Origin of the sequence: Metabacillus idriensis, from assembly GCF_009674765.1 — a bacterium.
GTDB classification, from domain to species: domain Bacteria; phylum Bacillota; class Bacilli; order Bacillales; family Bacillaceae; genus Bacillus_P; species Bacillus_P idriensis.
Genome location: NZ_WKKF01000001.1, coordinates 461,371 through 576,157, shown reverse-complemented (window position 1 = coordinate 576,157; position 114,787 = coordinate 461,371). Strand labels below are relative to the sequence as shown.

120 protein-coding genes, 1 pseudogene and 1 riboswitch (1 of these 122 cut by a window edge) are annotated in these 114,787 nt (G+C 40.6%); of the genes and pseudogenes, 45 read left to right on the top strand and 76 right to left on the bottom strand.

Features of this window, described 5'->3' with window-relative positions; all coding sequences use genetic code 11:
• The first annotated feature begins 76 nt into the window (after positions 1–76).
• On the top strand, positions 77–469 hold the full coding sequence (locus tag GJU41_RS02815) for a DUF948 domain-containing protein (RefSeq protein ID WP_070875058.1): 393 nt from the start codon (positions 77–79) through the stop codon (positions 467–469).
• 188 nt (positions 470–657) lie between these two features.
• Positions 658–921 carry a YiaA/YiaB family inner membrane protein gene (locus GJU41_RS02810; protein ID WP_070875057.1) on the top strand — a complete coding sequence of 88 codons (264 nt, stop codon included), beginning with the start codon at positions 658–660 and terminating at the stop codon, positions 919–921.
• A gap of 127 nt (positions 922–1,048) precedes the next feature.
• Here the strand turns inward: GJU41_RS02810 and GJU41_RS02805 are convergent, their stop codons facing one another.
• Complete coding sequence (locus tag GJU41_RS02805) at positions 1,049–2,236, bottom strand: CaiB/BaiF CoA transferase family protein (protein WP_070875056.1); 1,188 nt, start codon at positions 2,234–2,236, stop codon at positions 1,049–1,051.
• Positions 2,237–2,548: 312 nt separating this feature from the next.
• Complete coding sequence (locus GJU41_RS02800) at positions 2,549–3,898, bottom strand: polysaccharide deacetylase family protein (RefSeq protein ID WP_170292697.1); 1,350 nt, start codon at positions 3,896–3,898, stop codon at positions 2,549–2,551.
• A gap of 222 nt (positions 3,899–4,120) precedes the next feature.
• Here GJU41_RS02800 and GJU41_RS02795 point away from each other — a divergent pair, with 222 nt between their 5' ends.
• Positions 4,121–4,720 (top strand): short chain dehydrogenase, encoded by a 600-nt coding sequence (locus GJU41_RS02795; RefSeq protein WP_070875054.1) that lies wholly within the window; start codon positions 4,121–4,123, stop codon positions 4,718–4,720.
• Between the two features lie 34 nt (positions 4,721–4,754).
• Here GJU41_RS02795 and GJU41_RS02790 read toward each other — a convergent pair whose 3' ends face one another.
• From GJU41_RS02790 to GJU41_RS02775, 4 genes are all read right to left on the bottom strand, one after another.
• The gene (locus GJU41_RS02790; RefSeq protein ID WP_070875053.1) at positions 4,755–6,224 is read right to left on the bottom strand and encodes a phospholipase D family protein; all 1,470 of its coding nucleotides are present in this window, start codon (positions 6,222–6,224) and stop codon (positions 4,755–4,757) included.
• A gap of 80 nt (positions 6,225–6,304) precedes the next feature.
• Positions 6,305–6,634, bottom strand: a complete 330-nt coding sequence (locus GJU41_RS02785; protein WP_070875052.1) for a DUF6054 family protein — start codon at positions 6,632–6,634, stop codon at positions 6,305–6,307.
• Between the two features lie 167 nt (positions 6,635–6,801).
• Positions 6,802–7,782 (bottom strand): class F sortase, encoded by a 981-nt coding sequence (locus GJU41_RS02780; RefSeq protein WP_070875051.1) that lies wholly within the window; start codon positions 7,780–7,782, stop codon positions 6,802–6,804.
• A gap of 63 nt (positions 7,783–7,845) precedes the next feature.
• On the bottom strand, positions 7,846–9,189 hold the full coding sequence (locus GJU41_RS02775; protein ID WP_154317948.1) for a copper amine oxidase: 1,344 nt from the start codon (positions 9,187–9,189) through the stop codon (positions 7,846–7,848).
• Between the two features lie 162 nt (positions 9,190–9,351).
• On the opposite strand from GJU41_RS02775, the gene GJU41_RS02770 reads away from it, so the two are divergent.
• On the top strand, positions 9,352–10,032 hold the full coding sequence (locus GJU41_RS02770) for a response regulator transcription factor (protein ID WP_070875049.1): 681 nt from the start codon (positions 9,352–9,354) through the stop codon (positions 10,030–10,032).
• Positions 10,033–10,085: 53 nt separating this feature from the next.
• Here the strand turns inward: GJU41_RS02770 and GJU41_RS02765 are convergent.
• The 3 genes and pseudogenes from GJU41_RS02765 to GJU41_RS02755 form a co-directional block, all read right to left on the bottom strand.
• Positions 10,086–10,307, bottom strand: a pseudogene (locus GJU41_RS02765) (NAD(P)-dependent oxidoreductase); the annotation flags it as partial.
• A 450-nt stretch (positions 10,308–10,757) separates the two neighbouring features.
• A complete protein-coding gene (locus GJU41_RS02760) occupies positions 10,758–11,675 on the bottom strand; it encodes a response regulator (RefSeq protein WP_154317946.1) in 918 nt (305 codons plus the stop codon).
• Positions 11,672–12,985 (bottom strand): sensor histidine kinase, encoded by a 1,314-nt coding sequence (locus tag GJU41_RS02755; protein WP_083328084.1) that lies wholly within the window; start codon positions 12,983–12,985, stop codon positions 11,672–11,674. The genes GJU41_RS02760 and GJU41_RS02755 overlap by 4 nt, the downstream gene beginning before the upstream one ends.
• Positions 12,986–13,133: 148 nt before the next feature.
• Between GJU41_RS02755 and GJU41_RS02750 the strand changes: the two genes are divergently transcribed.
• The 3 genes from GJU41_RS02750 (at position 13,134) to ystJ (ending at position 17,397) form a co-directional block, all read left to right on the top strand.
• Positions 13,134–14,420, top strand: coding sequence for a cation:dicarboxylate symporter family transporter (locus tag GJU41_RS02750; RefSeq protein WP_070875046.1), 1,287 nt, complete (start codon positions 13,134–13,136; stop codon positions 14,418–14,420).
• 48 nt (positions 14,421–14,468) lie between these two features.
• On the top strand, positions 14,469–15,893 hold the full coding sequence (aspA, locus tag GJU41_RS02745; RefSeq protein WP_396653158.1) for an aspartate ammonia-lyase: 1,425 nt from the start codon (positions 14,469–14,471) through the stop codon (positions 15,891–15,893).
• A gap of 277 nt (positions 15,894–16,170) precedes the next feature.
• Positions 16,171–17,397, top strand: a complete 1,227-nt coding sequence (ystJ, locus tag GJU41_RS02740) for an NADP-dependent malic enzyme (protein WP_154317945.1) — start codon at positions 16,171–16,173, stop codon at positions 17,395–17,397.
• Positions 17,398–17,767: 370 nt separating this feature from the next.
• On the opposite strand, the gene GJU41_RS02735 is transcribed toward ystJ, so the two are convergent.
• Positions 17,768–18,484, bottom strand: a complete 717-nt coding sequence (locus GJU41_RS02735) for a YebC/PmpR family DNA-binding transcriptional regulator (RefSeq protein ID WP_070875043.1) — start codon at positions 18,482–18,484, stop codon at positions 17,768–17,770.
• A 238-nt stretch (positions 18,485–18,722) separates the two neighbouring features.
• On the opposite strand from GJU41_RS02735, the gene GJU41_RS02730 reads away from it, so the two are divergent.
• Positions 18,723–19,064, top strand: coding sequence for a YflT domain-containing protein (locus GJU41_RS02730; RefSeq protein ID WP_070875042.1), 342 nt, complete (start codon positions 18,723–18,725; stop codon positions 19,062–19,064).
• A gap of 209 nt (positions 19,065–19,273) precedes the next feature.
• Positions 19,274–20,869, top strand: coding sequence for a phosphodiester glycosidase family protein (locus GJU41_RS02725; RefSeq protein ID WP_154317944.1), 1,596 nt, complete (start codon positions 19,274–19,276; stop codon positions 20,867–20,869).
• A 194-nt stretch (positions 20,870–21,063) separates the two neighbouring features.
• Here the strand turns inward: GJU41_RS02725 and GJU41_RS02720 are convergent, their stop codons facing one another.
• The gene (locus GJU41_RS02720; RefSeq protein ID WP_070875040.1) at positions 21,064–21,885 is read right to left on the bottom strand and encodes a squalene/phytoene synthase family protein; all 822 of its coding nucleotides are present in this window, start codon (positions 21,883–21,885) and stop codon (positions 21,064–21,066) included.
• A 527-nt stretch (positions 21,886–22,412) separates the two neighbouring features.
• Between GJU41_RS02720 and GJU41_RS02715 the strand changes: the two genes are divergently transcribed.
• Together GJU41_RS02715 and GJU41_RS02710 are read left to right on the top strand one after the other, a co-directional pair.
• Positions 22,413–22,931 carry a GNAT family N-acetyltransferase gene (locus GJU41_RS02715; RefSeq protein WP_170292745.1) on the top strand — a complete coding sequence of 173 codons (519 nt, stop codon included), beginning with the start codon at positions 22,413–22,415 and terminating at the stop codon, positions 22,929–22,931.
• Positions 22,932–23,137: 206 nt separating this feature from the next.
• A complete protein-coding gene (locus GJU41_RS02710) occupies positions 23,138–23,632 on the top strand; it encodes a DinB family protein (RefSeq protein WP_070875039.1) in 495 nt (164 codons plus the stop codon).
• A gap of 8 nt (positions 23,633–23,640) precedes the next feature.
• Here GJU41_RS02710 and GJU41_RS25150 read toward each other — a convergent pair whose 3' ends face one another.
• From GJU41_RS25150 to GJU41_RS02700, 3 genes are all read right to left on the bottom strand, one after another.
• Entirely contained in the window at positions 23,641–23,772 is a 132-nt protein-coding gene (locus GJU41_RS25150) for a hypothetical protein (protein ID WP_263596907.1), read from the bottom strand.
• 452 nt (positions 23,773–24,224) lie between these two features.
• The gene (blaI, locus tag GJU41_RS02705; RefSeq protein ID WP_154317942.1) at positions 24,225–24,608 is read right to left on the bottom strand and encodes a penicillinase repressor BlaI; all 384 of its coding nucleotides are present in this window, start codon (positions 24,606–24,608) and stop codon (positions 24,225–24,227) included.
• Positions 24,589–26,400 carry a BlaR1 family beta-lactam sensor/signal transducer gene (locus GJU41_RS02700; protein WP_154318306.1) on the bottom strand — a complete coding sequence of 604 codons (1,812 nt, stop codon included), beginning with the start codon at positions 26,398–26,400 and terminating at the stop codon, positions 24,589–24,591. The genes blaI and GJU41_RS02700 overlap by 20 nt, the downstream gene beginning before the upstream one ends.
• Before the next feature lie 321 nt (positions 26,401–26,721).
• Between GJU41_RS02700 and bla the strand changes: the two genes are divergently transcribed.
• Positions 26,722–27,663, top strand: a complete 942-nt coding sequence (gene bla / locus GJU41_RS02695; RefSeq protein WP_154317941.1) for a class A beta-lactamase — start codon at positions 26,722–26,724, stop codon at positions 27,661–27,663.
• A 402-nt stretch (positions 27,664–28,065) separates the two neighbouring features.
• On the opposite strand, the gene GJU41_RS02690 is transcribed toward bla, so the two are convergent.
• Both GJU41_RS02690 and GJU41_RS02685 read right to left on the bottom strand, forming a co-directional pair.
• On the bottom strand, positions 28,066–28,365 hold the full coding sequence (locus tag GJU41_RS02690) for a spore coat protein (protein WP_070875036.1): 300 nt from the start codon (positions 28,363–28,365) through the stop codon (positions 28,066–28,068).
• Positions 28,358–28,570 (bottom strand): hypothetical protein, encoded by a 213-nt coding sequence (locus GJU41_RS02685; RefSeq protein WP_154317940.1) that lies wholly within the window; start codon positions 28,568–28,570, stop codon positions 28,358–28,360. The genes GJU41_RS02690 and GJU41_RS02685 overlap by 8 nt, the downstream gene beginning before the upstream one ends.
• Before the next feature lie 144 nt (positions 28,571–28,714).
• Between GJU41_RS02685 and GJU41_RS02680 the strand changes: the two genes are divergently transcribed.
• From GJU41_RS02680 to GJU41_RS02670, 3 genes are read left to right on the top strand one after another with little or no spacing between them, the layout of a single operon-like run.
• Positions 28,715–28,930: a spore coat protein gene (locus GJU41_RS02680; protein ID WP_154317939.1), complete on the top strand. Its 216-nt coding sequence runs from the start codon at positions 28,715–28,717 to the stop codon at positions 28,928–28,930.
• Between the two features lie 10 nt (positions 28,931–28,940).
• A complete protein-coding gene (locus GJU41_RS02675) occupies positions 28,941–29,303 on the top strand; it encodes a spore coat protein (protein WP_101568505.1) in 363 nt (120 codons plus the stop codon).
• A gap of 16 nt (positions 29,304–29,319) precedes the next feature.
• Positions 29,320–30,456, top strand: coding sequence for a zinc-dependent alcohol dehydrogenase (locus tag GJU41_RS02670; protein ID WP_070875032.1), 1,137 nt, complete (start codon positions 29,320–29,322; stop codon positions 30,454–30,456).
• A 980-nt stretch (positions 30,457–31,436) separates the two neighbouring features.
• Here the strand turns inward: GJU41_RS02670 and GJU41_RS02665 are convergent.
• The 4 genes from GJU41_RS02665 to GJU41_RS02650 form a co-directional block, all read right to left on the bottom strand.
• On the bottom strand, positions 31,437–31,898 hold the full coding sequence (locus GJU41_RS02665; RefSeq protein ID WP_070875031.1) for a universal stress protein: 462 nt from the start codon (positions 31,896–31,898) through the stop codon (positions 31,437–31,439).
• A gap of 175 nt (positions 31,899–32,073) precedes the next feature.
• Positions 32,074–33,300: an MFS transporter gene (locus tag GJU41_RS02660; RefSeq protein WP_154318305.1), complete on the bottom strand. Its 1,227-nt coding sequence runs from the start codon at positions 33,298–33,300 to the stop codon at positions 32,074–32,076.
• A 223-nt stretch (positions 33,301–33,523) separates the two neighbouring features.
• Positions 33,524–36,652, bottom strand: coding sequence for an MMPL family transporter (locus tag GJU41_RS02655; RefSeq protein ID WP_070875029.1), 3,129 nt, complete (start codon positions 36,650–36,652; stop codon positions 33,524–33,526).
• Positions 36,653–36,665: 13 nt separating this feature from the next.
• Entirely contained in the window at positions 36,666–37,115 is a 450-nt protein-coding gene (locus GJU41_RS02650; RefSeq protein WP_070875028.1) for a MarR family winged helix-turn-helix transcriptional regulator, read from the bottom strand.
• Between the two features lie 184 nt (positions 37,116–37,299).
• Here GJU41_RS02650 and GJU41_RS02645 point away from each other — a divergent pair, with 184 nt between their 5' ends.
• The gene (locus GJU41_RS02645) at positions 37,300–37,947 is read left to right on the top strand and encodes a glycosyltransferase (protein WP_224771351.1); all 648 of its coding nucleotides are present in this window, start codon (positions 37,300–37,302) and stop codon (positions 37,945–37,947) included.
• A gap of 134 nt (positions 37,948–38,081) precedes the next feature.
• Here the strand turns inward: GJU41_RS02645 and GJU41_RS02640 are convergent, their stop codons facing one another.
• Both GJU41_RS02640 and GJU41_RS02635 read right to left on the bottom strand, forming a co-directional pair.
• Positions 38,082–38,594 carry an acyl-CoA thioesterase gene (locus tag GJU41_RS02640; RefSeq protein WP_070875026.1) on the bottom strand — a complete coding sequence of 171 codons (513 nt, stop codon included), beginning with the start codon at positions 38,592–38,594 and terminating at the stop codon, positions 38,082–38,084.
• A gap of 13 nt (positions 38,595–38,607) precedes the next feature.
• Positions 38,608–40,083: an amidase family protein gene (locus GJU41_RS02635; RefSeq protein WP_154317938.1), complete on the bottom strand. Its 1,476-nt coding sequence runs from the start codon at positions 40,081–40,083 to the stop codon at positions 38,608–38,610.
• A gap of 211 nt (positions 40,084–40,294) precedes the next feature.
• Here GJU41_RS02635 and GJU41_RS02630 point away from each other — a divergent pair, with 211 nt between their 5' ends.
• Positions 40,295–41,062 (top strand): SurA N-terminal domain-containing protein, encoded by a 768-nt coding sequence (locus tag GJU41_RS02630; RefSeq protein ID WP_070875024.1) that lies wholly within the window; start codon positions 40,295–40,297, stop codon positions 41,060–41,062.
• 605 nt (positions 41,063–41,667) lie between these two features.
• Here the strand turns inward: GJU41_RS02630 and GJU41_RS02625 are convergent.
• Genes GJU41_RS02625 through GJU41_RS02610 form a run of 4 tightly spaced genes read right to left on the bottom strand, consistent with a single transcriptional unit; the run spans position 41,668 to position 44,731 of the window.
• Positions 41,668–42,495, bottom strand: a complete 828-nt coding sequence (locus GJU41_RS02625; RefSeq protein WP_070875022.1) for an ABC transporter permease — start codon at positions 42,493–42,495, stop codon at positions 41,668–41,670.
• A complete protein-coding gene (locus tag GJU41_RS02620; protein ID WP_154317937.1) occupies positions 42,488–43,387 on the bottom strand; it encodes an ABC transporter ATP-binding protein in 900 nt (299 codons plus the stop codon). Before GJU41_RS02620 ends, GJU41_RS02625 begins: the two co-directional genes overlap by 8 nt.
• Before the next feature lie 19 nt (positions 43,388–43,406).
• Complete coding sequence (locus GJU41_RS02615; protein ID WP_154317936.1) at positions 43,407–44,186, bottom strand: CPBP family glutamic-type intramembrane protease; 780 nt, start codon at positions 44,184–44,186, stop codon at positions 43,407–43,409.
• A gap of 11 nt (positions 44,187–44,197) precedes the next feature.
• Entirely contained in the window at positions 44,198–44,731 is a 534-nt protein-coding gene (locus tag GJU41_RS02610) for a helix-turn-helix domain-containing protein (protein ID WP_154317935.1), read from the bottom strand.
• Positions 44,732–44,881: 150 nt separating this feature from the next.
• On the opposite strand from GJU41_RS02610, the gene GJU41_RS02605 reads away from it, so the two are divergent.
• Positions 44,882–45,616, top strand: coding sequence for a YwaF family protein (locus GJU41_RS02605; protein ID WP_070875017.1), 735 nt, complete (start codon positions 44,882–44,884; stop codon positions 45,614–45,616).
• 271 nt (positions 45,617–45,887) lie between these two features.
• Here GJU41_RS02605 and GJU41_RS02600 read toward each other — a convergent pair whose 3' ends face one another.
• Entirely contained in the window at positions 45,888–47,120 is a 1,233-nt protein-coding gene (locus GJU41_RS02600) for an MDR family MFS transporter (protein WP_070875015.1), read from the bottom strand.
• Between the two features lie 164 nt (positions 47,121–47,284).
• On the opposite strand from GJU41_RS02600, the gene GJU41_RS02595 reads away from it, so the two are divergent.
• Positions 47,285–48,040 (top strand): alpha/beta hydrolase, encoded by a 756-nt coding sequence (locus GJU41_RS02595; RefSeq protein WP_070875012.1) that lies wholly within the window; start codon positions 47,285–47,287, stop codon positions 48,038–48,040.
• Between the two features lie 154 nt (positions 48,041–48,194).
• Positions 48,195–48,458, top strand: a complete 264-nt coding sequence (locus tag GJU41_RS02590; RefSeq protein ID WP_070875010.1) for a hypothetical protein — start codon at positions 48,195–48,197, stop codon at positions 48,456–48,458.
• A 39-nt stretch (positions 48,459–48,497) separates the two neighbouring features.
• Here GJU41_RS02590 and GJU41_RS02585 read toward each other — a convergent pair whose 3' ends face one another.
• Positions 48,498–48,944, bottom strand: a complete 447-nt coding sequence (locus tag GJU41_RS02585) for a GNAT family N-acetyltransferase (protein WP_224771162.1) — start codon at positions 48,942–48,944, stop codon at positions 48,498–48,500.
• A gap of 38 nt (positions 48,945–48,982) precedes the next feature.
• Positions 48,983–49,138: a hypothetical protein gene (locus GJU41_RS02580; protein WP_154317934.1), complete on the bottom strand. Its 156-nt coding sequence runs from the start codon at positions 49,136–49,138 to the stop codon at positions 48,983–48,985.
• Positions 49,139–49,270: 132 nt separating this feature from the next.
• Between GJU41_RS02580 and GJU41_RS02575 the strand changes: the two genes are divergently transcribed.
• Positions 49,271–50,014 carry an SDR family oxidoreductase gene (locus GJU41_RS02575; protein ID WP_070875006.1) on the top strand — a complete coding sequence of 248 codons (744 nt, stop codon included), beginning with the start codon at positions 49,271–49,273 and terminating at the stop codon, positions 50,012–50,014.
• Positions 50,015–50,087: 73 nt separating this feature from the next.
• On the opposite strand, the gene GJU41_RS02570 is transcribed toward GJU41_RS02575, so the two are convergent.
• The 4 genes from GJU41_RS02570 to GJU41_RS02555 form a co-directional block, all read right to left on the bottom strand.
• Positions 50,088–51,362 (bottom strand): MFS transporter, encoded by a 1,275-nt coding sequence (locus tag GJU41_RS02570; RefSeq protein ID WP_070875003.1) that lies wholly within the window; start codon positions 51,360–51,362, stop codon positions 50,088–50,090.
• Positions 51,363–51,426: 64 nt separating this feature from the next.
• Positions 51,427–51,963, bottom strand: a complete 537-nt coding sequence (locus GJU41_RS02565) for a DinB family protein (RefSeq protein ID WP_070875001.1) — start codon at positions 51,961–51,963, stop codon at positions 51,427–51,429.
• 40 nt (positions 51,964–52,003) lie between these two features.
• Positions 52,004–52,378, bottom strand: a complete 375-nt coding sequence (locus GJU41_RS02560; protein WP_224771350.1) for an NUDIX domain-containing protein — start codon at positions 52,376–52,378, stop codon at positions 52,004–52,006.
• Positions 52,379–52,652: 274 nt separating this feature from the next.
• On the bottom strand, positions 52,653–53,480 hold the full coding sequence (locus tag GJU41_RS02555; RefSeq protein WP_070874994.1) for a GNAT family N-acetyltransferase: 828 nt from the start codon (positions 53,478–53,480) through the stop codon (positions 52,653–52,655).
• 142 nt (positions 53,481–53,622) lie between these two features.
• Here GJU41_RS02555 and GJU41_RS02550 point away from each other — a divergent pair, with 142 nt between their 5' ends.
• Positions 53,623–54,093: a DinB family protein gene (locus GJU41_RS02550; RefSeq protein WP_070874992.1), complete on the top strand. Its 471-nt coding sequence runs from the start codon at positions 53,623–53,625 to the stop codon at positions 54,091–54,093.
• A gap of 278 nt (positions 54,094–54,371) precedes the next feature.
• Here the strand turns inward: GJU41_RS02550 and GJU41_RS02545 are convergent, their stop codons facing one another.
• The 3 genes from GJU41_RS02545 to desA all read right to left on the bottom strand — a co-directional run bounded on the left by GJU41_RS02545 (position 54,372) and on the right by desA (position 57,196).
• On the bottom strand, positions 54,372–54,971 hold the full coding sequence (locus GJU41_RS02545) for a response regulator transcription factor (protein ID WP_070874987.1): 600 nt from the start codon (positions 54,969–54,971) through the stop codon (positions 54,372–54,374).
• Positions 54,968–56,092 (bottom strand): sensor histidine kinase, encoded by a 1,125-nt coding sequence (locus GJU41_RS02540; protein ID WP_070874985.1) that lies wholly within the window; start codon positions 56,090–56,092, stop codon positions 54,968–54,970. The genes GJU41_RS02545 and GJU41_RS02540 overlap by 4 nt, the downstream gene beginning before the upstream one ends.
• Before the next feature lie 84 nt (positions 56,093–56,176).
• Positions 56,177–57,196 carry a Delta(5) desaturase DesA gene (gene desA, locus GJU41_RS02535; protein WP_070874982.1) on the bottom strand — a complete coding sequence of 340 codons (1,020 nt, stop codon included), beginning with the start codon at positions 57,194–57,196 and terminating at the stop codon, positions 56,177–56,179.
• Positions 57,197–57,474: 278 nt separating this feature from the next.
• On the opposite strand from desA, the gene GJU41_RS02530 reads away from it, so the two are divergent.
• On the top strand, positions 57,475–57,963 hold the full coding sequence (locus GJU41_RS02530; RefSeq protein ID WP_070874980.1) for a DinB family protein: 489 nt from the start codon (positions 57,475–57,477) through the stop codon (positions 57,961–57,963).
• 339 nt (positions 57,964–58,302) lie between these two features.
• On the opposite strand, the gene GJU41_RS02525 is transcribed toward GJU41_RS02530, so the two are convergent.
• From GJU41_RS02525 to sigH, 4 genes are all read right to left on the bottom strand, one after another.
• Positions 58,303–58,815, bottom strand: coding sequence for a DoxX family protein (locus GJU41_RS02525; protein ID WP_070874978.1), 513 nt, complete (start codon positions 58,813–58,815; stop codon positions 58,303–58,305).
• A 477-nt stretch (positions 58,816–59,292) separates the two neighbouring features.
• Positions 59,293–60,141, bottom strand: a complete 849-nt coding sequence (locus GJU41_RS02520; protein ID WP_070874976.1) for a VOC family protein — start codon at positions 60,139–60,141, stop codon at positions 59,293–59,295.
• A gap of 360 nt (positions 60,142–60,501) precedes the next feature.
• A complete protein-coding gene (locus GJU41_RS02515) occupies positions 60,502–61,290 on the bottom strand; it encodes a DUF4240 domain-containing protein (protein ID WP_154317933.1) in 789 nt (262 codons plus the stop codon).
• A 138-nt stretch (positions 61,291–61,428) separates the two neighbouring features.
• On the bottom strand, positions 61,429–62,079 hold the full coding sequence (sigH, locus tag GJU41_RS02510) for an RNA polymerase sporulation sigma factor SigH (protein WP_070874972.1): 651 nt from the start codon (positions 62,077–62,079) through the stop codon (positions 61,429–61,431).
• A gap of 294 nt (positions 62,080–62,373) precedes the next feature.
• On the opposite strand from sigH, the gene GJU41_RS02505 reads away from it, so the two are divergent.
• Entirely contained in the window at positions 62,374–63,021 is a 648-nt protein-coding gene (locus tag GJU41_RS02505) for a CPBP family intramembrane glutamic endopeptidase (RefSeq protein WP_083328081.1), read from the top strand.
• Between the two features lie 378 nt (positions 63,022–63,399).
• Here GJU41_RS02505 and GJU41_RS02500 read toward each other — a convergent pair whose 3' ends face one another.
• The 9 genes from GJU41_RS02500 to GJU41_RS02460 form a co-directional block, all read right to left on the bottom strand.
• Positions 63,400–64,329, bottom strand: coding sequence for a DMT family transporter (locus GJU41_RS02500; RefSeq protein ID WP_224771349.1), 930 nt, complete (start codon positions 64,327–64,329; stop codon positions 63,400–63,402).
• A 162-nt stretch (positions 64,330–64,491) separates the two neighbouring features.
• Entirely contained in the window at positions 64,492–65,649 is a 1,158-nt protein-coding gene (locus GJU41_RS02495; RefSeq protein ID WP_070874966.1) for an FtsW/RodA/SpoVE family cell cycle protein, read from the bottom strand.
• 83 nt (positions 65,650–65,732) lie between these two features.
• Positions 65,733–65,933, bottom strand: a complete 201-nt coding sequence (locus GJU41_RS02490; protein WP_070874964.1) for a hypothetical protein — start codon at positions 65,931–65,933, stop codon at positions 65,733–65,735.
• A 76-nt stretch (positions 65,934–66,009) separates the two neighbouring features.
• Positions 66,010–66,639, bottom strand: coding sequence for an NUDIX hydrolase (locus GJU41_RS02485; RefSeq protein ID WP_070874962.1), 630 nt, complete (start codon positions 66,637–66,639; stop codon positions 66,010–66,012).
• 39 nt (positions 66,640–66,678) lie between these two features.
• Positions 66,679–67,419: a hypothetical protein gene (locus GJU41_RS02480; RefSeq protein ID WP_070874957.1), complete on the bottom strand. Its 741-nt coding sequence runs from the start codon at positions 67,417–67,419 to the stop codon at positions 66,679–66,681.
• A gap of 15 nt (positions 67,420–67,434) precedes the next feature.
• Complete coding sequence (locus GJU41_RS02475) at positions 67,435–68,073, bottom strand: lysoplasmalogenase (RefSeq protein WP_070874955.1); 639 nt, start codon at positions 68,071–68,073, stop codon at positions 67,435–67,437.
• A gap of 65 nt (positions 68,074–68,138) precedes the next feature.
• Positions 68,139–69,728 (bottom strand): long-chain-fatty-acid--CoA ligase, encoded by a 1,590-nt coding sequence (locus GJU41_RS02470; RefSeq protein ID WP_070874953.1) that lies wholly within the window; start codon positions 69,726–69,728, stop codon positions 68,139–68,141.
• Between the two features lie 132 nt (positions 69,729–69,860).
• Entirely contained in the window at positions 69,861–70,097 is a 237-nt protein-coding gene (locus tag GJU41_RS02465; RefSeq protein WP_154317932.1) for a hypothetical protein, read from the bottom strand.
• 11 nt (positions 70,098–70,108) lie between these two features.
• A complete protein-coding gene (locus GJU41_RS02460; RefSeq protein WP_154317931.1) occupies positions 70,109–71,080 on the bottom strand; it encodes an MFS transporter in 972 nt (323 codons plus the stop codon).
• Between the two features lie 277 nt (positions 71,081–71,357).
• On the opposite strand from GJU41_RS02460, the gene GJU41_RS02455 reads away from it, so the two are divergent.
• Positions 71,358–72,527, top strand: coding sequence for an FtsW/RodA/SpoVE family cell cycle protein (locus GJU41_RS02455; RefSeq protein ID WP_070874949.1), 1,170 nt, complete (start codon positions 71,358–71,360; stop codon positions 72,525–72,527).
• Positions 72,528–72,664: 137 nt separating this feature from the next.
• Here GJU41_RS02455 and GJU41_RS02450 read toward each other — a convergent pair whose 3' ends face one another.
• The 6 genes from GJU41_RS02450 to GJU41_RS02425 form a co-directional block, all read right to left on the bottom strand.
• Complete coding sequence (locus GJU41_RS02450; RefSeq protein ID WP_070874943.1) at positions 72,665–73,282, bottom strand: DedA family protein; 618 nt, start codon at positions 73,280–73,282, stop codon at positions 72,665–72,667.
• 275 nt (positions 73,283–73,557) lie between these two features.
• A complete protein-coding gene (locus GJU41_RS02445; RefSeq protein ID WP_070874934.1) occupies positions 73,558–74,412 on the bottom strand; it encodes an STAS domain-containing protein in 855 nt (284 codons plus the stop codon).
• A gap of 133 nt (positions 74,413–74,545) precedes the next feature.
• Positions 74,546–75,412: an AraC family transcriptional regulator gene (locus tag GJU41_RS02440; RefSeq protein WP_154317930.1), complete on the bottom strand. Its 867-nt coding sequence runs from the start codon at positions 75,410–75,412 to the stop codon at positions 74,546–74,548.
• 180 nt (positions 75,413–75,592) lie between these two features.
• Complete coding sequence (locus tag GJU41_RS02435; protein WP_070874932.1) at positions 75,593–76,312, bottom strand: DUF2161 domain-containing phosphodiesterase; 720 nt, start codon at positions 76,310–76,312, stop codon at positions 75,593–75,595.
• A 358-nt stretch (positions 76,313–76,670) separates the two neighbouring features.
• Positions 76,671–77,525, bottom strand: a complete 855-nt coding sequence (locus GJU41_RS02430; RefSeq protein ID WP_154317929.1) for an AraC family transcriptional regulator — start codon at positions 77,523–77,525, stop codon at positions 76,671–76,673.
• Positions 77,526–77,602: 77 nt separating this feature from the next.
• Positions 77,603–78,175 (bottom strand): histidine phosphatase family protein, encoded by a 573-nt coding sequence (locus tag GJU41_RS02425; RefSeq protein WP_070874927.1) that lies wholly within the window; start codon positions 78,173–78,175, stop codon positions 77,603–77,605.
• Positions 78,176–78,262: 87 nt separating this feature from the next.
• Here GJU41_RS02425 and GJU41_RS02420 point away from each other — a divergent pair, with 87 nt between their 5' ends.
• The 3 genes from GJU41_RS02420 to GJU41_RS02410 are packed head-to-tail and all read left to right on the top strand — an operon-like array spanning position 78,263 to position 81,366.
• Entirely contained in the window at positions 78,263–79,165 is a 903-nt protein-coding gene (locus GJU41_RS02420; protein ID WP_070874925.1) for a DoxX-like family protein, read from the top strand.
• A 10-nt stretch (positions 79,166–79,175) separates the two neighbouring features.
• Positions 79,176–79,775 (top strand): DUF4166 domain-containing protein, encoded by a 600-nt coding sequence (locus tag GJU41_RS02415; RefSeq protein WP_070874921.1) that lies wholly within the window; start codon positions 79,176–79,178, stop codon positions 79,773–79,775.
• Entirely contained in the window at positions 79,765–81,366 is a 1,602-nt protein-coding gene (locus GJU41_RS02410) for a YndJ family protein (RefSeq protein WP_170292696.1), read from the top strand. The genes GJU41_RS02415 and GJU41_RS02410 overlap by 11 nt, the downstream gene beginning before the upstream one ends.
• Before the next feature lie 80 nt (positions 81,367–81,446).
• Here GJU41_RS02410 and GJU41_RS02405 read toward each other — a convergent pair whose 3' ends face one another.
• A complete protein-coding gene (locus GJU41_RS02405) occupies positions 81,447–83,015 on the bottom strand; it encodes a sodium/solute symporter (protein WP_070874917.1) in 1,569 nt (522 codons plus the stop codon).
• Positions 83,012–83,377, bottom strand: coding sequence for a DUF485 domain-containing protein (locus GJU41_RS02400; protein ID WP_070874915.1), 366 nt, complete (start codon positions 83,375–83,377; stop codon positions 83,012–83,014). Before GJU41_RS02400 ends, GJU41_RS02405 begins: the two co-directional genes overlap by 4 nt.
• Positions 83,378–83,547: 170 nt before the next feature.
• On the opposite strand from GJU41_RS02400, the gene GJU41_RS02395 reads away from it, so the two are divergent.
• Together GJU41_RS02395 and GJU41_RS02390 are read left to right on the top strand one after the other, a co-directional pair.
• Positions 83,548–84,789: a helix-turn-helix domain-containing protein gene (locus GJU41_RS02395; protein WP_070874913.1), complete on the top strand. Its 1,242-nt coding sequence runs from the start codon at positions 83,548–83,550 to the stop codon at positions 84,787–84,789.
• A gap of 356 nt (positions 84,790–85,145) precedes the next feature.
• On the top strand, positions 85,146–85,352 hold the full coding sequence (locus GJU41_RS02390; RefSeq protein ID WP_070878362.1) for a hypothetical protein: 207 nt from the start codon (positions 85,146–85,148) through the stop codon (positions 85,350–85,352).
• Between the two features lie 23 nt (positions 85,353–85,375).
• On the opposite strand, the gene GJU41_RS02385 is transcribed toward GJU41_RS02390, so the two are convergent.
• Complete coding sequence (locus GJU41_RS02385) at positions 85,376–85,900, bottom strand: dihydrofolate reductase family protein (RefSeq protein WP_070878360.1); 525 nt, start codon at positions 85,898–85,900, stop codon at positions 85,376–85,378.
• A 92-nt stretch (positions 85,901–85,992) separates the two neighbouring features.
• Here GJU41_RS02385 and GJU41_RS02380 point away from each other — a divergent pair, with 92 nt between their 5' ends.
• Positions 85,993–86,928 carry a helix-turn-helix transcriptional regulator gene (locus tag GJU41_RS02380; RefSeq protein WP_070878357.1) on the top strand — a complete coding sequence of 312 codons (936 nt, stop codon included), beginning with the start codon at positions 85,993–85,995 and terminating at the stop codon, positions 86,926–86,928.
• Between the two features lie 25 nt (positions 86,929–86,953).
• Here the strand turns inward: GJU41_RS02380 and GJU41_RS02375 are convergent, their stop codons facing one another.
• The 6 genes from GJU41_RS02375 to GJU41_RS02350 all read right to left on the bottom strand — a co-directional run bounded on the left by GJU41_RS02375 (position 86,954) and on the right by GJU41_RS02350 (position 92,943).
• On the bottom strand, positions 86,954–87,328 hold the full coding sequence (locus tag GJU41_RS02375; protein ID WP_070878355.1) for a DUF948 domain-containing protein: 375 nt from the start codon (positions 87,326–87,328) through the stop codon (positions 86,954–86,956).
• A gap of 80 nt (positions 87,329–87,408) precedes the next feature.
• Positions 87,409–88,623 carry a threonine synthase gene (locus GJU41_RS02370; RefSeq protein ID WP_154317928.1) on the bottom strand — a complete coding sequence of 405 codons (1,215 nt, stop codon included), beginning with the start codon at positions 88,621–88,623 and terminating at the stop codon, positions 87,409–87,411.
• Between the two features lie 113 nt (positions 88,624–88,736).
• Entirely contained in the window at positions 88,737–89,198 is a 462-nt protein-coding gene (locus GJU41_RS02365) for a YfmQ family protein (protein ID WP_070878351.1), read from the bottom strand.
• A gap of 189 nt (positions 89,199–89,387) precedes the next feature.
• Positions 89,388–90,572, bottom strand: coding sequence for a cystathionine beta-lyase (metC, locus tag GJU41_RS02360; RefSeq protein WP_154317927.1), 1,185 nt, complete (start codon positions 90,570–90,572; stop codon positions 89,388–89,390).
• Positions 90,559–91,683, bottom strand: coding sequence for a methionine biosynthesis PLP-dependent protein (locus tag GJU41_RS02355; RefSeq protein ID WP_070878347.1), 1,125 nt, complete (start codon positions 91,681–91,683; stop codon positions 90,559–90,561). The genes metC and GJU41_RS02355 overlap by 14 nt, the downstream gene beginning before the upstream one ends.
• Before the next feature lie 169 nt (positions 91,684–91,852).
• Positions 91,853–91,982: riboswitch (SAM riboswitch) on the bottom strand.
• A 73-nt stretch (positions 91,983–92,055) separates the two neighbouring features.
• Positions 92,056–92,943, bottom strand: a complete 888-nt coding sequence (locus GJU41_RS02350) for a DMT family transporter (protein ID WP_070878346.1) — start codon at positions 92,941–92,943, stop codon at positions 92,056–92,058.
• 170 nt (positions 92,944–93,113) lie between these two features.
• On the opposite strand from GJU41_RS02350, the gene GJU41_RS02345 reads away from it, so the two are divergent.
• From GJU41_RS02345 to GJU41_RS02325, 5 genes are all read left to right on the top strand, one after another.
• Positions 93,114–94,172, top strand: a complete 1,059-nt coding sequence (locus tag GJU41_RS02345; RefSeq protein ID WP_070878344.1) for a hypothetical protein — start codon at positions 93,114–93,116, stop codon at positions 94,170–94,172.
• Between the two features lie 90 nt (positions 94,173–94,262).
• A complete protein-coding gene (locus GJU41_RS02340; protein WP_070878342.1) occupies positions 94,263–94,985 on the top strand; it encodes an alpha/beta hydrolase in 723 nt (240 codons plus the stop codon).
• A 72-nt stretch (positions 94,986–95,057) separates the two neighbouring features.
• Positions 95,058–95,579, top strand: coding sequence for a YjcG family protein (locus GJU41_RS02335; RefSeq protein WP_070878340.1), 522 nt, complete (start codon positions 95,058–95,060; stop codon positions 95,577–95,579).
• Positions 95,580–96,011 carry a GNAT family N-acetyltransferase gene (locus tag GJU41_RS02330; protein ID WP_070878339.1) on the top strand — a complete coding sequence of 144 codons (432 nt, stop codon included), beginning with the start codon at positions 95,580–95,582 and terminating at the stop codon, positions 96,009–96,011.
• A 106-nt stretch (positions 96,012–96,117) separates the two neighbouring features.
• A complete protein-coding gene (locus GJU41_RS02325) occupies positions 96,118–96,795 on the top strand; it encodes a DUF421 domain-containing protein (protein WP_070878337.1) in 678 nt (225 codons plus the stop codon).
• Here GJU41_RS02325 and GJU41_RS02320 read toward each other — a convergent pair.
• Entirely contained in the window at positions 96,792–97,679 is an 888-nt protein-coding gene (locus tag GJU41_RS02320) for an MBL fold metallo-hydrolase (protein WP_070878336.1), read from the bottom strand. The genes GJU41_RS02325 and GJU41_RS02320 overlap by 4 nt on opposite strands.
• Positions 97,680–97,931: 252 nt before the next feature.
• The gene (locus GJU41_RS02315) at positions 97,932–98,174 is read right to left on the bottom strand and encodes a hypothetical protein (RefSeq protein ID WP_070878332.1); all 243 of its coding nucleotides are present in this window, start codon (positions 98,172–98,174) and stop codon (positions 97,932–97,934) included.
• Positions 98,175–98,329: 155 nt separating this feature from the next.
• On the opposite strand from GJU41_RS02315, the gene GJU41_RS02310 reads away from it, so the two are divergent.
• Complete coding sequence (locus tag GJU41_RS02310; RefSeq protein ID WP_224771348.1) at positions 98,330–100,591, top strand: ATP-dependent helicase; 2,262 nt, start codon at positions 98,330–98,332, stop codon at positions 100,589–100,591.
• Positions 100,592–100,654: 63 nt separating this feature from the next.
• Here GJU41_RS02310 and spoVIF read toward each other — a convergent pair whose 3' ends face one another.
• The 5 genes from spoVIF to GJU41_RS02285 all read right to left on the bottom strand — a co-directional run bounded on the left by spoVIF (position 100,655) and on the right by GJU41_RS02285 (position 102,662).
• Positions 100,655–100,909 (bottom strand): sporulation-specific transcription regulator SpoVIF, encoded by a 255-nt coding sequence (gene spoVIF / locus GJU41_RS02305; RefSeq protein WP_070878328.1) that lies wholly within the window; start codon positions 100,907–100,909, stop codon positions 100,655–100,657.
• Between the two features lie 149 nt (positions 100,910–101,058).
• Positions 101,059–101,184, bottom strand: coding sequence for a YjcZ family sporulation protein (locus GJU41_RS02300; protein ID WP_070878326.1), 126 nt, complete (start codon positions 101,182–101,184; stop codon positions 101,059–101,061).
• A 92-nt stretch (positions 101,185–101,276) separates the two neighbouring features.
• Complete coding sequence (locus GJU41_RS02295; protein ID WP_070878324.1) at positions 101,277–101,492, bottom strand: hypothetical protein; 216 nt, start codon at positions 101,490–101,492, stop codon at positions 101,277–101,279.
• 118 nt (positions 101,493–101,610) lie between these two features.
• A complete protein-coding gene (locus GJU41_RS02290) occupies positions 101,611–101,751 on the bottom strand; it encodes a hypothetical protein (RefSeq protein WP_154317925.1) in 141 nt (46 codons plus the stop codon).
• A 590-nt stretch (positions 101,752–102,341) separates the two neighbouring features.
• Positions 102,342–102,662 (bottom strand): hypothetical protein, encoded by a 321-nt coding sequence (locus tag GJU41_RS02285; protein ID WP_070878322.1) that lies wholly within the window; start codon positions 102,660–102,662, stop codon positions 102,342–102,344.
• Between the two features lie 213 nt (positions 102,663–102,875).
• Here GJU41_RS02285 and GJU41_RS02280 point away from each other — a divergent pair, with 213 nt between their 5' ends.
• Both GJU41_RS02280 and GJU41_RS02275 read left to right on the top strand, forming a co-directional pair.
• The gene (locus GJU41_RS02280; protein ID WP_070878320.1) at positions 102,876–103,592 is read left to right on the top strand and encodes a BMQ_0737 family morphogenetic spore coat protein; all 717 of its coding nucleotides are present in this window, start codon (positions 102,876–102,878) and stop codon (positions 103,590–103,592) included.
• Between the two features lie 127 nt (positions 103,593–103,719).
• On the top strand, positions 103,720–104,517 hold the full coding sequence (locus tag GJU41_RS02275) for a hypothetical protein (protein ID WP_070878318.1): 798 nt from the start codon (positions 103,720–103,722) through the stop codon (positions 104,515–104,517).
• 359 nt (positions 104,518–104,876) lie between these two features.
• Here GJU41_RS02275 and GJU41_RS02270 read toward each other — a convergent pair whose 3' ends face one another.
• Positions 104,877–105,227 carry a DUF1360 domain-containing protein gene (locus GJU41_RS02270; protein ID WP_070878317.1) on the bottom strand — a complete coding sequence of 117 codons (351 nt, stop codon included), beginning with the start codon at positions 105,225–105,227 and terminating at the stop codon, positions 104,877–104,879.
• Between the two features lie 150 nt (positions 105,228–105,377).
• Here GJU41_RS02270 and GJU41_RS02265 point away from each other — a divergent pair, with 150 nt between their 5' ends.
• Together GJU41_RS02265 and GJU41_RS02260 are read left to right on the top strand one after the other, a co-directional pair.
• Complete coding sequence (locus GJU41_RS02265; RefSeq protein ID WP_070878315.1) at positions 105,378–105,656, top strand: hypothetical protein; 279 nt, start codon at positions 105,378–105,380, stop codon at positions 105,654–105,656.
• Between the two features lie 47 nt (positions 105,657–105,703).
• Positions 105,704–106,495 carry a HipA family kinase gene (locus tag GJU41_RS02260; protein WP_070878313.1) on the top strand — a complete coding sequence of 264 codons (792 nt, stop codon included), beginning with the start codon at positions 105,704–105,706 and terminating at the stop codon, positions 106,493–106,495.
• An 80-nt stretch (positions 106,496–106,575) separates the two neighbouring features.
• Here the strand turns inward: GJU41_RS02260 and GJU41_RS02255 are convergent, their stop codons facing one another.
• Positions 106,576–107,682: a glycosyltransferase gene (locus GJU41_RS02255; RefSeq protein WP_070878311.1), complete on the bottom strand. Its 1,107-nt coding sequence runs from the start codon at positions 107,680–107,682 to the stop codon at positions 106,576–106,578.
• Between the two features lie 217 nt (positions 107,683–107,899).
• Between GJU41_RS02255 and GJU41_RS02250 the strand changes: the two genes are divergently transcribed.
• Genes GJU41_RS02250 through GJU41_RS02240 form a run of 3 tightly spaced genes read left to right on the top strand, consistent with a single transcriptional unit; the run spans position 107,900 to position 111,269 of the window.
• The gene (locus tag GJU41_RS02250) at positions 107,900–109,186 is read left to right on the top strand and encodes a UDP-glucose dehydrogenase family protein (protein ID WP_070878310.1); all 1,287 of its coding nucleotides are present in this window, start codon (positions 107,900–107,902) and stop codon (positions 109,184–109,186) included.
• On the top strand, positions 109,183–110,139 hold the full coding sequence (locus GJU41_RS02245) for an NAD-dependent epimerase/dehydratase family protein (RefSeq protein WP_070878308.1): 957 nt from the start codon (positions 109,183–109,185) through the stop codon (positions 110,137–110,139). Before GJU41_RS02250 ends, GJU41_RS02245 begins: the two co-directional genes overlap by 4 nt.
• On the top strand, positions 110,136–111,269 hold the full coding sequence (locus GJU41_RS02240; RefSeq protein ID WP_070878306.1) for a glycosyltransferase family 4 protein: 1,134 nt from the start codon (positions 110,136–110,138) through the stop codon (positions 111,267–111,269). Before GJU41_RS02245 ends, GJU41_RS02240 begins: the two co-directional genes overlap by 4 nt.
• Positions 111,270–111,363: 94 nt before the next feature.
• Here GJU41_RS02240 and GJU41_RS02235 read toward each other — a convergent pair whose 3' ends face one another.
• From GJU41_RS02235 to GJU41_RS02225, 3 genes are read right to left on the bottom strand one after another with little or no spacing between them, the layout of a single operon-like run.
• Complete coding sequence (locus GJU41_RS02235) at positions 111,364–111,888, bottom strand: hypothetical protein (protein ID WP_070878304.1); 525 nt, start codon at positions 111,886–111,888, stop codon at positions 111,364–111,366.
• A 15-nt stretch (positions 111,889–111,903) separates the two neighbouring features.
• Positions 111,904–112,971 carry a protein kinase family protein gene (locus tag GJU41_RS02230; RefSeq protein WP_070878367.1) on the bottom strand — a complete coding sequence of 356 codons (1,068 nt, stop codon included), beginning with the start codon at positions 112,969–112,971 and terminating at the stop codon, positions 111,904–111,906.
• Between the two features lie 48 nt (positions 112,972–113,019).
• Positions 113,020–114,153 (bottom strand): glycosyltransferase family 4 protein, encoded by a 1,134-nt coding sequence (locus GJU41_RS02225; RefSeq protein WP_070878303.1) that lies wholly within the window; start codon positions 114,151–114,153, stop codon positions 113,020–113,022.
• 243 nt (positions 114,154–114,396) lie between these two features.
• On the opposite strand from GJU41_RS02225, the gene cotI reads away from it, so the two are divergent.
• Positions 114,397–114,787, top strand: the 5' portion of a protein-coding gene (gene cotI / locus GJU41_RS02220) for a spore coat kinase CotI (RefSeq protein WP_224771347.1). It continues 818 nt past the right edge of the window; 391 of the gene's 1,209 nt are visible here — the first part of the coding sequence; the start codon lies at positions 114,397–114,399; its stop codon lies beyond the right edge, outside the window.

Below are 114,787 nucleotides of genomic sequence, written 5' to 3'. Positions count from 1 at the left end.
TAAAATTTCTATCAATTAAATATAGGAATGTACGGTCCCGGAAAAACATAAAGTGAAAGTAAAAAGGAGTGAAGAAATGCTTATTAAATTGAGTGTAGCAGGAGCATCAGGCGCTTTTATTTTTCTTGCTGTCAATCTGGTCGGGACATTAAAAAAAGGGATGGTCACACTTGATGAAACAAACAAGACACTTGCTGAGGTCAGAAACGCGGTTAACAGCCTGACAGAAGAAGCAGAGCAGCTGATACATACAGCTAATCAGATTACCGTTGACGTAAAAGGAAAAATCAAAACGGTCGATCCCCTGCTTGAATCTGCACAGGATGTGGGAGAAATGATACACAATGTCACAAGCTCGATTAAACAGGTAGGTGCCGTCTTCGGGGGAAAACGGCCGCCGCGCACCGAAATTTCAGTAAACGAACCTCCAGTCCGGATCAAAGGGCCTGTTCATATTAATGTGAAGTAAAAAAAGAGCGATTTGCTGCGGGCAAATCGTTCTTTTTGCATTTACTTTCCATTAGGATGGAATTACTATCCCTTTGCGGCTTGAAAATCAACAAAAATTTTACAATCCTCAGGTTTCACTTTAGGTAAATTATGGTATGATATCTAAGTCATTACCTACATAACTTTACTATCAGGGAGGTCATAAATATGCAAAAGTACAGAAGAAGAAACACGCCGGCATTCACCTTTTTAGCCTATTTCACTTTTTTTGCAGGTGTCGCATTATTTTGTATCGGTCTTTACAACGCAGACAATCTTCAGCTGAATGAAAAAGGATACTACATTGCCGTTATGATGCTCGTTGCAGTCGGAGCCATTCTTACTCAGAAAGTAACAAGAGATAACGCCGAAGATGACGAATTGATCGCTGAGCAGGAACGGAAGCAGAATATCGGAAAATCGCTGGATTAATAGACTGGCAATTTGGAAGGTGCAGGAGTGTGCCTTCTTTTTTATGCTAAAGTAAGCATCAGAATTTCCCAATTAATTTGACTGTCTAATTTTAAAAATGCTGATGCCATTTCGCTATGTATTCCTCTTAAATAATGTTATTTTGTTTAAAATGAAAAATTTGTTCTATACTATACCCTAATTGCTGCAGGAGTTCGTCCGTATGTTCTCCATATAATGGAGGGTATTTATTCATAGTTACCGGAGTTTTAGATAGTTTTAAAGGAGATCCTGTTAATTTAAGATCTTCAATGAGAGGATGTTTCATCTTCACCACCATCTCCCTCGCTTTCATTTGAGGATCCTCAAACATTTCTTTTACTGAATTGATTGGACCGTTTGGTATTCCGCTGCTATTAAACAGTTCCTTCCATTCTTTTCTGGTTTTTCTCTTTAAAATATCCTCACAAATCGTAATTAAACGATCCTTATTTTGAATTCTTGCTTCATTCGTACAAAACTCTTTCATGTCTGCTAAATCAGGCACTCCCAACTGACTTGTAAACCTTCGAAATTGATCATCGTTTCCAACTGCAACGACGAAATCCCCATCCAGCGCTGAGAATACTTGATAAGGTGCAATGTTTGGATGCTGATTTCCCAGCCTGACAGGTTCAATTCCGCTGCATAAAAAATTACTGGCCACATTGATTAATGAAGCAACTTGACAGTCCATTAATGAAATATCAATTTCCTGACCCTCTCCTGTTCTTTCTCGGTGATACAAAGCTGTCATAATTCCAATGCATGTGTATAAACCTGTTAAAACATCTGCAATTGCAACCCCGACTTTCACCGGCTTTCCTTCTGATTCACCTGTGATGCTCATTAATCCGCTCATTGCCTGAATGATATAATCGTAGCCAGGCAAATCTTTATAAGGTCCATTTAATCCAAACCCTGTAATCGAAGCCATGATGAGTGATGGATTACTCCTTTTTAATTGTTCGTAGCCTAAATCCATTTTTTCTAATGTCCCTGTTTTAAAATTTTGAACCACAACATCTCCAGAAGAGACAAGATGATGAAAAATTTCTTTTCCTTTTTCTGATTTAAGATTAAGAGTGATGCTTTTTTTATTTCTGTTCGCGCATAAATAATATGCACTTTCCCCATTAATAAACGGCGGCCCCCAAGCTCTTGTTTCATCACCAGATTCGTGATGCTCAATTTTAATAATCTCTGCCCCTAAATCTCCAAGAACCATGGTGCAAAAGGGGCCGGCTAACACACGGGATAAATCTATTATTTTTACTCCTTCTAATGCTCTTCCCATTTTATCTGCCTCTTTTCTTTGGATTTATACATAAAAAAGAGCCAGTAAAACAAGCAATGTGCAAACATTGCAGTTTCACTGGCTCTTAACTCAAGGCTCGTCTTCCTGCAAAAGAAGATCAAATGAATAAGGTGCCATTTTTATTTAGTACTCATGCTACGCATTATTCCGGCTATGCAGCAAGGTTTTTGCTGTCATCGGATTGGTAATGTCATTATAGCTGAATGTTCTGAATTTTTCAATCTGCTATTCTGTTATTAATTAAGTGCACACATTAAAAAAAGCAGCTTCCACATAAAGCTGCTTTCCCACTTACAAACCCTTAAGCTCTGACACCGTTACAAGTTCATACCCTTCCTGATCCAGAAAAGTCAAAACCTGATCCAGGGAGTCTGCGGTCGATTGATGAATATCATGCATTAAGATGATGGATCCGTCTCTCGTATTCTCTTTTACTTGCTTCAGGATGTCGCCTGCATTCTTTGTTTTCCAATCCAGTGTATCAACTGTCCACAAAATACTTGGAAGTCCGATCACTTCCTTGACTGTCTCGTTTTGGGCGCCATATGGAGGGCGGACGGTGTTTGGCGCTGCTCCGGCCGCTTTTTCAATTGCCTCATTCGTTTGCTTGATTTCTTCACGAATGAACTCAGGGGATAATCTTGTGAGATCTTTATGGCTCCATGAATGATTTCCGACTTCATTTCCCTGTTCGGCTATTTGTTTCACAAGGTCGGGATAAAAGTCTACTCTGCTTCCAAGCACATAAAACGTTGCTTTGGCGTTGTGCTTTTTCAACGTATTCAAAACCATCTGCGTGTAGCGCGGATGTGGACCGTCATCAAAAGTAAGCGCTACTTGTTTTTTATTTTCAGAGGCTTCATTGTTTTCTTCGGGCTGAACCTCAGGCATTTCTTGATCTTCATTTTCAGCGTTTTCATCTTCAGCCTCTGTCTCTTCCTTCAGCTCAAGGTTTTTTTTCCACTTATCATTCAAAACTCGCCCCGTCTCACCGAATGGAATGACAATCTCGGGCATTCCCGCAACTCCGGCTGTGACTTCGTACTCGCTGAATTTGAAGACTAAGGAATCTTCTCTTAAATAAACATGATCGAATGTATTGTCCGGATCATAGACCCAGCTTCTAAGTTCCTCTTGAAAAAAATAAGGACTGTAATCCTCAGAAGTTTCAAAGGCATTCTTTAAATATGAATACAAAAAATCCCTTGATTCTTTATTATCCTTTAACACTTGGTTTCCTTTAATAAACTCGCTGTCATTTAGATTCACCATATAGACTTTGGCTATCTGATTCCCATTGGCTCCGCCCGTATAGCTTTCTTCTGAAAAGACAAACGAATACACCTCATCATCCACTTTATAAACGTCAAATGTCAGTGAAAGATAAGCTGGGTTATTTTTAAAATGCTTTTGCCCTGTCAGATGGACTGATTCTCTGAACTCCGACTTTACCCTCTGAACATAGGATTCTATTTCTTTATTAAGTTCAATATCCTTAAATGATGGATAATGAACGGCAGTATGGAAGTAGCTTTCGTCTTCAATTTTCGAGATGATTTCAACTCCGGGGTATGCTGCTTTTTCCTTCGTCTCATTACTTGGTTCTATTTTGCTTTGTTCAAGCCCTCTGGTTTCAGACAAAATAAAAATTCCTCCCGCAGTAATGAAGAAGAAAAGCAGAAAATAAGTTAGTTTAGTTGGTTTCACGTGTTAACACTCTTTCTTTTTCGATAATTAATTGAAGCTTCCACCATTATAAAAGAAAGAAAAGAGAGCAACCATTAATTCCAGCTTAAATGATTGGAAGAACAGATAAATGGAAGATATAATAGAAACCAGAATCATCAATAAGGAGGCAGCTCAATGAGACTATTACTAGTAGGTGCAAGCGGAACAATCGGAAATGCGATTGTAAAAGAATTTGGTACAGATCATGAAATCATTCGAGCAGGCCGTAACGGCGCTGATGTGGAAGTAGATTTCACTTCTCCCGAAAGCATAAAAAAGATGTATGAAGCTGTGGGCAAAGTAGACGCAGTTGTCAGCGCTGCCGGAAGAGCACAATTCGCACCCCTTGAAGAGCTTACGCCTGAATTAAATGAAACAGGAATCATGAGCAAACTAAAAGGTCAGGTCAACCTCGTCTTACTCGGCATTCCTTTTGTAAACGACGGAGGCAGCTTTACTCTCACAAGCGGAGTCATGATGGATGATCCGATTCTTAAAGGAGCTTCCGCAGCCATGGCGAACGGCGGAATTCAGTCGTTTGTCAGAGCATCATCCATCGAAATGCCGCGCCGTATCAGAATCAATAACGTAAGTCCCAATGTCCTGATTGAATCCATGGATAAGTATGCTGAATTTTTTCAGGGCTTTAAACCGGTTGCTGCAGCGGATGTAGCACTTGCTTATAAAAAGAGTGTCCTTGGCGCTCAAACGGGGCAAACGTATAAGGTGTATTAAAAGGAAAACGGCAGCTCACAGGCTGCCGTTTTTGTTAAAAGCTTGAGATGCCGCTCCATTCCTGAAAGCGGTACAAGAAGCGAAGTCCGAGCGAATCATCTGCAAAGACCTCATAATCTTCTGTATAAATACCTGACTTGTTATTCCAAATCGTATAAAAATATTCTTCAATATCCGCCATTATACCAGTGTCAGCTGGACCCGTTATTTTCAAATCCGTTTCTAGGTTAAAATCACCCAGATTCCGTTTTGTAAAATTGGCAGAGCCGCCAATCACTGTGTCCTCTTGATTTCTCTCAAATAAGACAAGCTTCGTATGATACTGTTCCCCATTCGTTTTGTACCAGCGGACTTGAATCTTTTGATCCGATTCCGTTACTAGTTCATGAGCGACAGGTCTGTTTGGAACACCATTCTTCTCGCGTCCGAATGCATCTTTGTTGGCATCAAGAATAAGCTTGATCTCAGCTCCTCTTTTAGAAGCTGCAAGCAATTCTGTGACAATATCCCGGTCTGATAAATAAAACGCTCCAACAGTCACTTTCTCTTGTTTCTTCGTCTTTTTCAGTTCATCAAGAAGATGCTTTTTTATTTTACCTTCTGTCAAAAGCTGAACATCGTAATCACCAGTTTCTCCCTGCTCAAAGACAGCTGCACTTTCGTTAAGGTTTACATCTGCTCCCGACATATTTGCAACAGCCTTTTCTGTTTGAACAAGTTCTCTCAATATCTCTCCTTTGACAACAAATGCCATGTTGGAATGCAGGGAGCTGCCGTCATGCGGATTGGCGGAAGTTACAAGACCCTCTTTCTCATTGACCACTACTTTGCGATGGTTGGCTTTAAAGTTTAGAAGATCGAGATAGGATCTAAGCGTTACATCAGGAGAGTCGGGACTGAAAGCATTCGGAATCCAACCGCTGCCTGAGGTCCCGAACCATTGAAGAAACGTTCTATGACCTCCAGAATAAAAAGGATTCGAATCTCTCAGGGGTTTAAGATCTGTAAAGACAACCTTTATTCCCTGTTCTTCGAGTTCTTCTGCAATTTCAGACGGATATGAACCGTAAAAGGTATTGATGCGGTCTGTAATAACGGTTATCTCCACTTCTTGGTCCTGCTTTTTTTTATCTATTAAAGCTTCCATTAAACTCCGTGATAAAGCAGGATAGCTCGCTGATCGGTCATATTCATCATTAAACAGGAACATATCCATTAGGATAAAATCGTCAGCTTCGTCAATCATGTTCTCAATTTGATCAAAAATAACCTGATTATGAGTGACGTTTCCTTCGTTTTCATACGTTAAATCATATAAAAACTCAACCTGACCGGAAGAATGAATGTCTCCTTCGTGTGAGATGCCTGCAGGAAGCGGTTTTAAATAATGATAAACAGCAACACTTACTGACAGCAGCATGAGCAGCAAAATGGTGCCAAGAATCACCTTTCTCTTCTGTTTTTTACGGACAACGGAATGCTCATTTATGACTGGTTTGGGCATGTTGACTCTCCTTACCTTAGGTGGATAAATGACTATATTCTCTTAAAAGCAGCAGAACCCTCTTCCATTTTCATACATTTTTATCCTTTCACTATATAACGCTCGAGGATCGTTTCAGCCCACTGTGAAAAATTTTTCCCTGCTCCCCAATCAAATTTGAACATACTTTCAGAGCTTCCCGCAGAAATACATCTCACTCTATTGGAACCGTAAAGATTTTCGAGAATGACCGTTAATGAGGCCCGGCTGCTGGTGCGCAAATAATATCTGTCAAAAACCATTGTACAAATCTGCTTTCCGTCGCAAAGTTCGTGATATTCCTCGTGCACAAGGTTCTGTCCCGTATAAGATTGCTGCCGCAGAATCTTCGCACATTCAGATGGAGAGATCTTTGTAGTAAATTCCAGCATGAGAATCAATCCTTTTTCTAAAAGTGAGTTTCGTATGACTTATATACGCTGATTTTGGCTGAAAAGTTTCAGGTAAAAGACATGACAAAATGAAAGTCACTTGCTTTCGCGTCAGTTAGTGCAAAAAAACCGATCTCTTGTATCAGATCGGTTTTTAAAAAAAATATTTATTTTACGGCTGCGATTTCAGAAGGCTTTGATTCCTGCCCATAAGCATCAATGGCGGTTACATAATAAGTGTGATCTGCGGCGTTTTCATCAGTAAAGCTTTTTCGTTCATGTGCCGAGATGCTTCCGGCTTTTTCAAACCTGCTGCCATTTTTATCTCCTCTGTAAATTCGGTAACCTACGATATTTTCTTTTCGTACCGCGTGCCATGTAATAAACGTGCCATTTATCTCTACATTTTCAGGTGAAGCAGGAGGTGCTTCTTTCTTGATTTCTTTTTCTTTTTTTAATTCAGTAAACACGACAAGTCTTTCTTCATGTGTACCATCTGATCGGTTGAATGTGCCTGAGCATGTAATCAGGTTTAGATTTTGTCCTTCTTCCGTTTGAAAGATTTCATCAATAGGAGCAGATCCCCGCGGATAGCTCTCTTGATTTTTCACAATAAAAGTCAGGGACGTTCCTTTTTCATCTGTCACGATTATTTCATCACCCTGCTTTAAGTCTTTTAAGTTGAAGAAGATGGCAGGTCCTGTTTTGCTGTCCACGTGTCCAGCTAGAACAGCGCTTCCTCGGCTTCCAGGTTTTACCCCCGGTTCAAACCAGCCGACATCATTGATTTCCTGAGGGACTCCCATCTGTCCGTTTTCTAAAATACCTACCTGCTCAATGTTCGCTTTTGCATTTATTGAAGGGATTTCTACTTTAACAGGAGTTATGCCTTTCATTCGAGCCGATTGTCTTGCTTGTGCATCTGTCAGCTTTTTAACTTCGGATTTTAATAGAGTAAACTCATTTGTTAATGGGCTTTCCGCGTTTTCAGATTCAGCGGCTGCATTCTCAGTCTGAACTTTCGTTTGCTCTGCTGTTTTAGGGGACTGTTTTTGGTAGGATTGCTGATTTGGAAAAATACCATAGTTGTAGCCTGCGAGGATAAAACAGATAAGACTGCTGATTGTAAGAAAGATGATTTTTTTCATAGGACCGATACACCTCTTTTATTGAAGAAGAAGAGAGGTCTCCCTCTCTCCACTTTATATTTATTATTGTTGATTAGCTGATTTTCTTCGAACCAAAAACAGTGCTGTAAGAGCAAGGAGTGAACCAAGACCTGCAAATGTCATAGCAGAAGCAGATAATGCTTCGCTTGCTCCGCCCATTCCTGTTTTCGGCATATCTTCAGGCATTTCTGAAGCTGCAAATTTGTCGGGCATTTGCGTTACTATTGCATTTCCCAATGTTTGTCCTACGCCAAACATGAATTTGTATCCTTCGCGGAATGATTGGTAAGAAGCATCGTAGTCTCCAGCAACGTACTGGTCAAATGTTTGAGTGACAAGTGCTTCATGCGCTTTTATGGCACTTTCTGCATCTTTGGCAGGAAGGTTTTCACCAGTAGCTGCATCAAGGAATGCACCAAAATCCATTGCAAACTGATCAAGCTTAGCTTTTGCTTCGTTTACTTTTGCTTCATCGCCTTCAAGAGTGGCTGTTACAATTTCAGCCTGTGCATTGATATGGTTGCCCTGCCATACTTTTTCAAATTGTGCTGCGCCTTCCTCGCCGTAGATAGAGCCGATTGCCGCTTTGAAGTCTGCCGTGTTTGCATCTTCAGACCAGCTGACGAAGTCGTAATCTTCTTTTTGGTCAAAACCTTTTTGCATGCCTGTAGCTGCCAATGCGAAATGTTCAGCTGCAAGACTGCTTAATGTTGAACGAAGATCTGCTGCAGGAGTATCTGATTTTGTGTTTTCAAATTTTTCAGGCATTTGAGTCGTGATAGCTCCTGCTATTGCGTCACTGATGACGTACATGTGCTTGTACCCTTCGCGGAACGTTTCATTCGCTTCTTTATAGTCACCTTCTACGTAGTTATCAAATACTTCAAGAACTTGTGCTTCGTGAACTTTTACCGCTTCTTCAGCTGCTTCTTTTGGAAGCTTGCCTTCAGTTGCTGTTCCTAAGAAAGCAGAGAATTCTTCTGCAAATTCCGCAACTTCTTTTTCAGCTTCTGCACGGGCATTTTCATCTTTATCTTTTGCTGCGTTTACTAGATCTGCTGTGTAATCATTGTGGCCTCTGAAGATTCTCTCAAATTCAGCTGCGCCTTCTTCTCCATATACCGAAGCAATTGCCGGCGTCATGTCAGCAGCGTTTTGATCAAGTGCTTTATTTGCGGCTTCTGCAGCTTTTGCACCATCATACGATTTTGTCATGGCCGATACGGCTAAAACGAAGTGTTCAGATAAGAGATAGTCTAAATCTGCTCTAAGTTGAGCGGCCGGCGTACCAACTGTCGGCTTCATTTCTTCTGCTTTGGCTGTTCCAAAAGCTGGGACTAGTAATGATAAGCTAAGTGCTGGTACTAATAACTTCTTAATTTTCATGATTCCACTCTCCTCAATTTTTTGAGCTCTTTTTGAACTTCTTGTTAAGGATAACGAGAGGGTTTTCCATATGGATCACTTTTTTTGTTTATTTTCTTTTATTCCTATAAAATGACTTGAGAGAATAGTTTTCGAATGATTAGAACAGCGGGGGAACTCAATATGAATGAACCGACGATTTTGATAATAGACGATGAAGAACCGATGAGATCATTGATTAAGACATTTTTAAACAAAGATGGCTATACCGTTTTGGAAGCTTCCAATGGCCTGGAAGCTCTCGAACTGATTTCAAAAAAAGAACCAGACCTTATTCTTGTGGATGTCATGATGCCCTTTATGGATGGATTTGCTTTTGCAGAAGAATTAAAGAAGTCTTATCACATCCCGCTTATTTTTTTATCTGCTAAAGGAGAGGAATGGGATAAAATTCACGGTCTTAACCTTGGCGGGGATGATTACATAGTCAAGCCGTTTCATCCCGGAGAGCTGCTCGCGCGAATTGAATCCGTTTTAAGAAGAGCCAACTACTCTGCCAAACAGACTTCAGAATTATCTATAGGCCCGCTCGTTCTGGATTCCATGGCCTACCGTGCATATATCCATGGCAAGCCGCTTTCCTTAACCCTTAAAGAATTTGACATGCTGTCCCTGCTCGCTAAAAATAAAGGAACCGTTTTTTCACGCGATCAGCTGCTTCAGGCTGTATGGGGAGACGATTACAAAGGCACCGGCAGAACAGTCGATACCCATATCAAAACCCTGCGGCTAAAATTAAAGGATGAGGCAAAGCTGATTCAGACTGTATGGAGCGTAGGCTATAAGTTTGAAATCGAGAATTGAGCAGCTAAATCATAGCTTGAGATGGCTGAGGTAATCTTTCCAACCATGCCGGGAAATGGGTCAAATCCAATCACATCCATGTCTAAAGCAATCGCATCGTTCGCTATAAGGGCACCAATTGCACCAAATCCAATTATACCAAGAGTCTTACCCTTAATTTCTTTTCCTGCAAATTGTTTTATTCCTGCTTCCACAAGCTGTGGAACTTGTTCCCCTTCATTCTCTAAGGTCTTTGTCCATGAAACACCGGCAAAAAGGTTTCGTGAAGAAGCCATTTAAGAGGTTAATACCGTTTTTTTCCATAGTACAGTTCACTCAGCAAGGTATGGGCAGAATATTCTAAATCAAGATTAACTGCTGATACAAAAAAGAACACGATCTCTGATGTTCATGCTCTAATTCTAAAATTATCGTGTTCTTCTTTTGTTAGGTCAGCAGGCTACTTTCCTAAAAACCCTTAGTATTCATTTTCATCTTAGGTTCTGGCGCAAACCGAGCTTCATACAAAATAAATGGTATTTATTTATGCATATCGGAGTCTCAGGGAACGTTAGCTAACTAACGTGACGGGTACTTCCCCTATCTATTTGAATATGAAAGTTTCGGCGAACCCCCCTGGTTTATAGTTCGTTTCTGAACATGTTTTAGTAACAACGCGCACCTTGTTACAACATGACTGCAGCACTTTTATAATCCCTGCAATTTGCAAGAAACAAATTTATTTGCTAATCCACCAATTGCTGCGCTTCTATATAGAGCGATTGAATGAATTTTTTCATGTTGATTCGGCTTTGATTGGTGCTTCGTTCACTTTTATCTTCAAGCTCCAACATTTTCTTTCGGACTTCCGAGAAATCGAAAAATGTGGATGAATATGCTTCGAATTTTGGATTCGTGTAATCTGTTAATCCTAAAGAGGCAATATAGTTTAGCGCCTGGTAAATAGCTCTGCGAACCCGTTGTTCGGAGGCTTTCATTTCTTTTTGTACTTCCGCCTCGGCAGCCTGTTCTCCAAGCTTTTTTTGGGCATTTCCATAAAATATTTCCTTTAGAGGCGGAAAGATGTAGGAAGATCCATTCTTTTGTTTATCAGCCTGCAGGAATTCTAAAATTTTCATCAAGTCTTCACTGCCGCTTTCTCCGATCATCCCCAAATCCGAAATCAATGAACGGCCTGCTTCGATTATATTTTTTGTATGAGAAGAGCTGGATGGCGGCGACTGATGACCTGTAAATAATGTTAACGATTCTTGAATGCCCCGAATTGATTTTTCCAAAATCACCCGCTCGTTTACCTTTTTTAACACTCCTGCTATTTCAAGGCGGTTTAACGGCTTTGTGATGTAGTATTCTGCTCCTAAACTATATGCTTCCCCTATGAGCTCCTTTGCCTCCATTTGAGAAATCATCACAAATTTCCCCTGGAATTCAGAAGAAAGGACACGAATTGTTTCTATTCCATCCCTCTTTGGCATCAGTAAATCCATGAGCACCACGTCTACTTTTTTAAGCGCAAGCTTCCCATTGTCCACCAATGATCCGTCTTCTGCTTCACCCACCACTTTGCCTAAATCCTCATCCTCAATCATGTCTGTCAGCATTGCTCTAATAGCTGGATCATCGTCTATAATGAAGTAATTCATTTGACCTGTCCTTTCTGTATCATCGCATCAATCGGAAGCCCGATGACAAATATGGTTTCTTTATGACTATCTATTAGCTTAATATGTCCGCCAAGCTTGTCAACGGTTTGTTTCACATACGAAAGTCCAATGCCTGTAGAAGGATTGCCCCAAGCATCATACTTCGTTGTAAACCCCTCTTTAAAAATGACTTCTTTCAGCTTTTGCTCAATGCCTGGTCCATTATCACAAACTTGAAATTCTACCATCCGGTCTCTTCGAATGACATACAACGATACATGTCCCTCTTGTTCAATGGCTTCTAACGCATTTCCGATCAAGTTATTTATCAATGATAATACCATGTTTACTTGATATGGCGGATGTTCCCCTTCTACATGCAGAGAAAACGAAACGTGTTTATTCAATAACTCTGCATACCTTCTATTTGAAACAAACATAATGTTACTCAGCTGCTCAATGCTCATGTAGTCCTCTAGCTTTTCAGAGTTCATCAACTTTGATAGTCCCGCATAAATTCGCTGATTATCTTTTTTCATTTCATGCACGAGACCTGCGATTTGCAATGCTGTTTGAGCCTCATGACCATGGGAATCTCCCGATTTCAACCTGCGATAAAAATCATAACATTTGTGGGTGATTTCTTCTGCATTTTGCATCGTTTTCTTAAGCTGAACAGATTCCTCATACAAATTCGAAATGAAAAGCAGCATTTGCTCGTTTTGTCTGCGCTGCTCTTCCTCTGCCAATTTTGCTTCTCTCAGTTTAATAATGTTAAAAAAACCAAGTACAAAAAAACTTCGAATAAACGCGATAAAGATAATCTGTTTGATTGCGTGAAATGAAATGATCTGATCCGCTAACGAGGATCGAATCGCCATTTCCGACAAGCTTGCACAAAATTCAATGACCACGCCTAGTAATCCAATCATAAACGGCTTGTTATGCTGCTCATTCAGTTTTGTAATATGAAAAATGAAAGCGTACATGGCGTAATAAAGCAATACCGGAAGATGACGGTAGATTGCCTCTTCAACCGGTATGTCACTGATAATGACCGAAAGCAAAAACCGAAACACAAACACACTTGTCCCAGTCAAGACCCCTGCAATATACGGGTGAATGCCCCTGTTCCATAACAAAAACAAGAAAAATGCCGGTGTCCCCAGGCTGACGCGGAATGCATCATTGAACGGATAGAATTTAAACTCTCCAGCGAGCGGTACGGCAATCATCATCAATAAAACGGCTAAAATTCGTTCCTTCAGTTCGGACACCTCCATACCAAATAATGTACAAACATTACACATTGTACTCAAACCTTTGGAAAGTTGAAACAGTTATGAGAAATTTTTTTTATTTTTTTATAAGTATTTGTAGGTTTTCGTATGATTCAGTAGGTTATTGTAGGTAACCGCTTACACTCATATTGGTAATAGACTTGAAGGGGTGGATGGGATGAAAAAACTAAAACTTGGTTTAGCTTGGCAGATTGTAATTGGTCTCATTTTAGGAATCGCGGTTGGAGCTGCCTTTTATGGAAATCCAAATATTGAAGGATTCCTCCAGCCGATTGGAGATATTTTTATTCGCTTAATTAAAATGATTGTCGTGCCGATTGTCGTCGCAACATTAATTGTCGGTGTTGCCGGCGTGGGTGATATAAAAAAGCTTGGAAAACTTGGCGGCAAAACGATTCTATACTTTGAAGTCATCACAACCCTTGCGATTATCGTCGGGTTGCTGGCTGCAAACATTGTACAGCCTGGTGCAGGCATTCAAATGGATGAGTTAGGTACGGCCAGCATCGATCAATATGTCGATTCAGCCAACGAACAAAATAGTCATGGAATTGCCGATACTTTCGTTAACATCGTACCTTCGAACATATTTGAGTCCTTAATGAAGGGCGATATGCTTGCGATTATTTTCTTTTCAGTATTGTTTGGTCTTGGGGTAGCATCACTCGGTGAAAGAGGGAAGCCAGTTTTGACCTTCTTTGAGGGTGTTGCCGAGTCCATGTTTTGGGTGACAAATCAAGTAATGAAGTTTGCACCGTTTGGGGTATTTGCCCTAATCGGCGTCACGGTTTCAAAATTTGGACTTGCGTCCCTTATTCCGCTTGGCAAGCTTGTAATAGTGGTATACGGTGCCATGATCTTCTTCGTATTGATTGTACTAGGATTAATTGCAAGATGGTGCGGCACCCATATCTTTACGATCATGAAAATCTTGAAAGATGAAATGGTACTCGCTTTTTCTACCGCAAGTTCAGAGGCGGTGCTGCCAAAACTAATGGAAAAAATGGAGCGCTTCGGTTGTCCAAAAGCTATAACGTCTTTTGTCATTCCGACAGGGTATTCTTTTAATTTGGACGGCTCGACGATTTATCAAGCGATTGGAGCTTTATTTATCGCACAAATGTATGGAATTGACATGTCTATTCCAGAACAGCTGACCCTTGTGTTAGTTCTGATGGTAACTTCAAAGGGAATGGCTGGCGTACCTGGTGCCTCATTTGTCGTGCTCTTGGCTACGCTCGGCGCAATGGGACTTCCGATGGAAGGATTAGCTTTTATCGCAGGTGTGGATCGTGTATTAGATATGGCACGAACAGTGGTCAATGTGATAGGAAACTCTCTTGCGGCCATTGTCATGTCTAAATGGGAAGGTCAATTCAATGAACAAAAAGCGCAAGATTATATCAAATCACTTGAAGCCAGTAATCAAACAAATGCAGCATAATCTTTCTTAACATCATAAGTGAGCAAGATATAGATGGGGGAGTTCAACTTGAAAAACGAACATGTACGAAAAGAAAAAGATTTTTTGGGTGAAAGAGAATTGCCTATTAATGCCTATTACGGTGTACAAACATTAAGGGCTGTGGAAAACTTTCCGATTACAGGCTATCGCATTCACGAGGAATTAATTAGAGCATTGGCAATCGTCAAAAAAGCGGCTGCGCTCGCGAATATGGATGTGAAACGTTTATATAAAGGCCTTGGAGATGCGATTGTTCAGGCAGCAGACGAAATCATTGAAGGAAAATGGCATGACCAGTTTATCGTAGATCCGATCCAAGGCGGTGCCGGTACATCCATGAATATGAATGCAAACGAAGTTATTACGAACCGTGCACTTGAGCTGCTCAGCAAAGAAAAAGGGGCCTATGTTGAGTTGAGCCCAAACAGCCATGTCAATATGTCACAATCAACGAATGATGTGTTTCCAACCGCAATTCATATTGCAACACTTAATTTAGTTGGAAAGTTGTTAGACACAATGCAATATATGCAGGAAGTGTTTAAAAAAAAGGCGAAGCAATTCGATCATGTCATTAAAATGGGCCGTACACATCTCCAAGACGCGGTACCGATCCGACTTGGCCAAGAGTTTGAAGCTTACAGCCGTGTATTAGAGCGCGATATCAAACGCATTCAACAATCACGCCAGCATCTGTATGAAGTAAATATGGGGGCAACAGCCGTTGGCACAGGCTTAAATGCAGACCCTCGCTATATCAAAAATGTGGTCAAGCATTTAGCGGACATCAGCGGTCTTCCTCTCGTAGGTGCAGAGCATCTTGTTGATGCAACACAAAATACGGATGCCTACACAGAAGTCTCTGCCGCCCTAAAAGTATGTATGATGAACATGTCGAAAATTGCCAACGACCTGCGTTTAATGGCATCAGGCCCTCGCGCGGGATTTGGGGAGATCTTCTTGCCGGCTCGACAGCCAGGCTCATCGATTATGCCGGGAAAAGTAAATCCGGTTATGCCGGAAATGATTAACCAAGTGGCATTTCAGGTAATTGGCAACGACCATACAATCTGTTTGGCTTCTGAAGCAGGTCAACTTGAACTAAACGTGATGGAACCTGTGCTTGTATTCAACTTACTACAATCAATCAGTATAATGAACAATGCATTTCGTTCATTCACCGATTACTGCCTTGCAGGCATTGAAGCAAACGAAGACCGGTTAAAAGAATATGTAGAAAAAAGCGCAGGAATTATTACAGCTGTAAATCCGCATATTGGATACGAAGTGGCTGCACGCATCGCACGAGAAGCCATTTTAAATGGAAAATCTGTACGCGAGCTATGCCTTCAATATGATGTATTAACAGCAGAAGAGCTTGATCTCATTTTAAATCCTTACGAGATGACAAACCCGGGGATTGCAGGTGCTGCCCTTTTTGAAAGAGAGTAGCCGCTGTTTAAATCCGAATAAATCATTGGACATGGATTAAAACATCTATGTCAATGATTTCGTATTAGCGGATGTCAATCTCCCCAGCGGGTTCTTGTTAAGTGCTTTTATGAAAACCTTTATGAGCTTATACAAGATGTAAGAACGGAAAAGCCTAAATGCGATAAAAAACAATTATGATCATACGAGATTAAGAGAGATATAGAAGGCCTGAAGAAATACCCTTTCTTCAGCCTTCCCCCCTTTTCAGCCAATATGCGAGAGGAGAAACAAAAAGATGAACAGTCTACGTGAAAAAGCGCTGCAGATGCATAAAGAAAATAAAGGAAAACTTGGTGTTCACTCGAAAGTTCCGGTGCGTGACGCCTATGATTTAAGTCTTGCTTACTCCCCTGGCGTTGCAGAACCGTGCATGGAGATACATCATGATGAATCAAAAGTATATGACTATACCATGAAAGGCAATCTTGTGGCGGTCGTATCAGACGGTACGGCTGTGCTTGGGTTAGGAAACATCGGACCGCGTGCTGCAATGCCTGTAATGGAAGGAAAAGCCCTTCTCTTTAAATCATTTGCCGATGTGGATGCCTTCCCTCTTTGCCTCAATACGACTGATCCTAAAAAAATAGTGGAATTCGTTAAATTGATAGAGCCTACCTTTGGAGGCGTTAACTTGGAGGATATTGCAGCACCGCAATGCTTTGAGATTGAAGAACAATTACGAAAAGCTTGCAACATCCCTATATTTCATGACGACCAGCATGGAACAGCGATTGTAACAGCAGCTGGGTTGATTAACGCCCTTAAGCTTGCAGGTAAGAAGTTGGAAGAAATTTGTGTTGTTGTCAATGGAGCAGGTGCAGCCGGTGTAGCGATTGTGAAGCTTTTACTGCAAATGGGTGTAAAAGATGTGATTTTATGTGACACAAAAGGAATTATCTATAAAGGTCGCCCTCTCGGCATGAATCCTTTTAAAGAAGAAATGGCACTTATCACGAATTTAGAGCAGAAACAAGGCACATTAATAGATGCGATGGCTGGATCCGATGTCTTTGTTGGTGTATCGGCTGCCGGTGCTATCAATGAAGAAATGGTTCTGTCCATGAATCATGATCCAATCATTTTTGCACTCGCTAATCCAATCCCGGAAATTATGCCTCAAGAAGCAAAAGATTTGGGTGCTAAAGTAGTCGGTACAGGTCGGTCCGACTTTCCGAACCAGGTCAACAATGTTCTTGCCTTCCCTGGAATTTTCCGCGGTGCGCTGGACGTAAACGCAACAGAAATCAATGAAAAAATGAAGTTAGCAGCAGTTTATGCTATTGCCGAACTCATTCCAGATCAAGAGCTTCATTCAGACTATGTCATTCCAGATCCATTTGATCGCAGAGTTGCGGCTCACGTTGCAGCAGCTGTAGCTCAGGCGGCAATAGACAGTGGAGTGGCACGAACAACTATCAACCCAGAAGACATTAAAAAACACTTATTATCCCTAAATGATTAATACACTCTTATTATATTTAAATCGAAAAATAGATAGCGACTAAGCAGACTGAATAAGATAGATGCTGCTCATTGCAAACTGCAAAATTCTTATTTCATAGGCAAGCTGAATATGACTATAATAGGCATTTTCTATGCAATTAAAGATATGAGTGTTGCGAGATAGATAAAAAAAAGCAATTTAGAAACATTAGTTGATATATTTATTCTTAATAAGAATATCGTTTTTATGAATCTGTCAAAGGAATGTAAGATGAAGAAACAAAAAAAGTCGATGCCTTGTTCAAACTTTAAAATAAAAAAAACGGGTACTAAATTGCTGTGCACTTTAGTACCCGTTTTCTTCTGTATTTTTCTTCTTTCTGCCGTTATTAACCTAAATCCACATTATGATAAACCTGCTGAACATCTTCTAAATCTTCCAGGGCATCAATCATTTTTTCGAATTGTGACTGTGCATCTTCAGGAAGCTCCATGTCATTTTGTGCAAGCATCGTCAGCTCTGCAACTGAAAACTCTGTAATACCGGCATCTTTAAATGCTTTTTGAACAGCATGGAACTGATCAGGTTCTGCGTAAACAATGACTGAATCCTCTTCTTCCATAATATCGCGCACGTCCAGGTCTGCTTCCATTAACAGCTCAAGCACATCATCCGCTGTTTTGCCTTCAATGCCAATAACAGCTGTTGCGTCAAACATATAGGCAACAGATCCATTCACTCCCATGTTGCCGCCGTTTTTGCCAAAAGCAGCACGAACATCTGATGCTGTACGGTTTACGTTGTTAGTCAAGGCATCCACAATAACCATTGATCCATTTGGTCCAAACCCTTCGTAACGGAGTTCATCATAGCTTTCTTCTGAACCGCCTTTAGCTTTTTCAATCGCGCGGTCGATAATCGCTTTTGGGACACTGTATGTTTTTGCACGCTCAAGGACTACTTTCAAAGCCTGATTTGATTCTGGATCCGGCTCGCCCTGCTTTGCTGCTACATAAATCTCACGCCCGAACTTTGCATAAATCCGGCTTGTGTTTGCATCTTTTGACGCTTTTTTCTCTTTAATGTTATTCCACTTGCGACCCATATTCTTTCACTCTCTTTCCATTCATATAAAAGGCCATTTCGATGCCTATAAAAAGTTGGCTGCACAATTAAAACTAGTTATTTACTTCATTCAATCTATTATATCAAATTCATGCGATTTTTCACGAGTTACTTGCTGAAAAAAGAAGTGCCGCTGCTCTTTTGAAGAATCTGCCAGAACAATCTCTTGTTTACCCAGTTACTAGAGCGGGTATCTCTAACCTATGGAGGCGATACAAATGAAACCGAAATTCAAAGTATTCCACGATGACGAGCAATTAAGCAAATCGATTGATACACTAAGACATGATGGAATCAGAGATGACGACATCTATATTCTGTCACATGACAATGACCATGTGAGACGAGACCGCAAAGAAACAGATGCCAACAAAATTGGAGTAGGCGTAACCGGCGTCGGAACTGCCCTAAAAAATGTGTTCCGCAGCAAAGGCGATAAACTCCGCGTGAAAATGGAAGAGATCGGCTTTGAAAAAGAAATGGCTGAAAAGCTTGAAGAAGAATTGGATAAAGGAAAGACACTTTTAGTTGTTAGGAATCAGGACGAAGTGACATTTTGATTTATCTTCTTGATAAATTAAATAATTTTAAAATGCTCTAGCAAAAAAATTTGCTAGAGCATTTTTGTTTGTTAATGAGTTTAAGAATGTTTTTAAACCCCTTCTGATTCTAACTCTGTAAACAAATGTTCATAAACACATAATATCCCCTTTACTTTAGCTTAATAACATTTTAGTAAAGTGAAGTAGACACAACACTAAGGGAGGAAATGATGAAGAAACCACTATTTCAATCTCAGAAAAAAGGATTAATAAGGATTTCTCAAATAACTTTCACAGCATTATTTTTGCTTTCAGCTCCATCTCTTACCGATGCTTACAATCTTCAAACGAAAACTGTAAAAGCAGAAACTCAATCACCATTTATGAAGTATGAAACAAAAGAATCACAAAAATTACAGGACGGGGCAACATTTTCTAGACTTGTTTACGGAAAAGATAATCATAAAGATGCTTTTATGGTAAATGTGGATTTCCTTACTTCAAACAAAGAAGCAATAAAACTCAAAGAAAAGTTGGCTTCAGAAGGCTATGATTCATTTATTCATACAATCAATGAAAGAGCACAAGATGATCAGAAACGAGAACCGCTTGGATATTTAGTGAGAATCGGTCCATATCAAGCAGAGTCTCAAGCAAAGATATTAAAAGAGGAACTGGCATCAAACGGTTACAAAGATTCTAAGATTGTTTTTTCTGGAGAAGATGGAGATGCGACCACAGGACCATGGGTTGTTCATGTTCTTGAGATAAACCCCAAAATGTTTACAGGCCATATATCGCCTGTTATAGCGAATGACCAAGTCCCGGGTAAAGAAAAGCTGACTAGTATGTCAAAGAGGTTGAATGCATTAGGCGGCATTAACGGCGGATATTTTGTAATGGGACCTGAAGATGGAACTGAAGGTGACCTTGCAGGTATTTCTATGGTAGATGGCAAGCTGATCAGCGAGGCTGTAAATGGCAGAACTAGCCTTATTTTGAACGAGAAAAATCGTGCCTCCATTTCTGCGGTAAATACAAAATTCAGCATAAAATCTATTGATGGTGACATAAAGGAAATAGATGGCCTTAACCGCGTCCCAGGGCTTATTCGCGGATGCGGCGGAGTCGGTGATAAAGAAACCAATCAACCAAAACACGACTATACATGTACAGATTCAAGCGAATTGATTCAGTATTCTTCACACTTTGGAACAAATACTCCTTCTGGCGCCGGTGCTGAAGCCGTCATCAACAGCAAAGGGATCGTGACAGAAATCAGAGATGTCCGCGGAGGCAAAATTCCTGAAGGAAGTACCGTTTTATCAGGCACGGCTGAAAATGCACAGTGGATTCAAGCTCATCTGGAAGATGGAGAAAAGGTGAAGATCAAGAAAAAGATGTTTACAGAAGAAGGCTCCATTCCTTCAAGAGAAGGAATTGGAATCATCAATGGCGGGCCAAGGCTCATACGTGATAAAAAGATAGACATTCCTTCAACTGCAGAAGGATTTCACCAGCCTGATAACCCAGAGTTCTTTTATCAGTTCGGCCAGAGACGTCATCCCCGGACCGCAGCTGGAGTTAAAGCTGATGGTACGATTCTTTTAGTAACCATTGATGGAAGAAAACCAGGTTATAGCGTTGGAGCTAACTTCAAAGAAAGTGCACAACTACTAAAATCTTTAGGTGCCGTAAACGCCCTAAATCTTGACGGCGGCGGCTCCACAACCATGACAGTTAATCAGAAGTTGGTAAGTACACCTTCTGATACTTCTGGTGAACGTCCAGTCGGTGATGGGATTTTACTGTTACCTCGTTAACTGCGAGAGGACAGGAAAAGAAACTTTGATATGCGGGGAAAGATAGACTGCCAAGCAAATTTTCGTATAAAAAAGGAATAAAATTTTGAATGGTTCTATATCCAGCAAAATTAAAAACAGTGGATATCTTGTTAGATTCCACTGTTTTATCTATCATGCTCTTTTATCGAACTTGTCTTAATATGAATATCTGACTATTGTTTGCTTACTACCTGACTAACGATCTCAGTTACAGCAGTTCTGCTCATTTTTTCCTTTCCCTCGATCAAAGCATCAAGTGTTCCATGTGCGAGAGCTATCGGGATTTTGCAAAAATTAAGGATTGGACCAGGGTTTATTTTCTCCAAGTAAATGTCCGCAAGAGCCAGGTTTCGCCGGGCATAATTAAACATATCTTCTAGCTCCCAGCCATCAGGAAAAAAATCTACCCCTCTCTCTAAATCCTCTGACCGGTTACGAAGGATATTGACGGACTGTAAGCCGCGGCCAAAGGCTATAGCTAGTGATTTATCTGATTCTGTTGCATCATGCCACTTCCAAATATCCGAGAGCATGACTCCAACCAAACCAGCCACGTAGAATGTGTATTGATCCAAATCCTCCTCATCCTTTATCCGCCACTCTTTTAAAACCCAGTCAGCCATCCCTTTCGCCATCGTGGATGTTGCATTTAATATGTTCTCTGCAATTGTTGGCGGACAAAGCTTGATCCAGTCACCAAGACGTAATGTAACATCCGGAAGAAGAGATTTATATGGATGTAAAATTTCTATTAACTCGTTATTATTAAAGGGTTTTTGCAAGAGTTGGCTGATTGAACGCAATAGATTACTTTTTGTTTCGGCATGGAGCTCTTGATGATCTTCAATTTCGTCAATAGCTCTCATGCATAAATAAGCGGATGTAACAGTTTCTCTTAATCCAGGTGATAAAAGGCTTATAGGAATAAAGAAGGTCCGGCTTGTTGCCATCAACATGTCTCTAGCGTCGCTATGTAAATTTGCTGTTTCACTCATATTTGTACTATCTCCTTTTTTTGTCCCTTTATTTCAAGCTGTATTAGTAGTTTCTTTATTAGGAGTCTAACATGTATTTATTCATTATTACAAAAAATCTCTCAAATACCATTAAAACAGCATCTTATTACCTAACTCTTATATGCAGCTAGTCTTCCTTCTTTTTCAATTTATACCTTGTAAAAAGCCAGACAGTGAAAAGTTGCAAAAAGAGGGTAACTATCTGTAATCCTTCTTTCTGATATATTTGAACAGTAAAATAAAAAAACCACCTATGGCAAATTAACAGGTTCCGTTTTGGAGGAGAAAAATGCAAATTGCAGTGAAAAATGCAAATGAATTCGCAGAGAAATTCACACACTATTTAGCAGTTAAAATGGTGTTTTTTTGGTATATATTTGAGTCAGGATATTGGACAATTATGTTAAAATGGAAATATCAGTTATTCAATTAAATGGCAGGATTGTTGAAGAAGGAGCTTTAGAAAAATATTAAAATGAAAACTGAAGTTTAAGGAGTTGATAGATATTTTAAAACGAATTGGAGAACGACAAATTCAAATTAATATTTGGGAAGATAAAGATCTTGAACTACTTGTTAAAATAAATGCCCCAGAAATGATGGAACATCTGGGAGGCTCGGAAAGTAATCAACAGATTTTAAAACGGCACAAACGGTATCTTGAACTTGGTGATAAAGGGAAAATGTTTAGCATTTCCCGATCTCCTGATTTTGAAGCGGTTGGTTCTGTTGGTTATTGGCAAACAATTTGGAACGATGAAAGTGTTTATGAAATTGGATGGAGCGTACTACCAAAGTTTCAAGTTAGAGGGATAGCAACTATTGCAGTTAAGCTGGCAATTGATGAAGCAATTAGAGAGAAGAGATATAAATCCATACACGCTTTCCCTTCAGTTGAAAATCCTGCTTCAAATGCTATTTGTCGAAAGCTCAACTTTTCATTTATTTCAGATTGCGAATTTGAGTACCCACCAGGTAACTTAATGCATTGCAATAATTGGCGTATGAAAATAAATTCAAATTGAAAGCTTTATAATATTTGTTGGTGCTATTCATCAAAAAGACTTTTCAACAACCGGGGGCGATTGCTTAACAAAGTGTCGTCTCTTATTATTGAAGTAAAGGGCAGTTTAATTGAACAAGAATTTGCATGACACCTTAATTAGTGAACTATCTACAAAACGCCGCAAATGAAATTTGACCAAAGGGATTAAATTGGAGGGAATAGAAAATGAATGTAAAGACACTTTTGTTACAGCAATGGGCAAGCTGCTTAGATGAAGAAGACTGGTTTCCACCACTTGAAAAAGTGCTAGAGGATATTACTTTTGAACAGGCAATTTGGAAACCAGCTGATGGGGCAATGAATTCCATTTGGGAATTAGTTTGTCATTTACTTTTCTATGAAAAGAGATTTCTGATGCGATTTCTTGGTGAAACAGCGAATGAACCTCAGGCAGAAAATAATGAATCTACATTTCGATTACCAACTGAGACGTTAGAAAATTGGAAGGAAACAAAACAAGAATACTTTTATGTTCATCGTAAACTTGGAAAAATACTAGCAAAATCAGAACATGAAGATTTGTATAGACAGATCCCGGGAGAAGATAATTCATTAGTGCTTGAACTGAAGAGTTTAGCAATGCACGACGCATATCATATTGGACAAATTGTATTCCTTAGTAAACTACAAGGAGCTTGGCCAGGGAAACGCAGCTTTTAAAGATATTATTATTTAGACATTTGAAGCATGGGTGTAAAACTATTAAAGTACGGACTCTGATCCTGTCTGGCAGCAATAACTGACATCCCCTCATGGAAGGTTGGACGAAGGAATTTTGAAGCATAGACTCTGTGAGACATGGGAGGGTTGACCTCCATGAGACATGTGGACATCCACCAGTGCAACCATACTTTTACTAGGTAACCACTTTTTGGTTAGGAGTGGTTAGATAGTTAAAGACTTTGCCTCTAACACTGCAAAAATATCTTTGTTTTCAACTAAATCGATAACTTTGATGTTTAATTAAAATAAATCTAGATGAAATCTTAAGAAAAAGCTAGAAATCCAGAGTTATTCCTTTCTTAGAGGGATTTAGTTGAATAAATACATCCTTCATAGTTAACTGCTCCTTTCGTGTGTAGCTCTACACTTGTTTTTTTAGTTTATGACTAACGGGTGTATTTACAGAGAAGAAAACGATTCTTTTATAATCTGAGCAAGAAAGCGATAATTACATGGAAATATGTCCCCTGCTATTTCGATTTCGACCGAAAAAAGCGATTTGGAATTAGTTCAAATCGACTTTTTAATATTATTCCTTTTTAGGTTTCTTATTTAATATAAAGCGTAGTTCACTGATATCATCATCAGATAGGGTATCTTCCTGAATGAATTGGACAAGCATGGATTTCAGGGTACCTCCATAGATACGGTTGATAAATGATTCGGTCTCGGCACGCTGGCACTCTTCCTGTGTATAGAGCGGGTAAAATGTGTAAACTCTTAGATTTTTATTAACACCTACTACATCTTTTTGAACCAATCGATCGAGAAGAGTGCGTATGGTTTTCGGCTTCCAATCGGTACTCTCCTGTAAGGAAAATATGATGTCATTCGCTGTTTGAGGGGCTTTATCCCAAAGCACGTTCATGATTTCCCATTCTGATTCTGATATATTAGGAATGTTTTTCTCCATATTTCTCCCCTCCATTTTCTTTATAGATTCCTAAATCTTTTAAAATTGATAAAGTAATTTCTCCTGCCTTGCTTCCAGATGCATCATCTTCATTTTGTAAATTGGCAGCAAAGAAATAAGTATTGTTCTTCGTCTCTACATATCCGATAAACCAACCATTGATGTTTTTTCCATTCACTGCTCCTGTACCTGTTTTTCCTGATAGGCGAGCTTCTTCATTCTTTTCTAAGAGTAGTGCTTCCTTCACAGCTTGGATATTCATTTCCTTATATCCAAATTGATTGTAATAAAAGGCTTGCAGCAGTTGGACTTGCTCGACTGGAGAAATTTTTAATGAGGATTCGAGCCAGAATTCACCAAATCCCCCAGATACATCGGAATTTCCATAGTTTATCTCTTGTAGATTGGATTGTATTGTTTCAAATCCTGTTCTACGATCTAATTCTTGGAAATACCAGTTTACAGATTTTTGTAAAGCAGATGAGACATCCTGATCCATATTCCAAGCGTCATAGGGTTGCTCCGTCCCATCCCATGAAAGGGTGGATTCTTCGGGTGATATCACATTTGATTCTAGTGCAAATAAGGCACTATAGATTTTGTATGTGGAATCAGGTGATACCCGCAACGTACTTTTCTCTTCATTATAAATGCGATATTGCTGTGCGTTATGATCATATAAAACAAAGCTTCCTTCATCCCCTTTAAAGAATTGGTGTAAATCCTCATAAACTACTCCGTCATTATTAAAATTGTATCGGTCGTTTTCCGTCGCAAATGCGGAAACGAAAGGTAATTGGATTGTCAAAATGAAACTGGCCAACACATAAATAAAGACGCTTTTTCTTATTGATTTTTTTACAGAATGCTTATAGGCAGAAATGTGTTCAATTCGTTTTTTGATTTGAAGCTTCGAACCTTTTAATTGTGTCACTAACTGTAGCTTACTTGACCGTTTTGAAAGATCCAAAAAATTTATGATTGTATTTCCATATTCACTAAATGAATTATCATCTAGTAACTGTAAAACAGATGTATCACATGCGATTTCCCGATCCAATCTCATTTCTCTAAAAGCAAGCCAGACAAGGGGATTAAACCAATAAATGATTTGATAGAACAATATCACGTAATTTGTCAGCAAATCCTTGTTTTTATAGTGATTCAGTTCATGAAGAAAGATATACTCGTAATTTTTCAAGCTAAGCCAGTTTTCATGCTGAGAAGGTAAGACGATATATGTTTGAAAAAGTCCGAATATCATTGGAGATTGGACTCTTTTCGAAATAACAATCTTTATTGATTTTTTAATCTGTAGTCTTTTCTTGCATTCTTCGAAAAGCACGAGAACTTCTTGATTGGAATACGCAGAAGAATAATTCTTTATCCTTCTAAGTCGGAGCCATCCACGAACCATAGTAAAGGTAAATAAAAGCATCCCTGACATCCATAAACCCATCACTCCCATATTAAGTAAGGCCAGGTTCATCCGATTGACCGATACAGAAAAGTCTTGTATTAGGTGTAGGCCCTGTATCATATCGTTTCCAGTTGTTTCAGTATTAGAGCTGGGTGCATTAGTCTGATATGTATCCACACTGCTAAATAGAGAACTAAAATTATATAAATCAGTAGGTATGAATGGAAGTGCTAAAGCCATAAAAAGAAACATCCACAAATGATAGGACCATTTTGCTGTTAATTGTCTTCCAAACCATTTTCGTATAAGTAGAATAACAGTAACGGAAAATGAAGACACCAATAGACCTATTATAAAATGAGTTAAAAACATGTTCTTCAACACCAACTCTCTTGATTTTTTAATTTTGAAAAACAGGTATATAGCATATTTATAGTGGTTTGATGGTAAAAAAATAAAAAATTGACTTTACTTGATTACATATGTAATACTGTACTACAGATGTAATAAGACTACAAATGTAATCCATCGAAATATCTTGCATGAGTCTGTTTTTTCAATTCGTACATAAGAGTCTACTCAAATAATTAGGAGGTCTGCTTTATGAATAAAAGATAGGGTGCAAGAGTTAAAGATCCGGCTGCTATCCCAGGAGAATACAATAAATATTTTTTAGAAAGAGGTTGAATTTTAATGAATTCATTGAGCAGCATTTTTAGTACTTCTACATTCAGAAAAATTGTGCCTGTGCTATTTCTTTCATGTGCAACGCTTGTAGGTTGTTCAAACAATAACGTTCATGCTGAATTAACTAAACCCCAAAAACAAGAAACTGCCAATAATCATGATTTTGATAAGCTTGAAGAAAAATTTGATGCTAAACTTGGTGTCTTTGCGTTGGATACTGGTACAAACCAAACAGTAACCTATCATCCAGATGAGCGTTTTGCTTATGCATCTACTCATAAGGCTCTAGCTGTAGGAGCACTTTTACAACAGAAATCAATAGAAGACCTTAATCAAAGAATTACCTATACACGTGAGGATCTTGTTAATTATAATCCGATTACAGAAAAGCATGTTGATACGGGGATGACTCTTAAGGAGCTTTCCGATGCTTCTATTAGATACAGTGACAATACTGCGGCGAACCTCATACTTAAGCAACTGGGGGGACCTACTGGATTTAAGAAAGCACTGGAGGAAATTGGTGATAATGTTACCAATCCTGAGAGATATGAGCCAGATTTAAACGAAGTTAATCCAGGTGAAACTCATGATACGAGTACACCAAGAGCACTTGCTGCTAGTCTTCAGGCTTTTACACTGGGAGATGCACTCCCAACTGAGAAACGTGAACTTTTAATAGATTGGATGAAAAGAAATACTACTGGAGATGCGTTAATTCGTGCTGGAGTGCCGAAAGGTTGGGAAGTGGCTGATAAGACTGGAGCAGGATCATATGGTACGAGAAATGACATTGCGATCATTTGGCCACCAAAAGGAGATCCTATTGTTCTTTCTGTACTTTCAAGTCGTGATAAAAAAGATGCTGATTATAATGATGAGCTTATTGCTGAGGCAACAAAAGAAGTAATTAAGGCCCTTAAAGTCAAAAATAACAATAGAAAATGATTGTACTAAAAAAGGCTGCGTTAAGTAGCCTTTTTTAGTACATTAATTCCTATAGCGATTGTTATGGTGAATTCTTCAACTCCCATGAAAGAACGAAAGTCTTTCATTATCTTTGGTGCTATGAAGTGCAGCATGGTTGGCTAACAGGTCAGTTCTAGGCTTCAACATTCAATTTTTCATGTACACTTTTTGGGTAATGTACTATTTCTAAAAGTAAGAAATCCAGAAAAGTTCATTAAATTTTATACAATGATTACGGTGTGAAAGTGTAAAAATGACAGGCGGCTTTTCTTCTTCAACTGACGGGCAGGTTGAAGATCTACCTGTGTAATATATTGAAGGAAAAAATCAGCTGTTTAATAGCAGCTGATTTTTTATTGCATAAAACATACGATACTGCCCCTATTGATCTTTAAGGTTTAAAGCGGTATGTGCATCCTGCAGTCTCACATTTAATTGGTCTCCTAAATGATTAGGGTGATAATATCCATTGTCAATCATATAATCTGTTATTTTGGCATGTGTATCCACTGCATTTCTTAATTGCTCGCGAAGAGCCGATTTCAGTTCAGGTGTAGCTGTTTCCGTAATTGCAAATGCAAGATTTCTGACACCGGATTTAGATGAAATCAGAAAATCCGAGGCGATTGCCCGTTCTGTCAATCCTCCCATTCCAGCCATATTTTGCAGGATATTAGACATTGTGAGTCTCCTCCCGGTTTGTAATAAAGGTCTGAAGTTGCTCCAGGCCATGACTTCCTGATTCTAAATCACCAGTAAGAATCGTTTTAAGATCTCCATCAGGAAGCAATTTGCACATAGTTGCAGCTTTTGTTAAACATACTGTTTTAAATGCCATTAACTCGAGTATCTCCAGTGTTTCATGAAGTCCTAAATATTTTGTCAAGAGTATCGCTCCAATCTTTAAAAACTTCTCTTATCTTGCTTCAGTCTGGAGATACACATCCCACCCAAAATATCCCAATAACCAGTAGTGTTTTATTGAATAATATTCACATATTAAGGGATTTTAACTTTAGGAGGTGAAGTCATGGAGAAGAAAAGCTTGGCTTATCATGAAACAATGGAAACACATGAGGTATTAAACCTGCAAACTGTATGCTTATTGAAATCAAAGCTTATGCAGGGCCTTTGTTTCGATAATGATTTAAAAGCACTGATGGAAAAAAATGTTCAACAATCAATTGCAGCATTAAATGAACTTAAAGAATTTTATAAAGGGGCAAGAACCAATTATATAGAATGAGGTGAAAAAAATGGAAATGGATTATTTGGATCCCCAAGGAGCTGAACATATGCCAGAAATGGCAGATTCGGGCATTGCATTGGAGTTTCTTCTTTCAGTTAAAACGGGCATTCATACATATGCCATTGCGTTAACTGAAACAGCGAGCCTGGAGTTAAGAGAGGCATTATACAGGCAAATGGAACTATCTATTGATTTACACACCGAGATATCTGAATTGATGATAAGCAAGGGCTGGTTATATCCAAACGATGTTGGCAAGCAAGTTGAGTTGGATCTTAAATCTGCCGACAATGCTTTAATGATTGCCGGGATGAACTTATTCCCAAATGATACGGATAGACTTGGAATGTTCGCAACGCCTAATAAATAAGGGAGGTTAGAGAAAAATGAAAGCTGTCACGTACCAGGGGAATAAAAATGTCCAGGTTAAAGAAGTAAAAGACCCAAAAATTAAAAATGGCGATGATATCATTGTAAAAATAACATCTTCTGCGATATGCGGATCAGATTTACATTTGATTCATCAAATGATTCCCAATATGCCAACTGATTACGTAATTGGCCATGAACCGATGGGGGTAGTCGAAGAAGTAGGACCGGAAGTAACAAAACTAAAAAAAGGGGATCGGGTAATTATTCCCTTTAATGTAAGCTGCGGGCACTGCTGGTACTGTAACCATGACATAACCAGCCAATGTGATAATTCAAACCCTCATGGTGAAATGGGCGGTTTCTTTGGATATTCAGAAACAACCGGTGGATTTGCTGGCGGACAAGCTGAATATATGCGAGTTCCATATGGAAACTTTACTCCCTTCAAAATACCGGAGAATTGCGAAGTAGAAGATGAAAAGTTAGTGTTACTTGCAGATGCAGCCTCAACAGCTTATTGGAGTGTAGATCACTCTGGTGTCAAAGCTGGTGATACTGTCATCGTTTTAGGATGTGGTCCAGTAGGTCTCCTTGCTCAAAAATTTGCCTGGTTTAAAGGTGCTGAGCGAGTTATTGCGGTCGATTACCTCAATTACCGGCTTGAGCATGCGAAACGAACCAATAAAGTGGAGACTGTAAATTTTGAAGAACATGAAAACGTTGGCGAATATTTAAGAGAGATAACGCAAGGTGGAGCAGATATCGTTATTGATTGTTCAGGTATGAGCGGCAAGATGACGCCACTTGAATATCTTGCATCTGGAATGAAGCTTCATGGCGGTGCAATGGGCGGGCTTGTCATTGCGTCACAGGCTGTACGCAAAGCTGGGACCATCCAAATTACCGGTGTTTATGGAGGACGTTATAACGGTTTCCCATTAGGAGACATTTTCCAAAGAAATGTTGACATTAAAACGGGTCAGGCCCCAGTTATTCCGTATATGCCTTTTCTTTACAATCTTATATCTGAAGGAAAGGTTGATATTGGTGATGTAATTACACATGTTCTTCCATTAGACCAGGCAAAGCATGGTTATGAAGTTTTTGACACTAGGACCGATAATTGTATAAAAGTCATTCTAAAACCTTAAAAATTGACTAAATCTAAGATGTATTCCACTATATTGCCTTAGAAATGGAGGTTATTATTTTGAATAACAAGGACTCATTATTAGGCATAGCAATTTTTGGCATACTATTAACAACTATCTACACCGCAATACTTGCATCACAACTAATGGCCACAAAACATAAGGTTGATTACCTTTTTTTCAAAAATAAATTTACAGAAAGATAAAAACATTTAAGGCGGTGATCATCCATCGTCTTTTTTGTTGAATCAATTATTTCTTAATTACAAATAATCATAATGGTTATAGGTATTGTTGAATTATCATTGATTTCTTAAAGGACAGAAGAGCAAATTTGTAAAATTATTCACCATAAGGAATTTTGTGAAACATTGCACTTAAACTATAGAAGTGCGTTAGTTCAAGAGGAACTAATCTATTTCTTATTATAATGTTGTAGTTCTGATCTTCAGCAATCGGTCGCAATTCACAAATAGTGGATTGTGTTCTTTATTCCACAATCGGGCGCTATTCTTCGATAAGGCAACATTAATGAACTTCAACAATCGGGGGCTATTGCGGAGTAACCATCTTTATTATTATTGGCCGGAGTACAAACTCTGAGCCTTTTTTGTTTTCCAAGGCTTTGCTCTGGGATAAGTTGCAGGACAAATTACATAGCAATTTGCAGCTCATTTTACAGGGTATACATTAAGTGATTCCACCTCTACAAAACAGCATATAATTCCCACTGCTAAATATGGTGCAAGGCAGCTTTAAAACCCGTCATATCAACAAAAATACGGGTACAAATTGCTGTGCAATTTAGTACCCATTTTCTACTGCATTTTGTCGGTTTCTCCTTCAAAACGGAACCCGTTAATGGCAAATGGGTCGATATAAAGATCACCTTTCTCTCCGTACACGGCATATTTAGATACTCAGATTTCATAGAAAATACCCTTTCATTTCTTCTGCATTCAAGCGATGAAATCTTTAAGTTACTTAGTGATAAGAACTGCCTGTGTGGCCTCTGATAATACTTTTTGACTGACGCTGCCTAAGACCCACTTCTTTATTCCGCTTAGTCCCCTGCTTCCCATTACGATAAGATCAATGTTGTTCTTTTCAGAATACCCGCAAATGGATGCTGATGGGTCACCACCTAATAAGGCTGCAGAAACCTTAATATCAGGAGATATTTCTTCTTTAGCTTTTCTTAAAATTTCTTCACCTTTTTCTATCTCACCTTTTTCAGCTCTCTCTACTTCTTCCTGAATAATTTGAGTGCCGCCTGCACTTACGGGATATACTCCGCCATAAAGTGGAAGATGAGCCTCGTTCTTAACATGAACCAAAATCAATTCTGCCCCATTATTCCGTGCCAGCTCATTTGCATGCTGCAACGCTTGCTTACTTCCCTCTGAACCATCCATCGCTACCAATATCCTCTTATAAATCATATCAACCTCTCCTTGATTTGAAGTATAGAGATATAGAGACGTATTATTTATTTCTTTATTATTTATTTCATTATTATTAAATTATTTACCCTATCTCTTCAGACCTAACACATATAATTTTATCTGGTGGAAAATGAAACATAAGTAACCTTCTCATTAATGAAAGAAATCCTGACTAATTAGCATGTTTTTTCAAAACGGGCTTTCCGGCTTCAATTAATACTTTGTTTCTTCCTAAAAAGATTGCAAGGATTAAAATGAGTAACCCTGTTCCAATAAGCAGCCATTCAATCTTTATGAAATCTGCAAGTGGACCGAAAATAAGCATCCCAAGCGGCATCATCGATGTCGATATCATGCCAAATACACCAAAAATTCTCCCTAGATAATTTTCATCGATTCTCTCCTGTAATAAAACCATAGTTGGCGTATTAAAAATTGGAATTGCAACTCCAAATACAGCCATACAAATTAAATAAATCCAAAAGACAGGAACAATCCCGAGAGCAAACGTACAGGCTCCCATTAAAAGACTTGCAAATGTCATCGTATAAACTTTGTTTTGAAAACCTCCCCAAGAAGCAATCATTGCTCCGCCCGCCATCATCCCAATTGAAAAAGCGATTTCGATGGCTGTTAACCTCCACACACCGTCGCCGAAACTGCGAGTAACTTGCAATGGAGTTAAAAATGCAGCAGGTGCCATTAAGACAAAGAAAAACGCGAAAAACAGAAAGAATTTCTTAAGGAAATCGTGATTATTTATATACGTTAATCCTTTTTTAAAATCATCGAAGTAGCTCGTAGTTTGTTTTTCGGATGCTTTCTCATGCACCGGAATATTAAAAAATGCAAGTAACGTCAGAATCGCAATAGCTGCAGTAATGACATCGATCATAAAAATCATTTCGATGGAAGCCATTGTTAACAGAGCTGCACTGACGATTGGAGACACGAACATAATAATTGCTTGAAGACTCCCGTTTGTTCCGTTCACTTTCGTCAGCTTATCCTTTGGAACGATTTGAGGTAAAATGGCTCCGACTGCCGGTGTTTGAATGCCTGTCCCGATTGCACGAACGGCAGCCATAACAAAGAGCAGCCAAATCGCATCATACCCCATAAAAAATACAATAGCGAGGATAAGTGTTGAAATCGCAATCAGTCCATCTGATAAAATAATCAGCATTTTCCGATTGTAGCGGTCCGCCCATACACCCGCAATGGGAGATAAAATAAAAGTAGGTATGAATCCGCAGATGATAAACAGCGTCATCATTAGACCTGATTCCGTTGTAAGTGTGATATACCACATAATCGCATATTGAACTAAGGACGAACCAAAAAGTGATATCGTCTGACTGCTTAAAAAGAGAATAATATTTTTTTTCCAATCTTTCATTAAATCTTCATTTGCTGAGTTCACCTTAATCACGACCTTCTCTATTCTTGCATATATCATTTTTCATAAAGAAAGAGCACAATAATAACTTCTTATTGTCCTCATTAGCTTATCAATATTAACTAAAAATTTCCAGCTGCTGGTCTTATTTTTTTCTTTGTAAATAACTCGATTAGCAGGGCAAGCCGTCCTCATCAAGAGAACGGCTTGAATCTTAACCTATTCAGTTCGAAATCCTCTTAAATGGCCACCAATTCCCCTGCCCAAAACTCTTCACCATTACTGGAATAAACAGCGGCAGAATCACTAGCGCATATAAGAACAAACCTATTAATATAATTGATGCAATCTGCAGCAATGACAGCATTCCCGACGGCATCATCGCCGCAAAGGTTCCGCCAAGAATAACCGCAGCTGAAATAATGACAGTTCCCATTTTCTTCATAGCCATCAGCATCGCTTCTCCTACTGAAAGATCGCGGTATTCGTTAAATCTATCCATAAGGAAGATGCTGTAATCAACTCCAAGAGCGACTAAAATGACAAATCCAAAGAATGGCACTGCCCAGCTGATGCCCGCATACTGCAGAATGTTTACAAAGATTACTTCGTTAATAGCCATAGATGTAAAATAAGCCAAGACTAAGGATCCGATAATATAGATTGGCATAATAATAGATCGGAACATGAAGATAAGAATAATTGAGATTCCGACAAGCATCAGGACAACCGTTCTGGAATAGTCCTGTGCCGAAACAGTGCTTAAGTCTGCATTCGTGCTGGTAATTCCGCCGACTGCGACTACTGCATTTTCAAGTTTCGTATCTTTCACAGCTCTTTCTACTGCCTCTTTAATTTCAGGCACTTGTTCAATTGCTTCATTTGAATAAGGACTAGCCTCCATGACAACATCAAGAGTCATTGTTTTGCGGTCCTCTGACATGTAGGCACCCAGCGCCTGTTCAAATTCTTTGCTCTCTAACACTTCCTGAGGCAAGTAAAAACCATTTGTATCCGATGTCTTTGATAAGCCTGACAGGTAATCCTGGGCAGAACCAAGTCCCTCTGATACTTGATTCAGACCGTCCGCACTCTGATTCAAACCATCTGTTAGCTCTCCTAATTGACCTCCAAGATCTCCAAATCCGTCAAGCAGCTGTTTTTGCCCGGAGTTGATTCCGCTAAGTCCATCAGTAAACTTCGGCATGTTATCTATGATTTGTCCTTGACCGTCAGCGAGCTGACCCAGTCCTGCAAGCTGCTGATCGATGCCTTTTATGAGTGCATCAAGACCTCCGGAAATTCCACCCTGGCCTGTATTCGCTTCAGCAAAGCCTGCGTTTGCCTGGCCCATGCCTGCGGTCAATTGAGATAAACCGGAGTTCAGCTCTGTTAATACAGCTGAAATCTTAGGCAGCTCCTGCTGGGCAGCGCCCACCGTTCCCTTTATGTTTTGATACTGTGCTTCATCCTCTATACCTGCATATTTATTTTCAAGATAGGCAAAATCCTCCTTCTGGATTTGAACCATGGCATCATTTAAAGCTGACAGGCCATTTTGAACCTGTGCATATTGAGTACTCAAGTTTTTCAAATTTCCTTCAATATCCTCGTACCCTCTCAAAAGTTCCTTATAGCCTGCAAGCAATTCCTCACTGCCCGCTTTAGCCTGTTCAAGGCCTTTCTTAATTTCTCCTGATCCTGCTGACCCCTGACGAATTCCATTTTCGATTTTTGCTAAATTCGCCTGAACTTCAGTCAGTCCGGATTGGAGCTCAGAAGTACCGGAAATTAAGCCGTTTATGCCTTCTGCTGCATCATTCAGCTCCGGCTCAGACTTAGAAAGCTCGCTGCCTGCTTCATTAAGACCTTTGCTGATCTCATCGAGTCCTTCTTTCCCATCTCCAATTCCCTCTCCAAGGCTTTCCGCCTGTTTGGCGACAAAGAAATCTTCGATTGGTTCTCCTGCTGGACGGGTAACAGAGCGAACGTTATCGACCAGGTCCACTTTTTCGAGCTCCTGGCTGATTTTCTCTGCAAGTGCTGCATATTCTGCAGAATCCATTTTTTCATCATTTTTCATGACAATCTGAGTCGGCATCGATTCCCCCGGACCAAAGCTGTCTGCGATCGCATTGAATGCTTTAATCGACTCTACATCTCCGCTGACCTCTTCAAGTGAATCAAATGATAATTCTCCGTCATAGACTGCTAGAAATGGGACGCATATCACAGCTACTATCAAAAGGGACAGTAATGGACGTGCCAGCGAAAACCTTCCTAATACTCCCCAAAGCTTGCTTTCCCCGTGCTCTGCTTTGCTTTTGGACGGCCAGAAAATCTTTCCGCCTAAAACCGCCATGAAAAAAGGAACAATCGTAAACAAAGCCACTAGTAAAATAGCAACCCCTACCGCAACCGCTGAAGCAGATTGATAGAGTTTAAACTGTGAAAAACCGATTGCCGCAAAACCGATCATAACGGCAACACCGCTGAAAAACACGGTGCGTCCTGCATTTCGGTAAGTTGCCACAATAGCTTCCGGCACAGTTTCATGAGCAGATAATTCTTCTTTAAACCTGCTTAAAATTAAAATACAGTAGTCTGTTCCGATTCCAAACAGGACCGCAACTAAAAAGATTTGAGTATAATTTGAAATCGGAAAATGAAATGAATCGACTAAAAATGACACAATCGACTGCGAAGCCAAATAACTGAATCCAACTGCCAGCAGCGGAATAAGCGGGGCGACAATCGATCTGAAAACCAAGAGCAAAACCCCTAAAATAAAGACAACTGTAATGCCTTCTGTCTTTTTCAGGCCCTCTTCTGAGCTTTTCATCAAATCTTCATTAATCATCCAGTTCCCCGTATAATCGTGATCAACTTTTACATCTTCGATCGCACCGTATAAGGCTTCTCTTACCTCACTCGGCTCTCTGTCATTCCAGGCCACATTAACGGATGCCAAAATCGCTTTTCCATCCTTCGATACAAGCTGCTCTTTTAAGCTTTCTTCGTTAAAATGTGTGAGAATTTCAGTAATGCCAAGTTTATCTTCCTTTTTCTCAAGCAGCCTGATCGCTTTTTCAGCTTCGGCAATTTCTGTTTTCGTCAGTTTTTTTTCACTGTAAAAAACAAGTGCAACGCTGCTTTCATCTCCGCCGCCTTCATCCTTCTGCACTTCGTCTAAAATCTCAGAGGCATATGATGAGGAATATCCTTTTGGCACATCAATCTGTCCTTTTTCCCGGACTAAATCCGCCATATTCGGGGCCGCAAACAATAACCCTGCCACAACAGCAATCCAGGCAATCAGTACAAGCCATTTGCTTTTAATAATTGTCTTCATGGTTTTCCCCCAGTTATTCTTCTTTGCTTTCGATTAATACTTGGTTGAGCTTTTCATAGGTTTCAATAAATTGTTTAATTTCCATTGGATCGAACTTATTAATAAAGGATTCCACAAGCTTATGAATGCGGTCTTCAGCTTTTTCAAACAGGTCATTTCCTTTTTCAGTCAGCGTCAGATAAACGACGCGGCGGTCATTTTCATCACGCGTCCGCTCAATCAGCCCTTTTTCAAACATTCTTGTGATAATCGCGGTTATCGCGCTTTTTTTCACATTAAACACTTCTGCCAACTCAGAAGATGTACATGAGTTCGCCTGATTGATATATCTGAGCATGTAGTGCTGGTCATTTGTCAGATCGCTCCCAATCTGCTCTTTGACCAGAGTCTCTGCAATGCTTGTAACGGAAAAAGAAACCGTTATGTACCGATCGACCAGTTCTTTTATGTTTTCTCCTGACATTTCTTCACCTCATTTCAACGATTGTTCTATTGTTTAATTGTTCACTTGTTTAACTATTAACAGATTTAACTATATGATGATGCATTGGAAAAGTCAATATGGAGAATTTGAAGAATGAATTTTGGTCTTTTATGCAAACTAATGATGGAACATTTTACAAAAAAACAATAAGGAGATGATCTGTGTGAAAAAACATTTAATAATTGCTGGCCTGGCAATAATGACGTTAGCTTTTACCCTGTCGCCTGCAGCACCAGATGCAAAAGCAGAATCCAGGGAACAAACGGAGTGCATAACTAAAGAAGCTCTTGCTCTAAAGGAGGGCATGAGAAGGCTCTGGATCGATCATGCGATTTGGACAAAAAGCTATATTGTCAGCTCCATTAATGGACTTGAAAATCAAAAAGAACTGCTTGCAAGACTTTTGAAAAATCAGGATGACATCGGCAATGCCATTAAGCCTTACTACGGGGAAGAAGCAGGAAACAAACTTGCGGAACTATTAAGAGATCACATTCTGATTGCAGGAAAATTAACGGCAGCTGCAAAAAGCGGCAATCAATCAGACTTTAAGAAGTTTAATACAGAATGGTATAAGAATGCCGATGACATTGCGAAGTTCTTGAGCAGCGCCAACCCGAATTGGTCTGAAAAAGAGCTAAAGGAAGCATTATATATGCATCTGCAATTCATTACAGATGATGTAACGGCAAGACTTAAGAAGGATTGGAACGCCAGTATACTGGCATTTGATAAAGGGTTAGACCATCTGCTGATGATGGCCGATGTTCTTTCTGCAGGAATCATGAAGCAATTTCCGGATAAATTTTAGAGGCACGATCGAAGGCAATCAATGAAAATTCGGATTCTATCAGTGGAAAATCGCGTTTAATCAGGATAAATCTACTTTCAATCAGTATTAAGGGAAGACCCGAAAAGGATCTTCCCTTTTATTAACCATATCACTCAATATTTTTTAATTTCTTCAGAGAACGCAATACTTGCTTTTCTTCTCGCTTTTCTGATCAGAGAGCGCTCCTCTGCTGATTCGAATAAATATTTCTCCTCATCTGTTTCAGGGTAAACTCCTGGAACTTCTTTCGGCTTTCCCTGCTCATTCAGTGAAACAAAAGTGATAAAGCTTGTCGCTGCGACTCTTGATTCACCACTTACTAAATCTTCTGCCGTAACTTTAACAAATATCTCCATCGATGATCTTCCTGTGTATGTAACAAAAGATTCAAGGTGCACCGCATCAGTCGGACGAATCGGATGCAGAAAATCAACCGAATCCATTGATGCCGTGACGCATTCTGAACGGCAATGCTTTGCGGCTGAAATGGAGGCTACAACATCTATTGAAGCCATTAATTTTCCTCCGAACAACGTGTGATGATTGTTCGTGTCAGGCGGCAGTACACGGTTTGTTTGAAAAACTCTTGATTCTGAACAAGGTTTGCTGTTTGGTGTCTGTGTCATGGTAATCTCCTTTTTATTTCTCTCTCTTGGTCTTCGCCAAGCTGGGACTTCTTCTCTGCTTCGTATGCTGTTCATATGAGTAGCCAAGCTTGATTAAAAGCCCCTCACTAAACGCAGATGCCGCTAAAGTAATCCCAAAAGGCCTGCCGTTTTCCATATATCCTGCAGGCAGGGCAATTGATGGGTAACCAGCTTTTGCACAGATTGTTGAACCAATATACGAAGGAAAAAGGATGGCGTCCAGCTTATCTTTTTTCAATGCATAATCTATACCTTCCTGCTGTGAAAAGTATATATCTTCTATTTTTGCTTGTATATATTCAGGTGCTCTCAATGAATATGGCAGCTTTGCTCTGCTTTCAAGTTTATCTTGACCATATTTCAGCGTTTGTTCTTTGTGATTTTCATTGAATTTGATCAGCTCAGATAAAGAATGTACCGGCAGTTGCGGAGGAAGCTTAGCGAGATAGTTGTCCAGGCTGTGCTTCAGTTCATAAAATAAAACATTCCAGCTCCACTTTCTATGAAAGGATGGAATGACGATATCTTCAATAACTTCTGCCCCAAGATCCTTAAAGCCCAAAACAGCATCTTTGAATAAGCCTTCATCATATTCACCAGATTGAAAATAGTCTTCATCAGCATCCTTAAAGACTCCAATTCTTGCACCTTTTAACCCTTCTGAATCTAAGAAAACCGAATAATCCTTTTTCCCATCGCTTTTTAAGGTGGCCGGATCTGATGGATCCGGCCCAGCAAGTGCTGAAAGCAGCAAGGCAGCATCTTCCACAGTTCTTGCAATTGGTCCTGCTGTGTCCTGTGAATATGTAAACGGAATCATTCCAGTACGGCTAATAAGGCCTACTGTGGGCTTAATTCCAACGACAGAATTTTGAATGGCTGGGCTTAAAATAGAAGCATCCGTTTCAGTTCCGACAGCCAATACCGCCAAATTAGAAGCAACTGCAGCCGCAGCTCCCGAGCTTGATCCCCCTACAAAGAAATCCCCATATGGATTTACCACCTGTCCGCCTCTCGAACTATAACCCGCCCACATTTCAGATGACATCCCATTCGCAAGCTCTGTCATATTTGTTTTTCCTAAAATAATGGCACCTGACTGCCTCAGCAAGTTTACGAGATATGCATCTTTTTCAGGCAGATAGTTTTCCAAAGCAAGCGTACCTGCGCTTGTATGCATAGCATCATTTGTTTCTATATTATCTTTAAGCAGCACTGGTATTCCATGAAGCGGTCCTCTTGGCCCCTTGGTGTTTCTTTCATGATCTAATGCCTCAGCTATGAAAAAAGCAGCAGGGTTTACTTCAAGAATGGAATTGATGGCTGGACCTGCCTGATCATATTTCGCGATCCGGTACATGTAATACATTACAAGTTCTTTTGCTGTAAGTTGACCCGCATTCATTGCGTTTTGCAGGGCAGCTGCCGTTAATTCTTCCTTTAAAACCGGATTCCATTTGATATCCATAAGATTCTCCAGTAATTGATGTATTTGATACCCATATTCTAACATATTTTTATATTGCTATTAACTGATTTTAAACGTTTCAATCCTGTTACAATTCTTCAGATCGGCCGCATAAGGTTTCTTTTTCACTGAATTTCCTTTATAATGCGCACTAGATGATTTTTTTTCAAAAGAAAAATTATACTTCTAGCTTGAAGGAAGGAGATCGATTATGAAAAAAGTGATGTTACCATTAATAACCGGTCTGATGGCCGTTGTTTTAGCAGCATGCGGAGGAAATGAAGAAAGCAAAGAAGCGAAAAATGATGATAAAGCAAAAACAGCCGAAACTGATGAGCAGAAGGATCAGCAAAAGCAAATGGAAGAAATGCAAAAGAAACTAGAAAAGCAGCAAGTGGATGAAAAGAAAACTGTTGCTCTTGTAAATGATGAAAAAATCCTTGGTGCCGACTACAACAGCGTCCTTCAATCAACTCAGGGCCAAATGCAGCAAATGGGACAAGACCCTACTTCTAAAGAAGCTGCAGAGCAAGTTAAAAAACAAACACTGGACAGCTTAGTCGGACAAACCCTGCTTCTTCAAGAGGCAGATAAAAAAGGCTATAAAGCATCTGATGAAGACGTAAAAAAACAGCTTGATGAAACGAAAAAACAGTTTAAAACAGAAAAAGAATTCGAAGCCGCTCTTAAAAAATCAGGCATGGACATGAAAACACTTGAAGCTCAAATTGCTGATGATATTAAATTCAGACAGTATATTGAAAAAGAAGTGCCTGCAGGCGAGATCTCAAATGAAGAAATTCAAAAAACGTATGATCAATACGCAGAGCAAGGAAAAAGCAGCGGACAGGAAGTTCCAAAGCTTGAAGAAGTAAAACCTCAGATTGAACAATCTCTTCAGCAGCAAAAACAGCAGGAGAAGCTTGCACAAAAAGTAGAAGAACTAAAGAAAAGCGCGAAGATTGATCTTAAGATATAATGAAATGACCCCCGTTGCCGTTTGGCTGCGGGGGTTTTTTCATATAGCTCTGTTTAGCTGCTTTGTGATTTAAAGGTACAAACCCTTAGTGGATTGCAGCAGAAACAATGGTTGATTCCACCCTGAAGCTGCCATTCCGGATTTTTGTCCTCATACGGTGTAGTTGATTCCACTTTGAAGCTGCCATTCTGGATTTTTGTCCTCATACGGTGTGGTTGATTCCAGCTTGAAGCTGTTATTCTGTTTTTTTGTCCTCATACGACGCGGTTGATTCCACCTTGCAGCTGCTATTCTGTTTTTTTGTCCTCACAACAAACACGAAAGCCGAGAACATCCCCGGCAAGATCGCTGACAATATTTATAATCAAGGCTCTTTTCGTAAATATTGTTGCTATTAGACTAGATTCTTTCAACTCTAAGTGGATTGCAGCGGATAAACTTGACTCCTGCGGGAAATAGAGCAAAATGGGATACCCCACAGGCAGGCGCCGAGGAGGCTCCCAGCCGGATCGCGGAAAGCAAGTTCCTGGACCGGAAAGGAACGGACAACATCATTTATCATGAAAAACAACAATCCATGCAAAAACAGCCTTTAAAAAACATCCTCAATGAATCTGCTTTTCAAACAGCACATACCGGTCATTATACTTCGTTATTCTTTGCAGCAAAATGGCGTTCACAATCAGAATACCGAGCGCAATCAGCAGGGTAATTTGCGCGCCAACCAAAAACAAGCCGCTAGCCTGGCCGGCCATCATTCCCACAACGGGCAGAATAATCAGTCCTCCAATGTTCTGTGCTTCCTGATACGTTTTAACCCGGGAGGAGATAAAAACGTTCAGCAAGACTGTCATGAGAGACACCATCGGGGAAAGACACAAGATCAGCGCCAGCCAATTGGCCGATGGAAAGATCATTTGTCCAAACAGCTGATATCCCAGTAAATTAATGATCACACCGCTAAGCAGAAAGCTCAGCCAAGAAACAAGCAGCGAGGGAATAAACGATCCTAGGATTTTACTCACAAAAAGAGTTTTAATCGGAACAGGAGAAAAAAGCAGACTCTCAAGTGTACGCCGTTCCTTCTCCCCTACAAAACTATTGGCGGCGACAACACTGGCCGTAATAATCGGCACCAGCAAAAATAAGGACGGAAGCATGTAGTTGATAAATAAATAAACAAATTGCTTTTCGGTCGTTTCAAGAGCAAGGTCTTCACTTTTCAGCTGAGTCAGGAAGCTGCTGATCATCTTTTGTGCATCATTGCCCGCCAGCTCTTCGATATCGAAAAAGAGAGCACTGCCAAGAATAGCTGCAGGTATGACCGCTGAAAAAAGAATTGGAATGATAATTAGCGTAGCAAATAAGTTTTTACTGCGGAAAATATCCCATAAATCTTTTTTTATGATTGCTTTCATCATGGTCCTATTCATTATGCTTCTCCCTTACTTTAAAATAAATGGATTCCAGATCATTATTTATTATCTCAGCGGAATAGACATGATGGTTTTTTAAAATCCCTTTCAGCAAGAAAGGAATATCTTCTTTTCCAGGCAGATTGAAAATCATTTCTCCTTCTCCCCATTGTTCACAAGGAAACGCCATATATTCTTTTCCCTGAAGTTTCAGATTCGTGTTTACTTTTATCTTTATTTCTTTTAAATATTTTTTCTCAAGTTCAGCTTTTGTTCCTTGTTCAACAATGGTTTGATTCTCAAGAAAAGCGAAGGTATCACAAACGGGTTCCAGCTGATGCAATACGTGAGAACAGATGATCATCGTTGTGCCGGTTTCCTCGTTGTATTTTTTCAAATAAGCGAGCACCATTTTGATGCCGTCCGGATCGAGGCCATTGGTCGGCTCATCCAGAAACAGCAATTTTGGACTGTGCAAAAGCGCCTTTGCGAGAGCAAGTCTCTTTTTCATGCCTGTGCTGTATGTGCCGGCAGGTTTATCTTTATGATCTTCCAAATCAAACAGCTCCAGCAGCTGACGAATTCTGGCTTTATTCTTGACCCCATATAAATCTGCAAAAAATGCTAAGTTTTCCTCGCCGCTTAATTGATGATACAAACCTGCCCCTTCTGTGACAATGCCTGATATTTTTCTGATTTCATCACCATTTTTCAATGGATCATGATTCAGGATCGAAATCATTCCGCTGTCCGCTTTTATGACCCCGTTTAATATTCGGATAAATGTTGTTTTTCCAGCTCCATTCGGTCCAAGGAGCCCTACAATCTTTCCTTCTTCAGCTTTAAAATTGACGTTCTTCAGCACCGTCTGGCTGCCGAACTTTTTTGAAACATCCGCGACTTCAATCATCTGTTCTCAAGCTCCCTTTTTAATAGAATAATGGAATAAACACCAGCTGCATGGAAATATGGGCAAACATATGTGAAACAATGGCATATTCAAACCCTTTTTTCCAATACAGATAGCCGAAAAAGATGGCTCCGATTCCGTTCAGCAAAAAGCAGCGGAAAATAATCAAGTCTGTAAGCCCGCCAAAAAGCAGGTTTGTAAAAGGCAAATGGGCCAAAGCAAATAATAGAGCGGCAATGATGATAGCTGCCCAGTAAAAGGTGCTGTTCTCTCTTTTTAAAATTTTGATAAATACCCATACGAGCAGACTGACAAAGAATAAACGCAGCATGGTTTCTTCGAAGACGCCCCCGTATAAAGCGCCTGCAAGTAACCCTATCCAAGAAAATTCCGGATTCATTGCTTCAATTTGAGGAATATGCTTTTCAAAATAAAAACGATCGCCGCCGGCAATGATGAATCCGGTCCCTGTACCGAGAAGGACAGCTAGCAGCAGAGACTTTGCACGAAACCATTTCTTTGGTCCCTTTTCAACCAATGACTGAAGAATCTCAAACGAAAAGCCCGTTTTGCGTGCCATTTTGAAACCGATCCATGAAAGAATAAAACTCGTAAAAAATAGTTGAATCGATGTCACCATTGATAGAAATCCAACCGAAATTTTACCAGTCATCTTCTCCAATTCACTCGCAGGCAGTGCAGATGTCAATGCATTCATTTGATACGGCACGAGGAGGAATCCTGCTCCGAAACAGATCACTCCTATGAGCAATGCCAATTTCAAATCCGTTTTTTTCATATCTCTTCCCCCTAAGGCTTTTTATCAGGAATCACAATCGTTGCAATGTTTCTTCCTTTCCGTTCAGGCGAAGGTTCATTTAGCATGGCGTTTTGGAGCAGTTCAGCGATCCCCTTTACCAGTTCCATAAATTCTGAATCTGATAAATGGACGTTTGCTACAGCGTAACTTACTCCATCTTTCACCAAATCCGCTTCGTCATTTTGTAGATAACTCTCATACATCCCCATCAGCTGTGTTGTAAAATTCATAAAAAGTTCTAAATGTTCTTCACTTGTTAACTTTAAGAAGTCTTCCTGCGACTGAACGGATGGTTCATTGAGCGCATAAACCTTTTCAATCGTGCCTCTAATCTGGTTTTCTTTTACCACTTGAATAATCTTGGCTTCAAGAAGTTTATTAAGATGTCTGTAAAGTGTCGCCTGTGGAACATCTTTCGTCCTCTCCCCTAATTGCTGAACGGTCATCTCTTTGCCGTTCAGCAGAGATTGCACAATCTTTATTCTCACAGGATGCAAGATCAGGTTCATCTTTGATTTATTCAAATCATTTTCCTCCATTATATTCATTGCTGTGTTTTGTTATCACTTATGATAATAATATATATTTTGATAATAATCAATTGTTTTTTTCCAAATTTTATCTTTTAATCACCATCTAAAACCCTTATTCTTTATAGAGGGGGAGGATTTTTTATGAACCAGATTTTCCAGCAGAGTTATGAAGACAACCCGTTTGCTGCCTTTTCAAAAGTTCACTTATTAAGTATATTCCTGCTGTTCCTGACTGTATTGGTCCTTTTCTTATTCCGAAAAAAACTGCTGAATGAAAATAGGAATAGAGCAGCAAGATGGATTCTGGCAGGGACCGGTTTAGTTTGCGAGCTCTCCTATCACCTATGGCTGACTTTAAACGGAACGTGGAATGCTGCCTACACGCTTCCGCTGGAATTGTGCAGCATCAGTCTATTCTTATGTATTGTTCTGCTGCTCACAAAAAGCAGGCGGGTATTTGAAGTTGTGTATTTTATCGGCCTTGCCGGAGCTTTCTTCGCATTACTAACGCCTGAACTGAACTATAACTTTCCGCACCTGCGTTTTCTTCACTTTTTTATAACGCATTCGGTAATCATCTTAACCTGCTTCTTCTTTGTATGGGTTGAAAAGTACAAAGTAACCTTTAGATCTGTATTAAAAACAATGGGATTTCTGAATGCAGCAGCTGTTCTTATTTACTTCATCAATCAAACGGCCGGCGGTAATTATATGTTTTTATCACGTAAACCAGTGAATCCGACTCCGCTTGATTTTTTAGGGCCGTATCCTTGGTATATTCTTTCCTTGGAAATAGTGGCATTCTTGCTCTTTCTGCTTTTGTTTGTTCCTTTTTCATCAACTAAAAAGAAAACGGGCATTAGTAAGAGCGTTTAATCAAAAGGCTGTGTTCGCATAGATTGTTGTATTCGATTATAAATGTTGTCCGTTCCTTTCCGCTCCAGGAACTTGCTTTCCGCGGGGAGGGTTGGAGCCTCCTCGGCTTTGCCTGCGGGGTCTCCAACTTCCCTCTATTTCCCGCAGGAGTCAAGTGCCTTCCGCTGCAATCCACTTATCGTTTTAAACATATCTAGTCTAACAGCAAAAAATTCACGAAAAGATCCAATAAAAAAAACAGGAAGCGCACACTATACGCTTCCTCCCTTCTTTAAACATGAACATGCTGTTTTATCATTGTCCCTTTGACCTTTTTCTCCATTTCTTTTTTTACCAGCAGCAGCACCGGCAGACCGCTTAATGTGATAATCATCAGACAGCCGAATAAGATGGACGGATCACTGACACCGTAAGAATCCAAAAGCAGCCCGCCAATCCACGGACCGAGTACATTCCCGAGCTGGGTAAAGCCCATTGCGCCAAAATAAGTTCCCTTCATATCAGGATTGGAAATGGCATCTATCAAAACATCCATCATCGAAAAGAGCAAAACTTCTCCAACCGTAAAGAAAATGACAACCAGGCCGATCATCCAAATGCTTTCCACAAAAGCAAAGGTGAAAAGACTCGAGCCGACAAAAACATTTCCAAGCATGATCGATCTAATCGGCGAATAGTTCCTCGCTATTCGGACGACCGGGTACTGAATGATAAGAACGACTACCGCATTAAGCGACAGCAGAATGGAAAACGTTTTGGCCCCGTCTTTTATTTGAGGAGACATGGCGAAGTATTGCGGTAATGTAGAAGTAAGCTGTGAAAATCCCGTAATGCAAAGGATAATGCCGACTAAAGTTAACAGAAGCAGCTTATCTTTTCTCGTGACTTGAAAAGCCTCCCGAAAGGCAATACGTGCTGTTTCGGCCGCTTCCCTTTCAAGTTCCGATTTCATAAATGTCAGCAGCAGCGATATGCCGTAAAGAGTATAAATCGCAGCTGCAATGTAAAAGGGAAACGTCGTTTTGGCTGACCCCAAAAAGATGCCAAGTATTGGTCCGAATACAACCCCGACATTGATGGCCGCATACCTCAAATTAAAAATCAGCAGCTTATTTTTCTGATCTGTAATATCGGACAGGAGCGCTCTCGAGGTTGGTTCAAAAACCGATCTGCACACCCCGTTCAGCGCATTCATGATAAAAAATGAAAGCACACTGTCTGCCACCCCAAAACCGATAAACACAAGCACCCAAAGAAAGATGGATGTCAGCAGCACTTTTTTCCTTCCAAGTTTGTCAGACAGATAGCCCCCATAAAAGCTTGACAAGATGCCGGCAAGTGAGCTGACGGCAATAATCGTTCCTGTCATGGACCCTGAGACACCTTTTACTTGAGTTAAATAAATCGCCAGAAAGGGAATGCTCATCGATGTTGCCATTCTGCCAAAAATCGTGCCGATTAAGATGTTCCACCCAAGCGGATGAATCTGTTTAAGCTGTTTCATGAATATACCCTCCACCTTGTAATAAAAGAAAGTTTACCACAATTTCTCATTTTCCGAATCCTAAAATAGATCGATGAATCTCAACCTTTAGTAGGAGATTGCAAGTTTTATAGCGAATGGTAAAACGTTGACGTTTTTAAATAATCGGCAGGAGGTTTTGTTAAATGTCAGAAAGATATCCGGTAGTCGAAGGAGCAGAACCCTTTTATTTTGAAGGGAATTCAGTTGGCATTCTCGTATCACACGGGTTCACGGGCTCAACGCAAAGCATGCGCCCGCTTGGAGAAGCCTACGCAAAAGCTGGATACACCGTGTGCGGACCGCGGCTTAAAGGCCACGGAACTCACTATGAGGAAATGGAAGGAACCACTTATGAGGATTGGACTGCTTCTGTTGAAGAAGGGTACCAATGGCTTGCAGAGCGCTGCAGCACCATTTTTGTTACAGGCCTCTCAATGGGCGGCACGCTGACTCTCTATCTCGCCCAGCATCATCCTGAAATCAAAGCGATCATCCCAATTAATGCCGCAATCGATATCCCGACAATGGCAGGCGCCCAGCAAATTCAGGCAAGATTTCTGGACGCAATTGGATCTGACATTAAAAATCCTGCGGTTACTGAGCTTGCTTATGAAAAAACACCTGTTCAATCATTAAAAGAAATTAATAAACTTATGGCCATAGTGAAAAACAAGCTGGACGAGATCACATGTCCTGCGCTTATTTTTGTATCCTCAGTGGACAACGTGGTGCCGCCGGACAACTCACGGGTTATTTATGAAGAGATATCTTCGAAGGATAAAAACCTGATCACGCTTAAAAACAGCTACCATGTCGCTACGCTTGACCATGACCAGCAGCTGATCATTGACAAGACACTGGAATTCATTGAAAAAGTACTGAATCAGACAGCAGTTTGAGCTTAAATATAACAAATGAAACCGATAAGAGCATGAAATCTCATAGATTTCATGCTCTATTTATTGCTCTTGAAGATTGCCAATCTTGAAGAACAGCAGGTACAATTTAAAGGTTCAAAGTAACTGCTGCTAAAAGCGGAAAAGGAGTTTACCATTGGCAGAAAGCATCCTGTATTATTTGATAGAAATTTTCATCGCTGTTTATTTGTTTATTAAAGCACCGCTCTATAACAAAAATAAATGGCTATGGGCCATTTTAGGGTTTTTCTTTGGAATTTTCACACTATGCATCTTCTTTATTAGAACAGAGCAAAAAAAGCTTGGATGGATTCTCCTCATCTGCATCCTGGTTTTAGGATTAATAGGACTCTTATTGATAGTTGGCATCTTTTATTTCTTCGCCATGTTAAAAGGATAGAAGCTCAGATGAAAGAATTTGTCTGAGCTTTTTTCTTCTCTATAATCCGCCTTTGTTTACCATCACTATAAATGCTGCACCGCCTTTATCAAACCTCGCAGCCTCTACAAATCCTGCTTTCTGATAAACGCGTGCAGCCCTTTTATTAAAAGAAGCAACGGTCAAACGAAGCGGCATGTTCGGAAATCCTATCCGAACATGATAAACAATATAGGAAAAGAATTCACTTCCCGCTCCTTTACCCGTAAAATGCGGATTCATTCCCAGTCCAATATCAATCATATTTTCTAAATAGACTTCCTGCATGGGACCATCTGGAACTTGAGCCGGTTTTCCCAGACAAAAAAAGCCCATCAATCTCCCCTTATCATCGACGACCGCATAATAAGAGTTTGAAAGCATTCCAATTATATTGCCTTCTGTAAGCTCCATGTTGTAAAAATCATAGGGCGGCTCGTAGGTCCACTTCAGAATGTCAGCAGCCATTTTTCTATTCATCTTTTTTATTAATAAGTGCATAACTGCTATAGTTTCCTTTTCTTCAATTCTTCTCTTATATCCTTTAAGACTTCATTTCTTTCTTTTGTTAATTTAAGAAAATAGATGATCGCAAAGATTCCAAGGAAAATAGTTCCTGCATAAAGCAAAAGCGGGAGCAGCATCAGCAGGGCAGAGTCCATTCAATCAGCTCCTTTCATTCTATCCGCATACAGTTATACAGTTACAAAGTTTAACTGTGTTCAAACAGGGAAAACCGTCCTCTATAAACAGAAATACCTGTTTATCATTCTTATCAAAGCGAGGTTATGAAAATGTCTAACATTGAAAATAAAGTTGTGATTTTAACAGGAGCTTCAAGCGGAATCGGAGAAGCAACTGCAAAAGAGCTTTCTGCCAAAGGAGCCAAGCTTGTTCTTGCTGCAAGACGTGAAGACCGTCTTCAGGGCCTTCAGGAAGAACTGCAGGCAAAAGGCGGAAAAGCCATCTATAAAGTAACGGACGTCACCTCTCATTCTGAAATGGAGGAGCTTGCTCAATATGCCCACGCAGAATTCGGTCAAATAGATGTGATCATCAACAACGCCGGCATTATGCCGCTGTCACTCTTAAACAATCGAAAAGTCGATGAATGGGATAAAATGATCGACGTCAATATTAAAGGTGTTCTTTATGGCATCTCGGCCGTTCTCCCATACATGAGAGAACGAAAGCAAGGCCATGTCATCAACATTTCTTCTGTTGCAGGACATGCCATTGCACCAGGAAGCTCAGTCTACAGCTCAACAAAATTTGCCGTGCGCGCCATTACGGAAGGGCTTAGAATGGAAGAATCAACAAACAGCAACATCCGCGCTACCATCATTTCACCCGGGGCAGTAACAACCGAATTAACAGAATCCATTACGGATCAGGATGTAAAATCAGGAATTGAAGATGTCTACAAAGGCGCCATCAGCGCAGACAGCATCGCCCGCACAATCTGTTTTGCAATCGAACAGCCGGAAGACGTAGCGGTAAACGAGATTATCGTGAGGCCTACTACTCAGGAATGGTGATCAGAAAAGCGGAATTGCCCGTTTAGCTCAGGCATGACAGAAAGCTGTGTCCAAGTGACACAGCTTTTTCTACTTATCCTTTTACACCACTGTCTTTAACTATCACAGGTGCTTCCTGCTTCTTAATCACCAAAACGAACAGACTCGCCACTAAACAGAATAGACCTGATATAAGAAAAGCCCACGTATAAGAGCTGAGAACCTTATAAATCATTCCCCCTCCGAAAGCTGCTGCAGCAGCGCCAGCCTGATGTGCAGCAAAAATCCATCCATAAATAATGCCGCTTTTTTCAAGGCCGAAGACTTGCCGGGATATCCCGATTGTTGGCGGTACTGTCGCAATCCAGTCCAAACCGTAAAAAATAGAAAATATCACCAATAGAGATGTAGAGCCTTCAAATAATGCATATGGCAATAACAGCAATGACAGGCCTCTAAGCCCGTAATACCAAAACAAAAGCCAGCGATTATCAAACCGGTCTGAAAGCCAGCCTGATGCCGTTGTCCCAATTAAATCAAAGATGCCCATAAAGGACAGCAAGCCCGCTGCTGTTACTGCCGGGATCCCAAAGCTGATGCAAACAGGAATAAAATGAGTCCCGATTAACCCGCTCGTTGACAGTCCGCAAATAAAAAAGCTTCCGGCAAGGAGCCAAAATTCCTTAGCTTTTATTGCTTCGACTAAGCCTTGAAATGCCATTATAATCGGATTTTTCTTTTGACCCGCGCTTTCGCTTGCTTCTTCCAGCACCGAACCATAAGGCAGTATGCCGATTTCCTCTGGGGAATTTTTCATAAAGATCAGGATGATCACAAACATTCCAAGACAAAGAAATAAAATGAGTCCAATGGCTTCCCGCCATGAATAAGCTTCCGTGATCCAGGCTAAAACCGGCAGTAAAATCAATTGTCCGGTTGCCGTGCTTGCAGTCAGAATTCCAACCGCAAGCCCTCTTCTTTTAACAAACCAGCGATTTGCAACATAAGGGCTCAGTACAGTCAAAAACAGACCAGATCCAAGACCAATAATAACTCCCCATATGAGGATGAGCTGCCAGGAATCCTGCATGAAAAAAGTAAGCACAATCCCTGACAGCAAAATGGTCATTGCAAGAATCATCATTCTTTTAATGCCAAGTACTTCAATGAGGGCAGCCATAAATGGGCCAGATAATCCGTATAGAAACAGACTGATCGCAAAGGCGAGCGAGATGACGGGGCGATCCCAGCCAAATTCCTTCTCAAAAGGCACGATAAATACTCCCGAGGAGGATCTGATAATACCTGCAACAATAATGGCAAAAAAAGTGACGGATAAAATAATCCAGCTATAGTGAATACGTTTCATATATGTACCTTCATTCATTCTGTTTTTTTCTAGAGTAATCGTTCACAGCTGTGATCTTCAAACATTAACCAGCTGAAAATTCCTTCGCTCCCAAATATCTTTCTTTAAGGATTTTCCGATGATGAAGTTCATGGCCTGCAATAATACACGCTATCGCCCTTACGGTAACATCCAATTGATTTGCCGTTCCCCATCTCAGCCAGTCTTTTTCTTTTAAACTCTTAAGCAGGAGCAGCGTTCCCTCCCGGACAACGAACATGTTCTGAAGCAGGTCTTCCATCTTCTCTCCATCGAAATTCGCTTGAGCTACGTATGCATTTTCATCATAGCCAGGAAGCTGTACCGCATCTCCCCTTGCAATAGATAAAAGACGGTAAGCCATGATTCTTTCCGTATCCACAACATGGCCGATCACTTCTTTGATGCTCCATTTCCCTTCTGCGTATCTGAATTCTCCTGCTGTCTCAGAAAGATGGTTAAGCAAATACAGGGTATCCTTTACTTGCTCCTTTAAAATTTGTTCAAGGTTCCCTTCAGGTATCATGCGGATATAGCCTTCATAATACGATGCATATTCATTTTGTTCCGGGCGTTTGTTCATGCTCCTCATCCTTTATCACATATTATCTTTTTTTAAACTCTTATCCTTCATTCCAAGTCCATTTTCCATCCAACAGCAACTTTTCCAAACAGGTCAATAGCCTGAAATCAGTTTTATTAACAGCACCTATGTTTTCAGTAAGGTTCCATAAACGAATCTCAGATGTTTCTTTATTCACGTTAAATGGCATTAAATCCTTTGCAGAAGCGAAAAAAATGGGACTGTATTTTATTTTTCCAGTGCGTTTCTTTCTTTTTTTCAGCAAACCGGCAAATTCAAGTTCCGGAACAAATTGCCCGGTTTCCTCAAATAATTCTCTTATCGCACATTCTTTCGGAGATTCTCCTAATTTCCTTCTCCCGCCTGGAAGCTCCCACTTCTTATTTTTTATACTGAAACAAACCAGAAATTTCACCCTGCATCTTAAAATAACAAAAGATCCTGCCAATGGCTGAAATGAAACCAGCTCAGATTCATCTATGATTAAAAAATCTACAAATTCTGATCCGCTTCTGATAGTCTTTTCCTCCCTGAATTCTGTGAACAGAATGATGCTTGGTCATTTGATATGAGTATGCTCTGCTTTTCATATCTGACACCATTCATCTATAAAATGATGAAAAGCACCTAAAGTCAAACAGGCGTCATCAAATGAAATGATAACGCCCTTCAGGGGAAAATGCTCCTATTTAATTCTGCAGCACATAATAATCCTGCACATGAAACGACCTGAATCCGCATGATTCATATAGTTTAAGAGCATGAGCATTTTTAGCCTCAACCTCAAGGAAGATCGGATACCCGGCTATATTTTCCTTCGCAATGACTTTTTGCAAAGCATTTCTTCCGATTCCTCTGCCCTGGTAATCAGGCAGTACCGCAAAGCCGTAGATCCAGGCTTCTCCGCCCGTATGAGAAACACGCATTTTCCCGACTGCTTTGGTTTCAAATTCAATGATGATAAAATCCTGATCATCTTCCCTTTTCATGGAATGATTGTAATCGGATGCATCTTGTTCCAAATAGCCAAAGCAGCTTACATCCAGCTGAATCTCAAGTTTACGATCAGCAGGTTCAGATTTTCTTAGAGTAACTCTGCTGTCCTTAACTGGAGACTCGTTATCGGTCCATTTCATTTGATATTCAGAGAAACCATATTCACACGAGATGGTTTTTAGAAAATCCTTTGCAGCAGGGGACTTTGCAGGAGCATTTAAAAGAACTTCCCTGAACTTTCTCTCTGTGCAGGCTGATAAAACCTGCTTCATAAGCTTAGAGAAAATTCCTTTTCTTCTGTACTCTGGTTTGACCATACCGCACAGTTCTGCTTTTTTTCCAAAGCTGTATATTCCCAAGAATGCCGCAAGCTTTCCATCTTCATAATGAAGAAAATCATTCTTTTCATTTCCAGAACGATTTTTAAGCATATCCCAGTTCAGTTTTAATTGTATTTGATCGAACGCTTCGCATTCATGCTGAAGCACCTCAATCTCATTTAGCTGTATCTCAGTTAACATCTTGTTCCTCCAGAACCTTTAAAGTTTGAACCATCAAAGTATTATTCTTTAAGACAAATCGAAAATCCTTTTAAAAAAAATCAAAATAGGAGGAAAACGGGGTATAGAAACGAATAAACCTTGTAAAGGAGTGATTTTTTTCATGGAACAAACTATTATGCAGCACATGGAGATTGTGAGAGGCATTACAGAAAACACACTCAGCAGAATACCTGAGGAAAGAGCGGACATCATTCCTGCAGGTTACAACAATAACATCCGCTGGAACTTTGGCCATATTGCCTACATACAGGAAAAGCTTGTTTTCGAACTATCTGGCGCGGAATCAGGAGTACCCGGGAATTATAAAGAGCTTTTCAGCGCCGGCACTAAGCCTTCTGATTGGATGGGCACACCGCCCTCATTTGCTGAGATTTCAGAAGTGCTGAATCATCAAAAGGTTAGATTAAAAGAATACATTCCCGGCCACTTTCATCAAAAGCTGAAAGAACCATTTACAAACCGGGCAGGCATTACATTCCATACTGCAGGTGAGACATTTTTATTCAGCTTCTATCATGAAGCCATGCATATTGAAACAATCAAGCGGATCTATCGGGCGGTAAAATCATAATAAAGAAGGATGCAAATTGTTTTTGCATCCTTCCTTTTGTTTTTTCCCCATGCTCGCATCGCTTGAAGGACTTTTTGGAAGTCTGCCTTCTTTTCAGAAAGGGAAATACTTTCCTAATAAAGACTATTACTTTCCAATATGATGAAGATACTTTCTGATATTAATAAAATACTGACCAATCAGCCTGAAATACTTTCTTTTTTCCAACATACTCCTAATTCTGTCATACAAAAAAACCTCAATTCAGTGTACTCCACTTTATCAAGGTTTGCAGCGATTTATTTAAACCAGCCCTTTTCCTTTGACTGGGAAATAGCCTCTATTCGGTTTTTCACTTCCAGCTTTTCAAAGATGGTTGAGATATAGTTCCGGACGGTTCCTGCTTTTATGCTTAGTTCTTCGGCTATTTCTTTTGTGTTCATGCCGTCTGCAACAAGTTCAAGCACTTCTTTTTCCCGTTCGGTTAAAGGATTTTCTTCACTGTAGACATCATCCATGAGTTCAGGTGCATAGATTCGTCTGCCTTCCATTACGCTCCGGATGGAGCTTGCAAGCTCCTCGCTCGGGCTGTCTTTTAACAAGTAGCCACTTACGCCGGCTTTTACCGCACGCTGAAAGTATCCAGAACGTGAGAACGTTGTTAAGATAATCACTTTACATCCTTCTGCCTTTAGCTGCTCGGCCGCTTCAAGTCCATTCATTCCAGGCATTTCAATGTCAGTGATGCATACATCCGGTTTGAATTTTTTTACAAGGGCAACAGCTTCTTCTCCGTTATGAGCCTTCCCTACAACTTCCATATCATCTTCCAAATTCAGCAGTGATCCTAATGCGCCCAAAAGCATTTGCTGATCCTCTGCAATTACGATTCGGATCATATGAGATCCTCCTTATCTTTTTGTTTTACATCATTCGGTACTTTTATGATGAGCGTGGTTCCTTTTTCTGACCTGATATCGAGACTTCCATTTACAAATTCCAGGCGTTCTTTCATGCCGTTCAGCCCGTTGCCTTTTGTAAAATCACCCTCAGTAATGCAGCCGGTCCCATCATCACGGACCGTCATCACGATTCCGTCCCACGTCTGTTCAACCCGGAAATAACAGGTTTTTGCCTTGCTGTGCCTCACAACATTGTTTACCGCTTCTTTTAAACACATGCTCAATATATTTTCAGTAAGCAAGGAAACATTAGAAAGTGCAGCATCCTGCTCAAGGACAAACTCGATTTCTGCTGCTTTTAAAATTTGTCTGACGCGGACCATTTCTTCTTTAAGCCTGATGCCCCGCATTTGTGAGACCATTTTTCTCACTTCGTTTAAGGCTGTCCTTGCTGTAGCCTGAACATCCTTTAATTCTTCACGTGCTTTTTCAGGATCTTTATAAATTAATTTTCTGGCCAAATCACTTTTCAGACCAATCAGCGATAACTTTTGTCCTAACGTATCATGCAGATCACGGGCAATTCTCTGACGCTCTTCAAGCTTTACAAACTCCGAAATTTTCTTGTTCGCATCTTCAAGCTTTTCTTCAAGCTGTCCTCTCTCCTTCTTATTATAGATATTAAAAGGCAGAAGAATGACACTGATGCACGTGATAATAATAAATGGGAGCTGTTCTAAAAAAGATGCTTCCTGAAAAATAATACTGAAATTTATGGCAGCCGTAGTCACGACTAAATGGATGACATAAAGGGTTAGAAAAGCGATCCGGTCTCTCACATTTCCAATCAAGTAAGCAATATAAAATGCAAAGTAGATATAAGTGAATAAATACATCGATGTAAAGGAAATACCGATTAACAGACACGTCCATAGATAGACCGGCCATCCCTTTGAAATAAAAGCGAACCTGAAAATAATGAAAAATAAAATCGTTAAAGAGATGCCAATGATAATTTCAGCCGTTGAGGAGGATTGAAGAATAAAATAAAATGGCAGAATGCTGAGTACAGCCCATATATAAGGAGAAATTCCGTTATTAAAATATCGTTTAAACATGATGGAACCTCCTTTTTTACTGACTATTTTATCATAATAAAACACATGCAGCCTATAAAGACTGCATGTATTTTCCAATTATTCTTATACTTGATGGCTGCTTCTCATTTTAGAGAGAGCTCTTATTTCTTTATAACCCACAAACTTTTTGCTTCTTTCATCCCATAGACGGAATTTAAGCGACTGCAAGCTTGTTGCAAGTGTAATCGTCGGAATGTTTTGAAGAGGTGCCGTGTTATTGTGTGCTTCTTCCAGACGGTAGTTCGGCACCCTCGGGCTCAAGTGATGAACATGATGATAGCCGATATTGCCTGTAAGCCATTGAAGCGGCTTTGGAAGTTTATAGAATGAACTTCCTTCTACAGCTGCTTTTACATAATCCCAGTTTTCATCTTCTTCAAAATAAGAATCCTCAAATGTATGCTGTACATAGAAAAGCCATACACCCATAGATCCGGAGATTAAGAAAATTGGGGCCTGTACTAAAAGAAACGCTTCCCATCCAATAGTGAGACACAGAGCAGCCGCTGCTGCAGCAATTAATGCATTCGTAAGGTAAGTGTTCATTTTCTCGCCTTTTTTTGCACCTTTTTTATTAAAACGGTTCTTGAAAAGAAAAACGTAGGTTGGTCCAATTCCGAACATCACAAGCGGATTGCGGTATAAACGGTACGCAATTCTGCGCCACATCGGCTCTGCCAAATATTCATCAACTGTCAGAACCCAAATATCGCCTGTTCCGCGTTTATCTAAATTACTGCTTGTTGCATGATGGATTGAGTGATCATGCTGCCATTGGCTGTAAGGAAACAGGGTTAAAACACCTGTAATTGTACCAATGATTTTATTTGCTTTTCGGTTCTTAAAGAATGAGTGATGACAGCAATCATGAAAAATAATGAAAATTCTTGTTAAAAATCCGGCAGCAAGGACAGCGAATCCAAGCGTCAGGAAGTATGAAATCGACAGACTCTGATACGCAAGCGCCCAAAGGATAAAGAAGGGCCCTAAGGTATTGACTATCTGCATAATGCTTGCTTTCGTATTTGCTTTTTCATATGGAGCTACTTGTTTTCGTAAGTTTCTTTGCAATTCTTTGCTCATAGTTTTTGATTCCCTTCGTAATAAGGTAATTCAAATTATAGACGCTTTCCATTCCGCTGTGCAGACATAGGTGTCATGTTAGATACATGATAAATGTCATATAGGGAATGGAGATGATTTCCACATTCATTTTCTGCAGGTTGAAAATATTCTATACGTGTTTTTTCAGATTAAAAAATCGTTTCTATTTTAAGAAGGAAATGAGGTTTATATGGAGAATTGAATAAATGAACAGTACGTATGTTCTTGTAAATTAAAATCGGATGGGAGCTAATCACATGTATTTAACTGTACAGAGCTTTATCAGCGACTACAAAAATGAAGCAGCTGTCACACAAAAATTGCTGAATTCATTAACAGATGCTTCATTAAAGCAAGAAATTGCACCCGGGCACCGCTCTCTTGGTGAACTAGCATGGCATTTAGTGCCTACTGGAGGTATGCTTGAACCAATGGGTGTTAAGATTCAGGCTCCTGCAAACAATGAAGTCCCTGCTGCAGCTGCAAAAATTGCGGAGCAGTACCGCGTCACGGTTCAATCGCTTCTCGATGGCATAAGTGACTGGGATGATGAGAAAATGCAGGAAACGAAAGAAGTGTTTGGTTTTCAGTGGAAAAACGGGATGACATTATCTCTTTTCGTTAAACATGAAATCCACCATCGCGGACAGCTGACTGTCTTAATGCGTCAGGCAGGACTTCCAGTAACCGGCGCTTATGGACCTTCAAAAGAAGAATGGTCTGATATGGGAGCTCCGACGTCTTAAGAACAAAAGCGCAGGCGCCAAGACCCGCTCAGACAGGCAGATAAGAATCCGACAGAAAAGTCCGGTTTATACTTTTTTGTCGGATTTGTTCTGACCGAGGATCTAGGCGCTGGAGCTGGACGTAGATAACCTAATTTTATTATCCACAACCTATTTCCTTTTATAATTTCCTTTACAATTAGAAAAGTGCAAACGCCTTGATCAGCTAGAAAAGGAACCGGCAGATAAAGCGATTTTCGCCTTTATTGACGGATCCGTTCTGTCTAGTTTCAGGTGCTGAAACTAGACAGAACTACTAGAAATTAATATCCTTTCAATCCCCTCTGGCCCGTCTTATCATTAATGAGCTGCTGCATGAGGTTGTTTCGTTTTTTTCAGCCCTTGATTTCGTTTCCAATAGTTTTTAATATATGGAAGGACAAATCGGTCAGCCCCGTAAAACCAAGTGACTGTGCCGGCTGCCATTAATAACATAGCTGCGGTATAAAGGATCGGGTTTGTGCTGGTTGTTCCTGCCAGCATAAAGTTCAGATTCATAAATGCACCTGCTAAAAGGGCCGGCAGTGTTGCAAGTCCAACGATTAATGCGATTCCGACAAGTGCTTCACCCCATGGAATCAGAACATTAATCAGCTCAGCATTAGGCAAAGCTGCATGTTTCAGAAAAGCCGCATACCAGCCTTGGACGGCAGGATGATCTCCGCCACCTTTTGCAATTGATCCCTGAAGATACCCTGTTGCATCAAAACCTCCAGTAATTTTTCCAATGCCTGCTTCCAACCATTGTATACCAAGCCATATCCGCAATACCGTCCAAACAACTGCCATCTTTGTTCCTCTAAACCATGCCATTTTAAACATCTCCTTTGTGAATCATTTCACATAATCAGTTAAAAAAAGGAAAAGAATTTGACAAGCCAGCTTGTGTCAAGAAAGTTTGTGAATGTTTTCACTAACTTTCTATACCCTTACTATACTCTGATTTATTAAGGAAAACAATCGCTTTCACAAAATGTTCATGGAATTTTTTTCTATGCGGTTTGTATTGATTCTTACTTATTTAACAACCGTTTTAGCAGCAGTAATCCGGGTCTAACAATATAAATTCTGGTTCCTTGATACGAATTTTAGTGAATCTTTGGAACATCTTTTTCAGCCGTCATCTGGTTTTGGTGCTTCATCGCTCTATCAGTATAAATCCAGGTTTTATCAATGAAAACGCCATTTTATCAATGGAAAATCGAGTTCTATCAGTGCAAATCCTGCATTATTCAGTATTTACAAAAAAAACAGCCTTACTGGCGTCGCCAATAAGACTGTATCATGTATTTATATTTTTAAGACAATCCGGTTTCCAGATGGATCTGCTGTGATAAAGTTTCCGTTTTCTTCTTGAACGTCTGCACCTAAAAGTTTCAGCTGCTGAATAGCTTTATTTCTAGCTTCTTCATCAGCATAGACGAGTGTAAACCACTTTAACCCAACGCTATTTTCGGACGGAGCGTGAGCACCTTCTCCTGCCCAAGTGTTTAAACCGATATGGTGATGATAGCCGCCTGTTGACATGAAGAGAGCTTGTCTGCCATAACGGGTGACAACTTCAAATCCCAAGCCTTTGCCATAAAACTCTTCTGTATCCTTCAAATGTGAAACGTGCAGATGGATATGTCCCATTACAGTCTTTTCAGGAAGAACAGTCCAAGGTTCCCCTTTCCCTTCAGCTAAGACACTTTGTGCGTCAAGCGGTTCGGTCGCCATTGACACTTGACCATCTTGCCAAGTCCACTCAGATGCTGCCCGGTCTGCATAAATTTCAATGCCGTTTCCGTCAGGATCATTTAAATAAAGAGCTTCACTTACATAATGATCGGATGCGCCAATCGGATAGCTGATCTGAACCAAATGCTGCAGCACTCTTCCTAAGTCTGAGCGCTTTGGAAGCAGCAACGCAAAATGATATAGCCCCGTTGTTTGTGGCTGTTTAGCTGAAATATTTTCCGGCTGTTCAAGTGACAGAAGAACCGTCTTGCCGTCAGCTGTCAAATTGGCATGCCGTTCAGTTTGATCAAGGATCTTAAAACCGATCACATCCTGATAAAACGTTAAGGCCCTGTCTAAATCCTGAACTTTAATGCTGACTTGGCCAACATAGGTATGCGGATGCTGATGAAACTCCATAAATGAATCCCCCTTTAATATTCTTCGAATTCAACTTACTTTATGTAAGTAATTATATTTTCGTAACCAAAATAAGTCAAGCAATTTTAAAAGGAAGGTGCACAACATACCGACAAAATGACAATTATAATAGCTAATTTGCGATTATATACGGCCGCTTTTCAACATCTTACGGTCAAATTCGCATCTCTACGGTCAAACCATTATTTTTCATACAGCAGATCATGCCAGTTAACAGCCTGTATCTTTAATCAGCCGGATTTCTGATTAATTATCCTTTTGATCTTATCCGTCTGACATCTAAGACGGTCAAGACTGTCTTATTTTATAAAAAAGCCTGGAGTGTCAACCCCAAGCCTTCTACCATTCCATCGGTACTTCTCCATATTTTTCCCATAGCTTTGGAAATCTATTTTGCAGTTCTTCCTCGTCATCCTCTTCCCAGTCCAATTCCATTTCAGGCTGTGACTCAAATCCTTCAAGTTTGTCAAACAGCTCGTAATAATCCTCATCATCCCGGCCTGTTTTTTCTTCAAAAGCCATGCAGGCTGCTGATAAAAGCTCTTCAAGCTGAGGAAATTCCCCCTCATCTTCCATCTTCACCAGCAGTGGTATCAGCACTTCTGGATTAGATATGGCGGCTTCGTATGTCTCTTTACCTTGAAAAATAAGCCATGCTCTAAAGTAATCAAAACAATCATCCGAGCATCCTCCCATAATAATATAGGCGGCAGCCCATAAATTTGAAGAATATGATTCGTTCATATACTTCTGAAGGATGTAATCGAAGCGCACAAGATCCTTAATAGGCATTTTTGATAAAGCATAGGTCAGCACCTCAATTTGTTCCTCACTGTCGGCTGCCTTCTTCTTGGCTGTTTGCAATAGATTCCAGAATGCATGCTCAGTCATAGAGCTTTCTTTCATAATTCCTTCTTTTTTTTCAGCTGGGGAATAGCCTTTTTTCATTTTTGCTTTAATCAGCTTTTCTGCTTCCTTCCTGCATTCTTCCTCTGAATCCAATACTTTTGTCTTGACCGCTCCGCTTGTCCCTATTTTTCCGTATGTAATCGTAAAAGAGGTATGATCCGTCTGTATTTTCCAAAATTTATTCGATGATCCATCTTTGTAAACCAAAAGTGTTTCCAACTCTTTCAGCCTCCCTTTCTATCTATTTTACTTTGATATAAATCCCTTTTATAGGTGAAAAATAGAAAAAAAGCAAAACAAAAAGCATCACCGATTAAAGTCATGCCATCCATTTTCCCGCTATTCTGATATTTATCTTTATACCAGGCTGTAATCCCGCATCTCCATGTACCTTTCGAGTTTTCTCTTTACCCGCTGGAGTGCATTGTCTATTGATTTAACGTGCTTATTCAGCTCTTCAGAGATTTCAACGTATGATTGTCCGTCCATGTAAAGGGCCAATACTTTTCTTTCCAAATCACTCAGCATTTCAGCCATTTTCATTTCAATATCCAGCGCTTTTTCCTTGTTGATGATCAAGGTGGCCGGATCCATGGTTTTTGTTCCAGGAATCACATCGAGCAGCGTGTGGTTATCATCTTCAAAAAGAGGCTTGTACAAAGAGACATAGGAATTAAGGGGGGTGTGCTTTTGACGGGTAGCTGTTTTAATGGCCGTTATTATCTGCCTGGTAATGCATAATTCTGCAAACGCCTTAAATGAAGCCTGCTTGTCCACTTTGAAGTCTCGAATGGCTTTATATAGGCCAATCATTCCTTCTTGCACGATATCTTCCCTTTCTCCGCCAATGAGAAAATACCTGCTCGCTTTTGCCCGGACAAAATTACGATATTTGCTGATTAAAAAGTCGGTCGATCCTGAATCTCCTTTTTGAACGAGTTCAAGCAAAACTTCATCTGTTAAATCAGCATAACTTACAATCTTCCTCACTTCTAATGTAACACTCATACAGATCCCTCCGCAGATTTCATGATGATGATGGTCCCTCTCCAAAAACTAGCAACTAGGAAGTATGTTTATATTACACCAGATAGAACCTGAAAGATATTCAAAAATATCGACTCTTGTTTACAGCGGAAGCCATAAAATAAGAAAACATTGCAAGAATAGATATGAAATTTGTCGAATGGTGAAGATTTTTCGTTTATCTTGTCAGTATTTAGTTTAAAAAATAGGTTTTAAATGCAGGAAATTTGAATATGGAAGAAGAAAAAGAGGAACGTAATTGGAAGAGGTGATAATGTGCCAGTATATATACTGCTTCTTATTGGCCCGACCATCATGATTGCTCTAGGACTGCACGCTATGAACAGTGTCCCCTTAACTTTTATTCTGTTTTACGGCTGGCTTCTGCTGTTCTCAGCTTCAAGCATCCGACAAAGCCTTCAATCTGATAAAAACAAAGCATTCTCTAATAAAGGGGACTTAACAGGTTTCGCTACTGGAATCCTTTTTTTAATCCTGATCTTCGGTACCGTTTCAGCTTTCTCTGACTCTTTTTTTGATGCAGGAAAGCTTCAGCAGCAGTTAATAGACTGGAACTTTACTGGCGGGCATCTCATCTGGCTTATTCTGATCCTGCTGATCGTCAATCCTTTATTGGAAGAATACTATTGGCGGGAATTTATGTACGCTAAGCTGATGCAAAAACTGAGTGTTTTAAATACAATCCTGATTACATCCTTTTTCTACAGCCTTTATCACCTGCTGTCGTTTAACTTCCTGTTTAACTGGCCAATCAATCTTCTTGCAGTCATTCCTGTCTTCCTGGCGGGAATGATTTGGGGGTATTTTCGTCATCGCTTCCGCTCACTTGTCCCTGCCATTCTGTGTCACATGCTTTCAGATTTAGGTATCATGCTTATTTACTTTAAATTTTTATACGTCTAATGCTTCACCTATTCTTCCTGGCCTTCTTATATGACATAGTCCCGCTCTTTCTGACTTTTGCAGGCGCAGCGGGTTTTCGATGAGGAAAAAAGAACCAATAGACATGCTTTGAAATTGCGTTTATACCGTGGTAAACAAGCCCTCCCAACAGGACAAAAAGAATAAAAACGGAAAGAGCAATGAAATCCTCTCCAGCTCCCCCATCGAAGTTGTTTTTCTCCATAAGCATGCCTAAAAAATACATGCAAAATAGAAGCATTACTATGTACACCGCCCAGAATGGAATCATAAATCATAAAACCAGAAAAAATGATGCCTGCAAGGAGGACGAATAGAAAGATCAGCTGTGCCAAACCGAGAAAAAAACGGCTTATTTTTTTAACTATAAAACTCCTTATCTCTTAAAATTGACTTTTGTTCAGCTGGAATAGGTCTTGCAGACAAGTAGACCCCCGCTATGACAGATAGGCCCCCTGCAAGCTGATACCACATTAATGTTTCACCAATAAATAAAACAGCAAAGATGACGGCAAAGACAGGAATTAAGTTCAGGAAAATTCCCGCTTTATTTGCACCAACTTTAACTACAGCCGTATTCCAGGAGATAAATGCAACAATCGATGCAAATACCCCAGTATAAAAAATGGTGAAAATCGCAGAAGTTGACCAAACAACTGGGATCTTTAAAATGAAAGTCTCGTAATAGGCCAGCGGAGACAGAACGAGAATTCCGACAGCCATACAAACGAGAAATGTGCTGTATCCGGGCAAAATCCCTGTATACCGCTTTATTAGTATCGAATAAATGCTCCAGCAGACTACAGCGGCAAGTACAATAAAATCACCAGAATCAAACGAGAAATTGACAAGAACAGCAAGCGATCCTTTTGAAAGAATAAAAATTAGCCCTGCAAGTGAAAGAACGGTTCCGATCATCTGATTTCTGTTCAAGCTCTCTCTTAGAATGAAAAAGGAGAGAATATAAATCATGATTGGAGTTGACGTATTCACTAACGAAGCATTAATGGATGTTGTATAATGCAGCGCAAGATAAAGAAGGCTGTTAAAGCCCGCAATACCTGTTATAGACATCAGAATCAGGATGTGCCAGTTCTTTTTTAACAGGGCATGCTCTTTTTTCAAGTGTGGCCACGCAAATGGCAGAAAGATGATGAAAGCTGTACACCACCTGAGCACGGAGAGGGTAAATGGCGGCATGCTGTCCGTTGCCGCACGGCCGATGACAAAATTCCCTCCCCATAAAATCGTCGCAAGAACTAGAAGAAAATAAGGGTTCCGTTTATTCAAAGCCATTCATTCCTTATCTGGATTTAACTTAAGCTTTTAGACTTCTGTGCAAAGGTCTGACTATCCTTCTTTTGAACGAAAGAATTATCTTTTAAGAGGTGTGACATCTTCCAGATTTAAAAGAATACAAAATAATTCCTCCAAGTTAGCCAAGAATTTTTTTCATTCACGATCAAAAAAATACTTCTTATTCCTAAAGCTGATACTGAATACAAGCCCCAGCGCAAGCATGTTGCTGATCATTGAACTGCCTCCATAGCTAATGAATGGAAGAGGAATTCCAGTGATAGGCAGCAATCCAATTGTCATTCCTGCATTTTGAAATACGTGGAAAGCAATCATAGAGATTACTCCTGTACATATGTAAGAAGAAAATGGGTCCTTTACATCAAGTGAAAGACTGATAATTCGATAGATCAAAAGAAAATACAGACTGATGACAAAGCTCGCTCCGACAAAACCGTATTTTTCTCCAATTACGCTGAAAATGAAATCAGTATGCCCCTCCGGTAAATGGACATTTCCTAAGGCTGCTTCTTTTCCCGTAATTAAGCCAGATCCTATCGCCAGCATGGATTGATAGAGGTGGTACCCGTCCCCTTCTTTGAATTCTTCCGGACTTAGCCACGCGTAAATTCTCCCCAGCTGATATTGCTTGACCCCGATGACACTGAGAACATCCGGCTGAAACACAATGAGGTAAATAAGCAGACCTCCAACCGAGCTCATGAAAAGAAAGATTGGCACAATCACTTTCCATGAAATGCCCGAAACTAAAATCAGTCCGCTGAAGATAGCAATGAGCACAAGTGACGTCCCTAAATCAGGCTGCTGCATAATGATCGCAATCAGAGCAAATGTGGCCAGCCCCATTTTGGTCAACAGGAAAAAATCTGATTTCAAATCTCTAAATTCATATAGTTCATGATGCTTTGATATAAGATGACTGAGTGTAAGAATGAGGGCGATTTTGGAAAGTTCAGATGGCTGCAGCGAGCCGATTCCGGGTATTTGAAACCAGCTTTTTGCTCCATTTACAGGCCTTGCAATCGAATCAGGCGCCAGAATAAGAAAGATGAGCAGCAGCATCGCAAATCCATAGGCAAACCACCCAATTCTCTCAATTTGCTCCATATCAAAATACATGACTGCTACTATTATTCCACAGCCTACGATATACCAGGCAATCTGCATCCCTAGAAAATTCCGATTATATTGTCCAAACTCTTGTGCTGTGCTGATGGACAAAAAACTGATGATCGAAAATAAAAACACAATGAAAACCAGACTAAAGTCAAATGGATGTTCGTTTTTCTCCATTTTTCACAATTCCTTTCAAGACTGTATAAGCTAAAAAAAAGACTGCTGATTGCAGTCGTTATGTACTTGCTATACAAATAAGCTTACTGCCTCGTCCCGCAGCCGCCGCATGTTACTGTCAAAGATGCATTCACCAAATTCCCTGTCTGAGATATGTTGCGCCCGCATACATGACAGATAATTGGCTTCAGATCATAAACCTGATTCATCACTTTTTTTCCAAAATAAAACAAGATAATTGCAGGTACTAATAATGTTAAAAGCATGACCCAAAATGGAAGCATATTGTTTTCCCCTCTTATAAGTAAATACGATAGATTTAAAGAAAAGGTTTCAGAAAACAATAAATTATTTTTGCCTCTATTTTCTATTCATCTTCTCTTCAATCAATTCTAAAACTCTCACATAATAAGCATCTTCATGAGGTACGAATCTCGTTTTATCTACTTCCGTTTGTATAATTCTTATAGTTTCATCATGGTCAACCTCAAAACCTTCCACAAGAAGACTGCTTCTTCTGCCTGAAATAAGCTCTCTAAATGAATGTAAATCTGCCCGAACCATTCCGGATACTTCTTCTTTTTGCAAGGTGAACGCCTCAAATGACTGATTGTATGGATAGAAAAACACATGGGCAATTTCATTATCGATTAGGTCTGTTTGAGATACGCAATACTTAATGACATCCAGCAGGACCAGCTCTGAGAAGGAAACCTGAATGCCGATTTCTTCTTCTACTTCCCGTGTTCCATCCTCAATCGTTTCATTAGCCAGTATATGACCTGCAGCGGTTATATCAAATAGATTTGGATAATCCTTTTTCTCTTTGCTCCGCAGCTGGAAATAGAGGTAGACCCTGCCGTTTTCTATTCCGGCAAACCAGCAGTGAAACGTTTCATGCCAGTAGCCTGTTTTATGAACATCAGACCGGGATGCTTTTCCAATTGGATTGTGATTTTCATCAAAAATACGCAATAATTCATATTCCATCTTTTACAGACCTCTCATTCAATTCTTTCATTGCTTCAACTATCTTCTCATCTTTTTATAAATCATCAACGTCTCCAAGAGGAAAGCTCGATCAAACGCCGTTTTCTGATGAATACGATCAGCCCATTCTTCTAAGCTCTCTGCATCCGGATCGTCATACAATCCGCTGTTGGTGCTTAAGAAGCTTTTCCAATTATAAAATTCCCAATGCGCTGTTTCTTCCCCAAGTCGGATTCTTTTTTCTAAAAGCGGCTCCCGCTTGATTATATTTTGAGATTGTTCGGCAGCTGCCAGAAACAGCGTTCTTTCAATAGGCGCAGTCTGATAGATTTGTGCGGACGACTTTCCATTCTGACGATAATAAGTAACCTTCACATCATTACCGCTCGGTTCCACCTTTATTTCTGCAGCAGGAAAAAATCCGCTTAGTTTATCCGTCATGAAATCCTCTGCTTTATCTATCAATATCGGATTCAGCCACTGATCTCCTAAGTCGCACAAATACCTTCTGCCCCTTTCATCCAGCGCTATGACAGCTGCGTGATCTTCTCCAATCGGGTAAGCATCGATTCCTGCTTTTGCAAACTCATCCAGCAGCCAGATCGATAAATCAAAACAATTGCCTGTTATGCCATACTGATCCTTGTGTTCTTTCATTAACGAAAGCTCTCTCTGTTTTTTTGAACCAGATTTTACGTAATACCATGCCTTAGTGAAGGTTTCCATCGGAAATTCATCAAATTTCTTCCATACTGACAGGATTTCATCTGATGCTTTCATTTCTATCACCTCTCCTTAGTTAAAAAGATAGACACTGACAGCAAATAGCAGCTGTGCCAGAAAATAAGTGCTCATCACCATATAGTCCCTGTATTTTAAAGAACGCCTGAACCGGTCCCAAGCGAGCACTGCATCTGATAGGTAAAAGAATAATGCTGCTGCGATGATCAGAACTTGTCCGCTGATAAAAGACATTCCGGTCATCATGGTAATGACCGTTATATAAAGTGAAACAGCTGCGATCATAGCAGTCCCGCCTTTTTCTTTTACTCCTTTAAAAAGCAGGCGGAAAAAGAGGAACGCAATCAGAATCAACACAACCCATATTAGGGAATGACTCTCAACATCACCCCATTCAAAGATAAAAGCCGCAGTGTATAGGACATGCGCTATAAAAAAAGTAATTAACCCCTGCAAAAAACGATCAGCAGGCAGCATGAGAAAGACATCGCCGGCAAGGGAAAAGAGTAATCCGCAGACAACCAGGATGCCAAACACTCCGGCGCCATTCAGATTCATACAGGCTATTCCAATGATCAAAAGCATCGTTCCTGGTTTCAGCACATAAATCCATGTTTCTTTTTTATAATAAATAGCTGCCATGTAAGACGCAGCAGATGCAAAAACACACATAAATAATAGGATTGTAAACATTTTCCACCCCTTTTTCCCCCTAAAAAAGAACCAGGTCCCCCCTGGTCTCCATTTGAAGCTATTTGTCAGTTTACAAACTTCTCTTTTTCCTTCCAGAATTCCTTCCGCAGATGAACTTTTTGAATTTTGCCTGAAGCCGTTTTAGGCAGCTCATCTGTAAAGATCACTTTCGTCGGCGCTTTAAAATGAGCAAGCTTGCTGCGCGCGAAGGCGATCAGTTCTTCTTCGCTTGTCAGCAGTCCGTCTTTTATGACAACTATAGCCTGCGGCGTTTCTCCCCATTTTTCATGCGGCACAGAAATGACAGCGACCTCCTGCACGGCAGGATGATCGTACAGTACGCCTTCCACTTCAATTGAAGAGATGTTTTCTCCTCCGCTGATAATAATATCTTTTTTCCGATCAGCAATTTCAATGTTTCCATCCTCATCCACAACAGCCATGTCCCCTGTATAGTACCAGCCGCCGCGAATGACTTCATCTGATCCTTCCTGGTTGTTCCAATAGCCTTCCATTACGCCGTTTCCACGCACAGCAATTTCTCCGATTTCCTGACTGTTGTGCTTAACTTCCTCTCCAAGTTCATTAAAAACTCTTACGTCGCTTCCAATGAACGGATAGCCAGCTTTTGCTTTTAAGCGATATTTTTCCTCAGGCTGAAGATACTGCTGTGTATCACGGATGATGGATGTTGTAATGAGGGGAGATGCTTCTGTCATGCCATAGACTTGGATAAACTCCCACTTCAATTCCTCTTCCACCCGCTTCACAAATGCAGGAGGCGGGGCAGAGCCAGCAATTACAATTCGAATATCCTGCGGCTGCTTCGAACAGCCGTTCACTTCCGCGTATTGCAGAAGACTGTTTAAAACCGTTGGAGCCATGTGCATGACAGTCACGCCATAGTCATTGATCTTTCTGAAAATATCAGCCGGCTGCACTTTTCGAAGACAGACCTGTGTTGCGCCATTTGCGGTGTAATAAAATGGAGAACCCCATCCATTCACATGGAACATCGGCAGCACGTGAAGAAGAATATCACGGTCTGAAACCCGAAGATGATGCATGGATGCAAGCGCATGCAAATAGTTGCTCCGGTGGGTCAGCATAACCCCTTTAGGCTTGCCGGTCGTTCCGCTCGTATAAAGGAGAGTGGCCAAATCATCCTCCTCCATTTCAGGTCGTACAATTTCATCTTTTTCATATTGACTCAGCCATTGCTCATAAGCGATCGGACCATCTCCGCTGATTTCAAGACCGTGGACAATAATTGTTTGAATCGTTCTTAATTGATCTGCGACAGGCTCAATTTGTGCATAAAGCTCATGATCAACAAATAATACTTTCGTTTCACTGTGATTTAAGATATAGACATAATCTTCTGGAATCAGCCTCGTATTCAGCGGAACGATAACCGCTCCAAGCTGAAGAACGCCATAAAATCCCTCGTACATTTCAGATGAGTTTGGTGCAAGATAAGCAACTCGGTCCCCTTTTTCAATCCCTAAATCCATTAGCCCCCGTGAAAGCTGATTCACTCTTTCATTTACTTCTGCATATGTAAATTCTTTTAACTCATCAATCACAGCTGTTTTATTCCTGTATAGCTTCACAGCCCGATCCAAAAACTGAGGCAGCAGCAAAGGCACCTTCATTTTCCCATCCCCTTTAGTTTAAATATTCAATTATTTTCAAAATCATTATAGCATATCTGAGAGAAGGTGTTATATAACAATTGTGATGTATACGCAAAGAAACCGGCACAGACCTGCACCGGATTCTTTTTATTAATTAACAGTTTTAGTTCTTAGTCTCAATTCCAGCCGTCTTCTAAAAGCAAACACAGCTGAACCGAGGAGAAATAATGCTGACACTGCAAATACAGTCTGGACATTTGTCTGCTCTGTCCAATAGCCAAAGAGCAGGGATGCGAGTCCGAATGTTAAAGAAAGCATGGCACCCTGTGCTGCATAAACCTTTGGAAGTTGATCAGCTGATGCATTGCTTTGCAGCAGGGTCTGCATAGCTATGGACTTCAGCTGTTCCAGCACTCCGAAGGCAAAGGAGAGGAAAAGAGCAAGCATTGGTATGGTCGTGAACCCAAAAGAAAAGTACAAAGGCTCAACCCAAATCCTGCAGCCATAATGATGCTGCTGAGTTTTCCACGTATAAAAGCAGATGCTTTTATACCAATGAATCCGCCGAGGATCAACCCAATAAAAAAACTTGCATTGATATAGCCCCACCATTCCTCTTCCATCTGCAGCTGTTCTTTAACATAGATATAGATAATCGCTGCTATCCAGACGACAAAGGCAATGGATTCAATAAAAGCAATAATGGTGAGCGTTTTTAGGGATGGATTTTTCCAAATGAAGATCCAGCCTTCTTTTAAGGAGATCCATTTCCTTTTTGCAGGTTCGCTGTGGTCTACAGCAGGATGGAGCTCTTTAATTTGCATCATCATGATGGTTGAGATGACGAATAATGCACATGTCATCCAGATAACATTGCTTCCCCCAATTGAAGCAGCCAGTATTCCTCCTATTGCCCAGCCTCCAAGCTGAACAGACTGATCCAAAATAGAAACCAGGCTGTTTGCTTTCACAAGTTCATTTGACGGAACCAATCGCGGCAGCATTGCGCTTACAGCTGGAGCTGCCCACCCATCCAGAAAAGAGATGGCAAATACGAAAATAAAAAGCAGATATACAGGCCCTGATTGTCCAGTGAACTCATTAAACAGCGCCAGCATGAAGAGGATTCCCGTCTTTCCCGACTGCGAAATAACAAGCAATGTTTTAAGCGAATATTTATCAATCAGGATCGGGGCTAAAAACCCGCTGATGAAGCGCCCCATTGTGACAGTAAAAGGAACAGCCGCTATTATGACGGCAGAACCTGTATAAAAGTAAAGCAGTGTAATCAGACCGACTATGTAAAAAACATCTCCGCCACCGGCTATTGATTGACCGAGCCAAAGAAAGCGAAACGATTTATTTTTCATGTAAACTACCCCTCTTTCTTTATATATAGGGCAGATTCTTACATTGGACTTCCCCTCCACGATAAATTTCAGGCTATACAGCTGAGAATGTTAAGTAATTTGTAGGCTATCCGATAATTAGAATGGATGCCTTTTTTTCCATTCTCTTACTTCTATCCTACTTTACCGGCAAAGATTTTTGAATATTTTTTTAAAATCCGCTTTCAAGAGGTTATTTCATTATAGTTTTTGGGTACATCTACTATGTTGTACACCAATATAATAGAGGAGCCACATCATGTTCATCAGAATTCTTAAATCCTACGACTATACGTTAATAGCAGCGATTTTCTTATTAAGCACATTCGGGCTTCTTATGGTTTACAGCTCAAGCATGATCACATCCATTCTAAGATATGATGTGACGAGCAGCTATTTTTTCAAAAAGCAGAGTATTTCTCTGCTAATAGGTTTCATTTCGTTTGCCGCACTTTCATTTTTCCCATATAAAATCTTTCTTCAGAAAAAAATGATTAAGCTCTTATTTTACATATCGATTGGCTCTTTATTGTTTGTCATGATTTTTGGGCACACAGCCGGAAACGCTCAAAGCTGGGTAAAATTAGGCGGAGCAGCGATTCAGCCCGCAGAATTTGCGAAGATGTGGGTTATTATCTATTTATCAGCACTGCTTGCAAAAAAACAGAGATATATGGATGATTTCTACAATGCCATTCTGCCGCCAGTTATATTTGTTGTTCTAATTTTCATTTTAATTTTGCTGCAGCCCGACTTTGGAACAGCACTCATAATTTTATTGAATGCAGCGATCATCATTCTTTGTTCAGGGATTACGCTTAAAAGCTTTATCAAATTATCAGCCTTTACAGCGATGGCCGTTTCAATCGGGCTTATGCTTTTATTTATTACAAATAAATTAGCTGACGTCTTCTCATCCGAGAGAATTTCAAGATTTACTGGTTTTTTGGATCCCTTTCAAAATATCGCCGATTCAGGCTATCAGCTTGTCAGCTCTTATTATGCAATAAACAGCGGCGGCATGCTCGGGCTTGGCCTTGGAAACAGCATTCAAAAATATGGATATCTGCCAGAAAGCCATACGGATTTTATTATGGCGGTCATCAGTGAAGAGCTTGGACTGTTCGGGGTGCTCTTTGTCATCGGGCTGATTGCGTTTATCGTGTTAAAAGGCTTTGCCATCAGCAAAGCTTGTCCGGATCCTTTCGGCTCGCTTCTTGCCATTGGTATTTCCTCCATGATTGGAATTCAGGCCATCATCAATCTTGGTGCGGTAGCCGGTCTGCTTCCAATTACGGGTGTTACCCTTCCATTTGTAAGCTACGGAGGATCATCACTGATTCTGCTCTTCATCTCAGCTGGAATGCTGGTGAATATTTCGATGATGAATACCTTTAAGCAGACCTACAGCAAGCCACAGGCTATATAGAAAGCGGAAGCGCCATGTTAGCGCAGGCATCAGGAGTTGGGCGATGGAGCTGGACATAAATCACAAAATTTAATACTTTCTAAGCTCATAAAAAAGGACCCAATCATTTTTCAGATTGGGTCTTTTTTCACATCAAATTAATGTGTACTCTTCGTTTGCCTTTTTCGAATAAACCAGATAATAAACACAACTGCTGCTGCTCCGAGTACTGCATAAATGACCGAAGAATAGACGCCGACATACTCATTGATTTTAGGCCAGGCTTCACCGAGTGATGCCCCAAGCATAACAAGTGCAATGTTCCAGATCAGGGTACCAAAGGTAGTAAATAGAACAAATTTCAGGAAATTCATATTGGACATGCCTGCCGGTATCGAGATGAGACTGCGGAGCAGAGGGACCATACGGCAGAAAAAAACGGTCCAAATGCCGTATTTATCAAACCATGCATCTGCACGGTGTACATCTTTCTTTTTAACTCTCAGGATATGGCCCCATTTATCAATGATTTTTTCGAGCCGTTCAACATCCAGCTGCAGTCCGATCCAGAATAAAATGATCGCGCCGACAACAGATCCTGCTGTAGCGGCGAGAATGACTCCAATGACATTCATGTCTGAATTGGTCGTCATGAACCCTCCGAATGGCAGCACAACTTCTGAAGGAATAGGAGGGAATATGTTTTCTAAGGCAATCATCAGAAAGATGCCAAAGTACCCGTATTGTTCCATAAAATCCGTAATCCAGTTCTCCAAATACCTCACTCCTTCACTGCGTCCTTTTCTTTTCTAAAAATCATTTCCCTATGCTGGAACTTTTAAAACGCATGCACCCTAAGAAAAGCGGAAGCGCCCGTTTAGCTCCGACAGACAGATAAGGATCCGACAGAAAAGGCGCTTTTTGCCTTTACTGGCGGAGCCGTTCTAGCCGAGGAGTTGGGCGTTGGAGCTAGACATCGAAGCGCAAAATTTTAGTTTATTTATCCCCTTTTAAAAAACACGGCACCTCCTAAAAGAGATACCGCGTCAGGTTATACTAAATTCTTTTGTTCAAATCCAATAAATTTTAAGGCAAGGTGCAGACTGGAAAATGATTTGGTCTCTTTAAAATCAAGACCAAGGCTAATCATGGTCTGTGCAATTTCAGGGCGGATTCCGCTCAATTTTGTTTCTACGCCCAGAAGCTGCAAAGCATCAAGCACTTTGAAAATTTGGTTTGCTACCATCGTGTCAATGACAGGTACGCCTGATAAGTCAATGATTAAATATTCATATGCACATTCTGCACTTTTTGTTAAAGCAACATCCATTAATATTTGTGCACGCTGTGTATCAAGGTCTCCGATTAAAGGAAGAACCCCAATTTTTTCTGAAACATTTACAATTGGCACAGATAGCTCATCAACAGCATTTTTGGCAGATTGAATGTTAGTTGAGTATTTTTTCATATAAAAAACACTGATCAAATGGATAGCGTGATCTACCACATGATCAAAAGATGAAAGAAGCTCATAAAACTCATCCAGGGATAAGGTGTCAGCCTTTGCCTGGTCTTTAATGATGTCACCAATCACATCACGGTAAAATTTGATTTCCTCAATGGCCAGGTCAAGCGGAAATTGAATGACAATCAGCAAATCTGCCGTTTCTCTTCCCCAGTTGTTCAGAAGAACAATCGATTCCTCCTTCTTGAGCAAAATGGCTTCAGCATAAACGTTCACCAATCTTTCTCTCCAATTAGAAAGCTCCTGGCTGTTTGACTGGATAAGGTTCGGGTATTTTATGCTCTTTTCTACTTTTATAGTTTGGATCAATTCTTGTTTTTGATCTATAATCACTTCATTAATTTTTTTGAGGGTTGTGTGTAAATTGTTTTTAGTCTGCATGGTTCTCCTTTCCAAAACGAAGTTCTATCTATAAGGATAGTACTATACATTTAGAATCTCAAACCCTTTTTGTGGTAGTTAACAAAAAAATTTTCCATTTGGTATTTAAACATCTTTTTCAGCCTGAATAAGTCTAATAAACAGGAATGTAAATTTTCATCTTCATTTTTTCCGGATAGCTTGATCCCAGTACATCCGTTACCTCAAAATCCGGTCCCTCTCTCCGTTCGAAATTAGATTGCGGCAGCCATGTGCCGTAAATGTACTTGCGATTATTCTGAACCAAGTCTGCAGAGCCATTCACTTTGAATTCGGCATATTTACCTTCAGGAATTTTCATCTGAATCAGTGGAGCATCTAATTTTGCATCACATGCTTTTGATTCCTCTCCAATGACAAAAGTAAATCCTCCATCATCTTCAAAGGTGCAGGCTATCCCGTAGGACATGCCAGGTGCAAGTTTGCCAGGAATTTTCATAAAGTATTCATTCATGCCAAAATCATGATAGAATCCTGGGATGTCTTCAAAATAGGCATCATTATTTAAATTTGTTTTGTATTCGCAGCCTATAATTTGAATAGGCGGAAGGTTCACAATCTGTGGCTTGTTCATATGAATTTCTCCTTTCAAATTATGCTGAAAAGCCAAAAAATTAATCTTAGGCTGCAGCTTTAGCGCAGCTTGTGATTTACGGTACTTGGATGGCGTTATTCCTGAGAATGCAGAGAATGACCTTGTGAACGATTCTTGTGAGCCATATTGGCAATCGAGCGCAATTTGTATTATAGGAATATCTTTTTTCAGGAGAACAGCTGCTTCAGACAGCCTTCTGTTACGAATGTATTCCTGTACAGTGAAACCTGAAATCGCCTGAAACATTCTCTGAAAGTGAAACGGAGAGAAATAAGACTGAGCTGCCACATTTTGAATCTTTAATTCTTCAAATAGTTTAGTTTCAATATACTCAATTGACTTTTGAATCCGATGATATGTATCCATGCCTTCACACCCTTCTTTGACATCTTCATAACCAAATTTTACAAGATATCAGCATTGGAATTTTGATTTTTTGTGCTGTATTTCTGACAAGTATTCAATTTTCTCAATTGCTTTCATCCTCAGGTCAGCAATCTTTCAGATCCAACAAAAAAATCCCGCTGTTTTTTGCCCCAGCAGAATCTATTCTTCAATCTTCTTATAATAATACTCACTCAAAGCCTCATGCAGGAGCAATTCCTTTTTCCCGGTTTCATTCAGGGAATACGTCCCCCTTTTCACCCTCTCAAACCAGCCGTAGTAATTCTTGTTAAGAATCGAGAGCGTTTTATCGCCGGTTCCCATGGCACGGAGAATTTTAGGACTGAGCGGCCCCTTCCTTTCGAGACAGCAGGCAATGTGAATGCATCTTTCCTTGTAAGCTGTCATGATTTTCGTTTTGTTCACGCCGCCAATATTATGATCCCCGCTTCTCCCGGCCATTTCAGCCAGTATTCTGTCTCTTCTTTTCTTGCTCTGTTTCATGCTTTTGACTCGATCAAATGAAGAAGGCGCAAGCTTAATTTCAGCTTGAGCTCTTCCCTGACGAAACGAGACGATAATCAATCCAAGTTCCAGCCGCTTCACCAAGTAGCAAAGATCCTTCCATTTTTTCGAGCGCAGGCTGTATGAGGGCTTGGGGATGGCAATATAAACATGTTCTGTATAACGCTGTCTTTTTGCCGCCTGAATCAGCAGTTCAACGTTCAGCCTGAGCTTCAGTTCAACGATAATCAGCTCTTCCCCCTTAACGGCAGCCAGATCACAGTCATTTACTTCTCCGTACACTTCAAAGCCTTGTTTTAGAAAATATCTTTGTATCGGCAAATATAAATCCTTTTCTAAAATCTTGTCCTGTTTCATTTCTAATACCCCGCGTTTTCCATTATTCCTAACCCTATCATAACCGTTTTCAGAAAAAAAGGCTGACTGAAAGTGTACAAGAATATAATCCGGAGCTATCACATGACATTTGAATCTGACAAGTTATGAGACAAGCAGGGGCTGTCCAGAAAGTCTGTTTTCGCATAATTATTGTTTTCGATTATAAATGTTGTCCGTTCCTTTCCGCTGCAATCCACTTAAAGTTTTTAGCATGGAGTCTAAAAACAACAAAGTTTATGAAAAGAGCTGCAGAAAAAAGCAGACAGGAAATTACATTTGTTTTTCCTGCCTGCTTCATTTTAGAGACTTATTGAACAATCCCTTGTGCTGTATATCTTTATGCTTTAACAGGAATCCAAATCTCAGAATAATAGTCTGAACTATATGGATCATCATTTGTATACACTTCTAAATCAGGTGTGCCGGCATGCTCATATCCGCTCGTCGGGAACCATTCTGAGATAATTTGCTTCCATGCATTTTGCATCGCATGAGGCATTGGGCCATGAACTTCAAACTCAACCCATTTTAATGCTGGAATTGTGAGTTTTGAGAAACCTTGAGGCAGTTCGCCATTATATTCTGCAGCTACCCAATAATCCATCATTTTGCTGCTGCCTGCTACGCATATTCCCATCACGCCTTTAATTTCTCCGTTGTTCAGTTTCATCAGCAAATCATTGGTCCCATCCTGATTGACTTCATTCCAGAGCTTTGGAATACCGATCAGATTTTCCTCATTCTCACATGAAAACTCACGTTTAATTCCGACTGCTTCAAACCCTTTACGTTCCACCACATTGTATTTCATTGGATCTGCTCCTTTCAAACTCACCTGAATGGCCAGGCGGCTGTAGAATTTCAGTTTACAATTGCTTTTCCTCGCTTCACTCGGCGAAATCCCGTGCTGCCTTCTGAAAGCCTTTGTAAACGATTCGGGAGTTTCATAGCCATACTTATAGGCAAGATCAATCACTTTTCTGCGGCTGTTTGCGAGCTCCTGGGCGGCTAATGTTAAACGTCTGCGCCGAAGATATTCTAAAGCAGAAATGTCTGTTAAGATCGTAAATGTCCGCTGAAAATGAAAGGCTGAAGCATTTGCCTTTTTTGCAATCTGTTCAATCGAAATGTCTTCAAGCAAATGTTCTTCCATATAGTCGATCGCCTTCTGTATTGACTCTATCCATGACATATTACTCACTCCCAAGTCCAATCTTACCAATGCAGATTCTTTAAATCCTGTCATTTTATGCTTTGCGGTGACTGCTTTTACAGATGCCTTGTACAATTATACAAATCGCAGTCCCATCCCTTTTCTCCTTTTACAATTGTCGAGATTGACGTATTTCTCAGTCCATCCTTCATTTCTAAATTAGGAACCACATGTCTTAAAAAATGTGAGATAAACATTCCGTGGCTGACAATTAAAATGTTTTTTTCAGGATGATTCTTGATTAATTCATCGAAAAATAACTGCCCTCTTTTGATAACGGCCTCTGTCTTTTCAATTCCAAGATCTAGCTCCCGCCACTGTTCTCCCCATTTCTTTAATCTTTCTGCTTCTGTCGTTCCTTCAATTTGTCCGCCATCCACCTCTTTAAGTCTTTCATCAAATTGAATAGGAAGATTCCCAAGCTTTGCTGCTATGTATTCGGCTGTCTGTTTTGCCCTGGCTAATGGACTTGCGTAAATCACATCCCATTCTTCAGAACTTAACCTTTCCGCAAGCTTCACCGCTTCGATGATTCCATTCTCATCAAGTGGAATATCTGAGCTTCCCTGTGCTCTTCTCTCTACATTCCAGGCAGTGCGCCCATGGCGGATAATCCCTATTTTCGTCATATTCAGAACCATTCCTTTCAATTAATTTCTATCATTCTCTAATTCTTCCATCTAAGATTATGATACTCTAAAAGAGGGGTGAATACGATGAAAAGAAAACCAATTTATGTTGAAATTTTGGTCAGATCAGACATGGAAAAACTGTGGAGTGCAACACAAACTCCAGACTTGCATTCAAGCTGGGATCTCCGTTTTTCATCCATTACCTATCTTCCAAAAAAAGAAAACGAACCTCAGCACTTTTTATATAAAACAAATATTGGCTTCGGACAAAGCATACAGGGATGGGGAAAAAGCGTCGGGACCTTTCATGCTGAGGATGGACCCAGAACTTCATCCCTTCATTTCGGAACAGATCAAAAAATATCCCTAATCAAAGAAGGCAAGGGATACTGGAAGTACATACAAAAACAGGACGCACTCACTTTTCTGACACAATACGATTATAAAGTGAACTTTGGCAGGTTAGGTGCGTTCTTTGATGCAATCATATTCAGGCCATTAATCGGCTGGGCAACTGCTTTAAGTTTTGATGTCCTGAAAAGATGGCTTGAAAAGGGAGAAGCGCCAGCCTCTCAGTATTTGCGCTTTTTTAGTACATGGCTTATTACCTTTCTTTTCTTTTTTATCTGGACCTATCACGGCGCAGTGCCAAAAGTTCTTTTCAACCATCCAGATGAAGTATCTATGACGAAAAACTTGCTGCCTATTTCCATGAATCAGGCTTCCTCCATCGTTTCTGCTGTTGGCATAGCAGAGATTCTATTCGGACTGCTGTGGATTTTGCCGTTTAATAAAAGAAGGTTATTTGGTCTGCAGATTATAGTGTTTCCGCTTCTTTCCCTGTCAGCTGTTTTGGCAGAGCCTGCAAACCTGATTCATCCCTTCAGTCCCATTACTTTTAATGCCGCTTTATTCATTCTTTCGATCATTGGATTCTTCCAAAGCAGGGACCTGCCGACAGCGGGCAGCTGCAAAAGAAAGAGATAAGGAGATTCAGATGTCTATTTATAGAAGTGTATTAGGTGATCAATTTCAGCGCCTCCACCCAAAGCTTCAAAAAAGGTACGAGTTTCCCTTTAAAGCTAAAGGAGTGATGAAAACAATAAATGGCGGTCCAAAATGGCTGTACCCCTTCTTTTTAGCAGGAGTCCGCTTTAAATTCCTATTTCCGGAGTATGGAAAAGAGATTCCGTTTGTTATCATAAATACTCCGCGCACTGGCGCTGACGGGGAAGAACAGGTTCACTGGGAACGGATCTTTTATTTTAAAAAGAAAAAAAGGTATTTCAATGCGTTAATGAGTCTGGATTCTCAAAGGAACTTGATTAAAGATTACCTGGGTGAGCCGAAACTGTTCTATTCAGATTTATCCTTTCATGTGAATGACAGCGGACAATTAAAAATAGAGTCCAGAAGTCAGCGCCTTGTTCTTGGAAAGCTTGAGATTCCTATGCCGGGATTGTTTCAGGGACTGGCTTTTGTAACAGAATCCTACGACGAGGACAGGGATGTTTTTTTAATAGAAGTAAAAGTAGTAAACCGTGTCATCGGCACCGTTTTCTCCTATGAAGGAGCGTTTACAGCAGATGAAATTTAACAGCTTTGTCATCATTCACAGCATCATCTTCCTCCTTTCCGTGCTTTTAAATGAGGGGCCATGGTACTTTTTATTGCTTACGGCAGCACAGCTTGTCTATGTTCCGCTCGTATTGCACCTTATCATGAAAAAAGGGGATTGGTTTTATAGGCTTTATCCCTATGTTTCCATTCCTGCTTATACATCTGTATTTCTCCTGCAAGTAACAGGAGAATCCTCATTTGATGTCTTTTTTGCAGGTGTCTACTTGTGCTTTACAATTCTTGTCGCAGCATATGGATGTTCACGTTTTTTAAGCCGGGGTTTTATTCAATTTGAAGAATTTGCAGTGGATATGGGCCTTTTATCGCTAATGATCGGCGGAGCATGGTTTTTTGCACATATAGATGATATTGAGACTGGTTTTCCTCCTATTATCAGGTGGCTGACTGGCATTCACTTTCACTATTCTTCCTTTTTGCTGCCGATTTTTGCAGGGTTCTTAGGGAGAATTTCAAAACCTCCATTTTACCGGCTCTCGGCCTCGATCCTGATCGTATCGCCAATTATTGTAGCGCTGGGAATTACCTATTCAGTCTGGCTTGAACTGTTATCCGTCCTTTTTTATATTGCTGGGATATATGGTTTGATCTATCTCTCATTTAAAGTACCGCTTCATCAAGCGAAATGGCTGATCAGACTGTCCTTTTCAGCTCTTGGGATCACGATTCTTTTTTCTTTGGCTTATGCCCTGGGAAATGGTTGGGGAGTTTTCACCGTATCGATTGACTTTATGCTGAAATTTCATGGCATCCTAAATTGCGGCATATTTGCTTTATTGGGTGTGATTGGCTGGTCTATTTTCACCCCTTCTTCTGCTCACGGCCCGGCCTTTCCCATCAGTAAAGTCAGGGGAAAACGGGCAATTGGCGAGAAAATACTGGATGAGATCGCAGACAGAAGCTCTGAATACCAGGGACTAGTAGATAATATGGACATCTATGAACCTGATATTTCTTTGAATAACCTGTCTAAAGAGATTATCAGCTTTTATGAAAATACCAATCAATACCGGCTGTTTGCAGAAGTAAATTGGCACAGCTGGTTCAAACCATTCGCCTTCGTTTACCGATTGTTCAGCAGGCAAGTCAAACAAATCAATCTTCCGTTCTCAAGCAAGCAGGGTGAAATGACCGGAAGGATCTATCCGCTAAAAAAAGAACACGATGACAGAGAATCCGTCCGGGCATGGGTTCGGAAAATGAATGGTGAAACTGTATTTGTTGCCCTCTACTCTTATCACAGCACAAATGAAAAAACCTATATGAATATTGGGCTTCCACTTCCCGGTTCAGCGATGATTGGGATACTTGCGCTTAAGCAGAAAGGAAGAGACCTTCAGCTTTCAAGCAAAAAAGAGAAGCAGGATTCAGATGCCGGTGTTTATCTGGCTTTCCGGCAAAACCTTTTCAAACTTCCAATTGAAGAAGTTTTTCATGTCAGGGAATCAGCTGGGGGAAGGCTGACCGCAAAGCATAAAATGTGGATTTTTCGGATTCCCTTTTTAACCATTCATTATTCTATTGTTAAAAGACAAAAAAACTCCTTCTAATGAAGGAGTTTTTTTGAACTGAATGATAATGAAGCATGAGAAATAAAAAGAAGACCGAATTCGGTCTTCTTTTTATTTCATCAAGCAATCTCAGATTCTTTCGAGTGCACTTTTCTCATAAAGTCGTTTACGTCAGAAGGAACTTTGCGGTCAAGCTTCGAGACGATGTAAACAGACAGGAATCCGATTGGAACGGTAATCAGTCCTGGTACTCTGAACTGAAGGAATTCAGGCAAAGTCGCCGGCAGAAAAATCATGTACATGGAGGAAAGGAGCCCAAGGACAAGTCCCGCAATTGCCCCTTTTTCTGTCATGCCTCTCCACCAGATTCCAAGAATGAAGATGGGTGTAAATGTACTTGCTGCCACCGTAAAGGCGAGTGCAACAAGATGACCGATCGATGCTTCTTTTACAAGAAGTCCAAGCGCTCCATAAAGGACACCTAAAACCAGAATCGAGACTTTCCCCGCAATAACACGTTCTTTTTGAGTGATATTTTTCCTTAAGAAAGTGGCATAAAGATCATGTGCCAAAGCACCAGAACTTGCGATAAATAAACCGGACAAGTTCGAGAAGACTGCTGCAAATGCACCTGCAATGACAAGTCCAAGCAGCCATTCTCCGCCAAGAGCCTGTGCAGTAGAAGGAATAACCATATTGTTTCCTCCGGCTACAAGATCTTTCATAACCTGTGGATCCGCTGAGCCGCTTAGGAAAATAGATCTTCCGACTGCTCCTAGGTAAACAGCGAAGAAAAAGAAAACGCTTGCAATTAAGATTGCCATAAGAGCTGATTTACGAGCGGCCTTTGCACTCGGGTTTGTGTAAAAGCGAAGCAGAATATGCGGAAGACCGATCGTACCCAGCGCAAGCCCGATTGTCATTGAAATGGTCTGCCAGAAGGACGGGAAGTAGTTTCCTGTGCCAATCCAGGTTTGACCGTCATGAACAACGTCTTTTCCATCAGGAGCAAACGTCGCAGTTCCGGCAATGCTTCCTGTAAATTCAGTGACAGAAGCTAGGATTCTTTCATAATATAAACCGCCGTAAATCGCCGCTACTACCATCAAAATAAATGCGCCGAGACGAATCCATAATTCCAGCGCCTGATTTAAAGTAGTCCCTTTCATTCCTCCGATTCCAACATAGAAAATCATGACACTGCACGTAAAAATAATGCCAAATTCATAACTTGTCCCAAAGAACATACTTAAGATTTGTGCTGCTCCCAATAATTGCGGTGCTGCATAGAAACCCGAAATCGCCAATACGACCGCAACCGCTGCAAGTCTTGCCCGTTTACTGTGAAAACGGTAGCCAAGAAAATCCGCAACTGTATAAGCGCCAAATCTGCGAAGCGGTCCCGCTACAAAGATCGCAAGGAGAGTCAGTCCGATCGAGAAACAAAATGCATAATAAGCTCCATCATAACCAAGCTGAAAAGTCAGTCCTGCAATCCCGAGGAATGTGGCAGCACTCAAGTAATCTCCGCCGATGGCCGATCCATTAGTAAACCAGCCAAAGCTCCGGCCACCTACAAAAAAGTCAGATGCCGTTGCATTCCGTTTTGATAGATACGTAATGTAGACAATCGTTCCCATCAAGAAAATCGTGAGCAGCATTTTAGGTTCAAACAAAGCAGCCATCAGTTGACACTCCTTCCATTAGAAGGACGAATGGAGCTGTCTGTCATATGGCTCTTTTTCAATCTCTTCTCATATAACGCAGTATGAATATAAGCAATAATAAAGGCCATTCCCATTGCAACAATCCCTGTAAAGAACCAGGCATACGTCATTCCGCCGTAGAAATTTGAAAACATAAACTCAGGTGCAAACCAATTCAGGATCGGCATCGCAAAAATAAAGGCAAAATAAAACAATGTCAGTTTCGAGCCTGTACTAAATTCACTTTTCATCAAATGGCTTGTCTGCTGATCAAGCGGTTCAAGCTCTCGGACGTCAACCGTCCCTGCCTCTACATAATCATATTCTTTAAACTCAGCGGCCAAAATCCGTTCCCCCTTTGTTTTTATCTATTTCACTGCATGCTTGTATTTTACAATAGAAGGAAACGGCATACCTTACAATAAATTATCAGAAATGTATAAATATTTAATATATTATCCATTTCATGTATACTAGTACTAGAGTCATACTGTAAAGGAACGGGGAATTAAGCGTGTACAACGTTACATTCATAGTGGAAGAAGCAGCTGAAAAAGAAAAAATGACAACATGGATACATGAAGAACTTGAGGATGCCCTGCACGTGGATGAGGAAAACATAAACACCTCACTAAAAATAGCTGTCGTCGAAATTAGAAAGTTATTTGACTGGGTCAAAATTCACCGTCTGCAAAAAAAGCACCATGACTGCATCATCTTCCCGCTACTAGAACCATCTATGCTGAAAACTTCTCCCATTGCTATCGAACTGCAGCTGCAGACCATGCTTGTAAAGCCCGTTAAAAAACATACCTTCATCAAAAGTTTAAGAAAAGTCATGACGTCAAATAAAAATGAAAGCGCAGTCATCACAAACTATGGTTCAATGGTGCAGCAGCTGGCACAGGACCGCGGAACAGAGGCACGCCTTCTTCCTTTTCAAGAAGCTTTTCTTCGGAGACTGCTCCGCGCCGAAGTGAAATCAGAAGAAGAGCTGTTTGCAGCGCGTTCCTATCTTTCTGATGAAACAGTTCCAAACGCGGTTTGCTTCATACAGGGATTTATTCACAATCAAAGCAGGGAAAAAGCAGAATCGGCGCCTCTTCTCATTCAGTCAGTCTTTAAACAGCTCTTTTCACAAGTGAATCAGCAGCCGTCTTTTCTCGCTTACAAAAAACATTTGCTCATGCTTATCCAAGTTCCGCATGGCTTATCTTCCATTAGGAATTGGCAGGAAGGCGAAAGCAAATTGCTCCAGGCGATTGAGGATCTGAAAAATAAACATGGCATTCATTTATACATTGGAGTCGGTTCCATTTACAGAGAGCCCCTGCTTTTATCCCATTCTTACCGGGAAGCACGCAAAGCAAGACGCACCCCTCATTACAACCGGCTCTCGCTTCGATATTTTGAAGAAATAACCACTAATCCGCAAATCAATACGTGCACAAGCTATATTGCTCTTAACTGCCAAAAAGAACTGACGACTAAAATCGTCGCTGAACAAATCAACATCAGCGTTCCGTATTTCTGCAAACTCTTCAAAAAAGAAACCGGCCGCAGCTTTGTTGAATATGTCACCTTCGTCAGACTTCAGCGCGCTGTCTGGATGCTCAGGCATACGGACCAAACAATTGAGCAAATTGCAGATGAACTCGGCTTTAATACCCCGAACTATTTCAGCACTACCTTCAAAAAATACGTGAGCATTACCCCGAGTGAATATCGGCTGACGGATGAGATTCTATTTGTATAGAGAAAAGCGGAACCGCCCGTTTAGCTCCGACAGACAGATAAGGATCCGACAGTAAAGGCGCTTTTTGCCTTTGCTGTCGGATTTGTTCTGGCCGAGGAGTTGGGCGGTGGAGCTGGACAACAAGAAAAGCGGAGCCGACTGGTCATGGACTAGGTCCCCGTTCTTCTGTGAGACCATACCGGATTATCACACGGTTTTTTCTGCATAAACTTCGAGTGAAAAATCAAACTAGTCATCATATCTAATCGATAAGCAGCTGATTGCTTGAGCTGAGCCAATAACTTCAGTACCGGCAAGTTACAAAATTGTCGGTATTGAAATGAATTGATGGGGTTTCCAATTTAATTGGAGGGGTTTTGGAATTAATTCATGGGGTTTTCGAATTAATTGGAAGGGTTTCCGAATTAATTGGAGATTTTGTTCCGGCCGAGGGACCAGGAGGTGGAGCTGGACAGCACCGAAAAGCAAAAGGGACAGCTCTACGGCGAGTGATCCCATTATTTATTATTAAAGAAAAAAGCAGGCAGGAAAAACAATCGTTTTTCCTGCCTGCTTCATTTTAAGAAACTATTGGGCAGCCCTTTTTTCAGGCATTCTCATAATGATTCTGTACAAATTCCCCATACTTACTGCTGCTTTTAAGCTTGAGTTTGATCTCAGGATTCCTAGTCTTAAACAGCGGGATACCGTCGCCTAAAATAATCGGGGCAGTCGTGATGATGTACTCATCGACCAAGTTTTTTTTCATAAAACTGTCCAATATCTCTGATCCCCCGACAAGCCAGATATCCCTGCCATGCTGTGATTTTAATTTTTCAGCAAACGCTGCAGGGTCTTCCATTGTAAAATGAAGATCTGAACTCGTGCTGCTTTCTTTTCTTGTAAATATATAGCTTGTTTTTCCTTTATACGGATACTGATTATTGGTTAAAAGAAGAACATGGTCATACGTTTTTTTTCCCATCACGACCGTATCGATGGATTCAATAAATTCACTATAGCCATTGTCCCCAACACCCTGGACCTCATTGAGCCAGCTGATATCACCATCCAGACGGGCTATATATCCATCAAGGCTTATTGCAATAAATAAAACGATCTTTCTGCTCATATTCATGTCTCCTTTAGTAGAAATGATTGACTTTCGCTTTTAAGTTAACAGATAATGACGACAGAAATAGTCATGATCAGGAAGGAAAAAACATGTCAAAATTTCAGCGATTATTCAGTATCCTGTTTTATATCAACCGGAACAGAAAAGTAACGGCAGGCGAATTGTCTAATGAGTTTGGAGTATCTATCCGCACGATCCAGCGTGATTTAGCCGAGCTTGAAGAATGGGGCTTGCCTCTATATAGTGAACAGGGACCTCACGGGGGATACACTGTTTTGAAAAATAATATCCTTCCTCCGCTCTTCTTCACTGAAGACGAGGGACTTGCCCTGTATTTTTCATACGAGTACCTGATGCACTACCAGACCCTTCCCTTTCAAATGGAAATTAAGGCCGCATCCGATAAACTCTACTTATCATTCAATGAAACAATCAAAAAGAAAATAGATGAAATGAAAAATCACATTTCCTTTTTAGCGCCGCCCCAAAAAATTTATGCCCCTTTATTAAATGACATTCTCGACAGAGCGGTCAGCCGTTCGAAAATCGAGATAGAATATGAGGGAAAGAAAGGGAAAGCTATTCGCAGCATTTTTCCTTATGGCATTTATGCATCTAATGGATTATGGTATTGTCCAGCCTACGACTACAGTTCTCAAGATCACCGGTTATTCAGAGTGGACCGAATCTGCAGCGTGAAGTTAATAGATGCAGAAGAATCTATAAAAACGAACCTATCTGGATGGATTTCTAAAATGGAACAACGGGATCAGATTCCTTTAAAAGTCCAATTGACGAAAAATGGAGTGAGGGAATGCAAGAGCCTTCCATACCTTGCAGATTATATAACTCAGCATCATGATGGCACAGGGACAATTTCTGCCAAAATTCCAATTGATGAAATCAGCTTTATGGCCAGGAACTTTTATTTGCTTGGAGGAGACGCTATCGTTGAAGAACCGCAGGAACTGATTGATGTTATTATATTGCATGCCAAAGCTATTCAGGATCAGTATAAGAACTAAAAAAATTCCCCTATGCGGGGAATTTTTATTTCAGCTTAATCTTCACTTCGCGGTTTGGCGCCTTTTCGTTTTTAACTGGCGGAAGTCCATATCCATATCCGGTTGCCGCCTGTTTTACGGTGTTAGTCACACTGTGAATGACCTCTCCCATATCCTGTGCAGATTCAAGTAATGGTTCTACTGTTTTCATTTTGCTTTTTACATCAACCGTGATTTGATTGGCCGAGTGAATCAGATCCTCAGCCTCTCCCGACAAATCATGAACAGCCTTTCTTACTTCAACAAGGGTCTCATTTGTTTCTTCTAGGGTAACCATTCCGCGTCTTAGCGTTTGGATCAAATACCCTACAAGACAAATAAAGGCTAACGCAGCTCCGACAGCACTTAGTTCGATTAACATGTTCCACCTCCGCGGCCGATTTTGTACAAGACAGGCTGTACATTGGTAAATTATATGATTGTGCCGCGCAGAGTAGAAGCTTATAGTTTCAGCATTTCGCCTTTTCGGAGCAGGGGTGCTTCAGCACGAACCGTTTCCGGATATTTAATTCCCTGCCCTGTATTCAGGCAGACCACGGTTTCATCTTCCTTAATCCAGTTTCTTTCTCTTAAAAGACGGGCTGCTGCAAAAGTCGCCGCCCCCTCCGGACAAATAAAACAGCCCTCTAATTTGGCAGCTTGTGACTGCTCTGCATGAATCTCTTTTTCAGAAACAGCAATGGCACAGCCATTCGTATCATAAATCCCCTGAAGAACAAGAAAATCACCGATCGCTTTCGGCACATTGATGCCAAACGCATCCGTCTGTGAGTTTTCCCAGAACTCTGATTCCATTTTTCCTTCTTCAAATGCTTTTACAATCGGAGCGCACCCTTCCGCCTGAACAGCAACCAGGCGGGGAAGCTTGTCCTTGCTGATCCAGCCAAGCTCCTGCAATTCTAGAAGAGCTTTATAGATTCCGATTATGCCCACACCCCCGCCAGTCGGGTATAAAATGACATCAGGCACGGTCCAGTTCAGCTGCTCCGCAATTTCATACCCCATCGTCTTTTTCCCTTCAATGCGGTATGGCTCTTTTAGCGTGGATGCATCATAAAAACCTTCTTCGCCGACAAGCTGCGCTACAACTTTTCCGGCATCGCTGATCAACCCATCAATCAAATGCAAATTCGCACCGGAAATTGCCGTTTCTTTTCTAGTAATAAGAGGTGCGTCCAAAGGCATGATAATATACGGCACTATTCCCGCTCTTGCTGCATAAAGTGACCACGCGGCACCTGCATTGCCGTTTGTCGGCATCGCAAATGTTTTCACACCCAGCTCCTTCGCTTTCGAAATGCCGACAGCAGCGCCCCGCGCCTTAAAAGAACCCGTTGGAATCAGACCTTCATCTTTCATAAGAAGATGCCCAATACCCAATTTTCTGCCGATTCTGTCCGTCTTAAGCAGCGGCGTCATGCCCTCTCCCATTGATACAATATTGTCCGGATTTTCCACCGGAAGCAGCTCATGATATTTCCAAAGGCTGTTTTCTCTTTGACTTACCTCTTCTTTCGTCAACACCGATTTCACTAGATCCAAATGATAGTTTACCAATAACGGCGATCCGCACGTGCAAAGCTGCTGAATCGTCTCCGCTGAATACTCCGTCCCGCATTTTGGGCAACTTAAATGTGACAGATAACTATAATTCATGAACAAATCCCTCCATAATAGAAAAGGCCCCTAACAAATAAATGTTAAGGGCCTTCGGTTTTTCCGATCAGCTTATGTATAGAAAGATAGCGTATCTTTTTTGAATAGTCAAACTAAAAGGAGGATAACACGATTCCCTCTGATACTGAATTCGAACGGTTTTGGAGGCTATCAGAAAGCAGACTGTAGGCTGCTATTTTCTTTTTGAACCGTTTTACTACATAAACGCGATCTTTGTAACTGTATATAAAGATTCTAACATCCTTTTTTCCTCTTTTAGTATCAATGATAATTGGCGTCCCGCCGTTCTCCGGATGTAAAAATAAATTCTCGCTCCCTGGATAAATATAATATTTTTTTAAAAAAACAGCTTCGTTAAAATCATTAATTACTTGTATTTTGCCTTCACCTTTCAAGGATTTCCCATCAATGGTTACTGTAGAATTTGAGTCACTGAGTTTTGAATGAATCTCAAATTTGCTGATAAGCCAATCGACACTAAAAGTTGGAAGACAGGTCATTAGTATTTTTATAGCACTCATTAGAATTAAAGAAATTAAAACTGCCAAAGTCATATTTTCATCACCTTTACTTTATTAACTTATCTATTCCATCCTAGGGGTCCGACAATATTATACAATTAAGAACACATGTAATAACCGTCCAATTTGGAATAATTTTGACCATCCATTTTATAGTTGTCTTTCGAAATGAATCCCCTGCAAAAAAAAAACGATCCCCAAATGGAATCGTCCTTAACTCTATCAAGCTCTCAACTTATTATGCGCATGCGCAGGCAGCTTTGCCAAGGCCTGCTTAAAATCTTTGATCAAGTCGTCTGCATCTTCAAGGCCGACGCTGATGCGCAGTAAACCATCCGTGATCCCGCGCCGCTCCCGCTCTTCTTTTGGCATAGCGGCATGCGACATTCTTGCCGGGTATGAAAGAATGGATTCCACAGCGCCGAGGCTGACTGCGAATACTGGGAGCTCCACATTTTTGACAAGTGTGCGGACCGCATCTTCATCAGCCAGTGTGAACGATAGCACGGCACCCGGTCCGTCCGCCTGGTAGCGCTGAATGGAGTGGCCAGGATGGAACGTTAGTCCAGGATAATACACGTGACGGACAGCTTTATGCTTCGACAAGTATTCTGCGAGCTTCCGAGCCGATGCGGATGATTGCTGAAGTCTGACGTTCAGCGTTTTGATTCCGCGGAGAACAAGCCAGCTGTCCTGCACGCCGAGTACCGCACCGAACGCATTTTGCAGTTTTCCAACCTGTGCAGCGAGCTCAGCATCCTTTACAACTGCAAGACCGGCAAGGACGTCACTGTGTCCGGCCAAAAACTTGGTTGCGCTGTGAAGCACGATATCGACTCCGAGCTCGAGCGGACGCTGCAGGACAGGTGTTAAAAATGTATTGTCTAAAAAGGTTAAACAGTTATTTGCTTTTGCAAGTTTCGTAATGCCCTGGATGTCGGTAATTTTCAAAAGCGGATTAGACGGTGTCTCCACGTAGATTACTTTTGTATTTGGCTTGATGTGCGATGCCACTTCGTGCAAATCAGTCATGTCGACAAAGCTGTATTCAATGCCGAATCTGCTCAATACATCTGTGATGATCCGGTATGTTCCGCCGTATACATCTTCCGTGATTAAAACGTGGTCGCCTTTAGACAGCAATAAAAAACAGGTTGAAATGGCCGCCATTCCAGAAGCAAAGGCAAATCCTTTTGTGCCGCCTTCAAGTTCAGCAATGGTTTCTTCTAATGCCTCGCGCGTCGGGTTTCCGGATCTGCTGTAATCAAATTTGCCGTAGTCATCAAAGTCAAATTGGTGAAAAGTAGAGGAATGATGAATCGGCACGCTTACCGCTCCTGTTTCCTTTTGCACCTTTTGACGATTGTGGAGCAGTTTCGTCTCGAATTTCCAATCACCGTTGCTCAACTTTCTCCGCCTCCTTCATCAGTTCAAATGCCTGTGTTAAGTCCAGTTCCAAATCTCCTGCGTATTCAATGCCGACAGAAAAGCGCAAAAGCCTGTTGCACACGCCATTTGCCGCGCGAATCTCTTCAGGAATATCCATATGTGTCTGCGTCGCCGGATATGTGATAAAGCTTTCCACTCCGCCTAAGCTTTCTGCAAATGTAATCGTCTTTAAGGCTTTTAAAAATGGATTCACCCATTCTTCCTTCTGCAGCCTGAATGAAAGCATTCCGCCTTTTCCGGGATAAAGTACATCTGTCACCTCTGCCTGTTTTTCAAGAAATTCTGCGAGGTGGGCCGCATTTCTCTCATGCTGGTTCATCCGCAGTGCCAAAGTTTTCATTCCGCGGATCAGGAGCCAGGAATCAAAAGGAGAGAGCACCCCTCCGATTGCGTTGTGATGCTGGGCAAGCTCCTCGCAGAGCTCCGTTCCCTTCGCAACAACCAAACCGGCAAGCACATCATTGTGACCGCCTAAATATTTGGTGGCACTATGGATCACGATGTGGGCTCCGTCTAAAATCGGTGTTTGCAGAATCGGCGTATAAAACGTGTTGTCGACAATCAGCAGCAAATTGTTTTCTCGGGCAATTTTCGCAATCCTGCTGACCTCTGTTTCATGCATCAAAGGATTTGTCGGGGTCTCAAGAAAAATGGCCTTTGTGCGTTCATTGATCAGCTGCTGCGTACAGTCCTCGTCTTTAAAATCTGCGTAGTGAAAAACAAGTCCATATTTTCTCCATTCCCGTTCGAATAATCGGTAGGTACCTCCATATAAATCAGAGGATACAATGAGCTCGTCTCCGCTTTTAAATAAAGCCATCAGCGTCTGAATTGCTGCCATCCCTGAACTGAAGGCATAGCCCTGATCTCCATGCTCAAGCTCTGCAATGGCCTTTTCAAGAATCTGCCGCGTCGGGTTTCCGGTGCGGACGTAATCAAATCCAGTAGACTCCCCAATTCCATTGTGCCTGTATGCTGTAGAAAAATAGACGGGCGGATTCACGGTTCCCGTTGCGTTTTCACTTCGATTTCCAATTTGAGCTAAGATTGTTTCAATGCGTTCTGACATTTCCAACACCGTCCCATAATAGTTTCTGCAAGTTTTTCTCCATTTGTGTGCTTAAAACTAATGACTGCTATTCCATCTGATCCAGCAAGAAGGCTGCATCCCAATAATATAAAAATAAAAAACGTCTTCCTCATTTAAGAAGAAGACGTTGATATCAAATGATTGCTTCTCCTTATCTCCCAAGCTTATTACCTGCGCTTGCTGGATTTAGCACCTTGGTTCGAACAGAAAGATTCTCCGTTCTTTTCCGGTTGCTGAGATTTCACAGGGCCAGAACCCTCCATCTCTCTGGATAAGAATAAATAGTATGAACTTTTTGAATTGATTGTTTTTATAACCTTATCTCATTATCAAATATTTTGCAAGGTATTTTTATGAATATTTACGGTTTACAATCATCACCCCGGCAATAATCAGAAGACCTCCGGCCACGCTTGCCTTCAAAATTGGTTCATGCAGCAATATGACTGCTGCAATGACAGTTGCAAGGGGTTCAAAGTACAGAAAAGATGACACTTTAGTTGCCTCCATGACTTCGAGCGCTTTGCCCCAAAACCAGTATGCGACTGCGGAGACAAAAATTCCGAGAAACAGCAAATGAGTCCAGTTTTCCGGTGTCAGGTAAGCCATCTGAACCAAGCCTTTATTTCTTAAAAAGTAAGGCAGTGTCATGATAAAGCCGAAGAAGCATGTATAAAAAGTAACTGTCAGCGCGGGATATGGGATCTTCAGTTTTTTTATCAGAATCGAATAAACCGCCCAATTCAATGTACTTAAAATCATCAGCACGTAACCGATGTTAGCATGGAAAGTCAAAGAGCCACCTTGTCCAAATGAAGTTATTAAAAGAACGCCCAGTACAGCAATTGTCATGCCTGCTGCTTTAAATAACGTAAATGTTTCATTCAAAAAGAGAGTGGCCAGAACAGCTGTGAAAATCGGGGAAAAAGAGATGATCCATCCCGCTTGCGATGCCTGAATAGACTGAAGGGCTGCTGCTTGAATCACCTGATGGACAAAGATGCCAAGCACAGAAAGGATAAAAATGGACGGAAGATGATCCACCTTCAATTTAAATGGCTGACGAAGGAGCAAAAGAAGGAAAAATAAAAAGACCGCTGCAATAAAAAAGCGAAAAGCAAGCAATGTAAAAGGTTCTAGCTGACTTAAAACAGCTTTCGTTGAAACAAAGGATATTCCCCAAAAAGAAATAGAAACGGCTGCATAGATACTTGCTGTCACATGAACGGCTTTCCTCATTTTCAGGCATTTCCCTCCCTCACATCAGGCTTGTCTTCATATAAGGAATATGTGCTGAAGAATGGAATTATGCCGCGTCCTGAATCTGTCAAAAACAGTTCAAATCAACTGTCTTTTTTTTACATATTTTCATGATATATTTATTCTATAAGTGAAAGGTGGCGATACGAATGACACATTCATTAACAAAGCCAAAATGGGGTCTTTTTGCAGCCCTGGTTCTTCTCATTGCCGGATCGAATGCCGCGATCTACCGTTTTCCATTCATGCAGCCTGTTCCACAGGGAGCAGCTCTAGGATCTCTGCTTGATTTCCTGGTTGTGATACCGCTTTTAACCTATTTGTTTATTTTAAGAAAAAGGTACTCTCTTACCTATCTGCTTCCTGTCATCCTTGCCGGTTATGGATTTGCCCGCTTTCTCATCCCCGCTCAGCAAGTGGAGGCTTACTCCTTTATACCGTGGCTGCTTTTTGCTTGTGAAGCTCTTGTTTTACTCGCGGAGATTTTTATCCTTATTCTCTTTTTTAAGAAACTTCCGCGAATCATTGGAGATTACAAGTTGAATATTGATCTCCCCTTCTTTTTTCCTAAAGCTAAAGCCGTATTTGAAAAGCATGTGCCTTCAAACCGCCTGATGGATATCCTTTTTACGGAGATTTCCATTTTCTACTATGCTTTCTTCAATTGGCGGAAAAAAGCTCCACAGCATGCAGGTGTTTATTTCACCGCTCATCATCAAACAAGTGTTATTGCCCTAAACATCATGCTGATTCACGCAATTGTCATTGAAACAGCTGGATTTCATTTTCTTCTTCATTCGTTTAGTCCCGTTCTTTCATGGGTATTGCTTATTTTAAACAGCTATGGAGTTCTCTTTATTCTGGCAGATCTTCAAGCTATAAGGCTGACTCCGTACAGACTGACGGAGCATAGCTTATACCTTCAGGCTGGAATCTCTAAACGGATCATTATTCCGCTTCACTTAATAAAAGAGATAATAGACAATGATTTCCCTAAAAAATTAACGAGAGAACAAGAAAAAACCGTTCTGGATTTGAGTCTGCCTGATTTCATAAAAGAAAAACCAGCCATTAAAATCGTTTTAAAAGAAGCTGTAACTGCAGAGCTCATGTATGGATTCAAAAAGAAAGCAGATGTCATTCTACTAAATGCCGATGAAGCCCGCCGTTTTATCTCAGAGGTTTCGGCAAAAATCAATCGCGTGTGAAGCAAGAATTTTGCCGCAATTCATGCTAAAATGAATGGAAGCGTTTTTAATAATGGATGTGATTCGTCCATCATCTTTGGGGGTATCGTGATGACAGCAAAAGCAGGAATTGTAAAAGAGACGCTGCTTTATTCAAAGGAATTAGAAGAAGAAGTAACGCTCCTGATTTATTTGCCGAAGAATTATTCGCCTCTTTATAAGTACAGCCTGATCATTGCACAGGACGGTCAGGATTACTTCAGGCTCGGGCGCATCCCAAGGCAGACAGAGGAGCTGTTAAGCAGGAAAGAAATTGAAAATGTGATCATCGTCGGAATTCCATATCGTGACGTGCAAGACCGCCGTGATAAATATCATCCTGAAGGGCCGAAGCAAAAAGCCTATATTCGCTTTTTAGCTCATGAAGTTGTTCCGTTTTTGGACAAAGAGTTTCCAACCTATCAAATGGGGGCTGGACGGGCTCTGATTGGAGATTCACTTGCTGGAACTGTATCTTTTATGACTGCTCTTACTTATCCGAATACGTTTGGAAAAGTCATGATGCAATCACCTTATGCAAATGAAGCTGTTCTGCAGATGGTGAAGGATTTTTCTTCCCCTGCCTTATTATCGATTTATCATCAAATCGGCACGAAAGAAACAGAAGTAAAAACGACAGATGGCGCCGTTTTGGACTTCCTGACTCCAAACAGGGAACTGCACGCAGCCATTGAAGCAAAAGGAATTCCATCCGTTTATGAAGAGTTTGAAGGCGATCATAAATGGACATACTGGCAGCCGTCTTTGAAAAAGATTTTAAAAACAATGTTCTAATGGTCTCATATGCTTCAATCCTTAAATTTTGATATACTATGAATACATATATATACATGGGAGGGAACCCTTATGAAGTACGGAATTGCCATTTTTCCATCAAAAAAACTGCAGGATTCAGCTAACTCTTACCGAAAGCGCTATGATCCCAATTATGCATTGATTCCTCCTCACTTAACGCTTAAACAGCCATTTGAAGCGACAGATGAGCAAGTAAGGGACATTTCAAGAGAGCTGCGCCAGATTGCACAAAGAATGCAGCCGCTCTCACTCTCAATTAGAAAATTCAGCTCCTTTTCACCAGTAAACAATGTCATTTATCTTAAAGTGGAGCCGACAGAAGAAATCTTGAATCTGTATGATGCGCTGCACGGCGAATATTTCTCAAATTTCGAGCCAGAATATGCCTTTGTTCCGCATATAACGATTGGTCAAAAGCTGTCTGACGATGAACATTCAGATGTGCTTGGCCGCCTGAAAATGACAGATTTTCAGCACGAAGAAACCGTTGACCGCTTTCATCTCCTTTATCAGCTGGAAAATGGATCTTGGACGGTTTATGAAACATTTCTGCTTGGAAAGGAAGGTCTGTAAGTGATCGCAAGAATTGTAAAGTCAGATGAAGAATTGCAGGACGCCTATGACGTCCGCACAAAAGTGTTCGTAGAAGAACAGCAAGTTCCTGAAGAAGAGGAAATCGATCAATTTGAAAGAGAAGCCTCTCACGTTGTTTTATATGACGGCGACAAGCCAGTCGGCGCAGGACGTTTCCGCATCCTGAACGGCATCGGCAAAATTGAACGCATTTGCGTGCTTCCTGATTACCGATCTAAAGGTGCAGGCAAAATCATCATGGAAAAGCTTGAAGAGATTGCTGCTTCAAAAGAAATGCAGACGTTAAAACTGAATGCACAAACTCATGCAGAGCCTTTCTATGAGAAGCTTGGCTATAACACCATTTCAAAAGAAACATTTTTGGATGCAGGCATTCCGCATGTAACGATGGTTAAAGAAATAAAATTCTAAAAGCAGCGATTTCCGCTGCTTTTTATTTTTCCTTCTTTTTCTTTCTCAATAAAAACACCCTAAGCTGCACATGCTAAATTCATCTAACATGAGACAAGGTGACGTTATGGAATTTGTATATACAGGTCTTGATTTAATCATCGGTTTTTTCGGTTTATTTTTCTTAACGAGAATATTAGGTAAAACGCAAATTACCCAAATTACAACATTTGATTTCATTTCTGCTCTAGTACTTGGAGAGCTTGTAGGAAATGCCGTTTTTGATGATGATACCGGCATACTTAAAATACTCTTCGCCATCACTGTATGGGGAACACTTATTTATCTACTTGAAATCATTACACAAAAGTGGAAAAAAACGAGAGCATTTCTAGAAGGAAGACCGACTATTATTATTCATCATGGGGAGATATTACGTGAAGCTTTAAAGGGATCTAAACTAGACATCAATCAGCTTCAGCATTTAGTAAGGGCAAGAGGCGCATTCTCCCTGAGAGAGGTAGCTTTTGCTGTTCTGGAAACTGACGGGACAGTAAATATTTTGAAAAAGCCAAAGTATGATACCCCGACTCGGCACGACTTTCAAATGGAGCCAAAAAGAGCGATTCTGCCTTTTTCCATGATTCTGGATGGGGAAGTCTTGCTTGATAATGTGAAAGAAGCAGGATTTTCGGAAGAATGGCTTCAGGCAGAGCTCAGAAAACAAAATATAAAGACCTACAGAGAGGTCTTATACGCTGAATGGCTTGAAGGAGACGGACTTTTTCTGCAAAAAATGAACTAGCACTTCAAATAAAGAATGGCATCCTCAATCACCATTTGAGCTTGTTGATCTTTCACGAGCTTAGTGGCGTATGCCGTGATTGCCGTTCGATACAGCAGCCATGATGAAAGTGACGGGGGATTCACGTCAAATTGCCGGCACATTTTTTGAATGATCTGCTCATGAGTATGGGGACCGCTTAAAAGAAAGCTATAAAGCACATCGAGAACATGCTGATGATATGCTATATTTTGCTTGACCGTTTCTCGAAATCCTTCCTCATAGCTTCCATGTCCCGGTACCGCTCCAAGACATTCTATTGTTAACAGTTTTTCTAAAGATTGAAGCGTATCTTCCGCATCTATTATGTAGGGAATCTTATGTTTTTTCAGCTGTTCTGTCCCAAAATAGGCATCTGCAGCAAATAAGATGCCATCCGCCTTTACGCCAAGCTGCATAAGACTGTGACCTGGGAATGCGATGCATTCAAATAAAACATCGCCAAATTGGTGCTCTCCTTCCGCTGCCTCTTCATCGATAATAATAGGAGCACCTTCAAGGAACTTATTCCGAAGCTCTGGCAATGGCTTATTGCCCTGAAATAAGTAAAGCGGTTCCAATATTGGATTCGTTAAAATGGCTGCCTCTTCTTTTGAAGCGAATGTATAAACGTGATGCTTTTCTTGAATATATGCTGCACCGCCGTAATGGTCGGCATGTGCATGGGTGATAAATAAATGGGTTAAAGGAAAGCTCTGGTCTGTTAATTGTCTGCAGACTTTTTTTGCTGCTTGAGCATCCAGACCTGCATCAATAAGCATTCCGGAATTGCCGCTCTTGATATAGCCGATATTGACAGCCCCTTGAAAATAAAAGCATTTATCCGATAGTTGAATCAATTTCATGACATACCTCTTTCAAATAGGCTTTTTTCGCATAGATTGTTGTTTTCAAACATAAATGTTGTCCGTTACTTTCCGCTCCAGGAACTTGCTTTCGGCGGGGAGCGTGGGAGCCTCCTCGGCCAGCCTGTGGGGTCTCCCATTTCGCTCTAATTCCCGCAGGAGTCAAGTTCCTTCCGCTACAATCCACTTATGGTTTTATATATCTAGTTTAAAAGCAATAATGTTTACGAAAAGAGTCTTCAAATAATCTTCTTAAACAGATTCGTTAAACAGACGTCCATTCCCTGTCATTTTTTTGAAATACATCTCCCTGACCTGTTTTGTTCTTTTTGCCTGACCATGCATACTGGCAAATTTCTTTTCTTCTTCAGCTGATCTGGTGTTAAGCTGGGTTCGCGTGACACTAGATAATTCTGCATAATCCTGCTTGTGCCTTACCATCCGGTTGGCATACTGCACATACTGATCTATTTGAATTGGTGCTACGTAACTCATCTTCATCACCCCTGTCAGAATCTATTCCCATTATTTCGTGCTCTAAAACGAATCTTCCTTCCCCTTTTTTGTTTTGCTTCCTTTTGATAAGATAGAGTTTGTGTCTTTATCCATAAAGATACGCATTTTACTGTGAAATTATGGGAGGACTTTCGTTGATTTGCGGAAAATTTAAAAATGAATTTATACAGCTCCCTTATTTGGCCAGAGAACGGTTTCAGCAAATCTATGAAGCAAGCCTTCATGGAAAAGTGACATGCGCATGCTGCAATCATCCATTAAAGCTATACTTGGGCATCAAACAAAAACCTTATTTTTATCATGCTGATCATGCGGTACATGAGCAATGTGAACAATACAGCGAAACAATCCAGCAGGCGGCTGCCTCAAAGGAAATTGTTTATAAAGAAACGAACGGTTTTCGTATGCCGTCACAAAGAGCCATTGGAGAAGATCAGCCTAAAAAAGAATCGGCCTGGAAGCCATATCAGCTTGCAAAACTTGGGGCTGCTCCGCTCCTTGTAAAAGAAAAAACGGCTGCAAAAAGTATTTTGGAAGTAAAGCTTGATGATACACAGCTTGAAGCTGTTACTACGATTGACGGTCCGCTTCTTGTTCTCGCGGGCGCTGGGAGCGGCAAGACACGTGTTTTAACCACACGCGCTCTTTATATGATGGAGGAACAGCAAATAAATCCCGGCTCCATCATGCTTGTCACCTTCACTTCAAAGGCAGCTCAGGAAATGAAGCACCGCCTGAATGAATATTCGACTTCGCAAGCTTCAGGCAGACTTGTGTGCGGAACGTTTCACAGCATTTTTTATAAGATTCTGCTGCATAGTGATCAGGAAAGGTGGAACGGGCAGCACTTGATTAAATGGGACTGGCAGAAAGAGCAGTACATAAAATCAGCCGGACGCGAGCTTGGTCTGGATGAAAAGGAGTTTCCATACGATCAGGCCCTGCAGCAGATCAGCTTCTGGAAAAATACATTTCTTTCTAAGCGCGACATTAAGCCTGAAACAGAATGGGAAGAACAAGCCTTATTTCTTTACGAAAAATATGAAGAAATGAAGAGCGCTCAGAATCAGTTTGATTTTGATGATATGCTGATTAAATGCTACGAGTTATTACTCGAAAATCCCGATCTGCTTGCTCAATATCAAAAGCGGTTCCGCTATTTTCTAGTGGATGAATTCCAGGACATTAATCCTGTTCAGTATGAGCTTTTAAAAATGCTGTCATCCCAGACCAATCAGCTTTGTGTTGTCGGTGATGATGATCAATCTATTTACGCATTCAGGGGCAGTGATCCTTCTTTTATTCTGAATTTTAAAAGTGATTTTCCTGACGCGAAAATTGTGACACTTGCAGAGAATTACCGGTCAAGCCACGAAATTGTTTCAAGCGCCAATTCGGTTATTTCTAAAAATAAACAGCGCCATCAAAAAGCCATGAACGCACAATATCAAAACGAAGCACCTCCCCTCTTCTTTTTTCCTCATGATGAAGAAGAGGAAGCCACGCTTGTTGTGAATGACATGAAGGAAAAACTTGAAAACGGAGCAAAACCAGGTGAGTTTGCCGTCCTGTACCGTACTCATACGGCAGGCCGTGCCATTTTCGAACGGCTCGCTCAATCGAGCATCCCCTTTACGATTGAACAGGAAGGCCTCTCTTTTTACGAAAGAAGAATGGTTAAGGGGCTGCTTGCATACTTAAGACTCGGTATGAACCCGGACGATTCTGCAGCCATCGTCCATGTGATGAGCGCTCTTTTTATAAAACAGAGTGCCCTGAACGACTTGAAGGCTTTTTCCATCACACACGATTGCACATTCGTTGAGGCGCTGACTAAACTTGAGTCCCTTCAGCCGTTTCAAAAGGCAAAAATCAAGCGGATTGTGCCGATGTTTGCAAAGCTGAAAACACTAAAGCCTGCAGCTGCCATTGATATGATTGAAAAAGACATGGGGTTCTCCGACTTTTTGAAAAAGCGGGGCAATGAAGGGAACGCCATTGAAAAAGGCTCGGACGATCTGAAGGATTTAAGAGTGCTTGCCAATAAATTTGATACGGTCGCAGAACTTCTGGAGCATGTCGAGCATATGACAGCCAAATCGAAGGAATGGAAACAAAAGCGGGACCCGCGTGCTGTTCAGCTGATGACTGTTCACCGGGCGAAGGGTTTAGAATATGAACATGTCTATATTTTAGGGGCAGTAGACGGAGGCCTGCCGCATGATTTCGCGCTGGACTCCTTCAGAAAGGGCGATGAAAAGCCAATCGAAGAAGAACGCCGCTTAATGTATGTCGCTATGACACGTGCGAAATCTTCTCTATCTGTATCAGTTCCTCAGTTCAGACGGGGACGAAAAGCCATTCCGTCACGCTTTATCAGAGGATTGATGGTTTAAGGAATCAGCCAAGTTCAGTCCAAACCCATAAATGGCCTCTCCAAATCTGGAGAGGCCATTTTCTTATTTCTTATTAATCATCTTAGAAATGGTTCCAAAGTCCAGCTTCTCTTTTCCATTTACAATGCTGTTTACGATTTTGTCTTCCATTTCTTTATTAACAGGCTTATTGGCAATTTGAGAGACGCGGCGAATGACTCCGCGGACGGTTTGTTCATCTTTGAAATTGGCATTTTGAAGGGAGTTTGCAAGATCTAATACTTCCTTCATATTTACGCCTGTTTTCTTTTCAAGATTTTTAAAGAAGTGATTATCCATGTTTGTTGCCTCCTTTATGATGATATATCCTATGAAGCTCTGGATCTGTTGTGCCTATCTTATTTTAAAAAATCCTTAAAAAAGCTTTAAAAAAAGGAAAGTACGGACAAAAAATGCCCGTACTTCCTATTCATTCGATTTCGTTATGCTTAGTTATAGAAAGAAGCACCTACGATGATCAATAAGATGAACAATACTACGATTAATACGAATGTTGAACCGTAGTAGCCGCCGCCTTGGTAACCGCCGCCATATCCACAATATCCGTAACCCATATCCTAGCCACCTCCTTCTGCATTTCGTCTATACATCTTATGTCAGATGTACCTGTTTGTTTGGACAGATTGAGTAGGTAAAGTGCGGAAATTTAAAATTTTTGATGTTTTTCCTTTGCTGTCATCCATCTCTCCGCTTCATTTGCCATCTGCTCCATCCGTCCTTCAAATTTGCCTGCTGAGATGTCCAGTGAATCTAAGTCCTTTTCTTTTTCGTTCATCCATTTCGAATGCTTTTCCTGAATCTCATCATGGCGGCCATAAAGCCCATCAAGAAACTTTTCGAATTCCCCGCTAAGCTTTCCCAAATCACTCACCTCTCCAAATAACTTATTCAATAAGAAAGCATTTTGCCTGTTTAAAGCTGGAAAAATAAAAAATCCCCTGTGGCAACAGAGGATTTTTTATTTTATTTAATGTACAACCCTATTCTTTAACAATCTTCTTTTTCTTGCCGCACCCGCAGCCAGCCTTCAGTGTATTGCCGGATGACTGCTTATATTGGGAAGAGCCAAACACCACGACTGAATTTGAACTGGCGGATTTTGTTGATTTTTTGTATTGCATGCTAATCCTCCCTTTCTGTTACTACTCATACAGTATGTTTATAAACAAAGCTTTGACTTCAGCGAAAGAACTAATTACAAAAGCGGAGGTGCCTGGTTAGCTCCGACAGACAGATAAGGATCCGTCAGTAAAGGCGCTTTTTGCCTTTACTGACGGATCCGTTCTGGCCGAGGAGTTAGGCGCCGCAGCTGGACGTGGATAACCTTAAAACTTTTTATACAATTTATATTATTTCGATTTCTCTACAGCATTACAAAAGCGGAGGTGCCTGGTTAGCGCAGGCAGACAGATAAGGATCCGGCAGTAAAGGCGCTTTTTGCCTTTACTGACGGATCCGTTCTGGCCGAGGAGTTAGGCGCCGCAGCTGGACACCGCGAAATGCGGAACCGACTGTTTAGACCCGACAGACAGATAAGAATTCACCTGAAAAGTCCGGTTTTGACTTTTTAGGGGAATTTGTTCTGGCCGAGGGGCTAGGAGGTGGAGCTGGACAGCGCGAAATGCGGAATCGCCCGTTTAGCTCCGACAGACAGTTTAGGATCGGGCAGATAATTAAATCTACATATAATACAAAATAAAGAAAACAGAAGTTACTCCTTCTGCCCCCCATTATCTTTTGAAGCTTGACTTTTCAAGTTGCTCATAAACCATGAGTCAAACTTCTCTGCTGTTTCGTGATCATCTTTATCTTTTTCAGTGTTGTTTTTCGTGAGCAATTCAAATAGAACGAGATTTTCTCCTTCTAGACTCTTAAGCTTTTCTTTGAGAATGCTATTTTCCTTTCTAAGTTCATTGAATGTACCATTCTCCTCATAATCGAGCAGCTGTGCTTTTGTATGCGAAAGCTCCCGCTGCAAATAGGCCATTCTTGCTTTAAGAGTCTTTACACTTTCCGTTTGCTGATTCGTCACTCTTTTCCTCTCCCTCCATATACTTAAATTATTCCCTTACTAATAAGAAATTCAGACTTCCGTGCATTTATGCAGGAAACTGACATTCACCTAAAATTCCGCTCTTATCACGGCACACAAATTGGGAAAAAACATACTATACATTAGTCCCGACACCTAATGTATCTGTTCATTAAAATGGACGGGAGAAATTAAGATAGGAGGAAAACAACAGTGAGTCAACATTCTCGTAAAGAAAAAGTTTGTATTAAGACGCGTAAAGTGTACGACTGGGTTACTCGTCCGGTAGATCTGCCATTAATCAGCGTTAATGACAAAGAATTAGATAAATTATTCGACTGCGGAGAAAAACATGATAAACATGATGATCTTTGTAAATTCTTAAAACACAAGGTGAGATCAGGCGATTTAACAGTCAATTGTTTCCTGAGTGATAAGGATGGCCGTAAAATTGATCCTAATTCAGACAGCAGATCATTCCTTTGCCAGGAAATTTCGCCTTCTGATAAAAGAACAGATGTAAAAGTAAATCTTCCACACGGCGATGAAGTTACATTGCAAAAAGTGAAAGTTCTTGTAAAAGGATTCGTGACAGTTGAAGTTTTAGATGCAAACGACAACGTTCTATGTGAATCAAAGCCTATTCCATTCGCTACGGCACAAACTTTTATTCTTTGTGCACCAGAAGGCACAGAGCTTGATTGTCATATTAACTTCTTTGAATGCGACGCAACTTTAGTCTGCACAGACGTGTTCTCACAATTAGATGTATCCATTACATTCTGCTTAGATGTTCAAATGGAAGCTAATGTGAAACTTGAAGTGGAAGCTAAAATCTGCAGACCGCGTGATGAGCTAACAGAAGCAATCAACGCATGCGACAATAACAAATTCCCGCCGCAATGCCCGGATATCTTCCCAGTACACTAATACCATTAAGATGGCTGCTGTAACAAGCAGCCTCTTATTTTTTGTTTTTTTATAAAAACCATTTGAAATGATTTTCTGTTGTTTCTCATACATATGCTTTAGAGAGTTCAGAAAGGAGCGGCAAAAGATGAAAAAGCAAGAAGGTCCTCATTCTGCAGAACGTTTCATTCAGCTTCAGCAGCAGATTCTGCATTACCGTTCTGAACTAAGCCGCATGCAGAAGCTTGTAAGTGATGCAGAAAATCAGGTAAAAAAAGAAATCATCCGCAACCAGTATTTGCAGGAAAAACTAAATGAAGCTCTTCATACTCATACTGAACAATACGAAAAAGAAGTTTTTCAGCTTGAAAAAAAAGTACTTAAACTTGAAGTGGCTCTTGAAGAAGAAAAAAGAAGAACAGCTGATATCCGAAAAAAAATGCTGATGCAGGAAGAACAAGCAAAGCCAGCTGTTATTGAACCTGTTTTTCAAGTTCATTCCTATTTCCAGGCATCTCTTTTCCTTCCTCAATCAGAAGATGACAATCTGTCTGTATTTGGAGATTTTATTATAAAAAATACAGGGAATCAGCCACTTCAGCAGCCGATTATCTGTATTCAAATTTCCCCGCTTCAATTCGGATCATTAAGCGGAAAAATCATTATGCAGCGTAAAATGGATGACACCAAAATCTATGAGGATGCCACAAGCAATCATTGGAAGCATGTTCATGAAAATTGGAGAGAGCGAATTCGCAGCGAAAATCAATACTGGCTTCAGCCAATAACCGAAACTCAAATCAATCCAAATGATGATCTTATTTTTTCAGGTTTCGAAATTTCCTTCCCTATACCCGGCAAACAGCCAATATCGGTAAAAGGATTTGTTTATACGAAGGAACTCCCTAAGGGTGTTTCTTCGCTCAATCATCTTTCCATCCAATAACATTCAGAAAGAAATGCCAGGTGCAGCGATCAAGAGATTCAACAAAAAATGGGCTGTCCAGAAAGTCTATTTACAGAAAAAATGTTGTTCTCAATAATTAATGTTGTCCGTTCCTTGCAGCGAGAGGAACTTGCTTTCCGCGGTCCGGGTTGGAGCCTCCTCGGCATGCCTGAGGGGTCTCCAACTTCCCTCTAATTCCCGCAGGAGTCAAGTTCCTTCCGCTGCAATCCACTCAAGATTTTTAACATGTAGTCTAAAAACAACAAAGTTTATGAATAGAGTCTACATAAAAAAGCAGGGAGGAAATAACATTTGTTTTTCCTCCCTGCTTCATTTTAGAGACTTATTGGACAATCTCTTTAAAATGTTAATTTTTCAATGATAGACTCCAGGATCGCCGCACATCCTGCAATGGCCAATATGAGTATGAGAGGAGCTGCCTGATCTGTCATATATATAAAGATAAAATACAAAAAGGCAGATGTCCAAATTCCCGTGCACCAGTAACAGCTGAGCAATTCACCAATCCATTTCTGCAGCCCCGTGCCCTTTATTTCAATGTAGGAAAGTTTACTTCCATCCGGCAATACTTCTTCCGCTTCCCTGTGGAAGGGCCTTCTGATAAATGCGGTTATTCTATCATAAACAAGCAATCTGGTAAGTCGGAAGCTCGCCAAAAACAGCAGGATAAAATCGATCCATCCAATCATACAGGTCCCCTTCTTTGCTTGAGATAATGATACATTTTATGAAAGCATTCAGCGTTTATGACCGAAGTTAACGTTTACTGGGTAAATATCCATACTTTCTGGGGAGATGCAACATATACTGGTTAGTAAATCAAATTGAAGGAGGATCTTATGAGTAAATTACAATTTTCTGGTGAAGGCGGATCCACGCAGGCTGTCCAAGAGATACTGATCCAATTAACAGAAGGTACAGAAGTCAATGTACATGCCGGTGAGAAAATTTATTATGAAGCCTCTTTAATTTCTATAGATATTGAAGGTGAATGCGCCCACTTTATGATTGACCGTTTTTACGAGCACGGCGGATCACAAAAGTCTTTTTCTTTCAATGAAATTACAGGACTGGATCTGCCTGTATCTGAAAAGAACATTGAAGGGGAGGATGAATAAAGAGCGGATGTTAAAAGCTTTTTCTGGATGACAGGGGGAATGGATGCTTGTCAAAAATAGAAATCGTGCCAGTTCAATATTTAAGGACATTAGAAGGCAAATATGCTCATCTGTTTTTATTCAATGATAATCAGAAGTATGTTGTAAAATTTCATCATGTTCGAAAATACCGCAAACGCGAAGTTGTAAATGAATGGCTTGCAGTTAAGCTTGCACGGCTTCTTGATCTGCCTGTATTAAACATGAGAATTGTTGACATGCCAATAGATTCCCTTGCAAATCTGCCTGCTTACCGTCACGCATCCTATAAATCTGGAAAACAGATTGCAATCCCGTTTCTTGAAAATGCTGTCTCTTACGCTGAACTCAGTGAACTTCCGCATAAAGAAAATCTAGTAAACTTTAATAACCTCACAGGTATGCTCGTGTTCGATCAGTGGATAAACAACAATGACCGAAGCCGGACAAATCTCCTGTTCGAAAAAAATATTTGCGGGAGTTACCATTTCTGGATGATTGACCATGGCAGATGCTTTCCTGGAATGTATGAATGGAACGAAGAAACACTCATTCAGGATCCATTGTACCGGGTTAAAATGCCTGTATATAAATGGGCAAGTTCAATTGTTCGAGATCCCTCTCTGCTGTTTGCTTTCAGTGAAAAAATCATGAACCTTAAGCAAGATCATATTTGGAATGTACTCAAAGAAATACCTTCTGAATGGGATGTATCTGAGACGGAAAAAGAAAAATTGTATACCTTCTTAAATAGAGAACAGCTGCATGAGCTGCCAAAACTGGTTATTGAAGCAAACAGCGAGTATTTCAGCACCTTGTGAGGTGTTTTTTTGTTGGGGCTCTTTTTGTAAACTTCACTGGTTCCATGCCTTCTCTGCAGCAAACATAAAAAACGCAGCCATCACTCTGCGTTTCTGTACTCTAATTCTATTTGATTTTTTACAAATCTTTCATACAGCTCATGCAGCCTTCTCAGCTGCTTTTTTAATTCGAATCTTTCCTCTATAACGCATCTTGCAGCCTTTGAGTACTCACTCCAAGCTTCCGGTGAACGAATAAATGATTCAATGCCGTCAACAAGCTGCTGAATATTCCGTTCTTCTATTAAATAACCTGTGCGCAGATGAGTAATCAGCTCAGGTATACCTGCATGTCTAGTTGATATGACCGGTAGTCCGATGGCCATCGCTTCTTTTAAAGCATTCGGAATTCCCTCAACATCTCCATTTTGTGCCGTTTCGCTTGGCAAGCAAAAGAGATGTGCTTTTTGAAGTTCAGCAGCTATTTCAAACAAGCTCATTTTCCCTAATAAAGAAACGGATTTTGTTAACTCAAGTTCTTCAATCAGCTTTTGAAGAACAGCCCTCTCTTTGCCGCCTCCGATAATTTTCAGCTTGATTTCAGGATGATTTTTTTGAACAGTTTTAAATGCATGAATAAGGGTTTCATGCCCTTTTTTTTGAACAAGCCTGCCGACTGAAATAATGACGATTTCCCCATCACACGGTTTGCGGCGTTCTTGGAAAGGAAACAGATCAAGGTCAATTCCCCCGTATAGAACATTTATCTTGTCACTCGGAACACCAAGCTTCAGCAGCTCATTTCCCAGATACTCACAGACAGGAACGAATAAGCTGTCATAATTCACTATCGACCGGTACCGGGAAAAATTTTTATTATAAAGCACTTCGCTTTGTGCTGAACCATCAGAACCGCGGATGCTCACTATAAAAGGAAGATTGTGCTGCATGGCAAGCGGAAAAACATCAACGGCATGTTTTCCGTGATGTGCATGGATGGCGACTACCTTTTGTTCTTTAAAAAACGCATCCAGATCTGAAATCTCATTAATATTATAAAAAAATTCAATTGGAAAATCAGTGTCCTGTTTTCTTGGAAAAGGACCGATTACAATCGACCGATACAGCCCCTGATAAACCATTTGATTATATATAAAGCGCTGATTGATTTTCACGTCTTCCATTAAATAATGGGCAATTGTTTCCATCTGAGAAGATTCACTCCTCTGCTCATGGTAAAGATATGGATTCTTATCCTCCACTCGCTCTTCATTTTTTTATGTTCTAGCCTATTCACAAGTTGCCTGGAAGGCAATTTGTCCTTCTTAAAAGCTTCTTTAATGAGTTTTTTCTCAGATGCTGTAACCTTTCAGGCTTGTTTCATAATAGGCTATGGGAGATGGTGTTTAGAAAGGGGTTTCCACTATGAATGTTTGCGTGATTGGCGCTGGCTATGTTGGCTTAACAACTGCAGCAGTTCTCTCAGATATTGGTCATCACGTTACATGCATCGATCAAGACACTAAAAAGATTGCATCGTTGCAGAACGGCTCTATTCCAATTTTTGAACCTGATTTAGAAGATTGCGTCCAGAAAAATAAAAGCAGGCTCCGCTTTACTGACGATCTTCCTTCATGCATAAACCATGCAGAAATCATTATTATGGCAGTCGGTACACCGTCCCTTCCGGATGGCAGCACAAACTTAAGCTTTTTATATAAAGCGATGATTGATGTCATGGAACATCTTGATTCCTATAAAATAATCATGATAAAAAGTACGGTTCCCCCGGGGACTAATGCAGCTATCCTGCACCTTCTGAAAGATAAGGGGTATCAGCCGGATCTTTTTGACCTTGTATCAAATCCTGAATTTTTAAGAGAAGGATCGGCACTTCATGATATGAAGTTTCCTGATCGGATTGTTTATGGCTTAGCAAAAGAAAACGAGGATTTGCTTGGTCAACTGAAAGAATTATACCGCGGGATTGAAGCTCCCGTTATTGTCACAAATTATGCTGGAGCAGAATTAATCAAATATGCTTCTAATGCTTTTCTGGCTGCTAAAATCAGTTTTATAAATGAAATCGCCCGGTTTTGTGAACAATTTGGCGCTGATGTGACGCATGTTGCTAAAGGTATTGGCTTAGATGCGCGCATTGGCCCCTCATTTTTGCAGGCAGGCATCGGCTACGGCGGTTCCTGTTTTCCAAAAGACTTAAAATCGTTAAGTTTTACAGCTAAAAATAACGGACTTCAGCCTCTCATATTGGATGCTGTTCAATCTGTAAATGCTTCTCAGATTAACATCTATTTAGAGAAAATAAGAGCCATGTTTCAGGATCTGTCCTCTATGAAAATTGCCGTACTTGGTATTGCCTTTAAACCGAATACAGATGATATCCGCGAATCTCCTGCTGTTGCATTCATCAAAAAACTGCATGAGTATGGGTGTACAGTTTCTGCATATGATCCAAAAGCATCTCTGCCGGATGAACTAAGAATGATTGTGCAGACTGAGACTCCGGAAGATGCCATGCTAGACGCAGATCTAACTGTTGTGGCAACAGATTGGAAACAATTTATTGGACTCGACTGGAAGCAGGCACGGAGTAAAATGAAAGGCAGATCAGTAATTGATGCAAGAAATTGCCTGGACCCTGACATCATCAGGGCAGCTGATTTAGATTATATTGGAGTTGGCCGCATATGAGAATTATTGTAACAGGCTGTGCTGGATTTATTGGCTCTCACTTATGCGAAAAGCTTTTGGAGCAGGAAGAAAACACACTTATCGGCATCGATTGCTTTATTGGTCCGACACCCTCTTCTTTAAAAGATTTAAATATATATAGTTTGCTGCAGCACCCGCGCTTTCAGCTTATTAAAGACTCAATCATGAATATTGATTGTGAGGAGCTTTTGCAAAAGGCAGATGTTGTCTATCATCTGGCAGGCATTCCAGGGGTAAGAGCAAGCTGGGGCAAGGATTTTTTTCCGTATACAGAAAATAATATCCTCGCCTCCCAGCGTTTATTGGAGGCGGCTAAATCTGTCAATCTGAAAAAATTCATCTATGCTTCCACCTCGTCTATTTATGGATACAAACACGGCATGGTGGCTGAGGATGCCATGCCCGAACCGCTCTCGCCTTACGGGGTAACAAAGCTTGCAGGCGAGCACTTATGCTCTGTTTATCATCAGAACTTTGAAGTTCCTGTTACGATTTTGCGTTATTTTACCGTGTATGGGCCAAGACAGCGGCCAGATATGGCTTTTCACCGTTTTTTCAAACAAATTCTAACGGATCAGCCGCTCACATTATTCGGAGACGGCACTCAATCCCGTGATTTTACTTACATTGATGATTGCGTAAAAGGAACAGCGGCTGTGATGAATGCAGAGAATACGATCGGAAAAATTTTTAACATCGGCGGAAAAGAAAGAGCTGCCATTTATGAAATTATTAATGAAATGGAAAAAATCACAGGCAAAAAGGCTGTTATCCGCTATTTAGATGCAGCGACCGGCGAACCGAAACACACCCATGCAGATATCTCCCATGCATCCAAAGAATTAGGCTATTCACCTGATATTTCTTTGCGCGAAGGACTGATCAAAGAATTTGAATATATGAAAGTCATCCTAAAAGGAGAATCAATATGAATCTCGCTTTTATCTGCACAGAAAAACTGCCTGCACCTGCTGTTAAAGGAGGCGCCATTCAGCTTATGCTTGATGGAATCTCTCCTTATTTCAGCAAGAATTATAGGGTAACGGTTTATTCTATTACCGATCCGCTTTTGCCGGAGAGAAACAGTGAGAACGGAATAACCTACATCCGCTTTCCCAGACTTGGATTTTCAGAGAATGTCGCAATGGATTTAAAAGAAAAATCATTCACTCACATTCATATTTTTAATCGCCCAAGTGAAGTTTGCAGATATAAAAAAGCTTCACCCGACAGCAAAATCATTTTAAGTCTTCATAATGATATGTTTACGACGAGAAAGCTGAGCCGCGAGGAAGCCTGTGAAGTAATTGATCACTGCGATAGCATCACAACAGTAAGTGAATACATTAAACGCACCGTCACCGTCCGGTATCCTCAAGCTGAACCAAAAACTCATGTAGTATATTCTGGAGTTGATATTACAAAATTCCACCCAGTCTGGTCTGTAAAGGGACAGGAAATAAGAGCTGAGTGGAAGAAAAAGTATGGCTTGGAGCAGCATCATAAAGTCATTCTTTTCATAGGCAGATTAAGCAAAACGAAAGGTCCTGACCTGCTTATTAAATCCATGTACGAGATTATCAGACACGAACCAGATGCCGTTCTTGTCATCGTCGGCGGAAAATGGTTCAGTGAAAACGGACTGAACGATTATGTCAGACACCTTCACGAAATAGCCGAACCTATTAAACATAAGGTACTATTCACAAAATATATACCAGCACCTGATATTCCAAACATCCTCCTGATAGGGGACCTCCTTGTTTGCAGTTCGCAATGGCACGAGCCTCTTGCCAGAATTCATTACGAAGCAATGGCAGCTGGTCTGCCTATACTTACGACCGATCGGGGAGGCAATGCTGAAGTCATATTTAATGATGTAAATGGCTATGTTATCAGAGAATATGATCAGAAAGAGGCGTTCATTTCATTTATAACACGCCTTTTACAAGACACCAGCCTCTCTGAATATTTTGCGAAAAACGGAAGAAATATGGCCGAAGAAAAATTCTCATTTATAAATACAGCCAAAAAGCTTGAGCAAATCTATTCAAAATCTTAAAAGAACCAGCCGTTATGGCTGGTTCTTTCATCTTTATTATCCTGCTTTTGTGATCCGCCAAAGTAAATCCAAGCATCCCATGCTGTGGCTCTGATTAGATAAAAATAACACGATTCGTTCTTCTGGAAGAATAGGTTTTTGATTTTCTCTTGCCGATTCCAATAAAAAAACCGTCGTCTTGAATATTGTAAAAATCAGGATCTTCATCAATCAATTGCTCCACTAATTGATCGTAATTAAAGGTATCTTGATCATCCTGAACCGCTTCCATGATTGCAGGCTCAAAGACATCCGTTTTGACTGGAACAGCTGACGTGGCTATCTTTTCCTTAGAAACAGCTTCCTTTTTTACAGGAGCGGCTTCCTTTTTTACAGGAGCGAATGCAGTTTGATTCATTGCAGAATTCCGCCGGTTTCTTACAGGAAGCTCTACAAGCATAATATTCTCATTCTGAGGTTCAGGATGCTTTATTTTATACTGGGACAAAAACATTTCAGGATCTGCAAGCATGCTTTCATACTCTGCAGAGCTCCAGCCCATTGGACCAGGCGGAGAAAAGGAAAAATCACCCAATTTTACTATTGGTATTTCATTGTGATCTTTTTTTGCCTCACTCATCTTATACTCCCTCCTTTATGCTTTTATTTTGGAATAAAATTCATCAAAATCTGATAGAAATTTTTGTTTTGATTGTTCAACTGCGATAATATTCTGAATAGCCCAAATGTATTTTTCATCTGACCATGACGTTTTTTGGCCCAAAAAATATTTGTGAACAATGGAACAGTATAAATGCGGAAATTTCAAATCTGTCCATAACACTCGGTATTGATCTTTTGTGAGGGGATTCGTTTTGTCATACGTTCTTAAGAGGTCGATAACAAGATCATTATCCCACACTGACATTTTTTTCATGACTTTATTTAAAATAACTCTTAGATCCCTGGATGGCAGATCAGCTGTAATGGAATGAAGCTCTTTCATGGCAAGCCCCTCATCCAGCTCGATAAAACGGGCAAGAGTAAAGTCCTGCTGGCAAAACATTCTGGATTCCAGGCATTGCAGCGACCACTTCTCATAATGTCCCTCATCGAGCTCTGCCAAAGCCTGTTTTCCGCGGAGGATCATTTCATCTATTGATTCAATCACCATTTTTGAAAATTGATCCGTCATCCACGTTTGTTCCATTTCAGGATCAATCACAGCTGGTGCCGGAAGGTTATTTTCAAGGTCTGATTTTATGGCAAGCATTTTATTTCCTTCCAGTTCCTGCAGCTTCCAGCGGAATAACTTGTGCCATTTGCCAAGACGGCTTCTTTTTTTACTGGTTTCATGCGGCATGTATCCGGTTGATGCTTGATGAAACTTTCCTATAAACTCCATGATTTGCAGCATTTGGCGTTTGTCATAATATAGCACTTCTTTTCCTTCTTGCAGATCATAAAGAACGTATGCTGAGTTTTCGGCGCCTACGCAAATCGCTCCAGCTTTGGTGCGGTGAATAGCTGCAATTTGGAGACCATTTTCCTGTAAATGCTCATGTCCTTCTGCGATAAGCAGCATTCTCGCAGGCTTCATCACAACTCTTTTTAATATTTTAGTCCCCTGCTCAGTTTCCACTCGCCAAGTCGTTCTTCCGCTTTTGTTCGTTAATAGGGTTATTGACTGCACATCAAAAGGGTACAAGCTTAATATATTCATTTGAAGTTCATGCCGGCTTAGTTCTGTATCCACGATGTTCCACCCTTTCTATCTTCCATTTTCATAAACTCTCAATAAGTTTCCTGAAACTGTGTTCCAGCTGAATTCACGCTCTGCTTTTGATCTGCCGTACCTGCCCATTTCTTCTCTTTTTCCAGAGCTGTCAAGCATCGAGTTGATGGCCTCAGCATATGCCATTGGATCTTCAAAATTTTTGATGACCTTACCGTTTCTGCCCTCATCAATAACCTCCGGATTTCCGCCTCGATTGCTTGTGATGATCGGAAGTCCGCAAGCCATTGCTTCGTAATGAACACGTGCAAGCGGTTCTTGCCATTGCGATGAACAGACGAAAATGTCGGACATGGCATAGAGCGTTGGAATATTTTTCGGCTGGACAAATTGAATGAACTGAACGTTTTCAGGATACATCGCGCCGAGAGTGTATAAATGTCTGACGTAGTTGTTGACTTCATTGTCGCCAAACCATTTTGAGCCAATAAAAACCATGACCGTATCGGGATGCCTTTTGATAATTTCAGGCATTGCCTGCAAGAGAATGTGAGGTCCTTTTACTTTGCTTAATCGCCCTACAAATAAAATAACCTTCTGATTTCTCAACTTCAGTTCAGAACGTACCCGTTCTTTTAGCCTTCTGCCTTCAGACGTCCAGTCAGGAAAATAGGTTTGAAGGTCAACACCTGAATAAACGGTTCTCACCTTGCCTTTTGCCTCAGGAAATCTGTCTGTAATCGTTTTTCCGATATAATCGCTTACCGTTACAATCTGAGCGACAGCTGCAATGCAAGCCCTGCCCTCTTCATCCGTCATTTTATCATTGGCGAACATCTCATTGTGAACACTTAAAATCCACCTTGAACTTGGTGACTCTGCATACAGGAGCGGAATCCATGCGGGCCTGTTGCAAAGGTGTATCACATCATACTTCGTATTTTTTACATGCTCAGCAAGCAGAGAAAGATAATCGCTTTCTGCAAACCGAATATAATGAACAGCATTACGCGTTTCAGTCTCAGGAAGATCTGGATGCTGAATCGAGAGGATTGTCACATCATGCTTTTGTGCAAGCAGAGGAGCAATAGAATCAAGATAGATTTGGATCGCCCCTCCTTTAATTGCGGGAACAGGCAGTTTTTCTGTTGCTATTAATGCAATCTTCATACGTTACCTCCATTCGTCTATAAAACCCTTATCTTAAAATACGGAAATAAGCGGAATGGTGTGCTTTCCCCAGAGAAACTATTTAAAAAAAAGGCGAATTCATCACTTTTCAGCGGAATATTGTGTGTTATCATCCTGTGCGGAGAATACTGCTGTAAAAATCAAAACAACAAAATAAGTTTACGAAAAGAGCCTAGGACAAAAAACGCACTATTTTCATAACCTATGAAGTAAAAGGATGGGATGGTGACGATATTGGCCGGAAAAATACTCTTTAATTACTTCGATTATGAAGAAGAGATGGAATCAGAACTTGCACAATCACCTGCGCGTGCGGATCAGAAAACAACGAATAAATATGATTTTCCAAAAGAAAAAAAGCAAAAGGAAAAAAAAGAAGAGAAAGAGGAAGCAGAAGAGATTGGGTTTGTCCTGACACCTGAAGAAGAAGCTAAGCTTGTAAAGCTTGCTGAATATATTATTGGAAGCTGGGATATCTCTGTTGACCGGATTGAGGTCATTCAAGGCGGGCAAATGGCACTCGTCTGGAAAATCCACACGAGCAGCGGACCCGTCTGTTTAAAGCGGATACACCGCCCTGAAAAGAAAGCATTATTCTCCATTAATGCTCAAA

What these genes read in the sequence shown, in the direction of transcription:
- GJU41_RS02475 (WP_070874955.1), bottom strand. Translation starts at nt 68,073, where the DNA reads ATGTTTACAATCCTATTATTTATGTGTGTTTTTGCATCTGCTGCGTCT.
- GJU41_RS02345 (WP_070878344.1), top strand. Translation starts at nt 93,114, where the DNA reads ATGACACATTCATTAACAAAGCCAAAATGGGGTCTTTTTGCAGCCCTG.
- GJU41_RS02630 (WP_070875024.1), top strand. Translation starts at nt 40,295, where the DNA reads ATGAAAAAAGTGATGTTACCATTAATAACCGGTCTGATGGCCGTTGTT.
- GJU41_RS02335 (WP_070878340.1), top strand. Translation starts at nt 95,058, where the DNA reads ATGAAGTACGGAATTGCCATTTTTCCATCAAAAAAACTGCAGGATTCA.
- GJU41_RS02620 (WP_154317937.1), bottom strand. Translation starts at nt 43,387, where the DNA reads ATGATTGAAGTCGCGGATGTTTCAAAAAAGTTCGGCAGCCAGACGGTG.
- GJU41_RS02460 (WP_154317931.1), bottom strand. Translation starts at nt 71,080, where the DNA reads ATGAAAAATAAATCGTTTCGCTTTCTTTGGCTCGGTCAATCAATAGCC.
- GJU41_RS02805 (WP_070875056.1), bottom strand. Translation starts at nt 2,236, where the DNA reads ATGGGAAGAGCATTAGAAGGAGTAAAAATAATAGATTTATCCCGTGTG.
- GJU41_RS02775 (WP_154317948.1), bottom strand. Translation starts at nt 9,189, where the DNA reads ATGAAAATTAAGAAGTTATTAGTACCAGCACTTAGCTTATCATTACTA.
- GJU41_RS02750 (WP_070875046.1), top strand. Translation starts at nt 13,134, where the DNA reads ATGAAAAAACTAAAACTTGGTTTAGCTTGGCAGATTGTAATTGGTCTC.
- GJU41_RS02725 (WP_154317944.1), top strand. Translation starts at nt 19,274, where the DNA reads ATGATGAAGAAACCACTATTTCAATCTCAGAAAAAAGGATTAATAAGG.
- GJU41_RS02225 (WP_070878303.1), bottom strand. Translation starts at nt 114,153, where the DNA reads ATGAAGATTGCATTAATAGCAACAGAAAAACTGCCTGTTCCCGCAATT.
- GJU41_RS02615 (WP_154317936.1), bottom strand. Translation starts at nt 44,186, where the DNA reads ATGAAAAAAACGGATTTGAAATTGGCATTGCTCATAGGAGTGATCTGT.
- GJU41_RS02445 (WP_070874934.1), bottom strand. Translation starts at nt 74,412, where the DNA reads ATGCAGACTAAAAACAATTTACACACAACCCTCAAAAAAATTAATGAA.
- GJU41_RS02245 (WP_070878308.1), top strand. Translation starts at nt 109,183, where the DNA reads ATGAGAATTATTGTAACAGGCTGTGCTGGATTTATTGGCTCTCACTTA.
- GJU41_RS02640 (WP_070875026.1), bottom strand. Translation starts at nt 38,594, where the DNA reads ATGACACAGACACCAAACAGCAAACCTTGTTCAGAATCAAGAGTTTTT.
- GJU41_RS02570 (WP_070875003.1), bottom strand. Translation starts at nt 51,362, where the DNA reads ATGAAACGTATTCACTATAGCTGGATTATTTTATCCGTCACTTTTTTT.
- GJU41_RS02235 (WP_070878304.1), bottom strand. Translation starts at nt 111,888, where the DNA reads ATGAGTGAGGCAAAAAAAGATCACAATGAAATACCAATAGTAAAATTG.
- GJU41_RS02540 (WP_070874985.1), bottom strand. Translation starts at nt 56,092, where the DNA reads ATGTTTAAACGATATTTTAATAACGGAATTTCTCCTTATATATGGGCT.
- GJU41_RS02575 (WP_070875006.1), top strand. Translation starts at nt 49,271, where the DNA reads ATGTCTAACATTGAAAATAAAGTTGTGATTTTAACAGGAGCTTCAAGC.
- GJU41_RS02565 (WP_070875001.1), bottom strand. Translation starts at nt 51,963, where the DNA reads ATGAACAAACGCCCGGAACAAAATGAATATGCATCGTATTATGAAGGC.
- bla (WP_154317941.1), top strand. Translation starts at nt 26,722, where the DNA reads ATGAATTCATTGAGCAGCATTTTTAGTACTTCTACATTCAGAAAAATT.
- GJU41_RS02230 (WP_070878367.1), bottom strand. Translation starts at nt 112,971, where the DNA reads ATGAATATATTAAGCTTGTACCCTTTTGATGTGCAGTCAATAACCCTA.
- GJU41_RS02625 (WP_070875022.1), bottom strand. Translation starts at nt 42,495, where the DNA reads ATGAATAGGACCATGATGAAAGCAATCATAAAAAAAGATTTATGGGAT.
- GJU41_RS02410 (WP_170292696.1), top strand. Translation starts at nt 79,765, where the DNA reads ATGAAATTTAACAGCTTTGTCATCATTCACAGCATCATCTTCCTCCTT.
- GJU41_RS02275 (WP_070878318.1), top strand. Translation starts at nt 103,720, where the DNA reads ATGAAAAAGCAAGAAGGTCCTCATTCTGCAGAACGTTTCATTCAGCTT.
- GJU41_RS02525 (WP_070874978.1), bottom strand. Translation starts at nt 58,815, where the DNA reads ATGGCATGGTTTAGAGGAACAAAGATGGCAGTTGTTTGGACGGTATTG.
- GJU41_RS02815 (WP_070875058.1), top strand. Translation starts at nt 77, where the DNA reads ATGCTTATTAAATTGAGTGTAGCAGGAGCATCAGGCGCTTTTATTTTT.
- GJU41_RS02690 (WP_070875036.1), bottom strand. Translation starts at nt 28,365, where the DNA reads ATGTCTAATATCCTGCAAAATATGGCTGGAATGGGAGGATTGACAGAA.
- GJU41_RS02315 (WP_070878332.1), bottom strand. Translation starts at nt 98,174, where the DNA reads ATGAGTTACGTAGCACCAATTCAAATAGATCAGTATGTGCAGTATGCC.
- GJU41_RS02600 (WP_070875015.1), bottom strand. Translation starts at nt 47,120, where the DNA reads ATGAAACAGCTTAAACAGATTCATCCGCTTGGGTGGAACATCTTAATC.
- GJU41_RS02385 (WP_070878360.1), bottom strand. Translation starts at nt 85,900, where the DNA reads ATGAGCAGAAAGATCGTTTTATTTATTGCAATAAGCCTTGATGGATAT.
- GJU41_RS02650 (WP_070875028.1), bottom strand. Translation starts at nt 37,115, where the DNA reads ATGTCAGGAGAAAACATAAAAGAACTGGTCGATCGGTACATAACGGTT.
- GJU41_RS02795 (WP_070875054.1), top strand. Translation starts at nt 4,121, where the DNA reads ATGAGACTATTACTAGTAGGTGCAAGCGGAACAATCGGAAATGCGATT.
- GJU41_RS02810 (WP_070875057.1), top strand. Translation starts at nt 658, where the DNA reads ATGCAAAAGTACAGAAGAAGAAACACGCCGGCATTCACCTTTTTAGCC.
- GJU41_RS02655 (WP_070875029.1), bottom strand. Translation starts at nt 36,652, where the DNA reads ATGAAGACAATTATTAAAAGCAAATGGCTTGTACTGATTGCCTGGATT.
- GJU41_RS02585 (WP_224771162.1), bottom strand. Translation starts at nt 48,944, where the DNA reads ATGGCTGCTGACATTCTGAAGTGGACCTACGAGCCGCCCTATGATTTT.
- GJU41_RS02350 (WP_070878346.1), bottom strand. Translation starts at nt 92,943, where the DNA reads ATGAGGAAAGCCGTTCATGTGACAGCAAGTATCTATGCAGCCGTTTCT.
- GJU41_RS02720 (WP_070875040.1), bottom strand. Translation starts at nt 21,885, where the DNA reads ATGAGTGAAACAGCAAATTTACATAGCGACGCTAGAGACATGTTGATG.
- GJU41_RS02680 (WP_154317939.1), top strand. Translation starts at nt 28,715, where the DNA reads ATGGAGAAGAAAAGCTTGGCTTATCATGAAACAATGGAAACACATGAG.
- GJU41_RS02300 (WP_070878326.1), bottom strand. Translation starts at nt 101,184, where the DNA reads ATGGGTTACGGATATTGTGGATATGGCGGCGGTTACCAAGGCGGCGGC.
- GJU41_RS02670 (WP_070875032.1), top strand. Translation starts at nt 29,320, where the DNA reads ATGAAAGCTGTCACGTACCAGGGGAATAAAAATGTCCAGGTTAAAGAA.
- desA (WP_070874982.1), bottom strand. Translation starts at nt 57,196, where the DNA reads ATGAGCAAAGAATTGCAAAGAAACTTACGAAAACAAGTAGCTCCATAT.
- GJU41_RS02470 (WP_070874953.1), bottom strand. Translation starts at nt 69,728, where the DNA reads ATGAAGGTGCCTTTGCTGCTGCCTCAGTTTTTGGATCGGGCTGTGAAG.
- GJU41_RS02290 (WP_154317925.1), bottom strand. Translation starts at nt 101,751, where the DNA reads ATGCAATACAAAAAATCAACAAAATCCGCCAGTTCAAATTCAGTCGTG.
- GJU41_RS02635 (WP_154317938.1), bottom strand. Translation starts at nt 40,083, where the DNA reads ATGGATATCAAATGGAATCCGGTTTTAAAGGAAGAATTAACGGCAGCT.
- GJU41_RS02530 (WP_070874980.1), top strand. Translation starts at nt 57,475, where the DNA reads ATGTATTTAACTGTACAGAGCTTTATCAGCGACTACAAAAATGAAGCA.
- GJU41_RS02420 (WP_070874925.1), top strand. Translation starts at nt 78,263, where the DNA reads ATGAAAAGAAAACCAATTTATGTTGAAATTTTGGTCAGATCAGACATG.
- ystJ (WP_154317945.1), top strand. Translation starts at nt 16,171, where the DNA reads ATGAACAGTCTACGTGAAAAAGCGCTGCAGATGCATAAAGAAAATAAA.
- GJU41_RS02250 (WP_070878310.1), top strand. Translation starts at nt 107,900, where the DNA reads ATGAATGTTTGCGTGATTGGCGCTGGCTATGTTGGCTTAACAACTGCA.
- GJU41_RS02490 (WP_070874964.1), bottom strand. Translation starts at nt 65,933, where the DNA reads ATGCTTCCATTTTGGGTCATGCTTTTAACATTATTAGTACCTGCAATT.
- GJU41_RS02355 (WP_070878347.1), bottom strand. Translation starts at nt 91,683, where the DNA reads ATGTCAGAACGCATTGAAACAATCTTAGCTCAAATTGGAAATCGAAGT.
- GJU41_RS02265 (WP_070878315.1), top strand. Translation starts at nt 105,378, where the DNA reads ATGAGTAAATTACAATTTTCTGGTGAAGGCGGATCCACGCAGGCTGTC.
- GJU41_RS02760 (WP_154317946.1), bottom strand. Translation starts at nt 11,675, where the DNA reads ATGAATTACTTCATTATAGACGATGATCCAGCTATTAGAGCAATGCTG.
- GJU41_RS02520 (WP_070874976.1), bottom strand. Translation starts at nt 60,141, where the DNA reads ATGGAGTTTCATCAGCATCCGCATACCTATGTTGGCCAAGTCAGCATT.
- spoVIF (WP_070878328.1), bottom strand. Translation starts at nt 100,909, where the DNA reads ATGGATAATCACTTCTTTAAAAATCTTGAAAAGAAAACAGGCGTAAAT.
- GJU41_RS02595 (WP_070875012.1), top strand. Translation starts at nt 47,285, where the DNA reads ATGTCAGAAAGATATCCGGTAGTCGAAGGAGCAGAACCCTTTTATTTT.
- GJU41_RS02660 (WP_154318305.1), bottom strand. Translation starts at nt 33,300, where the DNA reads ATGAAAGATTGGAAAAAAAATATTATTCTCTTTTTAAGCAGTCAGACG.
- GJU41_RS02480 (WP_070874957.1), bottom strand. Translation starts at nt 67,419, where the DNA reads ATGAAAGCATCAGATGAAATCCTGTCAGTATGGAAGAAATTTGATGAA.
- GJU41_RS02270 (WP_070878317.1), bottom strand. Translation starts at nt 105,227, where the DNA reads ATGATTGGATGGATCGATTTTATCCTGCTGTTTTTGGCGAGCTTCCGA.
- GJU41_RS02580 (WP_154317934.1), bottom strand. Translation starts at nt 49,138, where the DNA reads ATGGACTCTGCCCTGCTGATGCTGCTCCCGCTTTTGCTTTATGCAGGA.
- GJU41_RS02780 (WP_070875051.1), bottom strand. Translation starts at nt 7,782, where the DNA reads ATGAAAAAAATCATCTTTCTTACAATCAGCAGTCTTATCTGTTTTATC.
- GJU41_RS02325 (WP_070878337.1), top strand. Translation starts at nt 96,118, where the DNA reads ATGGAATTTGTATATACAGGTCTTGATTTAATCATCGGTTTTTTCGGT.
- GJU41_RS02415 (WP_070874921.1), top strand. Translation starts at nt 79,176, where the DNA reads ATGTCTATTTATAGAAGTGTATTAGGTGATCAATTTCAGCGCCTCCAC.
- GJU41_RS02605 (WP_070875017.1), top strand. Translation starts at nt 44,882, where the DNA reads ATGAACCAGATTTTCCAGCAGAGTTATGAAGACAACCCGTTTGCTGCC.
- GJU41_RS02550 (WP_070874992.1), top strand. Translation starts at nt 53,623, where the DNA reads ATGGAACAAACTATTATGCAGCACATGGAGATTGTGAGAGGCATTACA.
- GJU41_RS02485 (WP_070874962.1), bottom strand. Translation starts at nt 66,639, where the DNA reads ATGGAATATGAATTATTGCGTATTTTTGATGAAAATCACAATCCAATT.
- GJU41_RS02495 (WP_070874966.1), bottom strand. Translation starts at nt 65,649, where the DNA reads ATGGAGAAAAACGAACATCCATTTGACTTTAGTCTGGTTTTCATTGTG.
- GJU41_RS25150 (WP_263596907.1), bottom strand. Translation starts at nt 23,772, where the DNA reads ATGTCTCACAGAGTCTATGCTTCAAAATTCCTTCGTCCAACCTTCCAT.
- GJU41_RS02240 (WP_070878306.1), top strand. Translation starts at nt 110,136, where the DNA reads ATGAATCTCGCTTTTATCTGCACAGAAAAACTGCCTGCACCTGCTGTT.
- blaI (WP_154317942.1), bottom strand. Translation starts at nt 24,608, where the DNA reads ATGGAGAAAAACATTCCTAATATATCAGAATCAGAATGGGAAATCATG.
- GJU41_RS02700 (WP_154318306.1), bottom strand. Translation starts at nt 26,400, where the DNA reads ATGTTTTTAACTCATTTTATAATAGGTCTATTGGTGTCTTCATTTTCC.
- GJU41_RS02255 (WP_070878311.1), bottom strand. Translation starts at nt 107,682, where the DNA reads ATGGAAACAATTGCCCATTATTTAATGGAAGACGTGAAAATCAATCAG.
- GJU41_RS02730 (WP_070875042.1), top strand. Translation starts at nt 18,723, where the DNA reads ATGAAACCGAAATTCAAAGTATTCCACGATGACGAGCAATTAAGCAAA.
- GJU41_RS02425 (WP_070874927.1), bottom strand. Translation starts at nt 78,175, where the DNA reads ATGACGAAAATAGGGATTATCCGCCATGGGCGCACTGCCTGGAATGTA.
- GJU41_RS02555 (WP_070874994.1), bottom strand. Translation starts at nt 53,480, where the DNA reads ATGTTAACTGAGATACAGCTAAATGAGATTGAGGTGCTTCAGCATGAA.
- GJU41_RS02380 (WP_070878357.1), top strand. Translation starts at nt 85,993, where the DNA reads ATGTCAAAATTTCAGCGATTATTCAGTATCCTGTTTTATATCAACCGG.
- GJU41_RS02455 (WP_070874949.1), top strand. Translation starts at nt 71,358, where the DNA reads ATGTTCATCAGAATTCTTAAATCCTACGACTATACGTTAATAGCAGCG.
- GJU41_RS02545 (WP_070874987.1), bottom strand. Translation starts at nt 54,971, where the DNA reads ATGATCCGAATCGTAATTGCAGAGGATCAGCAAATGCTTTTGGGCGCA.
- GJU41_RS02790 (WP_070875053.1), bottom strand. Translation starts at nt 6,224, where the DNA reads ATGCCCAAACCAGTCATAAATGAGCATTCCGTTGTCCGTAAAAAACAG.
- sigH (WP_070874972.1), bottom strand. Translation starts at nt 62,079, where the DNA reads ATGAGTGTTACATTAGAAGTGAGGAAGATTGTAAGTTATGCTGATTTA.
- GJU41_RS02675 (WP_101568505.1), top strand. Translation starts at nt 28,941, where the DNA reads ATGGAAATGGATTATTTGGATCCCCAAGGAGCTGAACATATGCCAGAA.
- GJU41_RS02430 (WP_154317929.1), bottom strand. Translation starts at nt 77,525, where the DNA reads ATGTCATGGATAGAGTCAATACAGAAGGCGATCGACTATATGGAAGAA.
- GJU41_RS02370 (WP_154317928.1), bottom strand. Translation starts at nt 88,623, where the DNA reads ATGAATTATAGTTATCTGTCACATTTAAGTTGCCCAAAATGCGGGACG.
- GJU41_RS02365 (WP_070878351.1), bottom strand. Translation starts at nt 89,198, where the DNA reads ATGACTTTGGCAGTTTTAATTTCTTTAATTCTAATGAGTGCTATAAAA.
- GJU41_RS02375 (WP_070878355.1), bottom strand. Translation starts at nt 87,328, where the DNA reads ATGTTAATCGAACTAAGTGCTGTCGGAGCTGCGTTAGCCTTTATTTGT.
- GJU41_RS02755 (WP_083328084.1), bottom strand. Translation starts at nt 12,985, where the DNA reads ATGTGTAATGTTTGTACATTATTTGGTATGGAGGTGTCCGAACTGAAG.
- GJU41_RS02770 (WP_070875049.1), top strand. Translation starts at nt 9,352, where the DNA reads ATGAATGAACCGACGATTTTGATAATAGACGATGAAGAACCGATGAGA.
- GJU41_RS02320 (WP_070878336.1), bottom strand. Translation starts at nt 97,679, where the DNA reads ATGAAATTGATTCAACTATCGGATAAATGCTTTTATTTTCAAGGGGCT.
- GJU41_RS02435 (WP_070874932.1), bottom strand. Translation starts at nt 76,312, where the DNA reads ATGAAACAGGACAAGATTTTAGAAAAGGATTTATATTTGCCGATACAA.
- GJU41_RS02465 (WP_154317932.1), bottom strand. Translation starts at nt 70,097, where the DNA reads ATGCAGACCCTGCTGCAAAGCAATGCATCAGCTGATCAACTTCCAAAG.
- GJU41_RS02440 (WP_154317930.1), bottom strand. Translation starts at nt 75,412, where the DNA reads ATGGATACATATCATCGGATTCAAAAGTCAATTGAGTATATTGAAACT.
- GJU41_RS02665 (WP_070875031.1), bottom strand. Translation starts at nt 31,898, where the DNA reads ATGATTTATAAGAGGATATTGGTAGCGATGGATGGTTCAGAGGGAAGT.
- GJU41_RS02340 (WP_070878342.1), top strand. Translation starts at nt 94,263, where the DNA reads ATGACAGCAAAAGCAGGAATTGTAAAAGAGACGCTGCTTTATTCAAAG.
- GJU41_RS02710 (WP_070875039.1), top strand. Translation starts at nt 23,138, where the DNA reads ATGAATGTAAAGACACTTTTGTTACAGCAATGGGCAAGCTGCTTAGAT.
- GJU41_RS02785 (WP_070875052.1), bottom strand. Translation starts at nt 6,634, where the DNA reads ATGCTGGAATTTACTACAAAGATCTCTCCATCTGAATGTGCGAAGATT.
- GJU41_RS02735 (WP_070875043.1), bottom strand. Translation starts at nt 18,484, where the DNA reads ATGGGTCGCAAGTGGAATAACATTAAAGAGAAAAAAGCGTCAAAAGAT.